At 66.9% G+C, this 114,296-nt stretch carries 105 protein-coding genes (1 of these 105 running past the window's edge); 52 read left to right on the top strand and 53 right to left on the bottom strand.

The window, feature by feature from the left end:
• The first annotated feature begins 27 nt into the window (after positions 1-27).
• From H977_RS0102990 to H977_RS0102980, 3 genes are all read left to right on the top strand, one after another.
• Positions 28-948: a P-loop NTPase family protein gene (locus H977_RS0102990; RefSeq protein ID WP_029106460.1), complete on the top strand. Its 921-nt coding sequence runs from the start codon at positions 28-30 to the stop codon at positions 946-948.
• Positions 945-2,453 (top strand): hypothetical protein, encoded by a 1,509-nt coding sequence (locus H977_RS0102985; RefSeq protein ID WP_231395853.1) that lies wholly within the window; start codon positions 945-947, stop codon positions 2,451-2,453. Before H977_RS0102990 ends, H977_RS0102985 begins: the two co-directional genes overlap by 4 nt.
• 155 nt (positions 2,454-2,608) lie before the next feature.
• A complete protein-coding gene (locus tag H977_RS0102980) occupies positions 2,609-4,435 on the top strand; it encodes a phosphoenolpyruvate carboxykinase (GTP) (RefSeq protein WP_029106458.1) in 1,827 nt (608 codons plus the stop codon).
• 77 nt (positions 4,436-4,512) lie between these two features.
• Here H977_RS0102980 and H977_RS0102975 read toward each other — a convergent pair whose 3' ends face one another.
• A complete protein-coding gene (locus H977_RS0102975) occupies positions 4,513-7,563 on the bottom strand; it encodes an MMPL family transporter (protein WP_029106457.1) in 3,051 nt (1,016 codons plus the stop codon).
• An 85-nt stretch (positions 7,564-7,648) separates the two neighbouring features.
• Between H977_RS0102975 and H977_RS0102970 the strand changes: the two genes are divergently transcribed.
• The 8 genes from H977_RS0102970 to H977_RS0102935 all read left to right on the top strand — a co-directional run bounded on the left by H977_RS0102970 (position 7,649) and on the right by H977_RS0102935 (position 16,730).
• Positions 7,649-8,215, top strand: a complete 567-nt coding sequence (locus H977_RS0102970; protein ID WP_196808155.1) for a TetR/AcrR family transcriptional regulator — start codon at positions 7,649-7,651, stop codon at positions 8,213-8,215.
• 93 nt (positions 8,216-8,308) lie between these two features.
• Positions 8,309-9,859 carry a fatty-acid--CoA ligase FadD4 gene (gene fadD4, locus H977_RS0102965; protein WP_029106455.1) on the top strand — a complete coding sequence of 517 codons (1,551 nt, stop codon included), beginning with the start codon at positions 8,309-8,311 and terminating at the stop codon, positions 9,857-9,859.
• Positions 9,856-10,743: an enoyl-CoA hydratase/isomerase family protein gene (locus tag H977_RS0102960; RefSeq protein ID WP_029106454.1), complete on the top strand. Its 888-nt coding sequence runs from the start codon at positions 9,856-9,858 to the stop codon at positions 10,741-10,743. Before fadD4 ends, H977_RS0102960 begins: the two co-directional genes overlap by 4 nt.
• Before the next feature lie 124 nt (positions 10,744-10,867).
• Positions 10,868-11,773 (top strand): hotdog family protein, encoded by a 906-nt coding sequence (locus H977_RS0102955; RefSeq protein WP_231395870.1) that lies wholly within the window; start codon positions 10,868-10,870, stop codon positions 11,771-11,773.
• Complete coding sequence (locus tag H977_RS0102950) at positions 11,773-12,885, top strand: CoA transferase (RefSeq protein ID WP_029106452.1); 1,113 nt, start codon at positions 11,773-11,775, stop codon at positions 12,883-12,885. The genes H977_RS0102955 and H977_RS0102950 overlap by 1 nt, the downstream gene beginning before the upstream one ends.
• A complete protein-coding gene (locus H977_RS0102945) occupies positions 12,879-14,156 on the top strand; it encodes an amidohydrolase family protein (RefSeq protein WP_029106451.1) in 1,278 nt (425 codons plus the stop codon). The genes H977_RS0102950 and H977_RS0102945 overlap by 7 nt, the downstream gene beginning before the upstream one ends.
• Complete coding sequence (locus tag H977_RS32405; protein ID WP_353587121.1) at positions 14,153-15,301, top strand: MFS transporter; 1,149 nt, start codon at positions 14,153-14,155, stop codon at positions 15,299-15,301. Before H977_RS0102945 ends, H977_RS32405 begins: the two co-directional genes overlap by 4 nt.
• Positions 15,267-16,730, top strand: coding sequence for an aminotransferase class I/II-fold pyridoxal phosphate-dependent enzyme (locus H977_RS0102935; protein WP_029106450.1), 1,464 nt, complete (start codon positions 15,267-15,269; stop codon positions 16,728-16,730). The genes H977_RS32405 and H977_RS0102935 overlap by 35 nt, the downstream gene beginning before the upstream one ends.
• Here H977_RS0102935 and H977_RS32400 read toward each other — a convergent pair.
• On the bottom strand, positions 16,646-17,347 hold the full coding sequence (locus tag H977_RS32400) for a UdgX family uracil-DNA binding protein (protein WP_081681581.1): 702 nt from the start codon (positions 17,345-17,347) through the stop codon (positions 16,646-16,648). The two genes, H977_RS0102935 and H977_RS32400, sit on opposite strands and share 85 nt — an antisense overlap.
• An 82-nt stretch (positions 17,348-17,429) precedes the next feature.
• Here H977_RS32400 and H977_RS32395 point away from each other — a divergent pair, with 82 nt between their 5' ends.
• On the top strand, positions 17,430-18,455 hold the full coding sequence (locus tag H977_RS32395; RefSeq protein WP_051288665.1) for an alpha/beta hydrolase: 1,026 nt from the start codon (positions 17,430-17,432) through the stop codon (positions 18,453-18,455).
• A gap of 68 nt (positions 18,456-18,523) precedes the next feature.
• Positions 18,524-18,853, top strand: a complete 330-nt coding sequence (locus H977_RS0102920; protein WP_029106449.1) for a hypothetical protein — start codon at positions 18,524-18,526, stop codon at positions 18,851-18,853.
• Positions 18,854-18,863: 10 nt separating this feature from the next.
• On the opposite strand, the gene H977_RS0102915 is transcribed toward H977_RS0102920, so the two are convergent.
• The 10 genes from H977_RS0102915 to H977_RS0102870 are packed head-to-tail and all read right to left on the bottom strand — an operon-like array spanning position 18,864 to position 26,845.
• Positions 18,864-19,631, bottom strand: a complete 768-nt coding sequence (locus H977_RS0102915) for a GntR family transcriptional regulator (RefSeq protein WP_029106448.1) — start codon at positions 19,629-19,631, stop codon at positions 18,864-18,866.
• A gap of 50 nt (positions 19,632-19,681) precedes the next feature.
• Positions 19,682-20,461: a 3-oxoacyl-ACP reductase FabG gene (gene fabG, locus H977_RS0102910; RefSeq protein WP_029106447.1), complete on the bottom strand. Its 780-nt coding sequence runs from the start codon at positions 20,459-20,461 to the stop codon at positions 19,682-19,684.
• A 19-nt stretch (positions 20,462-20,480) separates the two neighbouring features.
• Complete coding sequence (locus H977_RS0102905; RefSeq protein WP_036474996.1) at positions 20,481-21,485, bottom strand: phosphotransferase enzyme family protein; 1,005 nt, start codon at positions 21,483-21,485, stop codon at positions 20,481-20,483.
• A 28-nt stretch (positions 21,486-21,513) separates the two neighbouring features.
• Positions 21,514-22,179 (bottom strand): microcompartment protein, encoded by a 666-nt coding sequence (locus H977_RS0102900; protein WP_029106445.1) that lies wholly within the window; start codon positions 22,177-22,179, stop codon positions 21,514-21,516.
• Between the two features lie 2 nt (positions 22,180-22,181).
• Entirely contained in the window at positions 22,182-22,463 is a 282-nt protein-coding gene (locus H977_RS0102895; protein ID WP_029106444.1) for a BMC domain-containing protein, read from the bottom strand.
• Positions 22,464-22,475: 12 nt separating this feature from the next.
• On the bottom strand, positions 22,476-22,751 hold the full coding sequence (locus H977_RS0102890; protein WP_029106443.1) for a EutN/CcmL family microcompartment protein: 276 nt from the start codon (positions 22,749-22,751) through the stop codon (positions 22,476-22,478).
• 25 nt (positions 22,752-22,776) lie between these two features.
• Positions 22,777-23,334: a hypothetical protein gene (locus H977_RS0102885; protein ID WP_029106442.1), complete on the bottom strand. Its 558-nt coding sequence runs from the start codon at positions 23,332-23,334 to the stop codon at positions 22,777-22,779.
• Positions 23,335-23,365: 31 nt separating this feature from the next.
• Positions 23,366-23,971, bottom strand: coding sequence for a BMC domain-containing protein (locus H977_RS0102880; protein ID WP_029106441.1), 606 nt, complete (start codon positions 23,969-23,971; stop codon positions 23,366-23,368).
• Between the two features lie 4 nt (positions 23,972-23,975).
• Positions 23,976-25,541 carry an aldehyde dehydrogenase family protein gene (locus tag H977_RS0102875; RefSeq protein WP_029106440.1) on the bottom strand — a complete coding sequence of 522 codons (1,566 nt, stop codon included), beginning with the start codon at positions 25,539-25,541 and terminating at the stop codon, positions 23,976-23,978.
• Positions 25,538-26,845 carry a class-III pyridoxal-phosphate-dependent aminotransferase gene (locus H977_RS0102870; protein ID WP_029106439.1) on the bottom strand — a complete coding sequence of 436 codons (1,308 nt, stop codon included), beginning with the start codon at positions 26,843-26,845 and terminating at the stop codon, positions 25,538-25,540. The genes H977_RS0102875 and H977_RS0102870 overlap by 4 nt, the downstream gene beginning before the upstream one ends.
• 183 nt (positions 26,846-27,028) lie before the next feature.
• On the opposite strand from H977_RS0102870, the gene H977_RS0102865 reads away from it, so the two are divergent.
• Positions 27,029-28,564: an APC family permease gene (locus H977_RS0102865; protein ID WP_029106438.1), complete on the top strand. Its 1,536-nt coding sequence runs from the start codon at positions 27,029-27,031 to the stop codon at positions 28,562-28,564.
• 51 nt (positions 28,565-28,615) lie between these two features.
• Entirely contained in the window at positions 28,616-28,861 is a 246-nt protein-coding gene (locus H977_RS0102860) for a hypothetical protein (RefSeq protein WP_029106437.1), read from the top strand.
• Here H977_RS0102860 and H977_RS0102855 read toward each other — a convergent pair.
• Together H977_RS0102855 and H977_RS0102850 are read right to left on the bottom strand one after the other, a co-directional pair.
• Positions 28,841-29,737, bottom strand: coding sequence for an alpha/beta hydrolase (locus H977_RS0102855; protein WP_029106436.1), 897 nt, complete (start codon positions 29,735-29,737; stop codon positions 28,841-28,843). The two genes, H977_RS0102860 and H977_RS0102855, sit on opposite strands and share 21 nt — an antisense overlap.
• A 47-nt stretch (positions 29,738-29,784) precedes the next feature.
• Positions 29,785-30,147: a nuclear transport factor 2 family protein gene (locus H977_RS0102850; protein ID WP_196808154.1), complete on the bottom strand. Its 363-nt coding sequence runs from the start codon at positions 30,145-30,147 to the stop codon at positions 29,785-29,787.
• Between the two features lie 89 nt (positions 30,148-30,236).
• Between H977_RS0102850 and H977_RS0102845 the strand changes: the two genes are divergently transcribed.
• Positions 30,237-31,064, top strand: a complete 828-nt coding sequence (locus tag H977_RS0102845) for a MerR family transcriptional regulator (protein WP_029106434.1) — start codon at positions 30,237-30,239, stop codon at positions 31,062-31,064.
• Positions 31,061-31,831: an SDR family oxidoreductase gene (locus H977_RS0102840; RefSeq protein ID WP_231395852.1), complete on the top strand. Its 771-nt coding sequence runs from the start codon at positions 31,061-31,063 to the stop codon at positions 31,829-31,831. The genes H977_RS0102845 and H977_RS0102840 overlap by 4 nt, the downstream gene beginning before the upstream one ends.
• Before the next feature lie 8 nt (positions 31,832-31,839).
• Here H977_RS0102840 and H977_RS0102835 read toward each other — a convergent pair whose 3' ends face one another.
• Entirely contained in the window at positions 31,840-34,038 is a 2,199-nt protein-coding gene (locus H977_RS0102835; RefSeq protein WP_029106432.1) for an acyl-CoA dehydrogenase family protein, read from the bottom strand.
• Between the two features lie 124 nt (positions 34,039-34,162).
• On the opposite strand from H977_RS0102835, the gene H977_RS0102830 reads away from it, so the two are divergent.
• Together H977_RS0102830 and H977_RS0102825 are read left to right on the top strand one after the other, a co-directional pair.
• Entirely contained in the window at positions 34,163-35,386 is a 1,224-nt protein-coding gene (locus tag H977_RS0102830; protein ID WP_029106431.1) for an alpha/beta hydrolase, read from the top strand.
• A 27-nt stretch (positions 35,387-35,413) separates the two neighbouring features.
• The gene (locus tag H977_RS0102825) at positions 35,414-36,832 is read left to right on the top strand and encodes a WS/DGAT/MGAT family O-acyltransferase (protein WP_029106430.1); all 1,419 of its coding nucleotides are present in this window, start codon (positions 35,414-35,416) and stop codon (positions 36,830-36,832) included.
• 22 nt (positions 36,833-36,854) lie between these two features.
• On the opposite strand, the gene H977_RS0102820 is transcribed toward H977_RS0102825, so the two are convergent.
• Entirely contained in the window at positions 36,855-37,763 is a 909-nt protein-coding gene (locus tag H977_RS0102820) for a LysR family transcriptional regulator (protein WP_029106429.1), read from the bottom strand.
• A gap of 109 nt (positions 37,764-37,872) precedes the next feature.
• Between H977_RS0102820 and H977_RS0102815 the strand changes: the two genes are divergently transcribed.
• Positions 37,873-38,277, top strand: coding sequence for a cupin domain-containing protein (locus H977_RS0102815; protein WP_029106428.1), 405 nt, complete (start codon positions 37,873-37,875; stop codon positions 38,275-38,277).
• 90 nt (positions 38,278-38,367) lie between these two features.
• Complete coding sequence (locus H977_RS0102810; protein ID WP_502691131.1) at positions 38,368-39,231, top strand: NADP-dependent oxidoreductase; 864 nt, start codon at positions 38,368-38,370, stop codon at positions 39,229-39,231.
• A 22-nt stretch (positions 39,232-39,253) separates the two neighbouring features.
• Here the strand turns inward: H977_RS0102810 and H977_RS0102805 are convergent, their stop codons facing one another.
• The 5 genes from H977_RS0102805 to H977_RS0102785 are packed head-to-tail and all read right to left on the bottom strand — an operon-like array spanning position 39,254 to position 43,622.
• Positions 39,254-40,099: a TauD/TfdA dioxygenase family protein gene (locus H977_RS0102805; protein ID WP_029106426.1), complete on the bottom strand. Its 846-nt coding sequence runs from the start codon at positions 40,097-40,099 to the stop codon at positions 39,254-39,256.
• 28 nt (positions 40,100-40,127) lie between these two features.
• Entirely contained in the window at positions 40,128-40,463 is a 336-nt protein-coding gene (locus H977_RS0102800) for a hypothetical protein (protein WP_029106425.1), read from the bottom strand.
• The gene (locus H977_RS0102795; RefSeq protein WP_029106424.1) at positions 40,460-41,734 is read right to left on the bottom strand and encodes an aromatic ring-hydroxylating oxygenase subunit alpha; all 1,275 of its coding nucleotides are present in this window, start codon (positions 41,732-41,734) and stop codon (positions 40,460-40,462) included. Before H977_RS0102795 ends, H977_RS0102800 begins: the two co-directional genes overlap by 4 nt.
• A 52-nt stretch (positions 41,735-41,786) precedes the next feature.
• Complete coding sequence (locus H977_RS0102790; RefSeq protein ID WP_036474826.1) at positions 41,787-42,533, bottom strand: SDR family NAD(P)-dependent oxidoreductase; 747 nt, start codon at positions 42,531-42,533, stop codon at positions 41,787-41,789.
• A gap of 15 nt (positions 42,534-42,548) precedes the next feature.
• Complete coding sequence (locus H977_RS0102785; RefSeq protein ID WP_051288572.1) at positions 42,549-43,622, bottom strand: ferredoxin--NADP reductase; 1,074 nt, start codon at positions 43,620-43,622, stop codon at positions 42,549-42,551.
• A 168-nt stretch (positions 43,623-43,790) separates the two neighbouring features.
• Between H977_RS0102785 and H977_RS0102780 the strand changes: the two genes are divergently transcribed.
• Entirely contained in the window at positions 43,791-44,888 is a 1,098-nt protein-coding gene (locus H977_RS0102780; protein ID WP_029106421.1) for a fatty acid desaturase family protein, read from the top strand.
• Between the two features lie 34 nt (positions 44,889-44,922).
• Here H977_RS0102780 and H977_RS0102775 read toward each other — a convergent pair whose 3' ends face one another.
• The 4 genes from H977_RS0102775 to H977_RS0102760 are packed head-to-tail and all read right to left on the bottom strand — an operon-like array spanning position 44,923 to position 48,289.
• Positions 44,923-45,375, bottom strand: a complete 453-nt coding sequence (locus H977_RS0102775) for a MarR family winged helix-turn-helix transcriptional regulator (protein ID WP_029106420.1) — start codon at positions 45,373-45,375, stop codon at positions 44,923-44,925.
• 34 nt (positions 45,376-45,409) lie between these two features.
• A complete protein-coding gene (locus tag H977_RS0102770) occupies positions 45,410-46,696 on the bottom strand; it encodes a metal-dependent hydrolase family protein (RefSeq protein WP_051288570.1) in 1,287 nt (428 codons plus the stop codon).
• A complete protein-coding gene (locus H977_RS0102765) occupies positions 46,693-47,019 on the bottom strand; it encodes a hypothetical protein (RefSeq protein ID WP_029106418.1) in 327 nt (108 codons plus the stop codon). Before H977_RS0102765 ends, H977_RS0102770 begins: the two co-directional genes overlap by 4 nt.
• 4 nt (positions 47,020-47,023) lie before the next feature.
• A complete protein-coding gene (locus H977_RS0102760; RefSeq protein WP_029106417.1) occupies positions 47,024-48,289 on the bottom strand; it encodes an aromatic ring-hydroxylating oxygenase subunit alpha in 1,266 nt (421 codons plus the stop codon).
• A 145-nt stretch (positions 48,290-48,434) separates the two neighbouring features.
• On the opposite strand from H977_RS0102760, the gene H977_RS0102755 reads away from it, so the two are divergent.
• On the top strand, positions 48,435-49,895 hold the full coding sequence (locus H977_RS0102755; protein ID WP_081681579.1) for an aldehyde dehydrogenase: 1,461 nt from the start codon (positions 48,435-48,437) through the stop codon (positions 49,893-49,895).
• A gap of 13 nt (positions 49,896-49,908) precedes the next feature.
• Positions 49,909-51,066: an amidohydrolase family protein gene (locus H977_RS0102750; protein WP_036474992.1), complete on the top strand. Its 1,158-nt coding sequence runs from the start codon at positions 49,909-49,911 to the stop codon at positions 51,064-51,066.
• Positions 51,067-51,073: 7 nt separating this feature from the next.
• Here H977_RS0102750 and H977_RS0102745 read toward each other — a convergent pair whose 3' ends face one another.
• The gene (locus H977_RS0102745) at positions 51,074-51,676 is read right to left on the bottom strand and encodes a TetR/AcrR family transcriptional regulator (RefSeq protein WP_029106414.1); all 603 of its coding nucleotides are present in this window, start codon (positions 51,674-51,676) and stop codon (positions 51,074-51,076) included.
• A 166-nt stretch (positions 51,677-51,842) separates the two neighbouring features.
• Here H977_RS0102745 and H977_RS0102740 point away from each other — a divergent pair, with 166 nt between their 5' ends.
• From H977_RS0102740 to H977_RS0102730, 3 genes are read left to right on the top strand one after another with little or no spacing between them, the layout of a single operon-like run.
• On the top strand, positions 51,843-53,012 hold the full coding sequence (locus H977_RS0102740) for a spirocyclase AveC family protein (protein ID WP_029106413.1): 1,170 nt from the start codon (positions 51,843-51,845) through the stop codon (positions 53,010-53,012).
• A 2-nt stretch (positions 53,013-53,014) separates the two neighbouring features.
• Complete coding sequence (locus H977_RS0102735; RefSeq protein WP_029106412.1) at positions 53,015-53,848, top strand: CbbQ/NirQ/NorQ/GpvN family protein; 834 nt, start codon at positions 53,015-53,017, stop codon at positions 53,846-53,848.
• Positions 53,845-55,542, top strand: a complete 1,698-nt coding sequence (locus H977_RS0102730) for a nitric oxide reductase activation protein NorD (protein WP_029106411.1) — start codon at positions 53,845-53,847, stop codon at positions 55,540-55,542. The genes H977_RS0102735 and H977_RS0102730 overlap by 4 nt, the downstream gene beginning before the upstream one ends.
• A 24-nt stretch (positions 55,543-55,566) precedes the next feature.
• Here the strand turns inward: H977_RS0102730 and H977_RS0102725 are convergent, their stop codons facing one another.
• Positions 55,567-56,013: a MarR family winged helix-turn-helix transcriptional regulator gene (locus H977_RS0102725; protein WP_036474823.1), complete on the bottom strand. Its 447-nt coding sequence runs from the start codon at positions 56,011-56,013 to the stop codon at positions 55,567-55,569.
• 189 nt (positions 56,014-56,202) lie between these two features.
• Here H977_RS0102725 and H977_RS0102720 point away from each other — a divergent pair, with 189 nt between their 5' ends.
• Positions 56,203-56,805 carry a hypothetical protein gene (locus tag H977_RS0102720; protein ID WP_029106409.1) on the top strand — a complete coding sequence of 201 codons (603 nt, stop codon included), beginning with the start codon at positions 56,203-56,205 and terminating at the stop codon, positions 56,803-56,805.
• A 68-nt stretch (positions 56,806-56,873) separates the two neighbouring features.
• Here H977_RS0102720 and H977_RS0102715 read toward each other — a convergent pair whose 3' ends face one another.
• From H977_RS0102715 to H977_RS0102695, 5 genes are all read right to left on the bottom strand, one after another.
• The gene (locus tag H977_RS0102715) at positions 56,874-58,256 is read right to left on the bottom strand and encodes an FAD-binding oxidoreductase (RefSeq protein WP_029106408.1); all 1,383 of its coding nucleotides are present in this window, start codon (positions 58,254-58,256) and stop codon (positions 56,874-56,876) included.
• A 10-nt stretch (positions 58,257-58,266) separates the two neighbouring features.
• Entirely contained in the window at positions 58,267-59,508 is a 1,242-nt protein-coding gene (locus tag H977_RS0102710) for an alpha/beta hydrolase (RefSeq protein WP_029106407.1), read from the bottom strand.
• Positions 59,501-61,147 carry an acyl-CoA ligase FadD12 gene (gene fadD12, locus H977_RS0102705; RefSeq protein WP_081681578.1) on the bottom strand — a complete coding sequence of 549 codons (1,647 nt, stop codon included), beginning with the start codon at positions 61,145-61,147 and terminating at the stop codon, positions 59,501-59,503. Before fadD12 ends, H977_RS0102710 begins: the two co-directional genes overlap by 8 nt.
• 6 nt (positions 61,148-61,153) lie before the next feature.
• The gene (locus H977_RS0102700) at positions 61,154-61,963 is read right to left on the bottom strand and encodes a 1-acyl-sn-glycerol-3-phosphate acyltransferase (RefSeq protein ID WP_029106405.1); all 810 of its coding nucleotides are present in this window, start codon (positions 61,961-61,963) and stop codon (positions 61,154-61,156) included.
• Positions 61,964-62,086: 123 nt separating this feature from the next.
• A complete protein-coding gene (locus H977_RS0102695; protein WP_029106404.1) occupies positions 62,087-62,674 on the bottom strand; it encodes an HD domain-containing protein in 588 nt (195 codons plus the stop codon).
• Positions 62,675-62,733: 59 nt separating this feature from the next.
• On the opposite strand from H977_RS0102695, the gene H977_RS0102690 reads away from it, so the two are divergent.
• From H977_RS0102690 to H977_RS0102680, 3 genes are all read left to right on the top strand, one after another.
• Entirely contained in the window at positions 62,734-63,573 is an 840-nt protein-coding gene (locus tag H977_RS0102690; RefSeq protein WP_029106403.1) for an arylamine N-acetyltransferase family protein, read from the top strand.
• 63 nt (positions 63,574-63,636) lie between these two features.
• Positions 63,637-64,560 (top strand): helix-turn-helix domain-containing protein, encoded by a 924-nt coding sequence (locus H977_RS0102685; RefSeq protein WP_029106402.1) that lies wholly within the window; start codon positions 63,637-63,639, stop codon positions 64,558-64,560.
• 3 nt (positions 64,561-64,563) lie between these two features.
• A complete protein-coding gene (locus H977_RS0102680; protein WP_029106401.1) occupies positions 64,564-65,094 on the top strand; it encodes a dihydrofolate reductase family protein in 531 nt (176 codons plus the stop codon).
• Here the strand turns inward: H977_RS0102680 and H977_RS0102675 are convergent.
• The gene (locus tag H977_RS0102675; RefSeq protein WP_081681577.1) at positions 65,075-65,722 is read right to left on the bottom strand and encodes a TetR/AcrR family transcriptional regulator; all 648 of its coding nucleotides are present in this window, start codon (positions 65,720-65,722) and stop codon (positions 65,075-65,077) included. The two genes, H977_RS0102680 and H977_RS0102675, sit on opposite strands and share 20 nt — an antisense overlap.
• Before the next feature lie 314 nt (positions 65,723-66,036).
• Here H977_RS0102675 and H977_RS0102670 point away from each other — a divergent pair, with 314 nt between their 5' ends.
• On the top strand, positions 66,037-66,834 hold the full coding sequence (locus H977_RS0102670) for a crotonase/enoyl-CoA hydratase family protein (RefSeq protein WP_029106399.1): 798 nt from the start codon (positions 66,037-66,039) through the stop codon (positions 66,832-66,834).
• Between the two features lie 95 nt (positions 66,835-66,929).
• Here H977_RS0102670 and H977_RS0102665 read toward each other — a convergent pair whose 3' ends face one another.
• The 3 genes from H977_RS0102665 to H977_RS0102655 form a co-directional block, all read right to left on the bottom strand.
• Positions 66,930-67,151 (bottom strand): hypothetical protein, encoded by a 222-nt coding sequence (locus H977_RS0102665; protein WP_029106398.1) that lies wholly within the window; start codon positions 67,149-67,151, stop codon positions 66,930-66,932.
• A gap of 135 nt (positions 67,152-67,286) precedes the next feature.
• A complete protein-coding gene (locus H977_RS0102660; RefSeq protein ID WP_029106397.1) occupies positions 67,287-68,762 on the bottom strand; it encodes an aldehyde dehydrogenase in 1,476 nt (491 codons plus the stop codon).
• Between the two features lie 55 nt (positions 68,763-68,817).
• Entirely contained in the window at positions 68,818-69,618 is an 801-nt protein-coding gene (locus H977_RS0102655) for a class I SAM-dependent methyltransferase (protein ID WP_196808163.1), read from the bottom strand.
• 48 nt (positions 69,619-69,666) lie between these two features.
• On the opposite strand from H977_RS0102655, the gene H977_RS0102650 reads away from it, so the two are divergent.
• Positions 69,667-70,836 (top strand): glycosyltransferase family 4 protein, encoded by a 1,170-nt coding sequence (locus H977_RS0102650; protein WP_029106395.1) that lies wholly within the window; start codon positions 69,667-69,669, stop codon positions 70,834-70,836.
• 418 nt (positions 70,837-71,254) lie between these two features.
• Here the strand turns inward: H977_RS0102650 and H977_RS32390 are convergent, their stop codons facing one another.
• Positions 71,255-72,937 (bottom strand): MmpA family trehalose lipid delivery protein, encoded by a 1,683-nt coding sequence (locus tag H977_RS32390; protein WP_502691130.1) that lies wholly within the window; start codon positions 72,935-72,937, stop codon positions 71,255-71,257.
• On the bottom strand, positions 72,934-74,130 hold the full coding sequence (gene pgfA / locus H977_RS0102640; RefSeq protein WP_029106394.1) for a cell envelope lipid trafficking protein PgfA: 1,197 nt from the start codon (positions 74,128-74,130) through the stop codon (positions 72,934-72,936). The genes H977_RS32390 and pgfA overlap by 4 nt, the downstream gene beginning before the upstream one ends.
• 251 nt (positions 74,131-74,381) lie before the next feature.
• On the opposite strand from pgfA, the gene H977_RS0102635 reads away from it, so the two are divergent.
• Positions 74,382-75,500 carry an acyltransferase family protein gene (locus H977_RS0102635; RefSeq protein WP_231395868.1) on the top strand — a complete coding sequence of 373 codons (1,119 nt, stop codon included), beginning with the start codon at positions 74,382-74,384 and terminating at the stop codon, positions 75,498-75,500.
• A 43-nt stretch (positions 75,501-75,543) separates the two neighbouring features.
• On the opposite strand, the gene H977_RS0102630 is transcribed toward H977_RS0102635, so the two are convergent.
• From H977_RS0102630 to H977_RS0102620, 3 genes are read right to left on the bottom strand one after another with little or no spacing between them, the layout of a single operon-like run.
• Positions 75,544-76,515, bottom strand: a complete 972-nt coding sequence (locus tag H977_RS0102630; protein WP_029106392.1) for a phosphotriesterase family protein — start codon at positions 76,513-76,515, stop codon at positions 75,544-75,546.
• A gap of 19 nt (positions 76,516-76,534) precedes the next feature.
• Positions 76,535-76,951: a PPOX class F420-dependent oxidoreductase gene (locus H977_RS32385; protein ID WP_036474819.1), complete on the bottom strand. Its 417-nt coding sequence runs from the start codon at positions 76,949-76,951 to the stop codon at positions 76,535-76,537.
• Positions 76,948-77,418 (bottom strand): MarR family winged helix-turn-helix transcriptional regulator, encoded by a 471-nt coding sequence (locus H977_RS0102620; protein ID WP_029106391.1) that lies wholly within the window; start codon positions 77,416-77,418, stop codon positions 76,948-76,950. Before H977_RS0102620 ends, H977_RS32385 begins: the two co-directional genes overlap by 4 nt.
• A 120-nt stretch (positions 77,419-77,538) precedes the next feature.
• Here H977_RS0102620 and H977_RS0102615 point away from each other — a divergent pair, with 120 nt between their 5' ends.
• Positions 77,539-78,153 carry a class I SAM-dependent methyltransferase gene (locus H977_RS0102615; RefSeq protein ID WP_029106390.1) on the top strand — a complete coding sequence of 205 codons (615 nt, stop codon included), beginning with the start codon at positions 77,539-77,541 and terminating at the stop codon, positions 78,151-78,153.
• Here H977_RS0102615 and H977_RS0102610 read toward each other — a convergent pair.
• The gene (locus H977_RS0102610; RefSeq protein ID WP_029106389.1) at positions 78,150-78,467 is read right to left on the bottom strand and encodes a GNAT family N-acetyltransferase; all 318 of its coding nucleotides are present in this window, start codon (positions 78,465-78,467) and stop codon (positions 78,150-78,152) included. The two genes, H977_RS0102615 and H977_RS0102610, sit on opposite strands and share 4 nt — an antisense overlap.
• Positions 78,468-78,507: 40 nt before the next feature.
• Here H977_RS0102610 and H977_RS0102605 point away from each other — a divergent pair, with 40 nt between their 5' ends.
• From H977_RS0102605 to H977_RS0102595, 3 genes are read left to right on the top strand one after another with little or no spacing between them, the layout of a single operon-like run.
• Complete coding sequence (locus H977_RS0102605; RefSeq protein ID WP_029106388.1) at positions 78,508-80,097, top strand: MFS transporter; 1,590 nt, start codon at positions 78,508-78,510, stop codon at positions 80,095-80,097.
• A 54-nt stretch (positions 80,098-80,151) separates the two neighbouring features.
• Positions 80,152-80,817 (top strand): TetR/AcrR family transcriptional regulator, encoded by a 666-nt coding sequence (locus H977_RS0102600; RefSeq protein ID WP_029106387.1) that lies wholly within the window; start codon positions 80,152-80,154, stop codon positions 80,815-80,817.
• Positions 80,818-80,831: 14 nt separating this feature from the next.
• Positions 80,832-81,773, top strand: a complete 942-nt coding sequence (locus H977_RS0102595; protein WP_029106386.1) for a R2-like ligand-binding oxidase — start codon at positions 80,832-80,834, stop codon at positions 81,771-81,773.
• Positions 81,774-82,064: 291 nt separating this feature from the next.
• On the opposite strand, the gene H977_RS32380 is transcribed toward H977_RS0102595, so the two are convergent.
• Complete coding sequence (locus tag H977_RS32380) at positions 82,065-86,285, bottom strand: alpha-(1->3)-arabinofuranosyltransferase (protein ID WP_196808162.1); 4,221 nt, start codon at positions 86,283-86,285, stop codon at positions 82,065-82,067.
• Positions 86,286-86,325: 40 nt separating this feature from the next.
• Positions 86,326-86,499, bottom strand: coding sequence for a DUF2613 domain-containing protein (locus H977_RS34640; protein WP_003891682.1), 174 nt, complete (start codon positions 86,497-86,499; stop codon positions 86,326-86,328).
• Between the two features lie 103 nt (positions 86,500-86,602).
• Here H977_RS34640 and H977_RS0102575 point away from each other — a divergent pair, with 103 nt between their 5' ends.
• Positions 86,603-87,742 carry a glycoside hydrolase family 3 N-terminal domain-containing protein gene (locus tag H977_RS0102575; protein ID WP_029106385.1) on the top strand — a complete coding sequence of 380 codons (1,140 nt, stop codon included), beginning with the start codon at positions 86,603-86,605 and terminating at the stop codon, positions 87,740-87,742.
• A 3-nt stretch (positions 87,743-87,745) separates the two neighbouring features.
• Here H977_RS0102575 and H977_RS0102570 read toward each other — a convergent pair whose 3' ends face one another.
• From H977_RS0102570 to H977_RS0102550, 5 genes are read right to left on the bottom strand one after another with little or no spacing between them, the layout of a single operon-like run.
• The gene (locus tag H977_RS0102570; RefSeq protein WP_029106384.1) at positions 87,746-89,209 is read right to left on the bottom strand and encodes an aminotransferase class I/II-fold pyridoxal phosphate-dependent enzyme; all 1,464 of its coding nucleotides are present in this window, start codon (positions 89,207-89,209) and stop codon (positions 87,746-87,748) included.
• Positions 89,206-90,390, bottom strand: a complete 1,185-nt coding sequence (locus tag H977_RS0102565; RefSeq protein ID WP_029106383.1) for an amidohydrolase family protein — start codon at positions 90,388-90,390, stop codon at positions 89,206-89,208. The genes H977_RS0102570 and H977_RS0102565 overlap by 4 nt, the downstream gene beginning before the upstream one ends.
• Positions 90,377-91,672 carry an aspartate aminotransferase family protein gene (locus tag H977_RS0102560; RefSeq protein ID WP_029106382.1) on the bottom strand — a complete coding sequence of 432 codons (1,296 nt, stop codon included), beginning with the start codon at positions 91,670-91,672 and terminating at the stop codon, positions 90,377-90,379. Before H977_RS0102560 ends, H977_RS0102565 begins: the two co-directional genes overlap by 14 nt.
• The gene (locus H977_RS0102555) at positions 91,669-93,162 is read right to left on the bottom strand and encodes an APC family permease (RefSeq protein WP_029106381.1); all 1,494 of its coding nucleotides are present in this window, start codon (positions 93,160-93,162) and stop codon (positions 91,669-91,671) included. Before H977_RS0102555 ends, H977_RS0102560 begins: the two co-directional genes overlap by 4 nt.
• A gap of 26 nt (positions 93,163-93,188) precedes the next feature.
• A complete protein-coding gene (locus tag H977_RS0102550; protein WP_029106380.1) occupies positions 93,189-94,508 on the bottom strand; it encodes a type I glutamate--ammonia ligase in 1,320 nt (439 codons plus the stop codon).
• A gap of 134 nt (positions 94,509-94,642) precedes the next feature.
• Here H977_RS0102550 and H977_RS0102545 point away from each other — a divergent pair, with 134 nt between their 5' ends.
• From H977_RS0102545 to H977_RS0102520, 6 genes are read left to right on the top strand one after another with little or no spacing between them, the layout of a single operon-like run.
• Positions 94,643-95,440: a class II glutamine amidotransferase gene (locus H977_RS0102545; protein WP_029106379.1), complete on the top strand. Its 798-nt coding sequence runs from the start codon at positions 94,643-94,645 to the stop codon at positions 95,438-95,440.
• Between the two features lie 5 nt (positions 95,441-95,445).
• Positions 95,446-96,348, top strand: coding sequence for a MurR/RpiR family transcriptional regulator (locus H977_RS0102540; protein ID WP_231395851.1), 903 nt, complete (start codon positions 95,446-95,448; stop codon positions 96,346-96,348).
• 28 nt (positions 96,349-96,376) lie between these two features.
• Complete coding sequence (locus H977_RS0102535) at positions 96,377-97,000, top strand: TetR/AcrR family transcriptional regulator (RefSeq protein ID WP_029106377.1); 624 nt, start codon at positions 96,377-96,379, stop codon at positions 96,998-97,000.
• A 54-nt stretch (positions 97,001-97,054) separates the two neighbouring features.
• Positions 97,055-97,363: a type VII secretion target gene (locus H977_RS0102530; protein ID WP_029106376.1), complete on the top strand. Its 309-nt coding sequence runs from the start codon at positions 97,055-97,057 to the stop codon at positions 97,361-97,363.
• A 1-nt stretch (position 97,364) separates the two neighbouring features.
• Positions 97,365-99,227, top strand: coding sequence for an alpha/beta hydrolase (locus H977_RS0102525; protein ID WP_029106375.1), 1,863 nt, complete (start codon positions 97,365-97,367; stop codon positions 99,225-99,227).
• Positions 99,224-99,733: a hypothetical protein gene (locus H977_RS0102520; RefSeq protein WP_029106374.1), complete on the top strand. Its 510-nt coding sequence runs from the start codon at positions 99,224-99,226 to the stop codon at positions 99,731-99,733. The genes H977_RS0102525 and H977_RS0102520 overlap by 4 nt, the downstream gene beginning before the upstream one ends.
• Here H977_RS0102520 and H977_RS0102515 read toward each other — a convergent pair.
• Positions 99,730-100,818 carry a methyltransferase gene (locus H977_RS0102515; protein WP_029106373.1) on the bottom strand — a complete coding sequence of 363 codons (1,089 nt, stop codon included), beginning with the start codon at positions 100,816-100,818 and terminating at the stop codon, positions 99,730-99,732. The two genes, H977_RS0102520 and H977_RS0102515, sit on opposite strands and share 4 nt — an antisense overlap.
• A 144-nt stretch (positions 100,819-100,962) precedes the next feature.
• On the opposite strand from H977_RS0102515, the gene H977_RS0102510 reads away from it, so the two are divergent.
• Genes H977_RS0102510 through H977_RS0102500 form a run of 3 tightly spaced genes read left to right on the top strand, consistent with a single transcriptional unit; the run spans position 100,963 to position 106,557 of the window.
• A complete protein-coding gene (locus H977_RS0102510) occupies positions 100,963-102,453 on the top strand; it encodes a DUF3375 domain-containing protein (RefSeq protein ID WP_029106372.1) in 1,491 nt (496 codons plus the stop codon).
• Positions 102,450-103,202, top strand: coding sequence for a DUF4194 domain-containing protein (locus H977_RS0102505; RefSeq protein WP_231395850.1), 753 nt, complete (start codon positions 102,450-102,452; stop codon positions 103,200-103,202). The genes H977_RS0102510 and H977_RS0102505 overlap by 4 nt, the downstream gene beginning before the upstream one ends.
• Positions 103,195-106,557: an ATP-binding protein gene (locus H977_RS0102500; RefSeq protein ID WP_029106370.1), complete on the top strand. Its 3,363-nt coding sequence runs from the start codon at positions 103,195-103,197 to the stop codon at positions 106,555-106,557. The genes H977_RS0102505 and H977_RS0102500 overlap by 8 nt, the downstream gene beginning before the upstream one ends.
• 73 nt (positions 106,558-106,630) lie before the next feature.
• Here the strand turns inward: H977_RS0102500 and H977_RS0102495 are convergent, their stop codons facing one another.
• Together H977_RS0102495 and H977_RS0102490 are read right to left on the bottom strand one after the other, a co-directional pair.
• A complete protein-coding gene (locus H977_RS0102495) occupies positions 106,631-107,518 on the bottom strand; it encodes a MaoC/PaaZ C-terminal domain-containing protein (protein WP_196808153.1) in 888 nt (295 codons plus the stop codon).
• Positions 107,463-108,815, bottom strand: coding sequence for a 3-oxoacyl-ACP reductase (locus H977_RS0102490; protein WP_029106368.1), 1,353 nt, complete (start codon positions 108,813-108,815; stop codon positions 107,463-107,465). Before H977_RS0102490 ends, H977_RS0102495 begins: the two co-directional genes overlap by 56 nt.
• Positions 108,816-108,924: 109 nt before the next feature.
• Here H977_RS0102490 and H977_RS0102485 point away from each other — a divergent pair, with 109 nt between their 5' ends.
• The 4 genes from H977_RS0102485 (at position 108,925) to H977_RS0102470 (ending at position 113,531) form a co-directional block, all read left to right on the top strand.
• Entirely contained in the window at positions 108,925-110,226 is a 1,302-nt protein-coding gene (locus H977_RS0102485; protein WP_029106367.1) for an acetyl-CoA C-acetyltransferase, read from the top strand.
• A 384-nt stretch (positions 110,227-110,610) separates the two neighbouring features.
• Positions 110,611-111,522, top strand: a complete 912-nt coding sequence (locus tag H977_RS0102480) for a TIGR03564 family F420-dependent LLM class oxidoreductase (RefSeq protein ID WP_029106366.1) — start codon at positions 110,611-110,613, stop codon at positions 111,520-111,522.
• A gap of 72 nt (positions 111,523-111,594) precedes the next feature.
• Entirely contained in the window at positions 111,595-112,887 is a 1,293-nt protein-coding gene (locus H977_RS0102475) for a sensor histidine kinase (RefSeq protein ID WP_231395849.1), read from the top strand.
• On the top strand, positions 112,884-113,531 hold the full coding sequence (locus H977_RS0102470) for a response regulator transcription factor (protein ID WP_029106364.1): 648 nt from the start codon (positions 112,884-112,886) through the stop codon (positions 113,529-113,531). The genes H977_RS0102475 and H977_RS0102470 overlap by 4 nt, the downstream gene beginning before the upstream one ends.
• Positions 113,532-113,544: 13 nt before the next feature.
• On the opposite strand, the gene H977_RS0102465 is transcribed toward H977_RS0102470, so the two are convergent.
• Positions 113,545-114,296, bottom strand: partial view of an MMPL/RND family transporter gene (locus H977_RS0102465; RefSeq protein ID WP_029106363.1) — the 3' end only. It continues 2,152 nt past the right edge of the window; only the last 752 of its 2,904 coding nucleotides appear in the window; its start codon lies beyond the right edge, outside the window — the gene reads right to left on this strand; its stop codon occupies positions 113,545-113,547.

The raw sequence follows: 114,296 nt of genomic DNA, 5'->3' as shown, positions 1-114,296 counted from the left end.
TTTGCCGACCGTGACGGTGACGCGCGGTTGGCGGAGATCAGTGCGCGGGTGTCGGCTCCGCTGTCCGTAGATGTGCGCGGGCGTCGCGGCGTGGGGGTGAGCACCGTGGCCCGTGCTCTGGCCGGTGCGGGCCTGGAGATTTCCGAGGCCGGTGCCGTCACGGTGCTGGTGACCGCCGAGGTGCTGAAACCCGAGGATGAGGCGCTGCTCGTGGAGCTGAGCCGGGCGGGCCATCCGACGATCGTGGTGCTCAACAAGGCGGATCTGGCCGGCTCCGGGCCCGATGGTCCGGTCGGGACCGCCCATCGGCGGGCGCGCAGCCTGCGGCAGCAGGCCGGAGTGCCGGTGGTGCCCATGGTGGCCCTGCTGGCGGTGGCCCGGCCGCTACCGCCGCTCCTGCTGGACGCGCTGCGACTGCTGACCGTCCAGCCTGCCGACCTGACCTCGGCGGACGCCTTCGTCGACGGTTCGCACCGGGTGCCGCACGCGGTGCGTGGCGAGCTCCTCGAACGTCTCGACCGGTTCGGGATCGCCCACACCACGCTGGCCTTGAGCCGCGGCGCGGGGCTTGAGACCCTGCCGGCGTTGTGGCGACGGCTCAGCGAGGTGGACCGGGCGATCGCGGCCATCGATGCGGCGGCGGCGCCGGTGCGTTACGGGCGGGTGCGATGGGCTCTGTCCGAGCTGCGTGCGGTCGGCGGCTCGGCAGTGGGACGCTTCCTGGCCGCCGATGACACGGTGATCGCGGTGATGGCCGCGGCCGTGGATGTCGTGCAGGCCGAAGGGCTGACAGTGGATCCCGGTGACGATCGCCAGGCGCATCTGTGTCGCGCCCGGCGCTGGCGGCAATACCGCGACGGTCCGGTCAATGCCCTGCATCGCCGGTGCGGTGACGACATCGTGCGCGGGTCACTGCGGCTGCTGGGCGCGGCGGGGAGCCGACGATGACCGACGTGACGGCCCGGGATCCGGCAGCGGCGCGGACGCGAGAAGCGAAAATCGCGGCGCGGACGCGAGAGAAAATCGCAGAAGCCGACGCCGTGGTGGCCGCGATCGATCCCGGGCTCAACTCGCCCGGAGTGGACACCCGCGATGCGGTACTGGTCGCCGGGCCGTGGCTGGCCGGATCGACGAGCGTGATGGCGGCGCTGCGGGAACGGATGCCGCAGACCACCTTCGTGGAATCCACCGAACTGGTGGCAGGCGAGGCGCCCGCGGCGGTGGTGTTCGTGGTCTCGGCGGCCGCCCCGGTGACTGAATCAGATTGCGCCCTGGTCGATTTGGCGTCGCGCTACACCGATCTGGTGATCGGCGTGGTGTCCAAGATCGATGCCTACCGGGACTGGCGCGATGTGCGTGACGCCGATGCGAAGATCCTGGGTGAGCGTGATGCGCGGTACGAGCGCATGCCCTGGGTCGGGGTGGCGGCCGCGCCCGATCTGGGTGAGCCGCAGCTCGACGAGCTCGTCGAACTGCTCACCGAGCAGCTGGCCGATCCGGATATTGCCCGACGGAACAGGTTGCGCGCGTGGGAAACTCGCTTGGAAGCCGTGATCACGCGGTACGAGGCCGACGGGTCCGGCGCCGACCGTCAGGCACGCGTGGACGTGTTGCGGGAGCGGCGGGCGGAGCTGGCCAGAGCCCGCAGGCTGACCCGCACCGAGCGCAGCATCGCGTTGCGCAGCCAGTTGCAGCAGGCCCGGGTTCAACTCGGCTATTTCGCCCGCAACCGGTGCAACTCGGTGCGCACCGAGCTGCAGGAGGACATCGCGGGTATCAGCCGCCGGCGGATCGAGACCTTCGAGGGCTACGTCAGGCATCGTGCAGATGAGGTCGTCGGTGAGGTGGACGAGGGTGTTACCGCACACCTGCGCGGCATGGCGGCCGAACTCGAATTGACGGCGCCTGACCCGCCCGCTCCGGCGCGCGTACCGGACCTGCCGTCACCGCAGCTGAAATCCCGGACTCTGGAGACGCGGCTGATGTTGGTGCTTGGCGCCGGCTTCGGTCTCGGGGTCGCGGTGGCGGTCAGCCGGGTGCTCGCCGGTGCGGCGCCGCGACTGGCCGTCGCCGGCCTGGTGGTCGGCGCGGTGGTGGGCCTGCTCCTGGCCATCTGGGTGGTCGGCACCCGGGGGTTGTTACATGACCGCGCGGTGCTCGATCGCTGGGTCGGCGAGGTCACCGCCACCCTGCGAGTGGCGGTCGAAGAACTCGTCGCCAAACGGGTGGTGGCCGCGGAGGCGACGCTCACCACGGAACTGGTGGCCCGTGAGGAAACTGAGGCCGCTGTGGCGGCCGAGAAGATCGCCGCGATGGATGCCGAGCTGCGCGAACATGCCATCGCGACCGCTCGGGCGGCCGCCCAGAGGGATCGGCGAATCCCGCCCTTACAGCGGGCGCTGGACGCAGTTCGGGCGGATTTGTACGGCAACGGCGCCGCTACTGGTGAGTAACCTTCCGATAACGTCCATCTGAATCGTTCCTGTGAGTGATCGGACATACCACTGGTTCACAGTGGGTATGTCACCCGCGTTAACCTCTACCCAAGGGGTAGCCGTGATCGCGTAGAACGCGGGTTGGGTTACACAAACCTACGCAGGAGAATTTGATGACCTCAGCGACCATTCCGGGTCTGGACACCGCACCGACGAAACATCAGGGACTGCTGGCCTGGGTTCAGGAGGTCGCAGAGCTGACTCAGCCCGACCGGGTGGTTTTCGCCGACGGGTCCGCCGAGGAGTACGACCGTCTGGCCGCCCATCTTGTCGAGGCGGGCACTTTCCAGAAGCTGAACGACGAGAAGCAGCCCAATTCCTACCTGGCGCTCTCGGATCCCTCGGACGTCGCGCGGGTTGAGTCGCGCACCTTCATCTGCTCGCAGCGCGAGATCGACGCCGGCCCGACCAACAACTGGATGGACCCCGCCGAGATGCGCGGGATCATGACCGACCTGTACCGCGGCTCGATGCGCGGCCGCACCATGTGGGTGGTGCCGTTCTGCATGGGTCCGCTGGACGCCGAGGATCCCAAGCTGGGTGTGGAGATCACCGACTCCGAGTACGTCGTCGTCTCGATGCGCACCATGACCCGGATGGGTCGCGCCGCGCTGGAGAAGCTCGGCGACGACGGCTTCTTCGTGAAGGCGCTGCACTCGATCGGTGCGCCGCTGGAGCCCGGTCAGAGGGACGTTCCCTGGCCGTGCAACGACACCAAGTACATCACCCACTTCCCCGAGACCCGCGAGATCTGGAGCTTCGGCTCCGGCTACGGCGGTAACGCGCTGCTGGGTAAGAAGTGCTACTCGCTGCGTATCGCCTCGGCCATGGCCCACGACGAGGGCTGGCTCGCCGAGCACATGCTGATCGTCAAGCTGATCTCCCCGGAGAACAAGTCCTACTTCATCGCCGCGGCGTTCCCGTCCGCGTGCGGCAAGACCAACCTCGCGATGCTGCAGCCCACCATCCCCGGCTGGCGTGCCGAGACTGTCGGTGACGACATCGCGTGGATGAGGTTCGGCAAGGACGGCCGGCTCTATGCGGTGAACCCCGAGTTCGGTTTCTTCGGTGTCGCGCCCGGCACCAACTGGGACTCCAACCCCAACGCGATGAAGACCATCGCCGCGGGCAACACCGTCTTCACCAACGTGGCCAAGACCGATGACAACGACGTGTGGTGGGAAGGCCTGGAGGGCGACCCCGACCACCTGATCGACTGGAAGGGTCAGGACTGGTACCGCGAGTCGGAAGACAAAGCAGCACACCCGAATTCGCGTTACTGCACTCCGATCGCGCAATGCCCGACGCTGGCACCGGAGTGGGATGACCCGCAGGGCGTGCCGATCTCGGCGATCCTGTTCGGCGGCCGCCGCAAGACCACGGTCCCGCTGGTGACCCAGGCCCGCGACTGGCAGCACGGTGTGTTCATCGGCGCCACCCTCGGTTCCGAGCAGACGGCCGCCGCCGAGGGCAAGGTCGGCACCGTGCGACGCGACCCGATGGCCATGCTGCCGTTCCTGGGCTACAACGTCGGTGATTACTTCCAGCACTGGATCAACATCGGCAAGAACGCTGACGAGTCGAAGCTGCCCGCGGTGTTCTTCGTCAACTGGTTCCGCCGTGGCGACGACGGCCGCTTCCTGTGGCCGGGCTTCGGTGAGAACAGCCGCGTGCTGAAGTGGGCCATCGAGCGCATCGAGCACAAGGCCGACGGCAAGAGCACCCCCATCGGCATCGTGCCCACCGCAGCCGACCTGGACCTGTCCGGGCTCGATGTGGATCCGGCCGACGTGGACGAGGCGCTCGTGGTGCGTGCCGAGGAGTGGCGCGAAGAGCTTCCGCTGATCGAAGAGTGGTTCGAGTTCGTCGGCGAGAAGCTGCCCACCGGCATCAAGGACGAGTTCGACGCTCTCAAGCACCGGCTGGCCGAAGAGGCCTAGCAGGGCACCTCACGCAACAGCAGGACGCGCACCCTCGTGACTCACGAGGGTGCGCGTTTGCGTTGGAGGCCAAACGGTTACGCGTGTGCCGCCTCGCGGGAGGGCCACCACATGCGCTCGCCCAGCAGACTCATCGCGGCGGGAACCAGGTACGTGCGCACGACGGTGATATCGAGCAGCAACCCGATGCCGACCGTCGATCCGATCTGCACCAGATTGAGCACCGTCCCACTTGTCAACGCGAACATGGTGATCGCGAAAACCACTCCGGCGGTGGTGATCACGCTGCCGGTGCTGCCGAATCCCCGGATGATGCCGCTGATCACCCCGCTGTGGGATTCCTCGCGGATGCGGGCGGCGAACAACATGCTGTAGTCGGCGCCGACTGCGACCAAGGCCATGAACGACACCGGGAACACCGACCAGTCCAGACTGATACCGATCAGGTGTTGCCAGATCAACGTCGACATTCCCGCCGCCGCGCCGAAGGACAGCACGACCGCGGCGATCATCAGCAGCGGGGCCACCAGGCTCCGCAGCATCACGATGAGTACCAGAAGCACCGCCGCCACCGCGACGACACCGAAAAGTGCGAAATCACGCCAGGTTTGGTCGACATGACGTTGGGACAGCGAGGCCAGACCGGTCGATTCGATCTGGGCGTGCTCCAGCACGGTACCGGTCGCGGCATTGTTCGCCGCGGCGATGACGTCGGGTACCGCACCCATCGCCTCGGCACCGTACGGGTTCACCGCCCAGACCACCATCATGCGCGCGCTGCGCCCGTCGGGGGAGATCAGCAATTGCTCTCCTGCGGTGAGGCGGCGGTCGGTGCGGCCCTCCTCTGGTAGATAGAAGCCCCGCCCCGCGCCGGTGCTGGTGTCAGCGGACATCCGGTGCAGGAAGTCCGAGGCGCGCGAGAGCCCCGCACTCAGTTCGGTGGTCAGAGTGACCATGGTGTCGGTACCGGTCTTGACCTGGCCAAGGCCCGAGGTGAGACGGCCCAGACCGGTTGTGAGTTCATTGATTCCGGACAGCAGCCGGCTCAGTTCCTGACGCGTCTGTTCGGGGGTGCGGGTGCCGAGTTGATCGAGCATGGCCCGCAGCTTCTTGATGGCCGTGCGTAGGTCGGGCAGCGTGTCCAACGCCGTGGTCACGGGTCCTTCGGGGACCAGCGGCGCGGCGAGCGTCAATCCGTCGATCGCCAGCTGCGCGCGCCCGCCGGTGGCCGCGTTGAGGTCGGCGAAGGCCTGCCTGGCGCGGAGGCACGAGCTGTCCGCCGCGCAGGCGGCCGACGGCTCTGGCCCGGTGAGCGGATCGAACACGGCGTGTAATGCGGCAGTGGGAGCTGCCAATCGCTCTCGGGCGGAATCGATTTCGTTGACCACCTGGTCCAGGGAATCGGTGGCGTTGGAGATGCTGCGCACCGCGCTCACAACGTCCAGTGACCCGCCGGAGAGCGTACCCACGACCCGATCGGCGGATTCGAGCGTGCCGAGCAGATTGCGCGCCAAGTCGACGAGAGACCGGGCGCCGTCGGTGAGTTCGGGGAGCCTGGCAGCCGCATCAGCCGAGCCGTCGTGAAGTTGGGTCACGCCGGAGGCGAGACGCTTCAGCTGCGGGATGGCCTCTTCGACCCGGTCGTGGGCGTCGGCCAGACCTGCGCCGACTTGGGCGGTCTGCGAGCCGATGGCGGTCTCGGGCAGGGGTTTTCCCTCGGGCCGCGTGATCGACCGGACGTAGGCAACCTGGGGAAGGTTGCCGATCGACATGGCGATCAGGTCCAGTGCCGCCAGGTCGTTGGTGTTGCGCATGTCGTGGTCGGCCCGGATGGTGATGAATTCCGGAGCCGCCTCGTTGACGCCCCAATGGCGATAGACGGCCTCATATCCCCGCTTGCTGTCGGTGGCGCGCAGCTGCATCGCGTTCTCGTCGATGTTGGGTTCGAAGGTGAACAGCACCGAACTCATGGCGATGAGAAACGCCAAGGATGCTGCGACGAGCGCGGGTGCGCGACGGATGATGGCCGCGCCGCGCTTGCGCCAGCGCCGTTCGTCGAGCGGGCGAGGTTCGGCGTACCCGCGCCGCCCCCAGAGCGCCATGATCGCGGGGGTCAGCGTCAGGCTGACTGCCATGGTTATCGCGATCGACAGAGCGATCGGAGGTCCTGCGGTGCGGAACATCCCGATCTTGGTGAATATCATGGCCATTCCGGCGCCGGCGATGGTCAGCGCGGAGGCGATGACGATACCCGCGGTGCGCGCACCTGACCGCGCAACCGCATCGTCGACAGCCAGCCCGCGGCGTCTGCCCTCGTGATAGTTGGCCAGCAGGAAGATGCCGTAGTCGGTCCCCGCACCCAGCACCATCGCGGTGACCAGGGCGATGGTGAAGTTCGATACGGTCAGCAGGTCATGGCCGCCCAGCAACGATATGACCGGTCGTGCGACTGCGAGCGAAATGCCCACGGTGAGAAGCGGAATCATCGAAGTGATCAGCGACCGGTAGACGGCGAGCAGCAGCAGCGTGATCAGCACCACCGAGACCACGGTGATGATGGCCAGCGAGGTATCGATGGCGGAGAACAGATCCGACAGGGTCGGTGCGGCCCCGGTGAAATGGACGTCGAGCCCGGCTGGGCGGGGTATCGCGTCGACCGCGGCGCGGACGTTCTCGGTGGACCGATGCGCACGGGTGGAGCCGACGTCACCGGTGGTGGCGACGATCAGGTGGATGGCCTTCCCGTCTGGGCTCAGGCCGATTCCCTCGAGTCCCGGGGTGCCGTACGTATCGAGCACATAGGCGACGTCGTCCTTGTCTGCCACCAATCGCGATACCACGTCGCGGTAGTACGCGGTGTCGGCCTCATTGAGGATTCTGTCGCTGGACACGACGATGCTGCCGACAGCGGTGGTATCGGGGACGCCGAAGTCGCGCGACATCTGTCGGAGGGTCTCGGTGGTCGGGCTTTCGGGGGTGAACGGCGCGGAGTGCTCGGCCACCGTGCGTTCCAGCTGAGGGATGGCCAGGTTGAGAACGCCGGCCAGCGCCAGCCACACCCCGAGAATCAACCACGCGTGCTTCGCGCAAGCTCTGCTGAGTTTGCCGAAGGCTGCCAGATTGTGCATTCGGGCATCGTAGACCAATTGGTCTATGGATGGTCGACTAGGATGGACCAACTGGTCTATTTCGATGATGGAAAGGGTGGCGGCAGTGGCGGGCCCGCGCGAGCGCCTCATTCGGAGCGCCATTGAGCTGATGCGTGAGTACGGCGTGCACGCGACGGGGTTGAGCGATCTGCTCGAACGCAGCAACACCGCTCGCGGGTCGATCTACCAGCACTTTCCCGCCGGGAAAACTGAGCTGATGGAGCAGGCGACGTTGGAGGCCGGGCGCATCATCACCTCGCGGATCCAGCAGTTGGCGCAGGCCTTGCCCGCTGCGGACGTCATCGGTGCCTTTGTCGCCGGATGGAAGCAAAATCTCGTCGACAGCTCTTTCGCCGCGGGTTGTCCCATCATGGCGGCCGCCCAGGCTGGGCCGGACGCACTCGTGCTGCGGGAAGCGTCGGCAGCGGTGTTTGCTGACTGGTCCAGGGTGATCGCGGAGTCGGTCGGATCCAAGGGTGTTGACGCCGCCACCGCGGCCTCACTCGGCAGCTTCATCGTCAGCTCGCTGGAAGGTGCCATCATCCAGTGCCGCAGCGCCAGGTCGCTGCAGCCCCTCGACGACGCCAGCACGAGCCTGATGCTGCTGCTGCGTGGGGTCGGCGCCGACTGATCGCCGCTGGTGGTGTGGATTCGTAGGGGCCGTCGAGTCGCCGCGTCACCCGCCACTTGACACCTGTCAAGTGGCGCCGGTTACAGTGCCCTCATGCAGATCCGCGAGCATGCCGAGGCCAACCCCGAGAAGCCGGCGATCATCCTCCACCCTTCGGGCACCGTCGTCACGTTCGGTGAACTCGAAGCCCGCGCGAACCGGTTGGCGCACTACTTCCGCCGGCAGGGCCTGCAAGAGGGCGGCGTGGTGGCCATCCTCATGGAGAACAACGAGCACATTCACGCCGTGATGTGGGCGGCGCGGCGCAGCGGTCTGTACTACGTGCCGATCAACACGCACCTGACCCCGGCCGAGGCTGCGTACATCATCGACAACAGCGGGGCCAAGGCCATCGTGGGGTCCGCGGCGCTGAAGGACATCTTGATCGGGCTCGACAAGGAGCTGCCTGGCGGCCTGCCCGCCACCCTGCTGATCGCCGACGGAGCCGAATCGTCGGCGACAAGCGCCTCCAGTGAATTGGACGGCTGGCAGCGTTACCCGGAAGCTGTCGCCGACCTGCCGGCCACCCCGATCGATGACGAGCTGGACGGCGATCTGCTGCAGTACTCGTCGGGCACCACGGGCCGGCCCAAGGGGATCAAGCGTGAGCTGCCGCATGTGCCGCCGTCGGAAACCCCGGGCATGATGTCGGCGCTGGTGGGGTTCTGGATGCAGCCGGATTCGGTGTATCTGAGCCCCGCGCCGCTGTATCACACCGCTCCGTCGGTGTGGTCGATGCAAACCCAGGCGGCCGGCATCACCACGGTGGTGCTGGAGAAGTTCGACCCTGAAGGCGCACTCGACGCCATCCAGAAACACCGCGTCACCCAGGGCCAGTTCGTGCCGGTGATGTTCACCCGGATGCTGAAACTGCCTGACAGCGTGCGGAATTCGTACGATGTGTCGAGCCTGCGTCGGGTGATGCACGCCGCGGCCCCGTGCCCGGTCGAGATCAAGAAGCAGATGATCGACTGGTGGGGGCCGATTGTCGACGAGTACTACGCGTCCTCGGAAGCCATCGGTGCGACAGTGATCTTCGCCGAGGACTGGCTGACGCACCCGGGTTCGGTCGGCAAGCCGATGAACGGTGCCGTGCACATTCTCGACGAGGACGGCAAGGAACTGCCGCCCGGTGAGGCCGGCGAGATCTTCTTCGAGGGCGGCGCCGATTTCGAGTACCTCAACGATTCCGAGAAGACCGCCTCCTCGCGTGACTCGCACGGTTGGAAGACGGTGGGGGACATCGGCTATGTCGATGAGGACGGCTACCTCTACCTCACCGATCGGCGCCACCACATGATCATCTCGGGCGGGGTGAACATCTATCCGCAGGAAGCCGAGAACATGCTCGTCGTCCACCCGAAGGTGATGGACGCCGCGGTGTTCGGCATTCCCGACGACGAGATGGGGCAGAGCGTCAAGGGTGTGGTGCAGACCGTGGATCCGGCCGACGCCACGCCGGAATTCGCCGAAGAGCTCCTCGGTTGGCTGCGCGAGCGTCTGACGCACTACAAGTGCCCCCGCACGATCTCGTTCGAGGCCGAGCTGCCCCGCACCGACACCGGCAAGCTCTACAAGCAGGGGCTGATAAACAAGTACTCGTGACCGTCCTCGAGCTGCCCGCGGGAGTCCGCGTCGGGATCGACATCCCGACGGATGACGCGACGTTCACGCTGACCGAACGGCCCTGCGAGGACCGGCGTGCGGTCACCGTGGGCTCGGTGGAGCAGGCGGTGAACCAACTCACCGAGCGGTGCCGGACATGGCCGCAGGCCGCAGCGGTGTGTGACGACGTGCTGAATTCGTTCGACCCGGCCGGTTCGACCCGAGCCGGGGTGATCACCGAATCGCTGGCGTATTCGACGCTGCAGTCGGGACCGGAGTTCGCTCGGTGGCTGGCGGAGCGGGGCCCGGCCACCGCACCGCAGCTGCCCGACCCGGTGCAGGCCCGACGCGACGGGAACACCCTGCACGTCCGGTTCAACCGGCCGCTGCGACACAACGCGTTCTCCACCGATGCCCGGGGCGCACTGCTGGAGGCACTTGAGGTGGCCCGGCTGGATCCGTCGGTCGACGAGGTGGTCCTCGCCGGCAACGGCCGATCATTCTGTAGCGGCGGTGATCTGGCCGAATTCGGCTCGTTCGCCGATCCGGCCAGCGCCCACCTGGCCCGCACCCGGCACAGTCCGGCCCTGGTATTGGATGAGCTCACCGAGAGGCTGGGGCGACGTTGCCGCGCGCAGGTGCACGGCCAGGTGCTGGGCAGCGGTCTGGAGATGGCGTCCTACTGCGGCTGGGTCAGCTGCCATCCGGACGCCACGATCGGCCTGCCGGAACTGGCACTGGGATTGATCCCGGGGGCGGGCGGCACGGTGAGCATCACGCGACGCATCGGCCGGTGGCGCACCGCCTACCTCGTCCTCTCCGGGCGCACGGTCGACGCGGCGACGGCACTGGCGTGGGGCCTGGTCGATGAAGTCGCCCCGTGACGGTGCCTACCCCGCCCTAGCCGCGGAATCGATGGTGGTGAATGGCATAGTGCGAGATGTGAAACAGGGTGGCCCGTATTTCGATGATCTGGCGGTTGGCCAGGTATTCGACACCGCGCCGTCGATGACGCTGACCGCCGGTGCGGCTGCCGCGCATCAGGCGATCCTCGGTGACCGGGTGCGGTTGGCTCTCGACGCCGAACTCGCCACCGCGGTGACCGGTGAGCCGGGTCCGCTGGCACATCCCGCGCTGGTCTGCGACGTGGCGATCGGGCAGAGCACGTTGGTGACGCAGCGGGTGAAGGCGAACCTGTTCTACCGCGGGCTGGCGTTCCACCGCTGCCCGGTGATCGGCGACACCCTGTATACCCGCACCGAAGTGGTTGGGCTCAAACAGAATTCGATCAAATCCGGACGCGCGGCCACCGGGCTCGCGGCGCTGAGGATGACCACCGTCGACCAGTTGGACCGCAAGGTCCTCGACTTCTACCGCTGCGCGATGCTGCCGTTGTCCGCAGATGACGTCGACACGGGACACGCCGACGATCTGTCGACCATCGGTACCGACGCCGCCGCGCCCAACCCCACGGCCGGGTGGGATGCGGAGGCTTTCCGGACCCGGGTGCCCGGCCCCCACTTCGATGCCGCCCTGGCCGGCACGGTCCTGCACAGTACCGCCGATGTGGTCGGCAGCGCCCCCGAACTCGCCCGGCTGACGCTGAACATCGCTGCCACCCATCATGATTGGCGTGTCGGTGGCCGGCGTCTGGTGTACGGCGGGCACACCATCGGGCTGGCCCTGGCCCAAGCGAGCCGGTTGCTACCGAACCTGGTCACCGTGTTGGGCTGGGAATCCTGCGACCACACCGGCCCGGTACACGAGGGCGACACCCTGTTCAGTGAGCTACATGTGGAATCGGCCGACGCCGGAGTGCTGCAACTGCGTTCGTTGGTGTACGCCGCCGGCGGACCCGACGGTGGCGATGACCGCCAGGTGCTCGACTGGCGGTTCAGCGCGCTGCAGTTCTGATGACCACGTTGGCGATGCCGAGGGAACTGCTGCGGCAGGCCCAGACGGTCGCCGACGGCTTCACGGCCCACACCGGCGTCGGGGTCGACGCCACCGAACTGCTCACCGGCCGCGCTGACCAGTTGGGCATCGCCCCGCAGGGGCAGATTTCGGCGGGCGGGGCGACGCGGCTGCTGCCCACCCGCGACGGATGGTGTGCTCTGACGTTGTCGCGCCCGGATGACATCGCGTCGATTCCCGCACTCTTGCAAGATGTCTCGGTTGATCCCGACCCGTGGCCGGCGATCGGGGCGTGGGCCGCGCGGCATTCTGCCGAGGACGTGGCCGCACGTGCCCGCCTCCTCGGCCTGCCGGCGGGTGTGCTCGGTGAAACCGTGCCCGCCCCGCCGATGGTGAGCCCACTCGGTCCGGCCCAGGCCGGCTCGCTGGCCGGGGTGTTGGTGGCCGACCTGTCCTCGATGTGGGCGGGGCCGCTGTGTGGACAGCTGCTGTCCCGGGCCGGTGCCACCGTGGTCAAGGTGGAAAGTCCGAACCGTCCGGACGGAACCCGTGCCGGCGCGCGCGAGTTCTTCGACTGGATGAACGGTGGAAAACTCTCGTACGCGGTCGATTTCGACGATTCTCGTGACCTGGCGGCGCTGCTCGGGGTGGCCGACGTGGTGATCGAGGCCTCACGGCCTGCCGCTCTGGTCAGGCGCGGGCTCGGACCCGTCGGCGTGGCGCCAAGGCCCGGCCGGATCTGGTTGCGCATCACCGGACACGGCACCGTCGGGGAGAAGGCAGACTGGGTGGCGTTCGGCGACGACGCCGCGGTGTCCGGTGGCCTGGTCGGATATCGCCGCGGTGCACCGGTATTCATCGGCGATGCCATCGCCGATCCGCTCACCGGGCTTCATGCCGCAGCTGCGGTGGCCGATTCCCGGGGCCGTGGCGGTGGTGAGCTGATCGAGTTCTCGATGGCGGCGGTGGCGGCCGGATACGCTTCCCGAAGCGGCGATGAGACCGATGTGATCGGGGTACGTCCCGCCGCGGGGCTGCCCGGCCGGGAACTCGGCTCCGACAACGATGTGGTGCGTCGGCTGGTGGCGGAACGGAACGATGCCCCATGCTGATTCGTCGTGCGACGCTGCTCGACGGGGCCGTGGTCGACCTCCGTGTCGGTGACACCATCGAAGCGGTCGGCCAGGCACTACCGCCCCAGCCCGGCGAACACGTACTCGACGCCGCATTCGGCACGGTGATACCCGGCCTGCACGATCACCATCTTCACGTGTACTCGGCTGCAGCCGAGCAGGATTCGCTGCGCGTCGGGCCCGCCGAGGTGGCCGGCGAGGCCGAGCTGGCCAGGATCCTGAGGACCGCGGTCGTGGCTGACGACGGCTGGATCCGCGCCGTCGGCTACCACGAGGCGGTGGCAGGTCCGCTGGACCGGTATTCGCTGGATCGGTTGGTTCCCGATGTCCCGGTGCGCGTGCAACATCGCACTGGTGTGCTGTGGACGGTGAACTCCCCGGGGCTCGTGCTGTTGGGGCGCAGTGATCATCCCGACGGGCGTCTGCGCAGCGCGGACCCGACCTGGTCGGAGGCGCTGGAGCGCAGGCCCGCGGCGGTCGGGGAGTTCAGTGCCCGGCTCGCCCGATACGGCGTCACCGGCGTCACGGATGCCACGCCCGACCTGCGGGCCGCCGATCGCCCCACGGATTTGCGGCAGCGTGTGCACTTCCTGGCGCCGGGCAAGCGAATCCTGCATGACGACGGACTGGATCTGGACGATCTGACGGCTTGGATCGCCGAACGGCACCGGGCCGGTGAGCCGGTGGCCGTGCATTGCGTGACGGCGGCCCAGCTGGTCGTCACGATCGCCGCGCTGCAGGCCGCGGGTGGTCATCCCGCCGACCGGATCGAGCACGCCGCGATGGTGCCGCTGGACTGCATCGACGACCTGGTCGCGCTCGGGATCACGGTGGTCACCCAACCCAACTTCGTGGCCGAGCGGGGTGATCAGTACCGCACGGATGTACCTCCCGCCGAACAGGATCAACTCTGGCGGCTGGCCACCCTGCTGGCTGCCGGAGTACCGGTGGCGCTGTCCACCGATGCGCCGTTCGGCGCGCCCGACCCGTGGGCCGCCATGCGTGCGGCGGTACACCGCCGCACGCCGCGCGGTGTGGTGCTCAATCCGGTCGAACGGATATCGGGGCGGCGTGCGCTGACGCTATTTCTGGGCAGCGCCCGGAATCCGGCCCTGCCACGGCGTATCGCGTCCGGCGAGCCCGGCGACCTGTGCCTGCTCACCGACTCCCCGCAGCGGGTGGTCGACACCCTCGATGCCGATCTGGTGGCCGCCACCATCGTCGGCGGTGTGGTGGTGTTCGAACGGTGACCGTTTGGCGGGTGCCGGGCATGCCGGCGTTGTTGGCATGTGCTGCATTGGGATTCGCCGGGTTTGCCCTGCTGTTGCCGGCAGCGCCGATGTGGGCGGTGCGCATCGGTGCCGACAACCTGGGTGCCGGTGCGGTCAACAGCGTGCTCATGTTGTTCACCGTCATCGCGCAGCTGCTGGTCGGGTGGCTGTTGCGACGGGTCGGCTGGGCCGCCACGCAGACCCTCGGGCTTGTGCTGCTCGGGGCACCGGCAGTGCTGCACCTGCTGACCGGATCGCTGTGGCAGGTGTTGCTTCTGGCGGCGTTGCGGGGTTTGGGCTTCGGGATCCTGACAGTCTGCAGTGTCAGAGGTGTCGCCGCGCTGATCCCGCAGGAGCGCCGCGGTCGCGCCATCGGCGCGTACGGACTGGCCATCGCGGCACCGCAATTCGTGCTGACCCCGTTGGCCCCCTGGCTGGCCGAGAACGTCGGGTACCCATTGGTGTTCGGGTTGGCAGCGGCACCTCTGCTCGCGGTGCCGCTGGCGTTCATCCGCCCGGCACCGGCCGTGGCGGATGAGCCGCGTTCGGATCGGCTCGGCGGTGTGGGCCGCGCGCTGGCCGGTCCGATCGCCGCGCTCGTGGTGATCACGGCGGCCGGTGGCGGGATCCTCACGTTCGCTCCTCAACTGGGTGGTGCCACGACGGCGCTCGGGGCGTTGTTGGCCTTGACCGGTACGGCAGCACTGGGCCGGTGGCTGATCGGAGGCGTGGCCGATCATCACGGCCCCGCGGGGTTCATCGCCCCGACGCTGGGCGTGGGCGCGGCCGGGTTGGCGGTGATCGCCGTGGGCATCGGAGTGGGCGGATCCGTGGTGATCCTGGGCTGTGCACTGCTCGGCACGGCCTATGGCGCGCTGCAGAACCTCACCCTGTTGCAGGCATTCGCCGCTACCGGCGAGCATGCGCGCGGCGCGGTCAGCGTCGCCTGGAACGTCGGGTTCGACGCGGGCACCGGCCTGGGTTCTCTCGCGGTAGGCGCGCTGGCCACCGCGTTCTCCTTTCCGACGGCGTTCGCCGTGATGACGGCCACGTGTGTGGGAGTCGGGTTGATGTGGGTACTCACCTGCCATGACGGGCAATCAGGGCGCGGCACCGCTGCTTGACGCGCTGCACCAGTACCACCAGTCCAACCGGTACGGGTTCTCGCCGCCAGGGCATCGCCAAGGGCGAGGTGTGGACCAGCGAGTACTGAAGGTCTTGGGGCGTGAGCCGTTCCTGAGCGACGTGCTGGCCAGCGGCGGGCTGGATGACCGGCGGATGAGCAACGGCTACCTGAGGCGGGCCGAGGACCTGATGGCCGAGGCGGTCGGGGCGAGAGTGGCGTGGTTCTCCACCTGCGGCAGTTCGCTGTCGGTCAAGGCCGCGATGATGGCCGTGGCCGGGTGCGACGGCAGCCTGCTGCTCAGCCGGGACAGCCACAAGTCGGTGGTGGCCGGCTTGATCTTCTCGGGACTGACACCACGCTGGATCACACCGCAGTGGGACGCCGAGCGTCACCTGTCGCATCCGCCGTCGCCGCAACAGGTCGAGCAGGCCTGGCAGCGTCACCCCGACGCCGCGGCCGCGCTGATCGTCAGCCCCAGCCCGTATGGCACCTGTGCCGACATCGAAGGCATCGCGAACGTCTGCCATCGCCGGGGCAAGCCGCTGATCGTCGACGAGGCGTGGGGTGCGCACCTGCCCTTCCACGAGGATCTGCCGACGTGGGCGATGAACGCCGGCGCGGACGTGTGTGTGGTGAGCGTCCACAAGATGGGCGCCGGATTCGAGCAGGGCTCGGTGTTCCACCTGCAGGGCGATCTGGTGGACCACAACCGGCTGTCCGCCTGTGCTGACCTGCTGATGACGACGAGCCCGAATGTCCTGGTGTACAGCGCGATCGACGGCTGGCGACGGCACATGGTGGAACACGGGCACGAGTTGATGGGGGCGGCACTGGATCTGGCGAACGAAACCCGCCGTGAGATCGAGGAGATCGACGACATCGAGGTGCTCGACGAGGAACTGCTGGGCAAGGAGGCCTCCCATGATCTGGACCGGCTGCAGGTGTTGATCGACGTCGCGGCGACAGGCACCTCGGGTTATCAGGCCGCCGACTGGTTGCGGGAGAACTGCCAGCTCGATCTGGGGATGACGGACCATCGCCGGGTCCTGGCCACCATGTCGCTGGCGGACGGCTCGGACACCGCGGGTCGGTTGGTCGAGGCGCTCCGGTTGTGGCGCAAGGCCGCACACGATTTCGACCCGCCACCGCGCGTCGACCTGCCCACGCCCGACGAGCTGGAACTGGAGACCGTGGTGTCGCCTCGCGACGCGTTCTTCGGCCCGGTCGAGGACGTGCCGGTGGAGAATGCTGCGGGCCGGATCTCCGCCGAGCAGATCACGCCGTACCCGCCGGGCATTCCGGCAGTGGTTCCGGGCGAACGCATCAACCAGGCCGTGCTGGACTATCTGCGGAGTGGGCTCGCGGCGGGGATGAATGTCCCCGATCCCGCCGATCCGGCCTTGCGTACCGTCCGGGTCACCGCATAGGCGGTGCGCAGGTCGGCGACCAGTCCGTCGAAGGCCTCGTCGCGGGCGTCCGACGGTCCCCGCAGCACCGCCGAGGGGTGAATCGTGGCGACCAGTGCCCGGTCTTCGCTATCTTCGGGCCCCGTGGTGTGGATGACTTCGCCACGGTGACGCGTGAGACGAAAGTCATTGCCCAGCAAGGATCTGGCGGCGGTTGCGCCCAGCAGTACGACCACTTCCGGGGAGATGGTGTCCAGCTCGGCGAGCAGCCAGGGCCGGCATGCCACCACCTCGGTCCGGCTGGGGGTCTTGTGGATCCGGCGTTTGCCGCGTTCAGCGGGTGTGAACTTGAAATGCTTGACGGCGTTGGTCAGATAGAGCTCTGAGCGGTCGATTTCGGCTGATGCCAACGCTTTGTCCAAGATGCGACCGGCCGGTCCGACGAAGGGCGCCCCCGCCCGATCCTCCCGGTCACCCGGCTGTTCACCGACCAGCATCATCCTGGCAGATCGCGGTCCGGACCCGAACACGGTTTGGGTCGCATCCTGATACAACGGACAGCCCTGGCAATCCCGGGATGCCGCAGCCAGTTTCTTCAGGTCGTGAGTCGCGGGTACGAACTCTTCGGCTCCGCCCATGTCGACTGCATACCCACCGAGGTGTTTTATCACGCTTCTGGCGGGTATGCGATTTGTGTCATTACAACGGGAGATGGTTGAGATGGCCGAGGTAGAGGTCACGTGCAAGCGGGTGCTTCACCGCAGGAGGAGCCTGGAGGCAGCGGCACTGGGAACCGGCTGCCGGGTGGCAGTGAAGAATGTCGTCCGCGCGTGGGCATTGCAGCCGAATCTGGCCTGGCCCTTGGGTTCGATCGATCGAATCGTCGGCCTGGTCCCGGCCCGGCGGTCGATGGCATCGGTCCGCCCGGTGGCCCTGCCGAACTGCCCGGCCGAAGTCGTCAGGGCCCAGGGAACTTCGGCCCGCAACGCCATCCTGTATCTGCACGGGGGCGCCTTTCTCACGTGCGGGCTGAATACGCATCGTGCGTTGGCGGCCCGTTTGTCGGCTGCCGCCGATGCGATGGTGCTCAACGTCGGGTACCGGATGCTGCCCACGTGCGGGCTGGCAGACGCGGTCGACGACGCTTTGGCCGGACTGTCCTGGCTGCGCCACAACGGATATGGCCCGAATCGTGTGGTGATCGCGGGTGATTCAGCAGGTGGGTATCTGGCCTTCGCCGCCACGCTCAAGGCGTTGTCGCGCGGTGTGACCCCGGCCGCAGGGCTGGCGGCCATCTCGCCCCTGATCGATCTGGACCCGGCCCGCAAACTGGCGCACCCCAACATCGGCCGGTGTTCCATGTTCACCGCCGCGGCCTTCTCGGCATTCGCTCGGTTTGTCCGGCGTGGGCAGTGCCGGGGAAACGCAAAGCTGATCGATCCGGTCACGGCTGATCTGTCAGATATGCCGCCGGTGATGATTCACGTGAGCGCGGACGAATCACTGCTGGTCGATTCGGAAGTGGTGGCGCAACGGTTGGCCGAGGCTCAGTCGCCGTGCGAACTGCACGTCTGGCGGGGGCAGGTGCATGATTTTCCGTTGGCCGCTGACATTCTGCCGGAGGGCCGACGCGCGATCGGCTACCTCGGCGACTTTGTGAAGGACGTCACCGAGCGGGCCGACGCGCGTCAGCAGCCAAGTTTCCGACCTCTCGGGCTCGGGTATCCAGCGACCGACGTCAGTTGACGGCGGACGCGATCGCATCGCCCGGGATCGCGAAACCGACGCCGTCCCAGTCTGATCCGGAGGTTTCGATGAGTGACACCGATATGGGACCCGACGACACGTTGTCGCCGAGTGAGTCGACTGATTCCGACGAAATCGCCAACGACGACGGTGACGAGGTCGTCGACCCACCCGACGATTGGCACGCCGCGGATCGACCCGAGCCGACGGAAGGTCTCGACAGCAGGCTCGCGGCGGAGATCCCGGATACCTCAGCGGCTCAGCCGGCTCCGCCGGACATCGAGGAAGACGTCGACGAACCCGAGGAGGTCGACGTGGTGCATCCCGATGACGTCCCCGAAGACGTGCAGCTGAGCGGACCGCAGGACGAGGGCGATTCGTTCTTTTCGGTGGAGTGAGATCGGCAGTTCAGCCGGCCTGACGTTGCAGCGTGACCGAGGCGGTATTGGCGTCTTCGTGGGTGGCGATGCCGCTGCCCTTGGCGGTCACGGCCAGCGCCGTACGGTCGCCGCGGAACAAGTCGCGCGAGAACTCGCACGGAGAACCGTTCTGGTCGTAGGTGACTCGGGTGATCAACAGCAGTGCCGCCTTGGGCTTGATGCCGAGAAGGGTGGCTTCACTGCTGGTGGCGCTCACCGCCTCGATGCGCTCGTCGGCCCGCCCGGTGACCAGACCGTATCGGGATTCCAGGATTTCGTAGAGCGAGCCGCCCAGTTGCTGTTCGAGCAGGCCGGGAAAGGCATCGGCCGGGAACTGCGCGTGTTCGAGCGAGATGGGGGACCCGTCGGCCAGGCGGACGCGTTGGATCTCGATGACGTAGTCGCCGGGGCCGAGGCGCAGGGCGGTTCTGGTGGCATCGTCGGGGGTGGTGATCCGCGTCGAGAGCACCCGCGTACCCGCGACATATCCCTGATTGGCCAGGAAGGCGGGCACGCCCACCACATCGGACAGGTGCCGCTCCACCTGCCCGTGGCTGATGAAGATGCCGCCTGCCCGGCCGATCACCCGGTGCACCAGCCCGGCTTCCTCCAACGCGGCCAGCACCTGACGCAGGCTGGAGCGGCTGGTGCCGTAGCGTTCGGCCAGGTCGCGTTCACTGCCGAGTTTGGCGCCGGGGGTGCCCGCGTTGATGTCGGCGACGATGCGCCTGCGTAACTCTTCGCTGTGAACTGCCACCCCGGCCCCCTGCCCCGCGTATTGGTCCAGCCAATTCTATCCAGGTTGAACTAGAGTTCAGCGATCGCCATGTGAGATTCGGGAAGAATCTGTCCGCCGTCGACGACCAGCGACTGTCCGGTGATGTACGCGGCTTCATCGGTGGCGAAGAACAGCGCCGCGTTGCCGATGTCGGCGACCGACCCGAGCCGGCCGGAAGGTACCGCCGACGCCATTTGGTCCATGTAGTCCTGGCCCATTTCGACCAGACCCTCGGTGATGATGTTGCCGGGCAGCACGGCGTTGACGGTGATCTTCTTGGACGCCAGTTCCATTGCGGCGGTGCGCAGGAAGCCGAGCTGAGCGGCTTTGGAGGCACCGTAGTGCGACCAGCCGGGGTAGCCGGTGATGGGTCCGGTGATCGACGACGTGATGACGACCCGACCGTGGCCGCTGGCGGTCAGCGCCGCGAGCGCGGCCTGCACGATGTAGACGGTGCCCTTGAAATTCACGGCAAGGACTTGGTCGATGTCGTCGGGAGTGAGGTCTTCCAACCGCCCGGAGGGAAAAATGCCGGCATTGGCGCACACGATGTCCAGGCCGCCGTGCCGCTCGACGGCGGCACCGACCACCTGGCGGGCGTCTTCGGGGCTGGTCACATCCGCGCGCAGGGCGCTGACCCGTCCCGGCGCGTCTGCGAGCGCTGCGACCGCCTCATCGAGATCGCCCTGGTTGCGACCGGTGATGAGGACGTCCACGCCGGCATCGGCGAACGTCTGGGCGATGCCGCGGCCGATGCCCTTGCTGCCGCCGGTGACGATGGCCGAGCGGCCCTGAAGCGATACGAACATATTTGGGGTCCTTTGAGAGTCAGATCAAGGTGAGGCCGTTGGAGCGCAGGTAGCGCTCGGCGAGTTCACAGCTGCCCGCTGCGTAGCTGATGGCCTTGGTGGCCGATTCCCTGGAGTGGCTGTGGCTGCCCATCCAGGCCAGCAACAGCAGCCTGCGCAACAGCACGAACGATGCCAGCATGTCCTCGTCGGAGGATGCCAGCTCGCGTCTGGTGCGGTAGCCGCTCACCCAGGCGTCCTGCCATTCCGGCAGTGCCGGGTCATCTTCGATGAATGACACTGCCGTGCCGAAATCGTAGAAATACCAGCCGAATCCACAGTCGTCGAAGTCGATGACGGTAATCTTCGAAGCCCCCGACGGGTCCGGGTCCACCAGTAGATTGGCCAGTCGCAGGTCGGCGTGGATCAGTCCGTAGACCTCGGATCCGGTGCCGTAGGCGTGCAGCCGGTCGTGCAGCAACTGCTGGGCCCGTTCGAGCACCTGCTGCTCGGCCGGACCGACGCCTTCGGCGTCGTGCCAGCGGCCCCATCTGGGAGCGCCGCCCAGGCTGTGCTCCCAGTCCCAGGAGAACCTGCCGAATCCGGCCGGACGTTCCCACCGCCGCGAATGGTCGTGCAGCGCAGCGGTGATCCGGCCCAGCGTGTGGAAGTCGTCGAGTGTCAACGTGTCCTCGTCGGGCTCGGCCCCGGCGACCATGCCGAAGTGCACGACGTGGCGCGCGATCCCGCCGGTTTCCCTACCACCGAGGGTCACCACCCGCCGGCCGTCCCTGGCAGGCAGCACTGTGGGCACCGTGACGTCGCTGTCGGTCCGCAACGCCTGCAGCCAGTCCAGTTCGGATTCGATCTCGTGAGGCTGGTGGTAGTCCTGCCGGTGGACCCGCAAAATGGACTGGGTGCCGGCGTCCTCGACGAGATAGGTCGCATTCTCGGACAGGTTCAGCAACCGCAGGGTCGCATCCGCCCCGATGTCGTATTGGCTCAATGCCAGTTGGGCGACATCGATCTCGTCGGTGATAACCATCGGTCCTATCTCCTCTTCACGCAAGCGCTCATTGGTGGCTCCGCCCTTCGATGCCATCGAGCACCACCGTGATCCGGTCCCGTGCCACCGTGACGTCATCGGTGCTGCCGCCGATGTAGAGCCTTCCAGCGGCGCCGATCATCTGCACGTCAACCACAGTAAGCCCAGGTGCCGCGCGCTCCGCCTCGTTGGCCGCGACCGCCGCGAACAGCGCCGGGGTCATCTCGTACACCAGCAGAGACTGCCCGGGCAGGATCATCGACGCCTGCCGATTGCGGTTGAGGATCACCGCGTGCTGGTCGGTGATGTTCTCGATGATGTCGTGGTAGAGCACCTGTGGCCGCAGCTGGTCGGAGGCCTTGTTGCCGGTGCCGGACAGGATCGCCTCGCCGGCTCGCCGGACATCCTCCAGATTGGCCGAGTGGATCTCCAGCACGCCGAATTGCCGTTCCACGTACAGGATTCCGGGCTGGATGCCGGGAACCTCACGCAGGGCCAGGTCGATCACCCGCTCGATCGCCAAGGCGGGGGACACCTCGACGATCAGTGCGTGCTCGCCCTCATACGGTGGGTAACCCCGGGCCCTGGTGGGTGTTCCGAGGTAGGCGGCGAACTGGCGCTGCAGGTCCTCCACCAACAGGTAGACGCGGATCTGGGTGCGAATCCGCGTGCTCTCCTCTGCTTGGGGCGGCATGGCTACTTGCCGGCGACCGCGAAGTGCGCGCCGAGCTCGTTGTGCGGACGCGGGATGACGTGCACGCTCACCAGTTCGCCCACCTGCGAGGCGGTCTCGGCGCCGGCTTCGGTGGCAGCCTTGACGGCGCCCACCTCGCCGGTGACGATCACGGCGACCAGCCCGTCGCCGACCTGCTGGCGGTCGGTGATGGTGACGTTGGCAGCCTTCACCATGGCGTCGGCGGCGGCCAGCGCAGCCACGTAGCCCTTGGTCTCGATCAGTCCGATTGCGTTGCTGGACATGGGTCTTTCTCCTTATTTGTTGGAATTGCCGGTTGGGTTGGTGTCTGTGCTCGTATCGATGGACCCGATGATGAGTGCGTCGACCGGAGGCGGGGTGCCGGTGAACCAGCCCGAGGCGACCGAGCCCTGGGCGACGAGGACCCGTTCGCCCACGCCGCTGCCGAGGACGTCGAAGGCGATCAGCTTCGATCCGCTGCCGTCGACCTCGACCTCGAGGAATGCTCCGGCGGGGATGCCGTCGATCCGACGGGTCGACCACACGTTGCCGGTGACAACCGCTGAAATCATGTGCGCTCCTTCGTCGCTGGGGCGATCATTTGCGCTCCTTCTCAATCGTGATGCCCAAGGTCCGGGCCTTCTCGCGGGCCAGCGGGGTCAGCACCGCCTTGCGGCCGAGCACGAGCGTGCCTCCGGCCATGTCGGCGATGTGGCGTTCGGTTACCGCACCGGTTTCGATGCGATGGACGGCTCCGCTGCCGGTCGATCGGGCCGGTCCTGCCAGACGGAAGCTGAGCCGGCCGGCTTTGAGGTCCGCACGGGTCTTCGGGCTTTCGAAGAGCCGCAACAGCTTCCGGACGAAATTGTCGAGGTCTCGGTCGTTGGCCAATTGCACGGCCTCGGTGCGCTTCTTGTCGTCGACGGCACGGGGTCCGGTGGGTTCCACACCGAACTGCTCGGCTGCCGTCGGCGGAGCCGACAATCCGGCTCGCGTCGGCGGAGCCGACAATCCGGCTCGCGTCGGCGGAGCCGGGGCCGGTGGTGGGGGGACGGCCACCGGCCCCGGGGTCTTGGCGGCGGCCCGGGCGTCCCGGACCGCCTCCCGAACCACCTCGCGCACGAGGGCGCGTAGCTCGTCACGACTTATGCTCATGCGCGATCCGCCTTCGCTTCTCGCTGGCCGTTCACGCCGTGGCCCTCGCCAGCGCATCACGCGCCGCCTCGGCCGCCGTACGAACATCGGCTTCGGTTCCGGACAGGTACACGCGGCCGGTGGCGCCGATCATCCTGAAGTCGACCACCTTGATGTCCGCGGCCTTCTCGGCCTCGTTGGTCGCCAGGATCGCATAGGACGCGGGGGCGACCTCGAGCACGAACAGGGATTCGCCTGCCAGCACCATGGACCCGATCTTGTTGCGGTTGATCAGGAATGCGTGCTGGTGGTCGATGCTGGAGATGATGCGGGAGGCCAGCACATTCGGCTGCACCGCACTTCCGGTGTCGCCACCCAGCTCATCCAGTGCCGCGTCGGCGGCGGCCTTGACCGCACCGGTCTCGCCGTGGAATTCCAGGTAACCGAATTGGCGCTCTACCACCAGGATTCCGGCCTTGACCTCGGCATGCTTGAGCGCCACGTCGGTGACGCCCTCGATGTCCAGGCCCGGGGCCACCTCGATGATCTGGGCGGCCTGGCCGGCCCGGGGTAGAGCGCCCTTGATCCAGGTGCCCAGGTACGACATGGTCTGCGGTTGCAGCCGGTCGATGAAGATGAAAGAACGAAGTTCAGCCACAGCCCTACCTCTTGATCAGTTGTGCGAGTTCTTCGGCCACCAGCGCGCGCAACTCGGCACGCAGTGCGTCCAGGCCCAGGTCGGTCGAATGGTTCGGGGTGGCCCGGCGAGGTGCCGTTCTCATGTGGGATGGCGCACCGTGACGGTCATTGGAGGCGCGTGGATACTCCGGCACCGGTCCCGTCGGCGAGTGCCACGGGCTGATGCCCGCGAAGTTGGCCATGGGCACGCCGGAATCGCTGTTGTAGGCGATGCGGGCCCAGTTGATCAGGTTCTGCGGCTGCAGGTTCTCACCGATGGAGCTGCGTCCGACGAACCCGGTACCGATCGTCATCGACGGTGCCAGGTTGGTGTCCAGTCCGGAGCTGCCGGTGCTGTTGCCGACGTTGACCGACACGCGCAGTACCGGTACCTGAGCCGCGAAATCGGTGATCACCGATGGGTTTTCGCTGTGGATGGCGGCCGAATGGCCGGCGCCGCCGATCCTCACCACTGCCCGGGCCGCTCGGATTCCGCGTGCGGCGTCCGCGGCGGTCGTCATGCCGAGCACCGGGGACAACTTCTCGTGGGCCAGCATCTCCTCGCTGATCACGTCGTTGAACGGCGCGATCAGCACTCGGGTCTTGGGGGTGACCCGCAGGCCCGCCTGCCCGGCGATCCACGCGGCGTCACGGCCCACCACGTCGGTATTGAGATGCCCGTCGGCGAACATGTAGGCGCGCAGCCGCCGTGCGCCGTCCTCGTCGAGGATGTGCGCGCCGGCGCGGGTCAGCGCACCGCCGAGCTTGCCGGCGATCACATCTTCGGCGATCAGGACGGATTCGTTGGTGCACAGCACCGAATTGTCGAAGGCCTTGCTGTCCACGATGCGCTTGGCCGCGGCATTGATGTCGGCGCTGGCCTCGACGAGAACCGGGACGTTGCCCGGACCGACGCCCAGTGCGGGGTTGCCCGACGAATACGCCGCCCGCACGACACCGGTGCCCCCGGTCGCCACGATGACATCGGTGCGCTCGTCGGCCATCAGTGCCTGCACCAGAGGGATGGACGGTTCGTCGACCACCTGGACGATGCCGTCTGGCGCGCCTGCCGCCACCGCGGCCTCGGCGAGCACGCGGGCCGCATCGGCCGAGCACTGCCTGGCTCGGGGATGCGGGGCGACGACGACGGCGTTGCGCGTCATCAGTGCCAGGATCACCTTGAAGTACACCGTGGCAACGGGATTGGTGGTCGGCGTCAGTGCCAGCACCACCCCGGCGGGCCGCGGGAGTTCGACGATCTTGCGCGCCTCGTCGACCCGGGGCGACACATAGTCTCCTGCGAACTCGCCCCGAGCGTAGTAGTCGACGATGCCGCGCGAGCACGCCCGGTTCTTGGTGACCTTGTCGGCCACCACACCCATCCCGGTCTCGGCGACCGCTTCGGCGGCGAACCGTTCAGCCGCGGTGTAGGCGGCGTCGGCTGCGGCGTTGACGATGTTGTTCACCGCCGTCGCGTCGTAATCGGCGTACGCCGCCGCGGCCCAACGGGCGCGTTCCAGCATGTGGCCGGCCTGTGCGGTACTGGTCATGATGCTTTACGTCCCTTCGGGTTCGACCGGCCTCGGGGCCCTCTCGCGGCCTCGCAAGCTCGGCCGACGGCGACGGCGAGGCGGTCCAGGACGTCCTCGCACAGCTCACGCGAGAGCAACAGGCCTGGTTTGAACTGCAGCACACGGGGATCCAGTGTCGAGAAGATCGCCCACACGCCGTTCTCGTAGAGCTCACGCATGATGAACTTGGCACCCTCGGGGTGATCGAACTCCAGGCCGATCACCACGCCGTTCTGCCGGATCCCGACGAACCAGTCCGGATGGTCGGCTTGGATGCGTTGCAGCCCGTGTTCGAAGAGGTCGGAGATGTAGTGCACCATCGAGCGCACTTCGGGTCGTGTGCAGATCTCCAAGGTCTTGATGGCGGCGACGCATCCGAGCTCGGCACCACCGAATGTCGAGATGTGACCGAATCCGTCCTGGTCGAGCCATTGGGCGGCGCGGTCGCCCAACAGGGCCGCGGTGATCGGATACATGCCGCCGGACAGGCCCTTGCCGGTGACGAGGATGTCGGGCTCGATGCCGTGCTTGGTGATGGCCCACAGTTCACCGGTGCGCATCAGCCCGGTCTGCACCTCGTCGGCGATGTAGAGCGTGCCGTGCTTCTCGGTCGCGGCCTTGACCGCTTCGAGGTAACCCGGTGCGGGGAGCGGGAATCCGTACGTCGCCGGGATGGTCTCCATGATCACCGCGGCGATATCGCCTGAGGCCAGCACCCGCTCCATGGCCTCGATGTCGTTGAACGGCACCTGGAGGAACTCGTCGGGCTGGTCGGCCAGGAAGAACTTGGCGAACCGGTCGTCGCCCGTGGCGACCGCCAGACCGGTGTGGCCGTGGTAGGCCTTGACGATCGAGACGATCTTGCGGCGTTGGGTGGCGTGACGGGCACTCTTGAGCGCGATGTCGATCGCCTCGCCGCCGCCGGAGCCGAACGCGACCTTTTTGATCGACGCCGGCGCGGTCTCGACCAGCCGCTGCGCCAGTGCCGTGCGGGCCACCGACGGGAAGTGGTGGTTACCGACGTCGAAGTGTTCCATACCTTCGGTAATCGCCTGCATCACTTCGGGATTGCGATGACCCAGGTTGTAGGTGCCCCCGTTGAGGTGCATGTCGATCAGGCGGCGTCCGCCCATGTCCCACAAGAAATAACCCTCGCGGCGGTCGATCACCAGATCGACACCCGAGTCCGTCCAGAACTGCGTCTTGTCTGGATTCCAGAACGTCTTGGCTCGCTCCAGCACTTGGGCTTTGGAATCGAACGCGAACGTGCCGTAGTCGTACATGCGGCTCCCTCTTCAGCTATGCGGTAGCTGTGATGGGCCTCACCGTAAACGGTCGCAACCATTTATGTCAATGGTTGAAAGAAGTGCTTGCCAACCGATTTTGGTAGTGCCAATATACGTAGGTCCCAACTGTGGCACAGGCCACATCGGGTGTCCCATTGTTACCTGGAAGGTACCCCCTAGATGACCGATCAAGCTGTCGCTGGGAGTGAAGACGCAGCTCAAGACGTCCAACGACTGAAACGCAACGCCGTCGGCACCGTCGGCGTCATATTCATGGCGGTGGCGACCGCCGCTCCGATCACGGCAATGGTCGGCAACGTGCCGATTGCCGTCGGCTTCGGAAATGGTTCGCACGCACCGGCCGGCTACATCGTGGCGACCGTCGTCCTCGGCCTTTTCGCCGTCGGCTACGCGACCATGGCCAAGCACATCACCACCACCGGAGCCTTCTACGGCTACATCTCCCACGGCCTCGGCCGCGTCGTCGGGATGGCCAGCGGCGGTCTGATCACCATGGCCTATGTGGTGTTCGAGGCCTCCCTGATCGGTATCTTCTCGTTCTTCTTCCAGAACTTGATGCAATCGCAGCTCGGCATGCACATCCACTGGATAATTCCGGCGCTGCTGATGCTGACGGTCAACGCGGTGCTCACCTACTTCGACGTCAACCTGACCGCCAAGGTCCTCGGAGTGTTCTTGGTGACCGAGATCGTCATGCTTGCGCTCGGTGCGCTGGCGGTGCTGGTCAAGGGCGGCGGGCCGCAGGGCTTCGCGGTCGCCGAGACCATCAATCCCATCGGCGCGTTTTCCCCCGCCGCCGGAATCGCCGGTGCCAGTGCGGGATTGGGTCTGTTCTTCGCGTTCTGGTCGTGGGTGGGTTTCGAATCGACCGCGATGTACGGCGAGGAGTCGCGTAACCCGAAGAAGATCATCCCCCGCGCCACCATGCTGAGTGTGCTTGGCGTCGGCGCGTTCTACGTGTTCGTGTCCTGGATGGCGATCGCCGGAACGGGCCCGCAGCAGGCTGTGGAACTCGCGCAGGATTCCGCCACGTCATCGGAGATCTTCTTCGGCCCGGTGCGCAGCACCTACGGCGAGTGGGCGATCACGGTGTTCAACATCTTGCTGGTCACCGGATCGTTCGCCTGCGGCATGGCGTTCCACAACTGTGCTTCGCGCTACCTGTACGCCCTGGGGCGTGAAGGGCTGTCGAAAGGCCTGCAGAAGACCATCGGCGCAACACATCCGACGCACGGCTCGCCACACATCGCCTCGTTCGTGCAGAGTGCGATCACTCTGGTGATCATCCTGGCCTTCCTGTTCGCCGGGATGGATCCCTATGTGCACATGTACACGCTGCTGGCGATCCTGGGCACCATGGCGATCCTGATCGTGCAGTCGCTGTGCGCCTTCTCGGTGATCAGCTACTTCCACATCCGCAAGAACCATCCGGTGTCCAAGCATTGGTTCAAGACGCTGGTCGCCCCGGGTCTGGGCGGAATCGGCATGCTCTACGTGGTGTACCTGCTGTGGGAGCACAAAGACGCGGCGGCGGGCACCGCATCCGGCAGCTTGCTGTTCAAGCTGACGCCGTGGATCGTGGTGGGAATCTTCATCCTGGGCGCCGGTATGGCCATCTACTTCAAGCTGCGCGATCCGCGCCGCTACGACTTGATCGGCCGGATCGTGTTCGAGGACAACGTTGTTCGAGACTGAAACCGCTCGAGATCGAAGCCATCGGCGACCGATCACCGACCAGGCCGGTAGATGGACACCTTCGAGCGTGTGCTGCTGAAGTTCGTCCTCGCGTGGGCTCCCTACGGGGGTCCACGCGAGGACGACGTCTGGCTCGAATTCGGTATGACCGCCGAGCAGTTGCGTGTCAGGTTCGCCAGGACCGTCGCCGGTCACGTGCCCAGGATCAGGGCCTTGTCGGCCGCCGACCGTTGTCTGCTGGGACAGGCCTGCCGGTACCTGCGGCAGCAGCGCGAATCAGGCGAACGCCACCCGTAAACTCGCGCACTGACTGGCCATGAAGGCTTGGGCCACAGGTGTTTTCGCCGCGATCTGATCGAACCCGTGGAACGCCCCGTACACCTCTTCCACCTGGCATTCGACGCCGGCGTCGCGTAGCCGCTCGGCGTAGGCCATGTCCTCGTCGTGGAACAGGTCCAGCGTCCCGACACCGATCCAGGCCGGCGGCAGCCCGGCAAGATCAAGACGTCGGCCCGGTACCGCGACGGCCGGATCGGCTCCGCCGAGGTAAGCCGACCAGCCGAACTTGTTGCTGCCCTGCGTCCACAGCCGGTGGCCGGGATTCTCCAACTCCGGGCCCACCGACCGGTCGTCGAGCATCGGGTAGACCAGAATCTGCGCGGCCAGGGAAACCTCGCCGCGATCGCGCGCAAGCAGGGCAAGCGCGGCGGCCAACCCACCGCCCGCGCTGGCGCCGGCCACCGCGACCCGCGACGAATCGACCGCGGGAAGTGCCGCCAGCCATTTCACCGCGTCGTAGCAGTCCTCCAGCCCGGCCGGGTAGGGATTCTGCGGTGCCAGCCGGTACTTGACCGCGGCCACCGTGGCGCCCAGTTCCCTGGCGAAGCGCCGGCACAGGGCGTCGTCCTGCGCGGGGCTGCCCAGCACGTAGCCGCCGCCGTGGATCCACAACAGGGCCGGCGTCGGCTCGGTGACACCGGTCGGCCGGAACAACCGCACTCCGACGCCGGAGCTCAAGGTCAGTACCTCGACGTCAGCGGGTGTCTGCCGGTTCTGCAACATCGTCAGCCGCTGGAGCAGCGGCAACGTCCGCCTGCTCACCAGTTGGCGCGGGATGAAGCGGGCGATGCGTTCGAGATCCGGGTGGAAGCCGGTGGGGGTGGCGGTCGTCACCCCCACAGTTCTACCCGGTGATCTCGGCGGTGTGGAAAAAGGCCGCGTCAGGACTTGTTGAACACGATGAACAACGCGGCGATCAAGTCGTCGCGGGTCACGATGTAGTTGGTGAGGATCAACTCCTCGGGCAGATTCGTCTTGTCGTAGTCGCCGTCATAACGGGCTCGCAGCACCGTTACCCCGGACCGCTCCACCACCTCGATGACCTGCATGGTGACTCGATCACCGACGATCTCGTCGCGCACCCAGGTGCGGATGGCGTCTGGAGTGGTGAACTCGCGCTGGTTGTCGTGGACCAGCGCGTCAGGAGTGAGAGCGGCCAGGACCGCTTCGACATCGAGGGAATTGACAGCGTCGACGTAGCGGCGCGCCGCGGCGGGTATTTCACACATCTGTTCAATGGACATGCTGACAGCGTCGACCCGTCGGTGAGCGGAGGGTCAAGGCCGACATCGAACCTTGAGTCTCCCCTTGGGGGAGCCTTCACACTGACCTCATGACGCTCGATCTGTCCATCGGAGATTTCTCCCGAATGACGCAGCTGTCGGTCAAGACGCTGCGGCACTATCACGAGGTCGGCCTGCTCGAGCCTGACCGTATCGATTCGAGCACCGGGTACCGGTACTACGTCGCCGACCAGGTGCCGACGGCCCAGGTGGTGCGCCGGCTTCGTCAGCTGGGAATGCCCATCGCCGATGTACGAGCGGTGCTGACGTCCGCCCCAGCCGACCGCAACAGGCTGATCAGCGGTCATCTGCAACGGTTGGAGGACCAACTCGCCGAGACCCGCAGCGCCGTCGAATCCCTGCGTGCGATCCTCGAGCGTCCCGCGGGGAATTCAGCAGCTGCGGCTATCGAGCACATCAGCATCGCGGCGACCTCCGCCGCCGCGATCACCGCGACCGTGGACCGTGACGATCTGTTGCCCTGGTGGCATGGCGCTATGGGCGAACTGCGGGCAACGGTCGCCGCAAATGCGAACTCGGGGGCCGCCGGGGCGCCCGCGGCGCTGTTCGACTTCGACATCTTCGCCCACGATCACGGCACCGCAACGGTGTTCATTCCTGTCGAACGCGGTGTGCGGCCGGCTGGGCGCGTGCGGGACGTCGTCATTCCGGCGGCCGAGCTCGCGGTCATGCGTCACCGCGGGCCGCATGACGATGTCGACCTGGCCTACAGCGCTCTCGGCGAGTACGCGAACCGCCACGAAATCAGTGTGGAGGGCCCGCTGCGTGAGTACTACGAGAGATTCGCTTGGGACACAGACGATTCCACGGAGTGGTCCACCACATTGTGCTGGCCGGTCTTTCGGGCCGACGCGTGAGCGGGCTCGAAGGGCGGCGCGCGGTGGTGACCGGTGGCACCAAGGGCGCGGGCGCCGCGATTGTCGCTCGGCTGCGGGATGCCGGTGCACACGTGACGGCAGTGGCGCGTCACCGCGGTGAAGGTTCCGTGGCAGCAGACGATTTCGTCGCCGCGGACCTGACCTCGGTGACCGATGTCGCCGATCTGGCGTCTCATGTCCGCCGGAATGGCGGTGCCCAGATCTTGGTGCACACGGCGGGCGGCTCCGCGGCGCCATCCGGAGGATTCGCGGCGCTCAGCGATCAGGATTGGGCCGATGAGCTCAGCCTGAACCTGTTGGCGGCGGTGCGGCTCGACCGGGCGCTGCTGCCCATGATGATCGAAGCGGGTTCGGGCGCGGTGGTGCACATCGGGTCGATTCAGAGTCGGATGCCGCTGTACGACGCCACCCTGGGGTACGCGGCGGCCAAGGCGGGGCTGCGGGCCTACAGCAAGGGCCTGGCGAATGAGATGGCGCCCAAGGGCATTCGGGTCAACACCGTATCCCCGGGTTTCATCCAGACCACGGCAGCCGAGGCGTTGATCGATCGCATCGCCGCAGCCGCCGAGACCTCCCGCGCGGACGCGCTCGAATCGGTGATGTCCGCGCTCGGCGGCATCCCGCTGGGGCGGCCGGCCCAGCCTGCCGAAGTCGCCGAGGTGGTCGCGTTCCTGGTGTCCGACGCCGCATCCTCCATCGTGGGCGCCGAGGTGGTGGTCGACGGCGGCACCGTGCCGACGGTGTAGGCCGGCGGCTACTTCAGCAGCGGGTCGCGGGGCAGGCCCAGGATGCGCTCGGCGATGGTGTTGCGGGTGATCTCGGATGTCCCGCCGGCGATGGTCATGGCGCGGTTGCCGAGATAAGCCCGGGTCAGCTTCGGCGTCTGGCCGGTGACTGCGGCCGAGCCCACGAGGTCCATGCCCAGCTCGGTCAGATGCTGGGAGTGCTCAGCCACCAGCAGCTTGGTGACGTTGCCCTCGGGGCCCGGCTCGGCGCCGGCGATGGCGCGGCTGACCCGGCGCAGATTCAGCAGGCGCAGCGTGTGTCCGACGGCGATCACCTCGCCGGCGCGGCGCACGTAGCGGGCCCCGTCGGGATCGGCATCGATCAGGGACACCAGCTCGTCGGCGTCGAAACCGGTCGGTGCCGCGGAACCGCCGCCGATCGAGATGCGCTCGTTGCCCAGGGTGGCGCGCGCCACCAGCCAGCCTTTGTTCACGTCGCCCACCACATCGGCGTCGGGGACAAACACGTCATCGAAGAACACCTCGTTGAAGTGCGCGTCGCCGGTCAGGCCGCGTAGCGGATTCACCGTCACCCCAGGGGCTTTCATGTCGATCGCCATCATGGTCACGCCGGCGTGCTTGGGCGCGTCGGGGTCGGTGCGCACGGTGGCCAGGCCCCACTGACAGTGCTGAGCCAGGCTGGTCCACACCTTCTGACCGGTGACCCGCCAACCGCCGTCGACCTTCTTGGCCGCGGTGCGCACCGCCGCGGCATCCGAACCCGCGCCCGGTTCAGAGAACAGCTGGCACCACATGACCTGGCCGCGCAGCACCGGCTCCACCCAGCGCTGCCGCTGATCTTCGGTGCCGGCTTGTGCGATGGTGAGGGTCACCCAGCCGGTGATGCCCATGTCCGCCCGCTCGATCTGTGCCGATTCCCCGGTGGCTTCGCTCCTGCCCGCCGGACCAAATTCTTCCTCGATCACCAACTGCTCCAACACATCAGCGGCGCGGCCGTACGGCTTCGGCCAGTGCGGCACCAGGTAGCCCGAGTCCACCAGGTAGTCGCGGCGCTTGTCCTCGGGCAGCGCGCGGACAGCTTCCGCGGCGTCGCGCGCGTCCTTCCGGTAACGCTCGGCCTCTTCGGGTAGTGCGAAGGAGGCCCCGTGTGCCTGCCCGCTGCGTTGCCCGTCGACGACGTCGATCAGGGGATCGGCACCGTCACCGAGCACCGCGGCCAGGGTTCGGGCGCGGCGCAGGTAGAGGTGTGCGTCGTGCTCCCAGGTGAAACCGATGCCACCGTGCAATTGAATGTTGTTCTCGGCGTTGAAGATCACCGCACGGATCGCGTGAGACGCGGCCACCGCGGCGGCGAACCAGGCGCCCTCGAGGTCTTCGGCACGGGCGGCGTCCCACACCGCGGCGGTCGTCTGTTCGGCGTCGACGAGCATGTTGGCCGCGTGGTGTTTGACGGCCTGGAATGTGCCGATGGTGCGGCCGAACTGCTCGCGTACCTTCGCGTACTCGACGGCCATGTCGAGTGCGGCCCATGACACTCCTACCGCTTCCGCGGAGCCGAGGATCCGGAACACCGTGCGGGCGGCCCGCGCGACACCGCGCAGGATCCGGTTCTCGTCGACGGCCACCCCGCGTAGGTCCACCGCGCCGATGCTGCGTGTCGTGTCGAGGGAATCTTGTGCGGTGACGGTGATCCCGTCTGCTGTGGCATCCACGATGACGACGTCGTCCCCGGCCGCCAGCACGAGCACCTGTGCGTCGGGTGCGCCCAGCACGGCGCGGACCTGTCCGCCGACCAGACCGTCAGCACCGATGCTCACCGAGCCGGCGAGCCCGAGCGCTGCCACGGTGGTGCCGTCGGCCAGGCCAGGAAGTAGTTCGGCGCGAACACCATCCGGGGCGTAGCGGTCGATGACCACCGAGGCCGACACGGTCGGCAGGAACGGGCCGGGGGACAGTTCGCGGCCGGCCACCTCGGCGACGACCGCAAGTTCAGGCAGACCGAACCCGGAACCGCCGTACTCCTCGGAGATGGCCAGTCCGTTCCACCCAAGTTCGGCGCCGGCGGACCAGATCTCGACGGGGTGGGTGCTCGGATTCTCAAGTGTGGCGCGGGCAGCTGCGCGGCTGCCGAGCCGGTTGAACTGCCCGAGCGCCGCATCGGCGAGGTCCTGGTGCTCTTCGGTGATGGCCAGCGCAGACTTAGTCATGGTTAGCGAAGCTAACGGGGATCCCGCGGCCGCGTCGACGTGATGCAGGTCACATTTTGACGCCGGGTGAACAACTCGGCGAAGTTGTCCCGTCCGCCAATCCGCTGCGGGGTACGCTCGCGCAATGACGGCACGACCGGATAACCGGTACCCCGCACCGACGCTCGCTGATCGAGCGCGATGGTTGCTACATGCCACTCCCGCCGACCATATGCTGGCACTGAGCGTGGCGGCGGCTTCGCTGCCAATGGTGGGCAAGCGCCTGGAACCGCTCGGCGCTCTTACCGCCATGAGTGTGTGGGGATTCCGCCACTTGCCCGGATTCGTCACCTCGTCGGCGAAGTCCTGGCTCGCGCCGGACAACGGCGAGCTGCGCAAGACGGAGCGGGAGCAAACCAACGCCATCGTCCAGGAGGCACTGCGGGGGGTCGTCTCGCCCGCTGACCTGGCCATCGACTGGCCGCACCCGGACAGCGTGCCGCCGTTGTGGCACAGCCTGGAGTACCGGCGCGACGTGTATCGGACCTCGGTGCGCTACGGCGACGACCCCGCCCAGTTGCTCGATGTGTGGCGGCCCAAGCATCTGCCGGCCGAACCCGCGCCGGTGCTGCTGTTCGTACCGGGCGGCGCCTGGGTGCACGGCGGCCGGATCCTGCAGGGCTACGCACTGTTGTCGCATCTGGCCCAACAGGGCTGGGTGTGTCTGTCGATCGACTATCGCGTGGCCCCGCACCATCGCTGGCCGCGGCACGTCACCGACGTCAAGGCGGCAATCGCCTGGGCGCGGGCCAATGTCGACAAGTTCGGCGGCGACCGCAACTTCGTCGCCGTGGCGGGCTGCTCGGCCGGTGGTCACCTGGCCGCACTGGCCGGGCTCACCCCGAACGATCCCGATCTGCAGGGCAACCTTCCGGACGGGGCCGACACCTCGGTCGATGCCGTGGTGGGCATCTACGGGCGTTACGACTGGGAGGACCGGTCGACCGAGGAGCGGGTCCGGTTCGTCGACTTCCTGGAACGGATCGTGGTGGGCCGCAAGATCGATCGCCATCCGGAAATCTTCCGGAAGGCCTCGCCGATCGCCCAGATCCATCCCGATGCCCCGCCGTTTCTCGTCATCCACGGCACCGGCGACAGTGTCATCCCGGTGGCGCAGGCACGCGGTTTCGTCGACAAGCTCAAAGCCGTGTCACGCGCCGTGGTCAGTTACATCGAATTGCCCGGTGCCGGCCACGCCTTCGACATGACCGACGGCGCCAGAACCGGGGCGATGGCGACCGCAATCGGCTTGTTCCTCAACCAGGTTCACCGAAACAGGGCGATTGACCAGGCTCAAGCGGTCATATAGACGCCTCCACCACAGGGGAGGGACACCGTGAAACGGTTGAGTGGGTGGGACGCGTTCCTGCTGTATACCGAGACGCCCAATGTGCACATGCACACGTTGAAGATCGCGGTCATCGCGCTCGACGACATGGGGGGCCGGACTTTCGGGATCGATGAGTTCCGGGAGGTGATCCGCGGACGGCTGCACAAGCTGGACCCGTTCCGCTATCAGCTTGTCGACATCCCGTTCAAGTTCCACCACCCGATGTGGCGGGAGAACTGCGATGTCGACCTGGAGTACCACGTCCGGCCGTGGCGGGTACGCGCGCCGGGCGGGCGCCGCGAGCTCGACGAGGCCATCGGCGAGATCGGCAGTACCGCCCTGGACCGCAGCCGGCCCCTGTGGGAGATGTATTTCGTCGAAGGTCTGGCGAATGGGCGCATCGCGGTGGTCGGCAAGATCCACCACGCGCTGGCCGACGGGGTCGCCTCGGCGAACCTGCTGGCCCGCGGGATGGACCTGAGTGACGGCCCGCAGCGCGACGACGACTCGTATGCCACCGACCCCGCGCCCACCAAGACCGAGTTGGTGCGCTCGGCGTTCGTCGACCACATGCGTCAGCTCGGCCGGTTGCCCGGGACTGTCCGCTACACGGCCAAGGGCTTCGGGCGGGTACGGCGCAGCAGCCGCAAGCTGTCACCCGAGCTGACCCGGCCCTTCACCCCGCCGCCCAGCTTCATGAACCACATCCTCGACGAGAAACGCCTGTTCGCCACGGCCACACTGGCATTGGCCGACGTCAAGGAAACCAGCAAGGCACTCGGCATCACCATCAACGACGTCGTGCTGGCCATGTCGTCGGGGGCATTGCGCAAGTTGTCCCTCAAGTACGACGGCAAGGCCGACCATCCGTTGCTGGCCTCGGTGCCGATGAGTTTCGACTTCTCGCCGGACCGCATCTCGGGGAACCGGTTCAGCGGTGTGCTGGTGGCGCTGCCGGTCGATGTCGCCGACACGGCCGAGCGGGTGCGCCAGGCCCATGATGCGGCCGCTCTGGCCAAGGAGAGCCATCAACTGATCGGCCCGGAACTGATCGCGCGCTGGGCCGCGTACATGCCGCCGGCCCCGGTGGAGGCGATGTTCAAATGGCTGTCCCATCAGGACGGTCAGAACAAGGTGCTCAACCTCAACATCTCCAACGTGCCCGGCCCTCGGGAACGCGGCAAGGTGGGCGGCGCCACGGTCACCGAGATCTACTCGGTGGGCCCGATCACCACTGGCAGTGGACTCAACATCACCGTGTGGAGCTATGTCGACCAACTCAACATCTCGGTGCTCTCCGATGACGCCACGGTCGAAGATCCTCATGAGCTCACCGACTGCATGATCGAGGAGTTCCGGGAAATCCGAAGGGTGGCAGGGCTTTCGGAGAAGCTGACGGTCGTCGAGTCCGCGATGCCGCAGTAGTGTGGCCTCGTGTGACGCCGCGCTAGCGTGACTTCGCGTGCCGATGAGGGGGTGCGGAGGCGAGCAGGAATTCTGCCAGCTTGGCGCTGGCGGGTCCTAGCCTCGACTGTTCGGCCGAAGCGAGGTAGATCTGCCACACGATCGCCGGTCGTATCTCGATGGCGCGAAGGTCTGGATAGTGGGCTGCCTCGCTGGCCGGCATGACGATCGTGCCCAACCCGTGTCGGACCAGGCGCCCGGCGATCGAATATTCGAGGGCCACTTCGTGAGAGACGCGTGCCGTAACGCCTGCGGCAGTGAATGCGGCGTCGACGAGGCGCCTGAGCCCGAACTCGGGCGGGAAGCCGATCAGGTCCTCATCGCAGAGTTCGGTGACCCCGACGGCGTCACGCTGTGCGAGAGGGTGATCGGTGCTGCAGACGAAAACCATCGGCTCTTCGCACAGCAGCTGCATCTCAACACGATTGGGGAACCGGTCGGGGGCTGATATGAGAGCCAGGTCGAGTGATCCGTCGGCGATCGCCGAAAGATAAGCTATTGAACCAGTTTGGCTTTGTCGCAATCTGATGCGTACGAACGGATAGTCGCGGTGAAAGTCGCCGAGCACCTTCGGTACGTCGAGGGTGCCGAACGAGATGAGCGACCCGAGATCGACTGTGCCCGTGAGCTCGCCGTGGTATGCGCTTACCGCGTCCTTGGCCAGCCGCGCGGTCTGGACCACTTGGCGGGCGTGGTCGCGGAACAACTCTCCCGCAGGCGTGATTCTGATCTGATGTTTGGAGCGGTCGAACAAGTCGACTCCGAGTTCCTTCTCCAGTTTTGCGACTGCCGTCGAGAGGGCTGACTGAACAACATGTGTCTGGGTCGCGGCCCGGGAGAAACTCATCTCGCCGGCGACGGCGATGAAGTATTCAAGCTGACGAAGTTCCATGGTCGCAGTATCGCGTTTCGCGATAGAGATGATCAACATTGTTCGTTGGACTTGATGGAGCCGCGTTGGTCTGATGGAGGTGCGACGGTTCGAGCGAAGGAGATGACCGATGCTGGCTGCAGGCAATGTCACGATCACGGATCTGCTGTGTGTCACGCCGCCATGGATCCCTGAGGGCGCACATGCCATGACGCAGGTCGTCGAGATCCCGCCGGCAGACGAGGGGGTGCAACCGCACCGCCACTCCGGACCCGTCTTCGGTTACGTTCTGGAGGGTTCGATCCTGTTCGAACTGGAGGGTGAGGCTCCCAGGAAGATCATTGCCGGCGAGGCGTTCTGGGAACCAGGCGGCGATGTGGTCCACTACCAGGTCGCGAATCCGGATCCGCACCACCGCAGCGTGTTCCTCGCGGTATGCATCTGCGCGCCAGGCGTCGACATGATCACCATGCTGGACCCCGACGAGATCGAGGCTCGCGACCACTTGCGTCATCCGAGTGTGCGCCAGATCTAGATCGGCTGATGGAGAAGCGAGGAAACAACGGTGAAAGCAGTCATCACCGGCGACCGTGCAGCGGGCGTCGCCGGACTGTCGCTGTCGGAGATGCCGTACCCGCATGCGGCAGAGAACGACGTCATAGTCCAGGTGCACGCGGCCGCGTTCACCCCTGGCGAGCTGGACTGGCCGGGAACGTGGACTGATCGCGCGGGGCGGGACCGGACGCCTACCGTGCCGGGGCACGAAGTCTCCGGAAACGTCGTCGAACTTGGCTATGGCACAACGGGTCTGACTGTCGGCCAGCGGGTGTTCGGGGTCACGGACTGGGCCCGCAACGGTACGCTCGCCGAGTATGTCGCGGTCGAGGCGCGCAATCTTGCCCCGCTGTCGGCCGATGTCGACCACACGGTGGCGGCAGCGCTTCCGATCTCGGGACTGACAGCCTGGCAGGCATTGTTCGACCACGGAAAGCTTGCGATCGGGCAGACCGTGTTGGTCCATGGTGTGGTGGGCGCTGTCGGATCGATCGCTGCGCAACTGGCGCAGGCGTGCGGAGCGCGGGTGATCGGCAGTGGTCGAGCCGCGCAGCGGGACACTGCCCTCGCTCTCGGTATCGATGCGTTCATCGATCTCGAGCGGGGGTGGCCAGAGGTCGTCGGCCACGTCGACGTGGTCTTGGACGTGATCGGCGGTGAGATTCTGGATCGCTCGGTGCAGGTGGTGCGTCCGGGCGGCACCCTGGTCACCATCGCCGAACCCCCGCGCGTCCAGCCGGCCGACGCTCGAGCGGTGTTCTTCGTCGTCGAGCCGGACCGGCGCCAGCTCGGCATGCTCGAGCGCAAACTCCGCAAGGGTGAGCTGCGGCCGCCCATCGGGGCGGTTCTTCCGCTCTCGGATGCGGTGTCGGCATTCGACCCGGCGCAGCGCGTCGCAGGCAAGACGATTATCAGGGTTGTCGACGACAGCTGACGGATCGGACGCCGCGCACCGGTTACTGAATCGGTTCGTCCCCCAGCACCGTGGTGCGCAGCATGTGCCGCGGTGAGTTGGGCTCATACGGCGCCGCCCGGTGCAGGACGCCCTGGTTGTCCCAGATGACGGTGTCACCGACCGACCACTTGTGGCGGTACACCTTGTCCGGCGTGGTGGCGCGGGCGAGGAGTTCGGCGAGCAGAGCGCGCCCCTCATCGAGATCCATGCCGGCGATGTAATCGGCTGAAGCGCCCAGTACCAAGGACTTCCGGCCATTACGGTGCGTCCAGACCAGCGGGTTCTCGTGCGTCGGACGGGCCGCCCACCGCTGCCGCTGCTCCGGCGTCGGGTCCGGGTAGACGCGCCGCTGCGACGCTTCCAGGGAATGCACCACCCGCAGCGAGCCGAAGCGTTCCTTCTCGGCTTCGGTCAGGGAGTCATAGGCGGCGTACGCGTTGGCGAACTCCGTCTCCCCGCCCCGGGCGGCGACCTCGACGGCCGACAGCACCGTCGCCTTCTGCGGGCATTCGTCGTGCACGGGTGTGCAGCCGTCGATATGCCAGTCGAACGTGGCCTTGAGATATTCGGCGGCCTTGTTCTTCGTCTTGTCCAGCGTGATCGGGTAGATGCCCGAGACGGGGTGGTGGCCGTCCGCGGAGCGGTCGATCTCGCCGAGCCGCTGCGAGAACGCCACCTGGGCTTCGGGATTCAGGTGTAGGTCGTGGAACACCAGGACGCCGTTGTCTTCCAGGGCATCCAGGACGGCAGCTCCGAGGCTGTCGTCGGTGCCCAGGCGTTCGGCGTCGACACCGACAACCTCGGCACCCACCGACGTGGTCAGCTTGTTGATGGTCAACACACTCATCGGTGTGTCCTTTCGTGTTCGGTGCCGGTTATGGCCGTGGGTCTCCGGTGCGGATCATGACTGCGTCGGCGGCGTCGATCGGGGCCGGGTGATGCATGATCTCCACCGACATCGAGACCATGATCAGCGAATAGATCATGTGCAGCAGATTGAGCGCATCGTCGGGAATGTCGTCGAGCGGAAACTTGTCGCAGTACTCGATCGCCTCTTCGAGCCGCGGGAAGAAGGCGTCGTAGAACTGGTGCATTTCGGGCATGGTGCTCGCCAGGCGACGGTCCCAGCGTTCGGTCTCCGATGGCAGGCACCAGATCTCGGCGTAGGGCTCCAGCTCTTCGAAAGCGCTCGGCAGTCGGGCAGACGTCATCGTGACGCTCCTGCCGGTGTGCGTTCGCGCTGATAGGCGTCGACCCAGTCGACGGCGACCTTGTGCAGGTGGCGCACCAAGATCTCCTGATCGTTGAGCGGAAAGTCGTCGATCACGTCGTACTCGAGCGCGGCCTGCGTGCCACCGAGCATGCCGGCGTCCTGGAGGGCGAACTCTTTGAGCACCACAGCGGCCACTTCGTGTTCGATGCGCTCTCGCACCGTGCGGGCCGGGTGAAAATAGGTGAACGCCTCGAACCGGTGGGTGTTGTGCGAGGTCGGCCAGTAGCGGTACAGCAGATACCAGCCGCCGTAGATCAGGATCTCCAGGTTGGGAAAGATCTGGAAATTGCTGATGCCCCACGGCTCGATGTTTCCCGGGTTGAGTCCTTGCATCGGTAGGTCACCGATGTCCGGGGTCCGCCACGGACCCACGAGCCCGCTCTGGGTGGCCCGCTCGATCGGGTACATGTACTCGGGTGCGAGTAGCCAGCGTCGGGTGCCGGCTGTCGAGACCAGCCGGTGCGGTCCGTCGAGCTGGAAATGTCCACACGTGAAGCCCGCGTTGGGATCCCGGACTTCCGGAGGAACCTGCTGGGTGTGCAGCGAAGGCACGTGGTAGTACTCCTGGAAGGCGTCGGCGAAGATCTTCCAGTTGCTGTTGTTGTGGGCCACCCAGTCGTATCGCTCGGTGAGTTTGCCGAACGGGTAGTCATCGAGTGCGGTGACCATCGGACCCAGGAAGTCGCGCAGGGTTTGGCGTGGCTCGCTGTCGAAGTTGACGAACACGAAGCCGGCCCAGACATCGCAGTGCACCGGGACGAGGCCGTACTCGGCGGCATCCAGGTCGCTGAAGGTCTCGGTGTCAGGCTGTGAGAGCAGCTTCCCGTCGAGACCGTAACGCCATCCGCAGTGCCGGCATTCGAATTCGCCGTCGGTGCGGCGCAATTCGGTGGCCCGGAAGTCTGCCGGTACCAGCGGGTGCCCACGTCTACGGCACATGTTGTGGTAGGCCCGGATACCGCCGTCGTGGTCTTTGACCAGGAGCAGCGATGCATCGGCGGCCTCGATCTGGCGGGTGATGAAACTCCCGACCTCGGGAGTCTCCTCCACCCGGCTGATGTTGAGCCAGGCCCGCTTGAAGACCGCCTCTCGCTCCATGGCGTAGAACTCGGGAGAGATCGAATCCCGAAACGGTATCGGCCCGGTACCCAGATCCGGATAGTGCTCGGTCCAGGACCCCTCGGCCGGCTTGGGCCACTTGGTTGCCATGCGAACCTCCGTGTGACTAGTGGGTTTTGGGACTGCTGGGCGGCACCCGTCGCTACATCACCGAGCCGCCGTTCACGCCGAGGGTCTGACCGGTGATGAACCCGGCCTCCTCGGAGCACAGGAATCCCACGGCGGCAGCGATATCCGCACCGGTTCCCAGCCGGCCGAGGGGAATGTTGGCGGCGATGGTCTCATTGGACGGCAGATGGCCTGCCGCCTGCGACTGGTGTTGCATCGGCGTCTCGATCCCGGACGGCGGGATGTTGTTGACCGTGATGCCGTGCGCGGCATATTCGCGGGCCAGCGATTTGGTCAACGTCAACAGCGCGCCTTTGGACGCGGCGTAGTGCGCCGCGAACGGTGTGCCGCGCTGGGCGCTCGACGAGGAGATCATCACGATGCGGCCCCAACCGGCGTCGACCATGTCGGGAAGGGCGACCTGACAACACCGGAAGGTTCCGCTCAGGTTCACGTCGATCATCTGGGCCCAGGACTGCTCGGTGATCTCGGCGAACGACGCGTACCCGAACATGCCCGCGCTGGTGACCAGGATGCCCACGGCTCCCAGCTCACTGCGGACCTTGCCGAATGCCTCTTCCACGGCGGCGCGGTCGGTGATGTCGGCGCCGACCGCGAATGCGGTGACACCGGCCGACCGCAGATCATCGGTGACACGTTGGGCGGCATCGGCATTCACGTCGAGCACCGCGACCTTGTGGCCACGCCGGCCCAACTCGTGGCATGTCGCTTCGCCCATGCCGGAAGCCCCGCCGGTCACCACGGCCACCCTGTTCGTCATTTCAGCCACCTGTTCTCACTCGTAGACCACTGTCACTGTGCGACTGGTGGGGATCGTCTGACACGTCACCACCCACCCATCGGCGACCTCGTCGTCATCGAGGGCGTCGTTGTTGAGCATTCGGGCCGTGCCCTGTACCACCTGAGCCATACATGTTCCGCACGAACCGGTTTCGCATGACGACGGGGCTTTCAGGCCGGCCAGCCGAGCGGTCTGCAGCAAGGTGTTGCCCGCGCGGTAGGGCGCGGTGACGGTGCTGCGACCCAATTCGATGGTCACCTCTTCGGTGACCACGGGTTCGGCCGGGTCGGGAGGCGGAATCGCCGCGACAGTGAAGCGCTCGAGATGCACCCGCTGTTTGGGGATCCCGGCATCGAGCAGGACGCGTTCGACGGTGTCCATGAACGGGGCCGGACCGCAGACGTAGTAGTCGGTATCCGCGCGGTCGTGTCCCGGCTCCGCACTGCCGATGAAGTCGGCGATGTGTCGTGGTGAGACGACGCCGTCGAGGTCGTCGAGATGGTGATGCACCTCGAGGCGCTCGCTGTGGGAGTCGGTCAGGCCCGCCAGCGCATCGCGGAAGATCACCGATTCGAGGTTGCGGTTGGCGTAGAACAGACGGGCTTTGCGGGTGGTGGCGGCCAGCGCCGAATGCACCAAGGAGAACACCGGAGTGATGCCGCTGCCGCCGGCGAAGGTGACGACATCACCGTCGGTGGAGGTGAGCACGAAGCGCCCCTCGGGTGGGGCGACATGCACTTCGTCGCCGACGCGCACCGTGTCGTTGATCCAATTGGAGACCAGGCCGTCTCGATCGCGCTTGACGGTGATCCGCAGATCAGACTCGACGGCCGGGGACGAGGACATCGAATAACACCGACGCTGATCGGCACCATCGATCGTCACCCTAAGGGTGACGAATTGGCCGGCCAGATAACGGAATCGGTCTTTGTGCACCTCTGGGACGTCGAAAACCAGTGACACGGCGTCGGTGGTTTCCGGGATCACCTGCTTGATGCGCAGGGGTGCGAACCCGTCGGCGTCTGTCACGTCGGTGGGTTCTGCGCGGGGCGTCGTCGATGTCTCCATCGCGACCAACAATATCAAGTACTTGTCATTAATCTCAAGTGGTAGATATGGACGCCCCGACGCACCTCGATTACCAATCGTCGAGCCGGAGCCTCTACGCTGCGGTTTGGCCCTCGCGGTGGCCCGGACTGCACCGCTCCAACGCTGCACCCACCCGAGGACACCTTGATGGCGATCACCGATGTCTCCACCTACCTGCATCTCAGCAGCGAGGACGTCGAAGAGATCGGCTATGAACTCGACGTGATCCGCCGTGACGTCGAGGAGTCGCTCGGGGCGCAGGACGCGGCCTATATCCGGCGGGTGATCCTTTTCCAGCGGGCGCTCGATGTCGGGGCGCGACTGATGATCGCCGGCAGTCGGTCGAAGACCGGCTGGTTGGTGGGAACGTGCGCGCTGGCCTACGCGAAGTCCGTCGAGAACATGGAACTCGGCCACAACATCTCCCATGGCCAGTGGGATTGGATGAACGACCCCGAGATCCACTCCAATACCTGGGAGTGGGACATGGTCGGGCATTCCGCGCAGTGGCGGTACTCGCACAACTACCGGCATCACGTCTACAGCAATGTGCTCGGCATGGACGAGGACATCGGCTACCGCTTACTGCGGGTGACCCCCGACCAGCCGTGGCGCGCGTGGTACCTCGCGACACCACTGCGAAACCTCTTGCTGGCAGCCACCTTCGAGTGGGGTATCGGTCTGCATGGGCTGCACTCGGAGCGTCTGCGGCTGGACTCGCAGGACGCCGTTGCGGTCGAGAAGCGGAAGTTCTTCGGCAAGGCGGCCCGCCAGTTGGCCAAGGACTACGTGTTCATGCCCGCGGTCAGTCTGCGCCGGTGGCGTCGGACTCTGGCGGCCAATGTCACCGCGAATGTGCTGCGGAACCTGTGGGTGTACGTGAACATCATCTGCGGGCACATCCCCGACGGCGCCGAGACGTTCGACCCGGCGGTGGTCGAGGACGAGACCAAAGGCGAATGGTATCTGCGGCAGATGCTCGGGACGGCCAACTTCGAAGTGAGCCCGCTGCTGGCGATCTCGGGCGGTCACCTGTGCTACCAGATCGAGCATCACCTGTTCCCCGACCTGCCGAGCAACCGCCTCTCGCAGGTCAGCGTTCGCGTACGGGAACTGTGCGAGAAGTACGACCTGCCCTACAACACGGCATCGCTTCCGCGCCAGTACTTCCGGACGCAACGGATAATCCACGGGCTGGCGTTTCCCGACTGGCTGTCGAGAATCGGCCGCCGACGCCGCGACTAGGCCTGGCTGCTCGCCTCATCGGGAGACGGAGATCTCACGGGTCGATGTGATCGGAATGCGGGGTGTGGCCCGTTCCCTGCTCGATCACCCGGCGCAGGAGTGCCTTCAGTTGCTCCTGCTCGTCAGTGCTGAGTACACCGAACACCCGCTCATGGGCGGCGACAGCGTCGGCCACCACCGCCGAGGCCACGGCGCGGCCCTCATCGGTCAGGAACACCTGCAAGATGCGCCCGTGCTGCGGGTCCTGTTTGCGTTCGACCAGGCCGCGCTTCTCCAGGGCGGTCAGCGCAAGCTGAACTCCCTGAGGAGTGATCAGCAGGCGCCGGGCCAACTCGGCCCCCGACAGGCCCGGTTGATTGGTCAACTGGCGTAGGACACCGATCTGGGCGGTGGTGACGCCGTGCTCCTTGACCGACTCGTTCACCTCGGTGAGCGAGAAATAGAACGCCTGCTTGAGCCACCACAAGGTGTTCTCGGTGAGGTCCATCGTCTCGTCTCCTGCCGTGCCCGTCACCTCGACGCTAGCGCACCGTGGCCTCCGCGTTTTTGTAGATCGCGCCGTCCTTCATCACGAACCGGACGTCGAGTGTCGTCGCGATGTCCACGCTGGGATCGCCCGCGACGGCGATGACGTCGGCCAGATAGCCCGGTGCCAGCTGCCCGAGCTCGTCGGCGGCATCGACCAACTCGGAGGCCACCGCGGTGGCGGCCTGTATCGCCTGCATCGGCGTCATGCCGCGCTCCACGAGCGCACACAACTCCTTGGCGTTCTCGCCGTGCGGGACGGCCGGGGCGTCGGTGCCGCAGGCGATGCGAACTCCGGCGGCAATGGCCTTGGGCAGCATGGCTTTCGCCCGCGGAAACACCTCGAGCGCCTTCTTGCGCAGTTCCGGTGCGATCCGGTCGATGGCCATCGCGTCGGTCAGATAGGTGGTGGACACCAGGAAGGTGCCATGGTCGACCATCATCTGGATCGTCTCGTCGCTGGCCAGGAATCCGTGTTCGATGCAGTCGATGCCGGCCCGGATACAGGCCTGGATGGCGGTGTCCCCGACAGCGTGGGCGGCGACTTTGACTCCGGCGCGGTGGGCCTCGTCGGCGATGGCCTCGAATTCGGCATCGGAGTACTGCTGGGCGCCCGGTGCGGTGCTGTGGGACATCACGCCGCCGGAGGCCGAGACCTTGATCAGCTTTGCCCCGTGGCGGATCTGATAGCGCACGCACGCGATGACGTCCGGCACGCCGTTCGCGATGCCCTCGGCGACCGACAGCGGCATGACGCCCGGTGCCAGTCGCTGGAACACCGTGGGATCGAGGTGCCCGCCGTAGGGTGTGACGGCGTGGCCGGCCGGATAGATGCGGGGGCCTTGGTGCCAGCCCTGATCGATCGCCCGCTGCAGTGCGACGTCGAGCAGGTAACCGCCCGTCTTGACCATCAGGCCCAGGTTGCGGACTGTGGTGAACCCGGCATCCAGGGTGGTGCGGGCGTTGACCGCGCCCCGCAGCGTCCGGTACGCCGGGTCGTCCTGCACACCGTGCATCGGTGTCGGCAGTCCGCCGGGATTGCCCGGTCCGCCGATCAGCAGGTTGAGTTCCATGTCCATCAGCCCGGGCAGCAGGGTGGTGTCGCCGAGGTCGACGACGGTGGCCGAATCCGGCAGCGGCCCTTCGGGATTGATCGACGCGATGCGGTTGCCCTCGACGACGATGACCGCCGGGGACCGGACCTGCCCGGCGGCCACGTCCACCCAGCGGGCCGCGCGCAGAACCGTCGTCTGAGTACCGGCGCCGGAATCCGCGGAGTTCACGGCACGGGCTCGACGACGCAGTCCAGGGACGTCGCACCGGAGTCCGGCACGCGTGGCTGCTTCCAGCACTCCACCGGGAAGGACACCGTGATCATCGAATACAGCAGGTGCATCAGGTTGAGCACATCCTCTGGCAGGTCGTCGAGGCTGAACTTGTCGCAGTAGCTCATCGCCTCCTCGGCCCGCGGCGTGATCGCGTCGTAGAAGGCCTGCATCTCGGTCATGGTGCTGGCCAGCCGTTTGGCGTAGCGCTGCGGCTCACTGGACAGGCACCAGTCCGAAAACTGTTCAAGCTCGGCGAATTCGGCCGGCAGTCTGCTCATCGGGTCACACTCCTGCGGTCTTGCGCTGGTAGTCCTCGATCCATGCCGCGGTCTCCTTGTGCAGGTGCCGGAGCAGGATTTCCTGATCGCACAGCAGGAACTCGTCGACCACCCGGGTTTCGATCGAAGTCTGAGTGGCTTCCAGGGTGTTGGCGTCCTGCAGGCCGTATTCCTTGAAGGACACGGCAGCCAGCTCCTGTGCCACCCGCTCCCGCGGGGTGCGGGGCTCCGGAAAATACAACGTGCATTCGAAGGTGTGCGTGTTGAACGAGGTCGGCCAGTAGTGGTAGGTGAGATACCAGCCCTGACCCCAGAACAAGATCACGAAATTGGGGAACAACTGGAACGAGTCCAACCCCCACGGATCGCACTTGGCGGGGTTGAGGCCGGCCGGCATCTCGCCGATGTCCTGTTTGTCCCACGGGCCGAAAAGGCCGCTCTGGCAGATGTCTTCGATGGGCTTGCGCATCTCGTCGGCCATCTCCCAGGCGCGCACGCCGGACGTGCTCACCAGCCGGTGCGGCCCTTCGATCCGGTAGTGCGGTGCCTCGAAACCGGCCTGCGCGGCCGCCTTCGAGTAGGCGGTGGGGGATTGGTTCGCATGCAGGATGGGTGCGTGGTAGAACTCCTGGAAGGCGTCCATGTACAGCTTCCAATTCGCCTTCACCTCAGAGCGATAGGTGAACTTGGAGGTCAACTTGCCGAACGGGTAGCCCTCCAGATTGGTGATCATGGGGCCGAGGAAGTCGCGCAGCGATTGCTCGGGGGTCTTGGCGAAGTTGACGAAGATGAACCCCTCCCACACCTCGCAGTGCACGCCCACCAGGGGATAGCGGCTCTTGTCGAGGTCGAAGAACTCGCCTTCCTGCTGGACGAACGTCAGCTCGCCGTCCAGGTCGTAACGCCAGGCGTGGTACTTGCAGGTGAACTGCCGGCAGACGCCGCTGGTCTCCTCCAACGGCATGTCATCCCACACCAGCTTGTTGCCGCGGTGGCGGCAGACATTGTGGAAGGCCTTGATATCCCCGGTCTTCCCGCGCACTACGATGATCGAGGTGTTGGCCGCCTTCATCTCTCTGGTGAAGTAGCTGCCCTTGCGCGGAAGCTGTTCTACCCGGCCGACATTCAGCCAGGCGCGTTTGAAGATCGCCTTACGTTCAAGTTCGTAGATCTCCGGGCTGATCGAGTCTTCGTATGACACCGGGCCGGTACCCAGGTCGGGGTAGTGCTGAGTCCAGCTGCCTTCAGCCGGCTTGGGAAACCGAGCCATGCCCGCTCCTCTGCGATGTGATTCGACCGACGATGCCGACATGGGGCTGCGGACGCCGGCCAGGGCTTCAGGCTTGACGGTAGACGGCAGTTCCACCAATGACAAGTAGTTGATACTCTGGGGGTACTGAGGCGGAAGGATCCGAATGGATCAGCATCTTGGGGAGTATCTCGGCGTCGAGGCCGACTGGTCGCTGGACGGCGATCCCGGCGACACGATCGAGGTGATCTCGCCGCACACCGAGCAGCCCATTGCCCGCGTGCCGGCCGGCCGGCCGGCCGATGTGGACACCGCGGTGGCGGCCGCGCGTGCGGCGTTCGACCAGGGGCCGTGGCCACGGCTCGACCCGGCGGAGCGGATCGCCGCGGTGCGGCGCCTGGCAGACGTCTACGCACAGAGACGCGGTGAGATGGCGCGGCTGATCTCCGCCGAGATGGGCGCGCCGATCAGTTTCGCCCAACGCGCACAGGTCGGCCTGCCGGCCATGATGATGCCGGCGTTCTGCGACCTCGCCGAGTCGTACCCGTGGGACGAGTCCCGCGCAGGTTTCTTCGGATCCGACGTCCGCATCAGGCGGAATCCTGTGGGCGTCGTCGCAGCCGTCGTGCCGTGGAACATGCCGCAGTTCCTGATCATCACCAAGCTGGTGCCCGCGTTGCTGGCCGGCTGCACGGTGGTACTCAAACCCGCCCCCGAATCTCCTTTGGACGCGCTGTTTCTGGCGGAGATGCTCAAGGAGATCGGCCTGCCCGACGGTGTCGTCACGGTAGTGCCGGGTGATGCCGCGGTGGGCGCCCACCTGGTCGGCCATCCCGGCGTCGACAAGATCTCGTTCACCGGTTCCAGTGCCGCGGGCCGGGCCGTCGCGGCGGCCGCGGCCGCCAACCTCACCAAGGTGAGCCTCGAACTCGGCGGTAAGTCGGCGGCCGTCGTGCTCGACGACGCCGACCCCGAAAGTGTTGCGGCGGGTGTCCGGTCGGCCAGCCTGTCCAACAGCGGCCAGATCTGTAATGCGCTGACCCGCATTCTGGTTCCCGCGGCGCGTGAGCAGGAGTTCGTCGACGCCCTGGCCGCCAGGATGACTGCACTCGTCGTGGGTGACCCCGCCGATCCCGCCACGGAGCTGGGGCCGCTGGTCTCGCGACGGCAGCAACAACGGGTACGCGACTACATCGACCTCGGGCAGCGCGAGGGGGCCCGGCTGGTCTGCGGCGGGACCGACCTTCCCGACGGCGTCGACACCGGTTGGTATGTGCGCCCCACCCTGTTCGCCGGGGCGAACAACGCGATGCGCATCGCCCGCGAGGAGATCTTCGGGCCGGTCCTCACGGTGATCCCCTACTCCGACGAGCGCGACGCTGTCGCGATCGCCAATGACTCCGATTACGGATTGGCCGGTTCGGTGTGGACGGCGGACACCGACCGCGGCGTCAGCATCGCCGAACGTGTACAAACGGGCACTTTCGGGGTAAACCAGGGGTACACGATGGATCCGTTCGCACCGTTCGGCGGCGTCAAGGACAGCGGATACGGCCGGGAACTCGGTCGTGAAGGGCTCGACGGATATCTCGAGACCAAGTCCATCGCCGTCGCGGCCGGCCGGTGATCGAGAGGGAATGATGACTGACACATTGTCTGCGCAGACCACACCGCAGAGGGTTCCCGCCGCCGAGCGCATCGCGGTGCGCTGTGTCGACTCCGATGTGCATCCGGTGCCCCGCAGCGGTGAGCTGGGTCAGTACATCCCCGAGCCGTGGCGCAGCAAGTACTTCGGGACCCACGATGTCGGCGACCTGATCTACTACGACGCCCCCGACTACGCGCACGCCTACGCGATGCGCACCGATTCCTTTCCCGCCGATGGCGAATTCGCCGGTAGCGACCCGGATCTCGCGTTCCGGCAACTGATCATGGAGGCCGGCGCCGACATCGCGGTCCTCGAACCGGCGGCGTACTCGGCCCATATCCCTGAGGCCAACCACGCGATGAACTGCGCGTTGAACGACTGGCAGGCCAACCACTGGCTGGACTCCCACAACAACTGGCACCAGCGCTGGCGGGGGTCGATCTGCCTGGCCGTCGAAGCGCCGGAGTTGGGCGCTCAGGAAATCGAGCGGTGGGCCGGCCACCCCTATATGGCGCAGGTACTGATCAAGGCCGAGCCGCGGCCGGCGTGGGGTGATCCGAAGTACGACCCGATCTGGGCCGCGGCCACCAAGCACGACATCACGGTGAGCTGTCACCTGTCCCGCGGTGAGTACGACGAGTTGCCGCTGCCGCCGGTCGGATTGCCCAGCTACAACCACGATTTCATGGTCACTTACTCGTTGCTGGCGGCCAACCAGGTGATGAGCCTGATCTTCGACGGGGTCTTCGACCGGTTCCCGACACTGCGCATCGTGTTCGTCGAGCACGCCTTCACCTGGATCCTGCCGTTGATGTGGCGGATGGATGCCGTCTATGAGAAGCGCAAGAGCTGGATGGACATCAAGCGCAAGCCGAGCGAGTACGTCAAGGACCACATCAAGTTCACCACCCAGCCGCTGGACTACCCCGAGGACAAGACCGAACTGTCCCGGGCCCTCGAGTGGATGGAGTGCGACAAGATCCTGCTGTTCTCGTCCGATTATCCGCACTGGACGTTCGACGATCCGCGCTGGCTGGTCAAGCATCTACCTGAGTACGCTCGCGAAAACGTGATGTTCCGCAACGGGATTGAGACCTACAAGCTGCCCGAGACCGTCCCGGTGCTGGAAGGTCAGGTCCGGGTCTTCTGAGTCGGCGTCAGGGAAGCTTGATGGCTGACACGTACATTTCCACAATCGGCCGGTAGAGGTCGACATCATCGAGCTCGCTGCCCAGGACGACACCCTCGCTGGTGGCGATGAGGACCTGGGCCAGAGTGGCTGCCGGGATCCGCAGGCTGCCGCCGAGATGCTCGACGCCCGCGACGATGAACTTGCTCAGCGCCTCGACGGCTTCGGCTCGCTTGGCGGCCACCCGTTCCCGCACTTCGGGATTGCGGCGCAGATACAGCGTGAATTCATGGCCCAGCGCGGCATGCTCGGCGCCGCGGTCACGGCTCAGCTCCCGCCAACGTTTGGCGATCTCATCGAGTTCGGCCGCCCCGACCTGCTTCGCCGACGACATCACCTCGGCGAAATTGTCGAAATACCGGTGCCAATACCTGTCGCTGACTGCCAGGAAGAGGTCTTCCTTCGTGGCGAAGTGGTTGTAGATCGCACCTTTGGTGTACCCGGCGACATGGGCGATGTCGTCGAGAGATGCTGCGGTGAAACCTTTTTCGGCGAACACCGCCTCGGCGGCGTCCAAGAGTAGCGAGCGGGTGCGCTCCAGGCGCCGCTCCCGTGTCCACCGCTCGACCATGGACGAGATTCTGCCACAGACCTGAAAAACTTCTTGGTATTTGACATACCGGGCGGTATATTCGGGCGGGGCGCATGACAATCCCTGCTACAAGGGGTCTTTCGCGATTCGACTTCACGGTTCGGTACGCGTGCGCTGATACGGCAACCAAGAAGGAGGCAGTGTCGTGAGCGACCTGTCCGACAAGACCAAGTCCGCGGTATCCGAGCCGCTCGGCGGGGCGGCATCGATCGGCGCCGAGGTGCAGCCGACGGTCAAACCGATCCAGATCTGGGCCGTCATCGGCGGGGCCCTGTTGGCCCTGCAGGTGTACGTGTGGATCAGCTGGATCACCGGCCCCTACTTCGAGCGGGTGCCGGGCGGCATTCACGAGCCGCCGCTGTACATGAAGATCCCGCTGATCGCGAACGCCGTTGTGCTGTGGGTGGGCCTGCCGTTCGCCATCTGGTGGTTCTTCATCCGGCCCTGGCGCCGCGAACGGCGAATCACCCTGGACGGCATGCTGTTTGCGTCGATGGGCCTGATGTTCTTCCAGGATCCGCTGCTGAACTACTTCAACACCTGGTGTACCTACAACACCTGGCTGTTCAACCGGGGCTCCTGGTCCTCGAACATCCCCGGCTGGGTCTCGCCCGAGGAGCCCGGCCGTCAGGTGGCCGAACCGCTGCTGACCAACGTGCCCGGCTATGCCTACGGCGTCCTGCTGATCACCATCGCCGGGTGTTGGCTGATGCGCAAGATCAAGAACCGCTGGCCGAACATCAGCAATCTGCGGCTGATCCTCGTCACCTACGCGATGGCATTCGTCTTCGATTTCGTGATGGAAGCCCTGGTCATGCTACCGATCGGCTTCTACACGTATCCCGGTTCCATCCGATCGGTGTCGGTATTCGCCGGCACGTACCACCAGTGGCCGGTTTACGAGGGCCTGATGTGGGGCGGTGTCCAGGCGGCCCTGTGCTGCCTGCGTTTCTTCACCGACGACCGCGGCCGCACCATCGTCGAACGTGGAATCGACCGTGTCCGAGGCGGATTCGCCAAGCAGCAGTCGGTGCGATTCCTGGCCATCTTCGCCGGCGTCAGCGCGTGCTTCTTCTTCTTCTACAACCTTCCCGCACAGTGGATCGGCATGCACTCGGACCCCTGGCCCGAAGATCACATGAAGAGGTCGTATCTCACCGGCGGCATCTGCGGTGCCGGCACCGACGTTCCCTGCCCGGACCCCGTTCTGCCGATCCCGACCAAACGGTCCGGCTTCATCAACACCGACGGTGAACTGGTCCTGCCCGAGGGTGCGCAGCTCCCGACGGTCGTGCCGTTCATGCCGGTGAAGTGAACATGCTGACCAACCACCAGCCCGCGTTGGACCGCACAGTCGAGCCCACCGACGTGTCGGCGCCGTTCTACCGGCCGGTGGGCGATGAGGTCGACGTGTTCCGGGCCGCGGCCCGGCGAGGCCTTCCGGTACTGCTCAAGGGGCCGACCGGATGCGGCAAGACCCGCTTCGTCGAGGCCATGGCCCATGAACTCGGTCGCAACCTGATCACCGTGGCCGGCCACGAGGACATGACGTCGGCGGATCTCGTCGGCCGCTTCCTGCTCAAGGGCGGCGAAACCGTATGGGTGGACGGGCCGTTGACGCGGGCCGTACGCGAGGGCGCCATCTGCTATCTCGACGAGATCGTCGAAGCGCGTCAAGACACCACCGTCGTCATCCATCCGCTGGCTGATCACCGTCGTGAACTGCCGATCGATCGGCTCGGCACCACCCTGCCCGCGGCTCCGGGCTTCCAGCTCGTCATCTCCTACAACCCCGGCTACCAGAGTGTCCTGAAGAACATCAAGGAATCCACGCGCCAGCGGTTCGTGGCGATCGAACTCGACTTCCCGCCAGCCGACATCGAAGTCGACGTGGTCGCGCACGAGGCCGGGATCGACACGGGGACAGCACATGCCCTGGTGCGGCTGGGCAACGCCATCCGTGGCCTGCAGGGTTCGCCGCTGCGCGAGGGCTCCTCCACCAGGATGCTGATCCTGGCCGGTGGGCTTGTCGCCGAAGGCCTTCCGTTGCGCAGTGCTGTGCAGGCCGCAATCGTGCGGGCGCTGTCGGACGATCCGGAGATCGTGCGGGCCCTCGGTGAGCTGGCCGACGGCGTGCTGAACGTGCCGTGACCCAGGCCGAATCCGAAGGCCTGCAGCGGTTTCGGTTGCTGGCGACCTTCATCGCCGGTCGCGCCGTGGAGGTGGCACCGCTTCCCGCGGGCCGGCCGGCGCACACCGACGGCCGGATCGTCTTCGTCTCCGGGGACGAATCCGATGCCGTGCAGCGCCGCGAGCTGCTGGTGCAGTGTGCCTTGCTGGCGGCCGGAAGTCTGGACCGGCAGATCGTCAAGGCGTTGCGTGGCAGGCCCGGACTGGCCCAGCGCTATCTCGCGGCAGAGGGGCACCGGGCCCTGGCCGAGTTGGCTCCGCGAATCCCGCTGGCCGGCACGCTGTGCGCCGGGGACCGGCCGTCCAGTGCCGGGCCCGCCGAGTCGCTCGCGCTGGCGAAAAGCCGGGCCGCGATGGCCGAGCCTCCGGAATGGTTCGGTGTCATCAAACCGTCGCTGCTGTTGAGATCAGATGCCGTCGCGACGGATTCTGGACGGGCTCAGAACGCTCAGCTGTCCTTCGATGCGACGGTGCCCGCCGAATCCGACGACGAGGATGACGACGACGAGTCGGGCCCGTCCGAGGACAGCAAGATCCTGAAACTGTTCGAGGCGCCGGCGTTCACGTCCCGGGCCCTCTCGGAGTTCCTCCGCAAGATGTTCGGCGGATCCCGCTCGTTCGGAGACGACGACGCCGGGGCCGAATTACCCACGGGTTCGGTCAGACGGCGTCGCGGGCCCAGCTCGTCGGCCAAGCCGCTGCCCACCCCGATCCGGTTCACCACCGACGACAGGCCCGGCGCCGCTGTCGGGGCCGGCGGCGCCTACTACCCGGAATGGGATGTCCACAACAATCGCTACCGGGCCCAGTGGTGTCGGGTCCTCGACCACCCGCTCAGCGGTGCTGCCGACCTTTCCGGGGGTGGTGTGGTGTCCGATCCGGTTCTTCGCCAACGGTTGTCACGCGTCGGACTGGGTCCCAAGGTGCTGCGTGGCCGCCCCGACGGCGACGAACTGGATACCGAAGCCCTCGTCGACCTGGTGGTCGACCTGCGATCGGGTCATGCGCCGCCCGAACACATCTACACCGAACGCCGTAACCTCTCCCGCAATCTCGGGGCGCTGATCCTTCTCGACTCCTCCGGCTCGGCCACCGATACCGACCCCGAGGGCCTGGCAGTCCACGAGCATCAGCTGCAGGCCGCCGCCACCCTTGCCGCGACCCTCGAAGAACTCGGAGATCGGGTGGCCGTCTACGGCTTTCGCTCCCAAGGACGGCATACCGTCCACCTGCCTGCCGTCAAGACGTTCGATCAGCGGTTCGGTGCCGTCGAACGGTCCCGGCTCGGTCAACTGCAACCGTTCGGCTATACCCGGTTGGGTGCCGGCATCCGGGGGGCCGGCGAGATACTGAAAACCCAAGCGGGAACGCCACACCGGCTATTGATCGTTCTGTCCGACGGCTATCCGTATGACGACGGTTACGAGGGTCGCTACGCGCAGGCTGACACCGCCAAGGCCCTCGAGGAACTGCGAGCCGACGGTGTGGCCTGCTTGTGCCTGTCCGTCGGCTCGGATGCCGATACCGAGGCACGCGATCAGGTTTTCGGTTCGGCCAGTTCGGCCAGCGCCGCGACGTTGTCCGAGCTCAGCCCCCGGATGGATGAGCTGTTCTTGTCGGCGCTGCGTGAACTCGCCGCCCCGAAACCGCGGTGACCCCGCGAGACGTCACCATGAGCATCATCCGTTGACCGGCCCGCACGCGGTGTCGTCGCTTCCGGCTTTGCGCAACAACGCTTTGAGTTGCCGTTGTTCGGCGGGCGTGAGGCGGTCCAGTACCCGCTGATCGGCGATGTGGACAGCGTCTTCGGCACGGGTGAGCAACGTCCGGCCGGTCGCGGTGAGTTCGGCAGGCAGCGCTTTCCCCGCCGCCGCTGTATCGGGGCGGCGCACCGCGCCCGCCGCTTCCAGCCGGTGCAGCAGCTGGTTGGTCGCCTGCGCACTGACGTTGGTGATGCGGGCCAGTTCGGCGCTGGTCAGCCCGGGGTTCAGCGAGATGATCCGCAGACAGACGAACTCGGGCAGTCCGAGACCGAGGGGAGCGAGGACCGTGGCCACCTCGGGCCGCAGTGTTGCAGCCACCCGGTGCAGGAGGTATCCCAGCGGCTCGCTGTCGGGGGCAGTCATAGCTGGCATCCTCACATGCGCCGCCGTCGTCGACCATCAGGTTGGATCGCGCCGTTTCGCCCACAGCTCAACCAGTTCTCAGCCAGATCTCATTGAATTGGCTCCGATAGGGGCGTATCAAGGAACTTGATACACCTGTCGGGCCGCGCTCCGCCGGTCCGGCTGAAATCTGGAAAAAGGATGTGTGACATGGGTTTTGGAGGATTTTCTGGCGGTTGGGGTCCGGCGGGATTCGGCGGCGGGAACTGCGGTCCCGAGGGGCAGGGCGGGTTCGGTCCGGGGGCGTTCGGCGCATCCGGATTCGGCGGTGGCCCCGGTTTCGGTAAGGGCTTCGGGCCCGGTTTCGCGCTCAAGCGTGCGGCGGTAGGCACGGCGGCACTGCTGCTCGACGGGCCTGCCACGGCGGAACAAATCGTCGAGCGCACCACAGAGGCGACCGGCGGTGCCTTCACGCCGCCGCTGGACATCGTCGAGTTGGCCATCGCCGCAGTGGCCGGCCGTGGCGTGGTCACCGTCTCCGACGGGGTCGCCACGCTGACCGAATTCGGTACGCAGCTGTTGGCCTGGCGCGGTGTCACCAGCGAGACCGCGCACGCGTTCTTGGGCAAGGCGGGCAAGTTCGCCGACGTCTTCAAGATCCGCACCGGCCTGCACGAGGTGGCGGGCCTGGCCCGCACCATCGCGTTCACCGGCACGGACGAACAGAAGGCCAAGCTCGGTGAGGTGCGGACGAATCTGCTCGCCGCGATCACCGAGGCGAAGAAGGCCCTCCACGGGGTGCTGGCCCAGTAGATACTCGCGCCGAGGCCACGGTTTCTGACGAGAATCCGGCGACCGTCAAAACCATGGTCTCGGCGTGATCAGCGCAGGACCGCGCCCGGGTTGAGGATGCCGTGCGGGTCCACGGCATCTTTGATGCGACGGGTCAACGCCATCACGTCATCGCCGAGTTGCAGTGGCAGCCAGTCTCTTTTGAGCCGGCCGACCCCGTGCTCGCCGGTGATGGTTCCGCCGAGGGCGATCGCCAGCTCCATCACCCGGGCGAACGCCTGGCGGGCCCGCTCGCTCATGTCCGGATCGTCGGCGTCGAATACCACGACCGGATGGGTGTTTCCATCGCCGGCATGCGCCACCACGCAGATCAGCACGTCGCAGTCGTCGGCGATGTGGCGGATTCCGGCCACCAACGTGGGCAGCTCGGGTATCGGCACCGTGACGTCCTCGAGGAGCAATGTGCCCAACTGCATCAGGGCCAGGCCCACCAGCCGCCTGGCGGCGGTGAAGCCCGCGCCTTCCTCTGGATCGTCGGTCGCGAAAACCTCGGTCGCACCGGCTGTTTCACATGCCCCGACGATGCACGCGATTTCCTCGTCCGCGGCGCCCGGCGCGTCCGACTGGATCAGCAGCAGTGCCTGCGCGGAACGGTTCAGGCCCATCCGGCTGTAATCCTCGACCGCGTTGATGCTGGCATGGTCCATCAACTCCAACATCGCGGGCCGGACCTTCGCGGTGATCGACACCACCGCGTCGGCGGCGTCCTGCACCGTGGCGAACACCGCGACCACAGTCGAGGCCGGAGGCTGCGACGGGATGAGCCGCAGGGTGACCTCGGTGATCACCCCGAGAATGCCTTCAGAACCGACGAACAGCTGGGTCAAAGACAGACCGGCGACGTCTTTCAATCGCGGGCCACCCAGCCGGACGGCGGTGCCGTCGGCCAACACCACCTCCAGTCCCAGCACGTAGTCGCCGGTGACCCCGTACTTCACACAACACAAGCCGCCCGCGTTGGTCGCGGCGTTCCCGCCGATCGACGAGATCTCCACCGAGGCGGGATCGGGCGGGTACCACAGCCCGTGCTCGGCGGCGGCCCGCTTCACCTCGGAGTTCAGCAGACCGGGTTGCACCACCGCGGTGCGGTTCGCGGTGTCGATGCGGATGCCGCGCATCCGTTCGGTGCTGAGGACGATGCAGCCGTCGAGCGCGCCGGCACCCCCGGACAGCCCGGACCCGGCACCTCTGGGCACCACCGCGACCCGGTGGGTACTCGCCCATCGCAGCACGGTCTGCACGTCCCCGGTGCTGGAGGCCCGCACGACGGCACGCGGTAGGCCCACGTGTGGGTCGGCGGCGGCGTCGCGCCGATACCCCTCGATCACGGCGGGGTCGGTGAGCACCGCGCCGTCCGGCAGTTCGGCGGCAAGCGCGGCGACCTCGGCGTCCGGGGCGTCCGGGGCGGACATCTCCGGAAGTCTAGTAACCGGAAGCGACGTCCGTGGTGTTCTCAGCGTCGGCCCGGGCCCTGGCCCGGGCCCAGGTCAGAAACTCCGCGACCGCATCGGCCGTGTAGTGCCCGCGGGGCGAGCCGAAGAAGTCGAACGCGTGCTGGGCATGCGGGATCTCGGCGTAGATCACCGGCGAATTCGACACCTCACGCAGCGCCTCGACGAACTCGCGGCCTTCGCGCACCGGGATGAGCGAGTCGTTGGTGCCGTGCAGGACGAAGAAGGGCGGGGCATCGGGATGGATCCGGGCGATCGGTGAGGCGTCCCGGTACACCTGTCCGTGGGTGGCCAGCGGCAACTTGACGATCAGCCGCTCCAGGATCTGCATGAACTCGGCCCGTCCCGTGCCCGTGGTGCTGAACCAGTCGTAGCGGCCGTAAACCGGCACCGCGGCGGCCACCGACGTGTCGGCGTCCTCGAAACCGGGTTGCCACTGGGGATCGTTGGCAGTGAGCGCCGCCAATGCGGTCAGGTGCCCACCCGCCGATCCACCGGTGATGCACACCGCGTCCGGATCGCCGCCGTACTCGGCGATGTTGGCCTTCACCCAGGCCAAGGCCTGCTTCACGTCGATGATGTGGTTGGGCCACGGGTGCCGTGGGCTGATCCGGTAGCCGATCGACACACAGATCCAGCCCTGCTCGGCCAGGTGGCTCATCAGCGGATAGGACTGCGGCCGGCGCATCCCGATCATCCATGCGCCACCCGGGACCTGCAGCAGCACCGGGGCCTTGCCGTCGCGCGGCAGGTCGGGGCGCATCCAGATGTCGGCCAGGTTGGCCCGGTGCGGGCCGTAGTGCACCGTCGTGCGGGCGTAGCGCCGCCTGCTCATCGACGTGGAGTACACCTCGCCGCGACGCAAGGGCCGCAGGGCGGACGGGTACTCGTCGGCCAGGGCCTCGTGCACCGGGTCCTCGAAGTACGGCCGGGACTGGACGCCGCGACGGTGCACCAGCACCAGCAGGGCCCACGAAATCGCCTTGAACAGCAAGGAGATTCGACCGCCGGTCGAGCGATAGTCGCCGCGGATCCCGCGGCGCAGCGCATCGAGGGCCGACACGGTGATCACCAGCGGGGCGTTCTCCGAGGTCGGCCAGCCGAATGCGAAGGACTGGATGGTGCTGTAACCCCTGCGTCCGAGCGGTTTCACCGCATTGGCAGCGTTGAGCAACTCGGCGGCCGCGGTCAGCAGTCGTCGGCGGTCAGCCATTCACCTTCTCCTGGAGCTGGCGCCGGTCGATCTTGCCCGTGCTGTTGCGCGGCAACTCGTCGAGCACGGCGATCTCCCGGGGCACTTTGTAATTGGCGAGATTCTCTCGAACATACGCCTTGAGGTCATCGGCGCCTGCGGCACCGGAGAGCACCACGAACGCCGCCAGACGTTGTCCGAACTGTTCGTCGTCGACGCCGATCACCGCGGCCTCGGTGACGTCGGGATGGCCGGCCAGCACCTTCTCCACCTCGATCGGGTACACATTCTCGCCGCCGGAGACGATCATCTCGTCGTCGCGGCCCACCACGAACAGCCGGCCCGCCTCATCCAGGTAGCCCACATCGCCGGAGGACATGAAGCCCTCGTGGAAATCTTTCGTGGTACCGGAGGTGTAGCCGTCGAACTGGGTCGAGTTGCGGACGTAGATGGTGCCGACCTCGCCGGTGGGCACCTCCCGCAAGTCGGCGTCGAGGATGCGGATCTCGGTGCCCTCGGCGGGTTTACCGGCTGTGTCGGGGGCGGCGCGCAGATCGGCCGGTGTCGCGGTGGCGATCATGCCGGCCTCGGTCGCGTTGTAGTTGTTGTAGATGATGTCGCCGAACCGGTCCATGAACGCGGTGACGACATCGGGACGCATGCGCGAGCCGGACGCCGCGGCGAACCTCAGGCTGCGTCCGTCGTAGCGACGCAGCGCGTCCTCGGGCAGCTCCATGATCCGGTCGAACATCACGGGCACCACGCACAGCCCCTTGGCGCGGTGCCGGTCGACCAGCTCGAGAGTGGCCTCGGGATCGAACTTGCGCCGCGTGACGATGGTGCAGGCCATCGACGCGGCGAAGGCCAGCTGCGAGAAACCCCAGGCGTGGAACATCGGTGCCACGATCACCACGCGTTCCTCTGTGTGCCACGGGGTGCGATCGAGGATGGCCTTGAGCACCTCGGGGCCGCCACCGGAGTGCTTGGCGCCCTTGGGACTTCCGGTGGTTCCCGAGGTCAGCAGGATCACCTTGTTTTTGCCGGTAGCTCGCCTCGGCTCCTCACCGCGGTGTTCCTCGACGAGTTTGGCCACGGTGACACCGTGGGCGTGGGTGTCGGTCCATGCGACGATCCGGGCGGCATCCGGGCGCTCGGCAAGCGCCCGTTCGACGGTGTCGGTGAACTCCTCGTCGTAGATGACCGCACTGGTATTGCCGTCCGCTTCACGCATCCATACCTCGGCCATCGCCGGAGCGGCGAACGACGTGTTGAGCAGCAGCACATCGGCGCCGATGCGGCCGGCGGCGATCAACGACAGCACGAAGCCGCGGTGGTTGCGAGCCATGATGCCGAGGACTTTCGGCGCACCGCCGGGCAGCGCCTGCAGGCCTGCGGCCAGGGCGTCGGCCTGTTGGTCGACCTGCTGCCAGGTGAGCGTGCCGAGTTCGTCGACCAGGCCCGGCCGGTTCGGACAGCGCTGCGCCGAGGCCGCGAAACCTGAAGTGATGCTCATGTTTTCGCGCGCCATGGCGGCGGCGATGCGCAGGTACTTGTCCGGGCGCATCACCGTGATGATTCCGGCCCGGCGCATGGTGGTGACCAAGCCGGCGGTGTCGGTGACTCGGTCCAGGGGTCCTGTCAGTAGGTCAAGCGGATTCACCGGTGCTCAGCCGATCACCGGGAAGCGGCGCTCTTCGGCCAGCTCGTCCAGCGCGCGCTGCATCACCCGGCGGACGTGAGCGTCGACCTCGTCGATGTCAGGGTCTTCACCGAACTCGGCGGCAATGTCGATCGGCTCCAGCGTTGTCATCACGATCTTGGATGGCAACGGCACATTGAGCGGCAGCACCGCGGACAGGCCGAACGGGAAGCCGAAGGACACCGGCACGATCTTGGTGCGGGCCATTCGCGCGATCGGCCCGAGTGCCTTGGCGATTCCGGTACCGCGGGACAGGAAGAGGTGCGTTTCCTGGCCGCCGATGCCGACCATCGGCACGATCGGGACGCCGGCATTGATGGCGGCCTTGATGTAGCCCGTGCGTCCGCCGAAGTCGATCTTGTTGGCCGACAGCGTGGGCCGGTACACGTCGTAGTCGCCACCGGGGAACACCACGACGACGCCGCCCGAGCGCAGCGCCTCGTCGGCGTTCTCGTGGCTGGCCCGGATGAAGCCGGTCTTCTTGAAGAAGGCCGCGGTCGGTCCGACCATGAGCATGTCGTGGCTGAGGGTGTAGACGGGCCGTTCGTAGCCGAACTTCTCGTAGAAGCCCGTCGCGAACACCGGCACGTCCAGGGGGAACAGGCCACCGGAGTGGTTCGACACCACGAGCGCGCCGCCCTTGGGGAAGCTGTCCAGCCCGCGTACCTCGGCCCGGTGGTAGCCCTTGATGAGCGGCCGCAGCAGGCCCATGACCTTTTCGGTCAGGCCCGGATCCCATTTGGTGATTTCGGACGGGTCGATGTCGGTCGCAGCCACAGGGTCCCCCTGATGTGGATTGGAACGTGTTCTAGTTTTGCCAGTGTACCCAGGTAGCGGGCAAAAAACCCATTTGCTTGCTGGGTTGGTCTACCTACCGGTGAGTAGCTGCGGTCGATCCTCTCAAAATCGCGGGTCCGGCATGGTCAGCTCGGTGATCTCGTCGGTGATATTGCGCCGGGCCTGCTCCTCCCAGCGCTCCCGGCCGGGAGCGGTGTGAAAGATCGGGCCGTCGAGCAGCGCCGCGAGCACCCGGGCCCGCGCCGGGCGGAAAACATCGTCGGGTACCGCCGCGTACTCGTCACGTACAGCGTCGGCGTACTGCCGATAACGCACCGCGGGTGCGCCCAGCACCGACAGGTCGGCGTCACTGAGTACCGCGGCGTTGATGTCGTCGCCGTCGACCTTGTGGGACTTGGTTGCCAGCACGAGCCGAGCCACCTCGTCGCGGTCCGCCGCTCCCTCCAGTAGTTGGCGGGCCAGCATCGCCGAACGGTCTTCGTTGTCGTCGCGGCCGATGTCGTAGATCGCGTCGTGGAACCACGCCGCCAGTTCGACGGCTTCCCGGTCGAAATGCAGTCCGTCATCGGCAAGGGTGCCGATCGCGTCGAGCACTTCATGCAGGTGCGCGACGTTGTGGTGCTTGCGGTGGGATTCCGACCAGCGGGCCAGCAGATCCTCCCGCAGGGTCTCGGTGAGATGGGCAGCCATGGGTCCAGTGTGCGCCGCGGTTGACCTCAACCGTCGTTGAGGCAGCATCATTGAACGTCATGGGATTAGACCTCGCCGCCTACTTCGACCGGATCGGCTATCACGGTCCGGCGTCAGCCGATGTGGACACGCTGCGCGACATCGTCGCCGCGCACGGCCGGTCGATCCCGTTCGAGAACCTCGACCCATTGCTGGGTGTCCCGGTGTCCGACCTCAGTGCGCAAGCTTTGGGCGACAAGCTCATCACGCGTCGGCGCGGTGGCTACTGCTACGAGCACAACGGACTTCTGGGCTACGCCCTGGACGAACTGGGGTACGGCGTCGACCGGCTGGCCGGTCGGGTGGTGTGGATGAAAGAGCCCGACGCGCCTCTGCCTGCGCTCACCCACAACGTGCTGGCGGTTACCGTTCCCGACGAGGCCGGTCGCTTCCTCGTCGACGTCGGTTTCGGTGGGCAGACGCTGTCCTCACCGATCCGGCTGCACGCCGGCGCCGTGCAGCAGACCCGTCACGAGCCGTACCGGTTGCTCGAGCTGCCCACCCGCCACGAGCCGGAGTACGAACTCGCCGCCCAGGTGCGCGGGCAGTGGCAGCCGCTGTACCGGTTCACCACCGCGCCGCAACCGCGCATCGATCTGGAGGTCGGAAGCTGGTATGTGTCAACGCATCCCGGCGGGGTATTCGTCGTCGGTCTGACCGCGGCGCTGGTCACCGACGACGCCAGGATCAACCTCCGCGGCCGGAACCTCGCCATTCACCGGCGCGGTGAGACCGAACGGATCCGATTCGACACGGCCGCACAGGTTCTCGATGCACTCACCGAGAGGTTCGGGGTCAACGTGTCTGATCTGGACGGCGTCGACGTCGAAGCCCGGGTGGCCCAGGTCCTGGACAGCTGAGCCGGCCGGGGCAACCACAGCAGGAAATGTCATGTTCCCGAGGCGGGCGGCCGACCATACTCGGTGACCGTGGAGGTTCAACCGAACAGACGCGACCGGCTGCGTGAACTGCTCGACGCCGTCGTCGATGGCGAGAACTCGGGTGTGGGCGACATGGCGCGCAGCAGCTACGCCTCGGAGTTCCACTTCTCCCGGGAAGTACGCCGGCTCACCGGAGAGCCGCCTGCGGCGCTGCGCCGACGGGTCATGCTGGAGCGGGCGGCCTGGCGGTTGCAGCGGGGAGCCGCGGTGTCGGAGGTGGCCGAAACCGAGGGGTGGTCGTCGGCGGAGGTGTTCTCCCGGGCGTTCCGCCGGGCGTTCGGGGTACCACCGTCGCGCGCCGGCGACGTCGGCTTCCGGCTGACTGCGCCCAACGGCGTCCATTTCCACCCGCCCCAGTCGTTGTGGTGCGATGCCGATCCGGGCGAGGCGTCCGGGCCGGATATCGCCCAGTTCATGCTCGTGCACGATGTCGCCGACACCGAATACCTCATCGGTGCCGCGGGCAGACTCTCTGAACAGCAATGGGCCCAGGATGTTTCGCCGGGGCAGGTGGTCTTGGACTGGGACGGTCCGGAGCCCAGCGTCGCTGCGGTGCTCGGAGCGATCGTGTGGACCAAAGAGGTCTGGCTGGCGACCATCGAGGGCCGGGATTTCCCGTCGCGTGACGCGACCGGCAAGGCCACGGCCGAGCAACTCGCGGCTCACCACGACGTCATCGGAAAGCGCTGGACCACATTGATATCGGAGTACTCAGCGGCAGGGCGTCTGGGCGACACCGTGATCGATGCACTGTGCGATCCGCCGGAATCCTTTCAGCTGTACGGGATCATCGCGCATGTGCTGACCTACTCGGCGCACCGGCGCGCACTGGTGCGCGGCATGTTGGCCCGCCATGGTCTCGAAGTGGACCGTGGCGACCCACTGGAATGGATGAGGAGGGACTGACCGGTGAAGACCGTGTACTACACCGCGTCGAGCTTGGACGGGTTCATCGTCGACACCGACGACAGCCTGGACTGGCTGATCACCCGCAACATCGATCAGCAGGGCCCATTCGGCTACGACCAATTCATCACGACGATCGGGGCGCTGGTGATGGGTTCGGCGACCTATGAGTGGATCGTGAAGAACCAGCCCGGCGAATGGATGTACGAGCAGCCGGCGTGGGTGTTGACGCACCGGCCGCAGATCGTCGCCGCCGGGCATCCGGTGCAGGTGTTCTCCGGGGGCATCGCCGAACTGCACCCGGACCTGGTCGAGGCGGCGGCGGGTAAGGATGTCTGGGTGGTCGGGGGAGGCGACGTTGCCGCACAGTACGTCAGGGCCGGGTTGATCGATGAGATGATCGTCAGCTATGCGCCGTGCACCTTGGGCGCGGGATCGCCGGTCTTGCCGGTCCGTTCCGAGTGGGTGCTCGCCGAATCGGCGCCCAACGGTGAGTTCGTGTGTGCCCGATGGGTCAGGACGACGGCCGGCTGAACCGGGGCACACCGTTACGGCGGACGAATTCCCGTGATTTGATCAGGAATTCGAGTTGCCGGGCGACATCGTGCAACGGCTCGACCGATTTTGACGAGCGGCACAGCACCACGACGCCCTCGAGGGTGGCTATGCACATCACCGCAAGTGACGACGCGTCGGATTCGTCGAAACCGTCGGCGGTGAAGGCTCCGGTCAGGGCCATGCGCCAGCGGTCGAAGATCGCGGCTGCGGCCGCGGCGAGATCGGGCTCGTCGTCCGGTGCGGCGATCGCCACCGCGACCACCGGGCAGCCTGCGCTGAAATTGCTTCCGGTGAGTACCCGTTCCCAGAACCCGACGAATCGGTGCACCAGATCCCATGCGCTGTCGGATGTTTCGGCGCCGATCACGCCACCGATCGTGTCCGCGGCGTATTGCAGCGCCTCGATCAGGATCTGCCGGCGCCCGCCGGGGAAATGGTGATACACCGATCCGCGCGGCGCACCGCTGCGGGCGAGCACCTCGTCGATCGTGACGCCGGCAGCGCCCCGCTCACGCAACACCTCGACCGCGCTGCCGAGCATCCGGGCGCGGGTCGAGCCACGCTTGTTACGCGGCTTCGTGGCGGTGTCAGGCAACCCGGTCATGGAGGAACTGCGTGGAACAGCGAAGAAGCATCCGGGGGGTGATGGTGCGCACCGGGGTGTGCGGCGTGCGAACCCGACGGCTGAACCGGTGACCGGCGAGATTGAGTTCGACGACCCACATCGCGCACCGCCCTTCTATGTCATCCACCATAGAAATGATGGAATCCTCGCATGATGTCGAGTATCCGACGTACATGCTGGTGTGCAAAAGACTAGCAGGTTAACTGCTTCTGAACAGGTTCTCCCTCAGCCGGGGGGCTGCACCAAAAATATGGTGTCTTGCATAATTCTGTGTGTCGGCGTTGACTGCGTTCATGAACACCGACCCGGCCCTCCAAACCCTCACGCTGGAGCGGGACGGCCACGTCCTGCTGATCGGCCTGAACCGCCCGGACAAACGCAACGCGTTCAACGTCGCGATGCTCACCGACCTCGCCCTCGCCTACGGACTGCTCGAATCCGATGACGACCTGCGCGTCGGTGTGTTGTTCGCGCACGGGGCGCACTTCACCGCCGGCCTCGATCTCGTCGACGTGGCGCCGTATGTGGCCAGTGGCGATCTACCGATGCCCGAAGGCGGACGTGACCCATGGCGCCTCGACGGCGACTGGACCAAACCGGTGGTCGCCGCGGCCCAGGGCCGATGCCTGACCCTCGGCATCGAACTGCTCCTGGCCGCCGATGTCCGTGTCGCGGCGCAGGACACCCGGTTCGCGCAGATCGAGGTGCTGCGCGGCATCTATCCGTTCGGCGGCGCGACCCTGCGGCTACCGCGCCAGACCGGCTGGGGAAATGCCATGCGGTGGCTGCTCACCGGTGATGAGTTCGACGCTGCCGAGGCGTATCGGATCGGGCTGGTCCAGGAGGTCACGCCGGATGCCGACGCGGCCGTCGCCCGGGCGACCGAGATCGCCCACACGATCGCCGACCGGGCCGCGCCGCTCGGCGTCCGCGCCACTCTCGCGTCGGCACATCGTGCGCACAACGAAGGGGACGCCGCCGCGATCGCCCGGCTGCGGCCCGTGGTCGCCGAGCTGTTCGCGACCGCCGACGCCGCCGAAGGCGTGCAGTCCTTCATCGAACGCCGGGCCGCCAACTTCGTGGGCCGCTGAGTCCCCTGCGCGAGTGAGTCCCCTGCGCGAGCAGACACAAACCTGCCCCAGAAAGCCGGTTTCGCGACAGTTTTGTGTCTGCTCGGCGAAAGAAATCAGCCCGCGGTGTCGAGCGCGACCAGGGCCGCGGCCACCGCGAAGAATTTGTTGGACCCGAGCTGGCGCACGGTCTTGATGTTGAAGGCCGCAGCCAGATGCTCGGCGTCGGAGTCGGTGACCCCGGCCAGCGCCGCCGGTGAAGCGTCCAGGATCTCCTTGAGCGACTTGTCTTCGTAGGCCTTGTCGAGCGACTTGGCCAGATCGACGGAAACTGCCACGGTGCCTCCTCGTTGTTGGGGCGCCCACCTTAGCTGCCCAGCCTGAATTCCGGCTGTCCGTTTCCTGGGGCCGCCAGACGCGAATGTCCCGGAAAACCGTGGTCTTCCGGGACATTCGCGGTTGTTCGAAAAGTTTTACTCCGGCGTGTACCCAAACGGCAGCAGCACGCTCTTGGCCTGGGTGTAGGCGTCGATGCCCTCCGGGCCGTTCTCGCGTCCGATGCCCGAGTTCTTGTAACCGCCGAACGGTGCGCCCGGATCGAAGGCGTACATGTTCACCGCGTAGGTGCCCGTGCGGATCTTCGAGGCGATCTCGACGGCCTTGGCGAAGTCCGTCGTGTACACGCTGCCGGCCAGGCCGTACGGCGAGTCGTTGGCGATGCGGACCGCGTCTTCCTCGGTGTCGAAGGGGATCACCACGAGCACCGGCCCGAAGATCTCCTCCTGCGCGATGGTCATCGAGTTGTCGACGTCGGCGAACACGGTGGGCTGCACGAACCAGCCGGAATCCAGACCCTCGGGACGGCCACCGCCGGTGACGATGCGTGCCCCCTCCTCGAGGCCCTTCTTGATGTAGCCCTCGACCCGGTCGCGCTGCTTCTCTGAGATCAGCGGGCCGATCATCGAGGCCGCGTCGTCGGGCAGGCCGACGGGCATGGCGGCGACGGCTGCCGAGAGCTTTTCGACGATCTCGTTGTAGCGCGACCGCGGCGCCAGAATGCGGGTCTGGCCCACGCAGGCCTGCCCACAGTTCATCAGGCCGGAGAACACCAGCATCGGGAGCGTGGAATCCACGTCGGCGTCCTCGAGGATGATCGCCGCGGACTTGCCGCCGAGTTCCAGCGTGCAGGGCTTGAGCTTCTCGGCGGCGATCTTGCCGATCTCCTTGCCGACGCCGCTGGAGCCGGTGAAGGTGAACTTGTCCAGCTCGGGGTTGGCGGTCAGCGCGCGGCCGGTCTCCGGGCCACCGGGCACCACGGAGAGCACACCCTCGGGCAGGCCGGCGTCGGCGAGCACCTCGGCGAACAGGTTGGTGGTGAGCGGTGTCTCGCCGGCCGGCTTCAGCACCACTGTGCAGCCGGCGAGCAGAGCCGGGCCCAGCTTGTTGCAGGCCAGGAAGAAGGGCACGTTCCAGGCGATGACGGCGCCGACGACGCCGATGGGCTCCTTGATGACCAGGGTCTGGCCGTAGATGCCGTCGCGGATGTCTTTCCAGTCGTACTTGTCGGCCGCGCCGGCGTAGTACTGCAGGCTCGACACACCCGCGCCGAACTGCATCATGTCGACGATGGTCGGCGGCTGGCCGGTCTCCAGCTTCAGCAGGTGCTTGAACTCTTCGGCCCGCTCGTTGATGAGCTCGACGGCCTTGGCCAGCACGCCCTGGCGTTCCTCGGGCGACATCTGGGGCCACGGGCCCTCGTCGAACGCCTTGCGGGCCGCGGCGCACGCGGCGTTGACATCGGCTTCGGCGGCCAGCGGTACCTGGCCGACCTTCTCCCCGGTGGCGGGAGAGAAGACCTCGATCACCTCGGAAGTCGAAGGCTCCACCCAGTGGCCGCCGATGAACAGTTTGTCGAATTCCGTCCTTATGGCGGCTGCGCTTTGTGTCATGGGCGTCACATTACCTAGGTTTCCCAAAAACGAGAACCTGTTCCAGTTGACTGTTTCAGGACGGTCGCAGGACCAGCACCAGATTGCTCACCAGGAACTCCCGTAACCCGGGAACCGACGTCATCCACCATGCCCATCGCGGGTGGTAGCGCGGGAAACTGGCGATCAACGAGCCGGTTGAGCGGCCCCACTGCAGACCGTCGGCCGCCGACACCGCGAACAACGACGAGCCGTAGTCGTTCTTGGGTCGGTGACCGTGCTTACGGGTGTAGCGCTCGGCGGCCCGGGCCCCGCCCAGATAGTGCGTCAACCCCATCTCGTGCCCGCCGAACGGGCCGAGCCACACCGTGTACGACAACACCGCAAGCCCGCCTGGTTTGGTCACCCGCAGCATCTCGTTGCCAAGCCGCCACGGGTGCGGCACATGCTCGGCGACGTTCGAGGACAGGCAGACGTCGACACTGTCGTCGGCGAAGGGCAGGGCCATCCCCGAGGCGCGGACGAACGTGCCCTCTGCGGCGTCGGCGTCCGCACCCACGCCGGATGTTGCCCCGGACGTCGCCGCCCTGGCGGCTCCGGCGTGCGCCTCCCGAGGATCCGGCTCCACCCCGATGTAACGCATGCCCGCTTGTTCGAACGCCGACGCGAAGTAGCCGGGCCCGCCACCGACGTCGAGCACCGTGCGTCCGGCGGCGGATTCGCCGGTAGCCGCCGTCCACAGATCGGTGGTCATCGCGACGGTGTCGGCGGCCAGCGCGCCGTAGAAGCGGGCCGGTTCGCTCTGCTCGAACCGGAACTGCGCCAGCAGACGCACCGATCGGCTCAGGGTTGCCCGCCTGGCAAAGCGCGCCGAGATATCGCTGGGCTGCACCCGCCCAACCTACTCACCGGTACTCTCAACACGATGTCTGCCCGTCCTGCCCCACGCCTGCGGAGCGTCCTGCTCCTGTGCTGGCGTGACACCGGACACCCTCAGGGCGGCGGCAGCGAGGCCTATCTGCAGCGGATCGGTGCCTGTCTGGCCGACGACGGCGTCGACGTCACGTTGCGCACCGCGCGCTACCCCGGAGCGGCTCGCCGCGAGGTGGTCGACGGGGTGCAGATCAATCGGGCCGGCGGGCCCTACAGCGTCTACATCTGGGCCGGGCTGGCCATGGTGGCGGCCCGCGTCGGCCTCGGGCCTTTGCGAAGGGTCCGGCCCGACGTGGTCGTCGACACCCAGAACGGGCTGCCGTTTCTTGCGCGGCTGGCGTTCGGCCGCCGGGTCGCGGTGCTGGTGCACCACTGTCACCGGGAACTGTGGCCGGTGGCCGGCCCGATGAAGGGCCGCATCGGCTGGTTCGTCGAGTCCAAGCTCTCCCCGCGGCTGCACCGTCGCAACCAGTACGTCACCGTGTCACTGCCCTCGGCCCGCGATCTCAACGAGCTCGGGGTGGATTCCGGGCGAATTGCTGTGGTGCGCAACGGACTTGACGAGGCTCCCGGCCGCACGCTGGAGCTGCCTCGCTCGACCAGTCCGCGGCTCGTGGTGCTCTCGCGGCTGGTGCCGCACAAGCAGATCGAGGATGCGCTCGAGGCGGTCGCGGCACTGCGTGACGAGGTGCCCGGACTGCACCTGGACATCCTCGGTGGCGGCTGGTGGCAGCAGCGGTTGGTCGAGCACGCCGAACTGCTGGGCATCTCGGAATCGGTGACGTTCCACGGTCATGTCGACGAAGAGACCAAACACCGTGTCTTGCAGCAGAGTTGGGTGCATGTGCTGCCGTCGCGAAAAGAAGGCTGGGGGCTTGCCGTCACCGAGGCGGCCCAACACGGAGTGCCCACCATCGGCTATCGCGCCTCTGGCGGGCTGACCGATTCGATCGTCGACGGCGTGACCGGGCTACTGGTGGAGGATCGCGACGGCCTGGTCGCGGGCATCCGTCAGCTCTTGGGTGACCCGGTCATGCGCGTGCAGCTGGGCAGCAAGGCGCAGACCCGGAGCGAGGAATTCTCCTGGAGGCTGAGCGCGGACGCGATGCGCGCCGTGCTGGGATGCGTGCACGAGGGCCAGTACGTCAGCGGGCTGGTGTAGTCCGCCGCTGACGCGAGCGTGGCGTGCGGGTACCGCTGATCACAGCAGTCACAACTTTCGAAGCGATATCCGATGTGCCCGGCTGTGCGCGACAATCGAGCGACAAGCGCCACATAGGAAACGCAGACCTCACGGACCCCATTGTCGCTCGGGGTTTTTGCTGCTTGTTCACCACTGGCCTCGTGAGCCTCAGAGGTCCAGTGCCCGGCTATCAGCGACTCTGTCGCGCATAGCTGGACAATCCGAAATTCGTTACCTACGCGCCTGTTGGGGCGTCAGTGACGTGAGTAGTGATCGCCCGTGTAACGAACGGTGTTCATGGTGCTCGTGCGGCGATTGTCGCTGAAAAGTCGCGCGCAGCCGGGCAACTCGGCACTTGCTTCCCCGCCGCGACACGCCGCCGACAGGCACGCCGCAGCTAACCGAGTCGGCCTGATCGTCCCTGTACTCGCCAGAAGCAGACAGCCATCCCGACCGCCCCGCCGACGAGGGTCAGCAGCCACACCAGATGTGCGGCGATCAACAGGGCTCGGTGGGGCGAGGCAGCTTGATCTCCGCCTATCCGGTATACGGCGATATCGCCATCTCGATAGGCCACCGGCAGATCGAGTTCTGCCGGCGCACCGTTGGTTTCGACCACCAACCAGCCGACGCCGGCGTCGGCCACCGCCTGACGGTCTGCGCCTGACCGCAGCAGGTCCTGCACCGCGTGGGCCCGCGTTCCCTCTCCGGGGATGACCTGACCACCGATCAACAGATCACCGGTCGACAGCACCTCGGCACGCAGCCACCGGGGGAGCGGATCGAGCACGGGAGCGCTTCCGGCCCAGTAGAACAACCGCATACTGTCCGGTGGCAGCGCGACCACCGGACGAGGGTCGGCGTTGATCTGCGCCGCCGCGGCGGCCCACCCGGGCGGGTACTGCACCGCGCGCATCTGATTGCCCACACCCCAGGCCAGATCGGGCAACACCGCGATCAGTGCGGCACACACCACCGCAGCCGAAGCGACCACGGGCACCCGGGCCCGGCGCAAGGTGACGGGCGCGGCGGCAGCGGCCAGCACATAGCCGGGCATGGCCAGCGCCACCCATTTCTGGCCGTCGCGCACCACGCCGAGACCGGGCACCGCCCGAATCGTCGCATCGACGAACTGCAGCCCCGGACCGGTCGCCATCGCGGCAGGGATCAGCACCGCCGCCACGGCCAGGATCAGCAGCGGTACCGCGCAGCGGTTACGGATCACGACGGGCAGGCCGAGGCCGACGATGCCGAGCAGCACCACAGTGGCGACCACCGCGAAAAGTGTTGTGCGTGAGCCGGGTACCGCGTCACCGTTCCAGATGCCGCCGAGACCGGCCAGACTTCCGAGGGTGGCCAGGCCGGGCTCGGCCCTGGCCGCGAACGCATGGACTCCGGCCGCCGATACCGGGGATGACACCGTTCCACCGACCGCCGCGGCCACCAGCCACGGCGTCGCGGCAAGCACGGCGGTGCCCAGCGCGAGCGCGGCGACCCGTGCGCGCCGCCAGCCGGGGCCGGGCGCCGCGACACACACCAGCGCGACCGTCGCGGCCAGCATCAGACCCGTCGGCGTCACACCGGCCAGCGCGGTCCAGAACAGCAGGCCCCAAGCCGAGGCGCAACGCGGCTCGGTGCGCAGCCGCAGCACGCAGACCGCGACCCAGGGCAGGCAGCCGTAACCGACCAGCAGGCTCCAGTGCCCCTGCAGCAACCGCTCGGCCACGTACGGACTCCAGACGGCCAGCGTCGCCGCGATGAACTGGCCCGGCAAACCCGATCCGAGCACGGTCGAGGCCAGTCGCGCGGCTCCCCAACCGGCCAACCACAGACCGGCCACCAGCAAGACCTTGACCACCACCCCGCCGTCGAGCACGGCCGAGGTGACAGCCACGAAGAAATCCTGGGGCAGCGCGCGCGGTGCGGCCTCGCCGAGCCCCAGCGCCGCATCGGTCAGATACGACTGCGGCGTGGAAACCGCGTCGCGTAAAAGCAGATAACCGGGCCCCAGCAGTGGCCCGGTTATCAGCAGAGACAGTGCCAGCGCATAGGCCGGCAGCACAGCAGAGCGCAAGCTCAGATCGGCCGGTCCGGTGGTAGGTCGGACGGTCGTTGAGCCGGCAGTTTCTCGGTCTTGGCCTCGGCACCGGGAACTTGGAAGCCCTGGGTGTCGAAGAATCCGTGATCGGCGGTGTCGAGTCCGGGATCGATCAGAGTGGACTCGGCGCGCACCGCGAACGAACCCACCACGGCGCCACCGACCAGGGCCAGCAGGCCGAGCGCGGCGAACGTGATCGGCAGGACACGCGTCCACAGTGACACCCGGTCACGCTCGTCCTGAGCGGCCGCGACCTGGGATTCGACGGTTTCGTCGTTGGAGGTGACCTTGTAGTCGACGTAGGTCACCTCTGGCTTGAGCGCGTCACGTGCGTAGTACTGGTAGCCGTGGTCCTGCTTCTTGACGATGGTGCCCGAGACCGGATCGACCCAGAAGGTGCGCTGCGCGGCGTAGAAGCGGTCCATCGTGATCCGCTCGTCGGGTTCCCCGGGCACACCCCACATCTCGGGGCTGGCGGTGACCGAACTGTCGGCGTCGTCTTCGTAGAGCGAGGAGTACTTCACCGGCTCGGCCAACTTGCCGTCGGAGTCGTAGCCCACGTTCTGGATGAACCGATAGGTGGTCAACCCGTTGACGTCTTCTTCACCGTCGTAGTTCGCGTCGAACGGCTTCTGCGCGATCGGGTCGAAAACCGGGTAGGTCTTCTTCTCGGTGTCGAACGGGAACCGGTAGGTCAGGCCCTCGTGCGGCAGCGCGACGTTCGTCGGAGGCTTCTCTTCGTCGATGGCCCGCGGCTTCTGCAGTGCCCCGCCGGGGTTGTTGTCGCTGGACACGGCCAGCGCCGTGCCGCGGTTCATGGTGACGGTGTCCACCAGCGCCAGCAGGAGGCCGGCGTCCTTCTGCCGGTCGGTGCGCCGCAGTGTGCTGCCCACCTGCAGGGTCACCACCTCGGCGTTGGACGGAGACTCCACGCTGACCTGTTGCTGCAATGCGACCGGCACGTTGCGGTCGACAGAGAATTTCGGGGCCACCAGCGATTCCGGATCGAAAGCGGTCGCGGTCCCATCGCTGACAAGGCTCGCATCCAGGTTGAGCGGGATCTTGGCGATCTTGCCCTTGGTGTACGTGGTCAGCAACAGTGCGGCAATCAGCAGGGCTGCACCCAGCCCCATCAGTCCGCATGCCGCGATACGCAGCGCCACTGCGCGGTTCAAACCGGGCCTCCTTCAGTGTGGGCCAACTCGTCGTGAGGCAAACCCGTTCGACCCTAACAGCACTATTTAAGGCCATCACTTACTCCGGTGACATCCCCCGGGGTGCGTTGACCCGCAGTTTGGCGGGGTTGCCGTGGCGCGGCACACTGGTCGCCGTGGCGACCGGAGTATCGGACCCGGAAACCGGTCAGGATTCGGGGTCGGATTCGGGGGTCGGCGGGACACGCAGCTTCCTGCCGGCCGTCGAAGGCATGCGCGCGTGCGCGGCCATGGGTGTGGTGCTCACCCACGTCGCCTTCCAGACCGGCCACACCACCGGGGTGAGCGGCCGGTTCTTCGGCCGGTTCGACCTCGCGGTCGCCGTGTTCTTCGCGCTCTCGGGTTTCTTGCTGTGGCGAGGTCATGCCGCGGCCGCCCGGGGCCTGCGCCCCCGTCCCCGCACCGGCCACTACCTGCGATCACGCATCGTGCGCATCATGCCGGGCTATGTGGTTGCCGTGGTGGTGATCATCCTGCTGCTTCCGGAGGCCAAGGCGGATCTGACGGTGTGGCTGGCGAACCTGACCCTGACCCAGATCTATGTGCCGCTGACGCTGACCGCGGGGCTGACCCAGATGTGGAGTCTGTCGGTCGAGGTCAGTTTCTATCTGGCGCTACCCTTGCTGGCGCTCTTGGCGCGGCGGTTACCCGTGCGGGCCCGGATCGGCGTCATCATCGCGCTGGCGGCGCTGAGCCTGCTGTGGGTGCGCATTCCGTTCTCCGGCACCACTGGGCTCAACCCGTGGAACTGGCCGCCGGCGTTCTTCTCGTGGTTCGCCGCGGGGATGGTGCTGGCTGAACTCACGGTGAGCCCATTCGGCTGGGTGCACCGGCTGGCCCGGCGGCGGGTGCTGATGGGTGTCATCGCCGCGGTGGCGTTCGGGATCGCGGCTTCGCCGCTGGCCGGCCTGGAAGGGCTGCGCCCGGGCTCGGTCGGTCAGGTGACGCTGAAGACCGCGATGGGCGCGATCGTCGCAGGCGCGCTGCTGGCACCGCTGGTGCTCGACCACCCGGACACCCGGCACCCGATCCTGGGCAACCGGGTGATGGTCACGCTGGGCCGCTGGTCCTACGGGCTGTTCGTCTGGCACTTGGCGGCGTTGGCCATGGTGTTCCCGATGATCGGCGAATTCCTGTTCAACGGCCAGATGCTGGTGGTGTTGGTGCTGACGCTGGTGTTCGGCTTCGCGCTGGCCGCCGTGAGCTACGCGCTGGTGGAATCACCGTGCCGGGAGGCGTTGCGGCGCTGGGAGTACCGGAACGAGCGGCCGGTGCCGCCGTTGGACAGTTCCATCACCGACCAGCCCGAGCCCGCTCCGGTCGCGCGATGACTTCGTCACGGTTCAGGGGTGCGTCGCACGGTCCCGAATGAGCTCAGTATCCGCCCTTGTGGTCGAAGATCCGGCGCGGGTTGTCGACGAGCATCGTGTTGATCTGTTCCTCGGTGACCCCACGTTCGCGCAGTGCGGGCAGCACGTCGTTGTGGATGTGCAGGTAATGGCTGTTCGGTAGCGCCGCGGAGGTCATCTCGTCGGGCAGCGCGTCGAAATAGCACCAAGTGTCGTGGGAGAGCACCATCTTCGCGGCGTGGCCGCGCTCGCACATCGTGGCCACGGTTGCCACCCGATCTTCGAACGGCAGGTAGACGTCGACGCCGAAGCGGTCCATACCGAGGTAGGAACCGTTGGCGATCAACTCTTCGAGATAGCCGATGTCGGTGGTGTCGCCCGAGTGCCCGATCACCACCCGCGACAGATCGACTCCCTCCGCGGCGAAGATGCGCTGCTGCTCGAGGCCGCGCCTGGTGGCCGCGTGGGTATGGGTGGTGATCGGCGCGCCCGTCTGCCGGTGTGCCTGGGCGACAGCCCGTAGAACGCGCTCGACACCGGGGGTGATGCCCGGTTCATCGGTGGCGCACTTGAGGATTGCCGCCTTTATCCCCGTGTCTGCGATGCCATGCTCGATGTCGCGGACGAACATCTCGGTCATCGGGTCGGTCTGTCCCGGTGCGGGCCCGTTGAAATGCAGCGCCAGCGGCAGGTCGTTGTACGTGTAGAAGCCCGTGGCGACGACGATGTTGAGGTCGGTGGCCTCGGCGATCCGGGCGATGCGCGGAATGTAGCGGCCCAATCCGATCACCGTGAGGTCGACGATGGTGTCGACGCCGCGGGATTTGAGTTCGGTGAGCCGCGCGATGGCATCGGCTTCCCGGCTGGCGTCGTCGCCCCATGACTCCGGGTAGTTCTGGACCAGCTCGGTCGTCATGATGAAGACATGCTCGTGCATGAGCGTGACGCCGAGGTCAGAGGTATCGATGGTTCCGTGGGCGGTGTTGACTGTCGGCATCAGCCCGATGCTAGGTGGATCAGTCGGCTGTGTGCGGGGATTCAGCCCAGTCCCTGGCAGTGGTGCCCGCGCCGTCGAGTCCCCAGCTGATGATCCGGTGCGGCGCGATCCGGATGATGTCGCCGCTCAGCCCGCCGCCGGTGGTGCCCGCTCCGGGCAGTACCTTTGCCGTGCCGCGGATTTCGATTCCGCGAGCGTCGGGCGGGTGGACCGAGAGCACCGTGTCGACGATGAACGCCACCTGCGGATTGCGAACCGCGTTGCGCCACTTCTGTGTCGAGGCCAGGGCGTGGCCGACGATGTCGATGCCGGCCTGGTCAGGACTCAGGTGGACACCGACGGGGCGGATCTGTGGGTCGCCGTGGCGGCCCACGGTGGCGAGCCGCCCGATCGGTTGGTCGCATAGATAGGCGAGCTCGGCAGCGGTGAAGGTCACGATGTCTGCTCCCGGTCGTGGTCTTCCAGATATCGGTGGATCCGGTCGAATACCGTTTCGACACAGTCGAGTTCGTCGGCGCGGATGTGGTCGAAGAACAGCTCGCGTACCGATTGGGTGTGCAATGGCACCGCCTGGCGCAGTGTGTCCATGCCGCTGGCGGTGAGTACGGCCCGGTGGCCCCGGCGATCTTCGGGAACAGGTTCGCGCAGAACCAGCCCCCGCTTGGTCATCGAGGTGATCTGGTAGGTGATGCGGCTGCGGGAGAACACCATCTTGTCGGCGAGTTCGCTCATCCGCAGCCGGTGCTGCGGGGCTTCCGACAGCAGCATCAGCACGTGGTAGTCCATCAGGGTCAGACCGGTCGCCTCGCGTAGCCGTTCGTCGAGTTTGGTCTCCAGCCGCAGGCTGGCCTCGATGTAGGGCCGCCAGGCTCGTTCCTGCGCGGTGGACAGCTTGCGCGCCATCGTCCTCCAATCGGCCTACCAGTTCAGGTTTGAACAGTGTGAAGCATCGGCTTGTCATGCGTCATATCTCGACCTATCGTCAATGTAGTACAAATTTGAATTACATGAAGGGGCGACGACATGACTCACGGGATCGATTGGGACGACGCCTACCGGCAGCAGCAGCCTCCCGCGTGGAGTATCGGTGCGCCGCAGCCGGAATACGCCGCGGTCTTCGACGCCGACGGTGCCGTACACGGTGAAGTGCTCGACGCCGGCTGCGGTCACGCCGCGCTGGCGCTGGCACTGGCTGAGCGTGGCCACACCGTGGTCGGCATCGACCTGAGCCCGACGGCCGTGGCCGCCGCAGCCGCGGGCGCCGAGGAACGCGGGCTGACGAATGCGACGTTCGCGGCGGCCGACATCTCGTCGCTCACCGGGTACGACGGGCGGTTCGGCACGATCTTCGACAGCGGGTTGCTGCATGCTCTGCCGAATGAGCTACGTGAGGGTTACCTGCGCTCGATGCACCGCGCGGCCGCCCCCGGTGCGCGGTTCTACATTCTGGCGTTCGGCACAGGCGCATTCGCCGAGCACGACGGTCCTGGTCCGACTCAGTTCACCGAAGACCAATTGCGCGAGGAGGTTTCGAAGTACTGGCAGGTGGACGACATCCGTCCGGCCCAGCTACACGCCGCCCTGCCCGAAGGCCGCACGCAGATGCCCGGCTTCCTGGTGTCCGCGACCAAGGCTTAGTTGGCGGCTTCGACCACGGCCAGCGCCTCAGGGGTGACCGGGTCGAGGATGTCATCGAAGTCGTGGTGTTTCTGCACGTACTTGGCGACGTACGGGCAGACCGCGACGATGCGCTTGCCGGCGGCGCGGGCATCGGTCAGCGCGGCGTCGACCAGTTCTCCTGCCAGACCGCGGCCGCCGAACGCGTCGTCGATCTCGGTGTGATAGAAGATGCGCTGATCGCCGGAGTCGGCATAGGCCGCGAGGCCGGCATGTTCGCCGTCGACAGTGATCTCGTAATGGCGTGCTTCGGGATTGTTGCGGACTTCAGCCATGTCCTCACTATGCCGCAACGGCACTGGCACGATCAGTGAGATGGCGGACCGAGCAACGTCGACCTGGGCGCCGTTGGCGTCGCCGATCTACCGGGCACTGTGGATCGCACAGTTCGTCTCCAATCTGGGGACGTGGATGCAGACGGTGGGCGCCCAATGGATGCTGGTCGGCGATCCGCGTGCCCCGGTGCTGGTGCCGTTGGTGCAGACCGCCACCACGCTGCCGGTGATGCTGCTGGCCCTGCCGTCTGGCGTGCTCGCGGATCTGATCGACCGACGCCGGTTGCTGCTGGCCACCCAGGGTGCCATGGCCGCCGGGGTGGCGGCGCTCGCGATGCTGACCGGTGCCGGGCTGGCCACTCCGACGGTGCTGCTGACCCTGCTGTTCCTGATCGGCTGTGGGCAGGCACTGACCGCGCCCGCCTGGCAGGCGATCCAACCGGATCTCGTTCCCCGCGAGCAGATTCCAGCGGCTGCCGCATTGGGCAGCATGAGCATGAACGGCGCTCGGGCCATCGGCCCGGCGATCGCCGGCGCACTGGTGTCCTTGTCGGGGCCGACGCTGGTGTTCGCGCTCAACGCGGTGTCGTTCGCCGGGATCGTGGTGGTGCTGCTGCTCTGGCGCCGTCCCGCCATCGAGCACCTGCTACCGACCGAGCGACCGTTGGCCGCCCTCAGTGCCGGCGGCCGATTCATCCGGCGCTCGCCGATCATCCGGCGGATTCTGCTGCGGGCGGTGTTGTTCATCGCCCCGGGCAGCGCGTTGTGGGGCCTGCTCGCGGTCGTCGCCGAGCGGCAACTGGGATTGTCGTCATCCGGCTACGGGCTGCTCCTTGGTGCGCTGGGGGTGGGGGCCGTACTCGGGGCCCTCGGATTGGGCCGGCTGCAGTCGGCCTTCGGGCTCAACAGCTTGCTGATCGTCGCGGCGCTCGGATTTGCCGGTGCCACTGCGGTTCTGGCGTTGGTCCACAACTTCGGGGTTGTCCTGGTGGCGCTCGTCGTCGGCGGCACATCCTGGCTGCTGGCGCTGTCCACTCTCAACGCCTCCATGCAGTTGAGTCTGCCCGCGTGGGTACGGGCCCGCGGACTGTCGGTGTACCAGTTGACCTTCATGGGCGGCCAGGCCATCGGCTCTCTGGTGTGGGGGCTGGTCGCCGGTGCCGCGGGCACCGTCACCGCCCTGCTGATCAGCTCGGCCCTGCTGGTGTTCTGCGCGGTATCGGACTGGTGGTGGCCGTTGCACCCACGCACGGGTGATCTGGATCTGACCCCGTCTGCCCACTGGCCCGAACCTGCCCTGGTGTTCGAGCCGGAGCCGCCCGACGGCCCGGTTCTGGTGTTGACCTCCTACCGGGTGGAGCCCGAGCACGAGACCGAGTTCTTCGCGGCGATGGGCGTGCTGGGCAGGTCCCGGCAGCGCACCGGGGCCACGCAATGGCAGTTGTTCCGCAGCGGGGAACGCGACGGCACGTTCGTCGAGGCGTTCGTGGTGCGGTCCTGGGATGAGCATGTGCGCCAGCACCGCACCCGGCTGACGGGAAACGACCTGCTCATCGAGCAGGCGGTCGAGCGTTGGGTGCAGGGCGAGCCGGTCTCGCACCATCTGATCGCGGTGAAGAAGACTTCTTGACTGTGAGGCGGCTCACAGTAGTATGACCAGTGGTCATACAGGCTGGAGAGTCAGATGCCGACAGTCACCTGGGCACGTTTGGATCCCGCTCGCAGAGCTGCGGTGGTGGATGCCGCCGAGGCGGAATTCGGGGCGCACGGGTACTCCCGCGGCAGCCTGAACGTCATCGCGCGTAAAGCCGGTGTCGCGAAAGGCAGCCTGTTCCAATATTTTGCGGACAAGCGCGATCTGTACGCCTTCATCGCCGACATCGGTAGCCAGCGCGTGCGGGCGTACATGGAGGAACGCATCCGTGCCCTCGACCCGAGCCGCCCGTTCTTCGAGTTCCTCACCGACCTGCTCGACGACTGGGTGGCCTACTTCGCCGACCACCCGCAGGACCGCTCGCTGCACGCCGCGGCGAGCTTCGAGGTGGACACGGATGCCCGCATCAGCGTGCGTACGGTGATCCACCGTCACTATCTCGAGGTGCTGCGCCCGCTGGTCCGGGACGCGCAGAACCGTGGTGACCTGCGGGCGGACGCCGATACGGACGCGTTGTTATCGCTGCTGCTGATGATCATTCCGCACCTGGCGCTGGCGCCCTATGTGCGCGGCGTGGATCCGGTTCTCGGCCTCGATGAGCCGACCCCGGAACAGCCGGCACTGGCCGTACGCCGCCTCGTCGGGGTGTTGTCGGCCGCATTCTCCGGCTCTCATCAACCAGCTCACCAGACCTGAGGAGGTCAATTCCCATGTCGCACACAAAGTTCGGATCCCTGGCCAAGGGCGGTCTCAACTGGGACAGTGTCCCCTTGAAGTTGTTCGCCGGCGGGAATGCCAAGTTCTGGAACCCGGCCGATATCGACTTTTCCCGTGACCGGGCGGACTGGGAGGCGCTGACGGACCGGGAACGTGAGTACGCCACCCGGCTCTGCGCCGAGTTCATCGCGGGCGAGGAGGCCGTCACCAAGGACATCCAGCCTTTCATGACCGCGATGCGGGCCGAGGGCCGCCTGGGCGACGAGATGTACCTGACGCAGTTCGCCTTCGAGGAGGCCAAACACACCCAGGTGTTCCGCATGTGGCTCGACGCCGTCGGGATCACCGACGATCTGCACAACTACTTCGACGAGCTACCCGCCTACCGGCAGGTGTTCTACGAGGAGCTGCCCGCGTCACTCGAAGCGTTGTACACCGACCCGTCGCCGGCCGCCCAGGTGCGGGCATCGGTGACCTACAACCACATCGTCGAAGGCATGCTGGCGCTCACGGGATACTATGCGTGGCACAAGATTTGCGTCGACCGAGGGATCCTGCCCGGGATGCAGGAGCTGGTCCGGCGGATCGGGGACGACGAACGTCGTCACATGGCATGGGGCACCTTCACCTGTCGGCGCCACGTCGCCGCCGATGACGCCAACTGGGCGGTGTTCGAGGAGCGGATGAACGAGCTGATCCCGCTGGCACTGCGGCTCACCGAAGAGGGGTTCGCCCTCTACGCACCCGACATCCCGTTCGGCCTGGTGCAGGACGAGTTCATGCAGTACTCCGCGGACAAGGGTATGCGCCGGTTCGGCACCATCAGCAGCGCCCGAGGCCGGCCGCTCGAGGAGATCGACCTCGACTACTCGCCGCTGACACTGGAGGACACGTTCGCCGACGAGGACGCGAGAGCGCTGGCGGCCACGGCCTGATCATGCCGCGGCGACCACGGGCAGTGCGGTGTCGGCGAACCCCTCAGCCGCCGACACCGCAGCCCTGCGCGCCAATAAGTGCGCAACCACGCGAACACAGCTAAGCCAGGCGAGCCAGCCGTCAACTGACTGCCTAGTTACTGCATCCAATCGGGCGCGATCCTGGTCCGCTTCCTGCGTTCCCCCATGCAGCAAAGCGATCTCCGGGACTGCGCCCCGCGTGCCGGTACCGTAAGTACCGCATACCCGGCTTGTCAACCGCTTGACCGAAGGTTTCGGCGCAGGGCCAGGTCAGCCGGGGTCGGGCGAAGGCTCGGAAGTTTGCTGAGGCGTGATCGTCGATGCCGCGACAAAGGTGACCGACAGCAGCGCGAGAAGCTGCACCCACGGCGAGTGCCCGACATAACCGTCGACCGACCGCCACGGGTATTGACTCAGCGTCGCCCCTGCCAGGATGAGCCCGCCGGCCGCCACGGTCACGGTCAGCCGCTCGCGCCAGATGTCGCGATCGCGCAGAAGGTAGCGCAGCCCGACCGCGGCACCGGCGACCAGTAATCCCGGAAGGCCGGATATGGCTGTCCCCACTGCGAGTACCGCTGCGCCGGCGAGCATCGGCGCCGGCTGCCACGGTCGCACCGGATCGAGATCCGGGCTACGGCGCCGGGCCGGCCACAGCGCCAGCAGGGCCAGCACCGGCAGCAGTGCGAGGCCACCGATCAATCCGATTCGGTAGGGCCGGTTTGAGGGGAAGGTCAGCGTCACGGGACCGTCCGACCCGGCCGGGACAACCCAGCCCTGCTGCCATCCATTGATCTTCACCGGGGTCAGCACGTCCCCGTCGGCGTTGCGGGCGATCCACCCCGGGTTCACGCTTTCGGGCACCACCAACACCCGGGCGCCGGCGGATGACGGCATTTGTATCTCGCGACGATCCGCTGACCATACCGGGGTCTGGACGGGAGTTGTTGTCGCCGTGCGCAGTTGAGCAGCGGCCGGGGTATTGAGCACGACACCGTCGACGACGAATGCCGAACCCGGGCTGACCAGGAGTTCCTGCTGGCCAGCAGGAAGGGTGATCGGACCGGTGTGGCATGGACGCGCAGGAATCGGAGCGCTGTCGAGCAGTGCTCCGACCGTGGTCTGCACCGAGGTCTGGACGAACTGCCCGGCGACACCGATGATCGGGCCCTGGCCGCACGGAAGTGACACTGTCCGTTTGCGATTGGCGGCGGAGTCGGCTGCGGCGATCGGCTTGCCGCGGACGTCGAGGGCCGTGAGTTCGGCCAGGCCGGGTGGCTTGAGCTGGTCGAAGCCCAGCGAGGTGCGGTCGATGATGTCGTTCCAGCCCAACAACGACACGGTGATGGTGTCCGTCATCCGCGGTTTGAGCTCCGCGGTCTGGACGTCACCGTTGCCGGTGAGCTTGCGCACCTGCGGACCGTCGCCGAGGTCGATCGCCACCAGCGTCGGGTGGGCGGGCGGTTCGTTGGCACCGGGGTCGATCCGCAGCGCGCCGACCTCGGTCGGAGCCGGCAATTTCAGCGTCAGCGTGGGCGGTGCCTTGAACTGAACAACGCGTTGCGGAGCAGTCCATGATGTTCGTGGGTCGCCGTCGGTGGCGGCGAATGACGAGCCGAGCACATCGATCGGGTCGGCGTCACCGGAGGCGCGGGTGGTCCCCGGTTGGGCGACCAGATCGGCCAGCTTGGGTCCCTGCCGGGATCGGATCCACACCGTCGGCTCGACTTCGGTGGGGGCGGGCACCGCGAGCGTACGGCTCATGTTGACGGGCTCCTCCGAGGCCAACGCCAGCGCCGCCGCGCACCGCACCCCGGCCGGACTGTCGGCGCAGCCAGACCGGCCCAGCAATTCTGTGCCCAGGTCCCATTGTGCGACCACGGAATCCGCTGGGGGCGTGGGGACCTCGACGGTGTGCCGGAGGTTGATGGGGTGCGCGAAACCCGACGCGTCGTACTGGGTGACGGACAGGTCCGTGATGCCGAACTGGACTCCGGCGGAGCCATCGTCTGTGGCGACCGCGGTGACCCGTACCCACGGGGTCTCGCCGACCGGCAGCGGCACGGTCAACTGCTGGCCGGCGGTGTCGAAACGCAGGCTGCTGGTGCCGGTCGCGGTGGCCACCTCGATGCGGCGCACCTGAGCACCGACCGCCGTGGCGCTCGGGGTGATGGTCAGCGTGGCATTGGTGACCGGGTGATCGAAATCGACCTGCAGCCATTGGCCGACGGCGGCCTGCAGGGCGTTGGACACCCACGATGTCGAACCGTCGCTGTCGACGGCCGCAGCGGGTCCGGTGGCCGGCGCGACGTTGGGCAGGGCGGTGGAGTCCGCCGCGGAACTCGACACCGATATCCGTCCGCCGTTCCACTCGCCGTACACCGGCGCGGCCCCGTCGGAGGGATAGTCCGGGACCCGATTGTGCGTGTGGCGCGCGTCGTCGGGCGCGCGGATCGCCGACGCGTGGTCGTCGACGCGGCCGTAGTCGATCTCGCGCGCCGTCGGGGTGTCGGTGACGATCACTCCGGCGGATCCGTCCGGTTGTACGGGCAGCCCGGCCCGTTCGGCGTCGGCGGTCAGCAGCATCGGTCCGAGCGGGGCCTTGCCGGCCAGACGCCGGCGCTCGTCCAGGCGCAGCAGGGCCTCGGGCGCACCGGCCACCCGGGTCATCGCATCGGCGTCGACGAGGTAGGGCGCGGCCGGGTTGGTTCCGCCCGTTTCGACGCGGAAGATCTCGACGGCGGGATATCGGGGACGCAGGCCGCTGTCGGCGACGAAGCCCTCCAGCATCCCCGGTCCGACCGGGTCGCCGAACTCCGCCACCTTCGTCAGTCCGGGAGAACCCTCGATCGACCGGTGGACCAGCACCGGGCGGGCCGACCGGGACACGTCGGGATCCAGGTCGTTGCGCACCACGACATAGGAAATGCCTTGCCGGGCAAGGCTGTCGGCCAGTCCGGCAGAGGGCCGGCCGGCGGCGAACAACCGCTGCACCGAATCCAGGGCGCGAATCGTCTCCGGTGGTGTCAGCGGAATCGAATCCCGCACGCCCCACGGGCTGGATCCGAGCACCTGCAACGGTTCGTCGTGGCTGTTGCCCCAGGTCTGGGTGGCGAACGGGGCGCCGGGAGCGACCAGCACCCTTCCCCGCTGGGTGTTGTGCGCATCGAGCCAGTCCGCGGTGTCGTGCCAGTACTGCGGGATGGCGGTGAATGTTCCGGCCGGAGCGATCCGCCCCGTCCAGGCGATCGAGGTCCCGGCTGCCATGGCTGCGAGCACCACGATGGCCACCGCGATCCGCTTGTCGCGCTCGGGCCGGGAGAACGCTCTGACCCAGACCGGTAGAGGTGCGCTGCCCGGCAACGGAATACGGCCGAGCAGATGCGCCAGCCCGAGCGCCAACGGCAGTCGCAGTATCGGGTCGAGCTTGGACAGGTTGCGCAACGGCGTGCCGGTTCCGTCCAGGAACTCCTGGACGGCGGTCCCGATCGGGGATCCCAGCCCGCCGGAGTAGCCCAGCGCCAGCAGCACCACACCGATCAACAGCATGGTGATCAGTCGGCCCCGCGCGGGCATCGAGCGCAGCGCCAGCCCGGCCAGGCCGGCGGCGGCCAGCAGGGCGGTGGCCAGCACCGCGACCGTGCTCGTCACAAGGGAGGCGGCCGCCGTCGCGGTGGACGCCACGAACGGAGTCCAGGTGTGGGTGCCGCGCAGCATCTCGGTCAGCGACATCCACTGGGTGGTGACGCCGGAGGATTCGATGAAGTCCAGGAACGGTGGGCTGATCCGGCCCAGCAGCAGCAGCGGCACCACCCACCACGTGACGGCCAGCACGCCGCACAACGCCCACCAGGCGGTGAATCGCCACCACAGCCGGTTCGGCCGGTGGCAGGTCCACCAGATGATCGCCGCCAGGCAACCGGTCAGGGTGGCGACCGCGTTCACCGCACCCATGAGCGCGACCGCGCCCGCGGACCGGGCGGCCATGAGCCGCAGATTCCGGTCTCCGCGGAACGCCAGGATGATCGGCAGCAGCACCCACGGCGCCAGCATCACCGGCAGCGTCTCCGACGAGATCGCGCCGAGGGTGGTCAGCACACGCGGTGACAGCGTGAACGCGAGCGCGCCGAGCACCCGGGAACTGGTACTGCCAATGCCGTGCCCATCGTTCAAGGCCTCGGCGACCCGCAGAAAACCCCAGAAGCCGACGGTGAGCAGCAGCGCCCACCACAGCCGCTGGGTCACCCAGCCGGGAATTCCGAGCAGGTCACCGGCCAGGAAGAAGGTGCCGTGCGGAAAGAGGTAGCCGTAGGCCTGGTTCTGCGCCTGCCCGAACGGCAGATCGCTGTTCCACAGATTGAACGCACGTGCCAAGAACCTCAGCGGATTCGCGGTGAGGTCGAGCTTCGTGTCGGGCGATATCTCTCCGGGCGACTGGGCGAAAGTCAGGAGCAGTGTCGCAGCGGCGACCACCCACAACCAGCGCCGCGACAGTGGCGGGTCAAGTGCCCGCCGCGTTGGCGGCACATCCAAGCTAGGACCGGTCGCCGTACTCGACCCGGTTGAGCACAGATGACGCCGGGTCGCCCGCTTGCAGCGGAGGCTTCGTGTCCTGCTGCACCATCAGCGTCACTCCGAAAACGGCAGCCGCGCCCAACAGCAGGCCGACGACGATGCTGGCCGCGGAGGGTACGACGAACCGGTTCACCCGGCCAACTTAACATGACGACACCCTGAATCCGCTCGAGGCGGACATGGGTCGACACGCGGAGAATCGATTACCGGTTCCTCAGCGGCTAAGGTCGGGGCCCATGGCTTCACCGCGCCTCGTCGCTACTTTCGCAGCGCTGTCCGGACTGTTGCTGGCCTGCTCCCCGAGCACTCCGGCGCCCGAGTCCCAGTCCTCGGACACGAAGCCGATGTCCACCCACGCGCCGATGCCGGCGGCGCCGGTCTGCGACCTTGCCAGTCTGTCGCCCCGTGACAAGCTCGCGCAGTTGCTGACCGTCGGTATCAAGGATGCGGCTGACGCCCGTTCGGTGGTGTCCGAGCAGCACGTCGGCGGCATCATGATCGGCAGCTGGACCGACCTGTCGATGCTCACCGATGGATCCCTGCCCGATATCTCGGCCGCAGGCCCGCTGCCGCTCGCGGTCACCGTGGACGAGGAGGGCGGCCGGGTGTCACGGTTGTCCTCGTTGATCGGCGAGCAACCGTCGGCGCGGGTGCTGGCCCAGACCAAATCCGTCGACGAGGTGTACGGGATCGCCCGGGAGCGCGGACAGAAGATGCGCGACCTCGGGATCACCGTCGACTTCGCGCCCGTCGTCGACGTCACCTCGGACGCCGATGACACCGTCATCGGCGACCGGTCCTTCGGGGACGATCCGGCCAAGGTCACCGACTACGCCGGCGCCTACGCCCGCGGCCTTCGGGATGCCGGCGTGCTTCCGGTGCTCAAGCACTTCCCGGGACACGGCCACGGCTCGGGTGACTCGCACACCGCCGGCGCCGTCACCACACCGCCGCTGTCCGAGCTGCAGAACAACGATCTCGTGCCGTACCGCACGCTGACCACGCAGCCGCCGGTCGCGGTGATGGTCGGACACCTCGAGGTCCCTGGCCTGACCGGGGCCGATCCCGCGAGCCTCAGCCCCGCTGCCTATGACCTGCTGCGCTCGGGCAACTACGGTGGGCCCGGTTTCAACGGCCTCATCTACACCGACGACCTGTCCAGCATGGCCGCGATCAACCAGCGCTACGGCGTGGCCGCGGCGGTCCTCAAGGCGTTGCAGGCCGGGGCCGACAATGCGTTGTGGATCACCACTGATGAGGTGCCCGCAGTGCTGGATGGGCTGGAGAAGGCGCTGGCCGACGGCCAGCTGAACCAGGCCGCCGTGGACGCCGCGGTGCAGCGCAACGCCGACGCCAAGGGCGGGGTGCACTGCTGATCGTCACCGCACCGCGGTCACGACGCCGAGTCCAGGGTCCGACGCGCTGATCGGGTTACCGGCCGCACGGAGTGCCCGCAACAGCGCGATGACGTCGGCGGTGAGCCTTTCACCCGGCATCACCAGGGGAATGCCCGGCGGATAGGGCGTGATGGCCTCGGCCGCGACGCGGTTGGTGGCCTGCTCCAGCGGCACCATCTCGGTGTCGGCGAAGAACGCCTCCCTCGGCGTCAGCACGGCCTGGGCGCGGTGTGCGAGCAGATCGGCGATGAGATCCTCATCCTCATCGTTGGGGTCGGCGCCGGCCCCCGCAGTCCCGGCCCACGCGGCCACCTCCGCGAATCCCCGGGCCAGCCGGTCCATGTCGGCATCGGTGTTGCCGATGGTGCTGATGCACAACACGTGTCCGGCGCCGCTGAGTTCGGGCTGTACGCCATGCACCTTGTTGAGGCGAGCGACGATGGCGCGGGCATCGACAGCCAGGTCTCGTGTTCCGATCAACAGCTTGGTCTCGTCGAGTCGATGGAATCCGGTCCCGGCTCCGGTGGATTCCGTAGGTCGCAACACCTGCAGGCCCTTGACGGTTTCCAGCCTGTCCGCCACCCGGCGAGCCCGGTCCAGGGCAGCACTGAGGAGTTCGTGTCCCCGGTCCATCATCTGTCTGCGGGCCAGGTCGATCGAGGCCATGATCGCGAAATGCGGACTCGTGGTCTGGATGAGCTGCAGGGACCGCCGCACCGTCACCGGATCCAGTGCCTCCGGATCGATGTGCAGGACGGCGGCCTGGCTGAGGCCTGACAAGACCTTGTGGACCGATTGCACGGTGGCCACCGCACCGGCCCGTTCGGCGGGCAATGGCAGCTCCGGGTGGAACGCGAAATGGGGAGAGTGCGCGCCGTCGACCAGCAGTCGGGTGCCGGTGCGCCGGCACACGTCGGCCAGCGCAGCGATGTCGGCGGTGGTGCCGTAGTAGGTGGGATGAAGTACCCACAGGGCTTCGGCTTGGTTTGCGGCCAAGGCCTTTTCGACCACGTCGGCGTCCAGTCCGTGCGCGATCCCGAAGCGTGGATCCCATCGGGGTTCGAGCCAGATGGGCCGTGCCCCGACCTGCACCAGCCCGGCGAGCACGGACTTGTGCGCGTTGCGCTGCACCAGCACGGGTTCCCCGGGCCGCAGCGCCGAGAGTGCCACCGCGATGTTTCCGGTGGTCGATCCCTGTACCAGGATGAAGCTCTGACCGACGCCCCACGCATCGGCGATCAACTTTTCGGCAGCCAGGATCGGGCCTTCGGGACAGTGCAGGGTGTCGGTGTCGGGCAGGTTGTTGAGGTCGACGGCGGCGAGGTGATCGCGCAGCCAGGGGTCGAGCGTGCGCCCGCCTTTGTGGCCGGGACTGTAGAACGGTGCCTGGTCACGTTCGACGAAGGAGCGCAGCGCCTCCAGAAGCGGTGCGCCGTCATGGTTCACAGCGGGTAGACCCGATTGGCGTTGTGTACGGCGATCATGTCGACGATGCGGATCGCGTCGGACTCGCTGCAGTCCCCGGTGCGCACCCACTCGCCGAGCGTCAGGCCCATCGTGCGCCGCCACAACACCGACCCCAGCAGGTGTAGTTCGGGTGGGCCGAACGCGTCCGACGAATACAGCTGTTTGGCGAACGGCGCCGTCTCCAGCGCCTCGGCGACGACGGCGCCCGATCGTGCCCCCAGGTAGTTGATGGCAAGGCCCACATCGAAATTCACGTGGTCGAAGGCCTGGGCCAGATAACCGGCCTGGCGGTGGAACGGGTAGCAGTGCAGCAGCAGCACCGGGACCGGCGCCATGGTGCGCAGCAAGGGCAGCAACAACATCGGGTCCGTGCGGTGCAGGTCGAGATCTCGGTCGCCGAACCCGACGTGCACCTGAATGGGCAGCCCGTGGTCGGCGGCTTCGTGTACCCCGAACGCGATCAGCACCGGGCTGTCCACCCGTCGCGAATCCCGCGCCGCGAGCTCCCGGGCGTGCTCGATCACCAGTTGATCGGTGGGCCGGGACCAGTCGATGTCGAATGACGTGCGATAGGCCGCAATGGTCTTGGTGCCCACGGTTTCCGGTGAGGCTGCGGCCTCCGACAGCGCCGCCCGGAAGGTGTCGGGGAACGCCTCGGGGCTGGTGCCGGACTCCAGAAGGTTCTGGGCCAGCTGCTCCAGTCGCAGGATCTCCGACGACGGCCGGCCGCTGAGTTCGGTGAGGCGCTGCGGCGTGGTGATCAGATCACCCTGGAATCCGGTGTCGACGATCCAGCGGTCGACGCCGGCCAGCGGCAACATGAGTGCGGCCAACTCGTCCGGAGTGTGGTCGCTGCGGCGGTTCCAGTACTCGTCGGCGCCGGCGCGGGCGGGCAGCCCCAGAACCGGTGCGCACCAACGCCGGATCGACAAGCCGAGCGGTGAGTCGAACTGCGTCATGAAATCAGGTATCGGGTCGGTGGACCCCTCGTTGATCGCGGCCTCGAAGCCGGCCCGGTCGACGAGTTTGTCGAACGTCCCGTGCACATGATGGTCGATCAACCTGACGGTGCGCAGATGCTCGGCGAGCGCTTCGGGTACCGCGTCGTGCACTCCGTCGAACACGTCGATCGTCGGGCCGGTGACGTCACCATCCGGCATAACGTGCGACCTCCTTCTCATCGACTTTTCCTGCGGCGGTGTCGGCGATCGCCGCGCCCAGAATTTCTGCGGCGCGGGCGGCTTGCTCCTCGGACAGCACCAATGGCGGGGTGATCTCCAGAACGTTGCCGCCGACGTAGTACACCACCGCACCGAGCTCCCACGCCCGGTAGCTCACCTGTGCCGCGGTGCGCGGATCGGGCTCGCCGGTTGCCGGATCGACCAGCTCCAGACCGATCGCCAGCCCGCGCCCGCGTACGTCGCCGATCTGTTCCGCGTCCAACGCCCGCAGCGCATCACGCAGCACGGCACCGACTTTCGCAGCCCGCTCGGGCAGTTGTTCGCCGACGATCGTCGCCAGCACGGCACGGCCCGCGGCGGTGCAGACCGGATTGCCCGCGGTGGTCAGCAGGGCCGAGGCCGCCGGTTCGTCGAGCAGTTCTGCCGGTCCGACCGCCGCCGACAGCGGCAGGCCGCCGCCCAGCACCTTGCCGAAGGTGACGATGTCGGGCACCACGCCGTCATGCTCGAACGCGTGCATGGTGCCGGGGCGGCCGAGTCCCATCTTGACCTCGTCGCAGATCATCGGCACACCATGGCGGCGACACAGCTGGTGCAATTGCGCCAGGAATCCGTCGGGCGGGACGACGAGGCCGCCGTCGGACAGGATCGGTTCGACGATCAGGCACGCGATCGTTCCGGTGCCCAGATGCTGATCGGCCAGTTCGAGGCAGGCGGCCACGTCGACGCCGACATCGCCGGCAGACGGCCGAAAAGGGTTGGGGTACGGCAGGAAAACCGCGTCGGGGTCCGGTGGGCTGCCGGCGTCGACGTGTACTCCGGACACGCCCATCGCGACACCGACGCCGCCGTGATAGCTGTGCTCGAACGCCAGCACGGTGCGCCGTCCGGTGGCATGACGGCAGGCGCGCAGCGCGACATCGTTGGCGTCGGAACCGGCATGGCCGAGGTAGACCCGGCGGTCACCCGATCCGGGAACAAGGGCCAGCAGGTCTTCGGCCAACCCCACCGAATCGGGGTGTACGGCCGAGAGCCCGCCTGCCCCGGGCGCGCTGCGGATCGCCCGGCTGACGGCCTCGGCGACAGCCGGATGCCCGTGGCCGAGGCCTGATGCGGTCCAGGTCGCGGACAGGTCGAGCAACTCCCGCCCGTCGGGGGTGACCAGTGTGCAGCCGCTGCCCGAGACCACTTCCAGCGGAAAGAACCGTAATTTCTCGATCCCGGCGATGGCGGCTTCGTCGCGGGCGTAGAGCGTGCTCACCGGACCTCCACAGGGGGTGTCAGCGCCAGCTCGGCAGTCAGCGATTCACCGACCCGTTTGGCGATACCCGAGGCGGCCAGTGCGATCACCAGACCGACCGCGCACCAGTACAGGCCCAACAATGGTGCGGCAGTCCAGGTTTCGGCGTCCTTGATGTTGAACCAGAGCACCACGGCGATCACCACGGCGCCCACCAGCGGCAGGGTGAGCCCCAGTACTTTGCCCTGTCCACCGTGTACCCCGACGAACTTGGGCGCGCCCACGAACCACGCCGCCGCGATCTCGACCAGCAGGTAGCACACCATGAGACACACCGAACCCGCCACCGCGAACAGGAAGTACGTGTCGATCGCGTCGTTGCCGGTGCCCATGTCGGGCCAGTCGAGCAGGCCGCAGATCACGTCGACGACGAGGGCCAGTGCGACCACGAGCCACGTGGCGCGGCGCGGACCGCCGGTCGCCTCGTGGATGTGCGCCAATGACTTCGGGCCGAAGCCGTCCCGGCCGAACGCGAACAGCATGCGGCCCGAGGTCGCCGCGGTCGCCATGTGGCAGCCGAACGCCGCGACGGTGGCGGTGAAGATGATGAGGAGGGAGAACCACTGGCCGACGTAGCTGCTGCCCAAGTCTCCCAACGTGTTTCCTGAACTTTGGAAGGCGGCCAGGCCGGCCTCGTCGGTGCCGAAGCCGATCACCTGGGCGAACATCACGACGACGAACAGCACGCCGGTGAGCATCAATGTTCCGCCCAGCGCCCGAGGAATGTTGCGCCCTGGGTTGTCGGTCTCCTCGCCCATCGATGCGCAGGCCTCGAATCCGGCCCAGGACAGGAACGCTGCCACCACACCGCTGAGCACCGCCGACGGCGATACGCCACTGCCGGAGAAGGAGAACACGCTGAAGTCGAATCCCGTGGTCGGGGCGCCGCCTTTCGCGAAGATCGCGACGACCAGCACGATCATCGCGACGATGCCGATGCCTTCGATGCCGAGCAGGATCTTGGCCAGTACCTTGATGTCGCGACCCGCCAGTGCGAACGAGATGGCAGCGCCGATCACCACGATGACCAACCACGGCACCTGGTAGGGATTGTCGTTCCCCGGTTGCAGTTGGGCGATGAACGCGTTGGTGAAAGCCGCTGTCAGCGCGAGGGTTCCGATCGAGAACCCGACATAGGCGCCCAGCATCGCGAAGCCGGAGAAGAACCCGGCGCGTGGCCCCACGGTGCCGCCGACCAGCGCGTAGGCGGAACCGGCGTGGTTGAGATGGCGGGTGAGCCGGACGAAGCTGTAACCGACCAGCGAGACGCCGACCAGGCCGATCAGAAAGACCAGCGGGAGTGCCTTACCCACAGTGGCGATCAGGCCCTGCCCGTTCCCGGACATCGCCAGGGTGGGACCGACCGTCGCGACCGACAACGCCAGCGCCACCCAGAACGGTAGGCGTCGGTGGGGTAGTTGATCGGGGTCGCCAGCGGCACTGGTTGTCATCGATGCTCCCTTCGGGGAATGAGCGGTCAGCAACTCCACGCCAGGCGCAACGCCTGGCAGGTCTGGGCGAGCGGGCGGTCGCCATAGGTGGTGAGCTCGTGCCGGCGGACGGCGACGAGCCCGTCGATGACTGCCGGTGTCAGCAGATCCGCGGCCGGCGCCGAGGACTCCAGCATGTCGATCACCTCGCGGTGGTCGGCCGGCAGTGGTTGCGATGAGGTGGCGGCCGGGTCGTCGGTGACCTCGGCCGGCAACGACAGGGTCTTGTCGATCCCGCGCAACGCACTGCCGAGTAGTGCCGCGGTGGCAAGGTACGGATTGGCGCTCGGGTCGATGATCTTCAGTTCGACGTTGGCGCCGTGCGGGTTTCCCGGCGTCGCCGCGATGAAACGTACTGCCGCTTCGCGATTCTCCAGGCCCCAGCATTTGGTGGCACCTGCCCAGTTGCCGGGCTTGAGGCGGGCCGCCGACAGGGTCGAGCCGGCGTACACCCCGAGCAGGTCCGGCAGACCGTCCAGCACTCCGGCGATCGCGGACTGCCCGGCGTCGCGCAGACCGTGCGGACCCGGGCCGCCGGACAGCAACGGCCCGTCGGCATCGGCGAGCGAGAGGTGCAGATGCGCACCGTTACCGGCTTCGCCCTCGAAGGGCACCGGTGAGAACGAGACCTTCATATCGTGGCGGGCGGCCACCCGGCCGATCACGATCCGCGCCAGGATGACAGCGTCTGCCACGGCCACCGGTGTGGCCGGAGCCAGCGACACCTCGACCTGGTCATGGCCGTATTCGGTGTGTAGCTGTTCGACGTCCAGCCCGGCCTTTTCGGCCGCGACTGCGAGGTCGACCAGGAAACCCGAGCGGTCGAGCGACGTGCGTATGCCGTATGGCGACCAGGGTTCGGCGCTGGCGTGGTCACCGCCCGCCGAGAGCAGGGTGAACTCCAGCTCCGCGCCGGCCAACACACTGAGGCCGCGGTCTGTGGCGCTGTGTTCGATCCCGGCCAGCAGCGCCCGGGTGCACAGCGGCGCGGGGTTGCCGTGCTGGTCGTACAGGCTTGCGGGGGCCCAGGCCACGCCATCGCCGATCAGGCGCAGGTCGTCGGGGTCGATACGGATCCGCAGGTCGCCGACCACGCCGATCTCGGGAGTGAAGGCGATACCGCTGTCCACGCAGAACACGCTCCACGACGGCGATACACCCATGCCGGACTTCTCGAATGCGGAAAGCCGCTGCAGCGGAACATATTTTGCCCGGGTCACGCCGGCCAGATCGGTCAGTGACCCCGCCACGATCTCGACGCCCCGGGCACGCAGATCCTCGGTACGTGACGTGATGGCTGCCGGCATAAGTCCCTCCTGAGGTACTGAACTCTCCGCGTACGCTATGTCATGAATGTTTCAGAAACTTTAATATCGTCGATCTAAGATTGATTTGTTAGATTTTGGGGGACTGAGGGTCCTGTGACGGAGGGGCGGAATCCATGTGCCGACTGCTGGGTGTGGTGTCAGCGCAGCCGATATCCGTCTGCGACGCCGTCGGGGCGCACGTGCTCAAGGATTTCGTGGTGTTGACCAAGGTGCACGGCGACGGCTGGGGCGTCGCCCGCATCGAGCAGTCCGGACAGGCCCCGAGCACCGAGGTGTCGCCCGGCAGCGCGCTCGACGACCCGGCGTTCGCCGCGGCGGTGGCCGGGCCGGCCGCCGTGGCCAGCGTGGTCCACCTGCGTTGGGCCACGAACGGTCTGGCGGTCCGGCCGGAGAACTCACACCCGTTCGTGGCGGATGGAATTGCCATGGCGCACAACGGTTCCATCAAACCCGCCGGTCTGCTCGACGAGCTGTTGGAGCGCGATGTCGCGGCATCGTTGCACGGCACCACGGACAGTGAGCGCTATTTCGGCGTCATCCGTCAGCACCGCCGCACCGCGCCTGATCTCGCGGAGGCGGTCCGTCGGGCGGTGGCGCAACTGCGGCCGCTGTATCCCGAGGCCAGCCTCAACGCCCTCGTACTCGGGGAGGGCCAGATGATCGCCGTGCATGCGCACGCCCACAGCTATCTGCCGGCCGAGGACGTCGAGGAGATCACCGCGGCCGACCTGCCCACCGAGCACCTCGAGGACTACTTCGCCCTGCGATGGGCCAGGCCGGCCGACGGCACGCTCGTCGTCGGTTCGACGGGGTTCGGCGATCTGGACTGGCAGGCGCTACCACCGGAAAGCGTCACCGCGATCTCGATGAGCGATCTGTCGATGGTCTCGGTGCCGGTCATGGCAGATTGACCGTCGTGGCCCCCGAATCGCCTCCGGAACCGACGCCTGCTGCAGAAGCGATGGTGGCCGCGTCGACTGTGGAGGCGCGCACCACCGCAGCCCTCCCGTCGCTGAGCAAAGCCGAGCGACGGGTCGGGAGGGCATTGCTCGCCGACTATCCGAGCGCCGGGCTGGCCAGCGCGGCCAGGCTCGCAGAGCGGGCCGAGGTCAGCCCGCCGACCGTACTTAGGTTTGCGCAGTCGCTGGGGTACGAGGGCTTCGCCGATCTTCAGGTCACCTTGCGGGCCGAACTGTCGACCAGATCGAGCGGACCGATCACCCGACTTCCGGATGCCCCGCCGGCCGGCGGCCTGCTCGAGCGCCTCCTACAGCAGGCCCGCGGACAGAACGACCGGGCAGCGCAGACACTCGCGATGCTTCCCGAATCCGCGGTCGAGGGTGCCGTCGGACTGCTGGCCGACACCAACCGGACCGTCTACCTGCACGGCGGGCGCTTCTCGCACCTGTTGGCCCTGCATCTGGCCGCACATCTCGAACAACTGCGGCCCGGGGTGCGGGCGCTCGCCGATCCCACCGGAAGCGATCTCGGCGCGCTGCTGGAACTGTCTCGCAACGACGTGGTGGTGTTGTTCGACTACCACCGCTACCAGCGCAGTGCGGCCGATCTGGCCCGGCGGGTACACCGGGCCGGGGCCACCGTGCTGCTCATTACCGACGATCTGGCCTGTCCCGTCGCACCGGAGGCCGAGGTGGTGCTCGCCGCGTCGAGCACCGTGGGTACCACCTACCAGAGCATGGCGGCCGGATTCCTGCTCACCGAACTTCTCATTCCACTGGTGATGGACGCGATCGGAGAACCCGCGCGGACCCGGATGGCGTTGTGGGAGGAGCAGCGGCGCACTGAGCTGCTGCCCTGACCGTCAATCGGGCGCTTATCCTGTTCGGATGGCAGGTGGAACGAAGCGGCTGCCGAGGGCCGTGCGTGAACAGCAGATGCTCGACGCCGCGGTGCAGATTTTCTCGGTCAACGGATATCACGAGACCTCGATGGACGCGATCGCCGCGGAGGCCGAGATCTCGAAGCCGATGCTGTATCTCTATTACGGCTCCAAGGAGGAGTTGTTCGGCGCCTGTCTGGATCGCGAACTGACCCGTTTCGTGGACGTGGTGCGCGGGGAGATCGACTTCACCCAGAGCCCCAAGGACCTGTTGCGCAGCGCCGTGCTGGCGTTCCTCACCTACATCGACGCCAATCGCGCTTCGTGGATGGTCCTCTACACCCAGGCCACCAGCTCGCAGGCCTTCGCGCACACCGTCCGTGAGGGCCGTGAGCGGATCATCGACCTGGTGGCCCGACTGCTCAGCACTGGCACGCGTAATCCTCAGCCCGACAGTGACTTCGAGATGATGGCGGTGGCGCTGGTGGGTGCCGGCGAGGCCATTGCCAGCCGGGTCAGCACGGGCGATGCCGACGTCAACGAGGCCGCCGAGTTGATGATCAATCTGTTCTGGCGCGGCCTGAAGGGCACCCCGTCCGACGCGGGTACGCAGTCGGTCTCCACGGGCTAGGTGCCGCCGGAATTGCTGTCCTGAGCCCCCTCACGGTGGCATTACGCTTCCAACATGGGTTCTGAGCTGAAGGTAGACCCGGCCGGGCTGCGGTCGGCTGCCGCGGCCGAGACGGCAGTGGGCGCGGCTGTCGCAGCACTCGGGATCGGGCAACCGCTGACCGCCGCGGCCGGTGCCATGCCCGGGCTGCGCAGTGGTGCCGCCTGCGGTGAGGTCTCGCCCGTCGTGGATGCTGCGGCCAAAGCCGTCGGCGACGAACTCGGTGCACATGCCGCCAAGCTGGTCGAGGCCGCCGCCGTGTTCGAGCGTGTCGATGACGCGTCCGCACGTCAGCTGACCAACTCGGCCCGCGCAATGGATTGACATGCCGGTTTCGATCTCTCAGGTGGAAGCCTCCAACCCTGAGGCACTGGTGCACAGCGGCGCCGCCGTCGGCGGCCGGGCCTCCGCGTTGGCCGCTCAGATGGATCAGCAGCGCGCCATCATCGACAAGCTGCGCGCCGGGTGGACCGGTAGCTCGGCAGATGCGGCCATCGCAAGTGCCACAGCGTCATTGGAACGTATGCAGCGGCTCCACGCTGCGCTCGGCGCGTTGAGTTCGGCGTTGCAGGACGGCGGTGGGGATCTGGTGCAGCAGCGCAGCCGCATCATGAGCACCGTCGGCCGGCTTCAAGGGCAGGGGTGGCAGGTCGCCGACGACGGAACGGTGTCGGTCCGTCCCGGCAGCTCACTCGACATCTTCGCCAGGTTGAGCCCGGTGAACCGGATGCTGCTGCAAGCGCTGGCCGCGAACGCATCGCTGGATCTGCAGACCATGCTGGCGCAGTTCGAAAGCACCGACGACAAGGTCGGGCAACAGGTGCGCGATGCCGCGGCGGCGCTCAATGGACCGGGCACCAAGGAGCCGCCCGCGCCGAGCGGTCCCAAGTCACTGGTCGACCGGCTGGCCGGGATGACGCCCGATGAACGGGCCGCGTTTCTCGCCGGACTCAGCCCGGAAGCGTTGCACGAGATGGTCCTCGCCGATCCGCAGGTGATGGGCAACACCGATGGCGTTCCGTTCGACACCAGGATCGAAGCCAACAACATCAACATCCGCAACGCACTGGCGGAGGAGCAGAAGAAGCAGCCCCCGGATGATGCCCGGGTCAAGCAGCTGCAGGCCATGCTCACCCCGATCAAGGATCCCAACAACAGCGGGCAGTTGGTGCCGCGCAAGTTCGTCGCGTTCTCCACCGAGGGCAACGGCCGGATGATCGAGATGATCGGTGACATCAAACCCGGTATCAAGGGCGTCGGCGTGGTGGTGCCCGGCACCAACACCAACCTGAACGGCAGCGGCTCGAATCACGCATCGGCGGTCGAATTGGCCGCCCAGAGCGGTTCGCCGGTCTTTCTGTACATGGGTGACGACTTCCCGCAGGGCCTGGACAAGGCGGCGGACCCGTCCTATGCCGCGTCGATGGCACCCAAGCTGGTGTCGTTCGGGCACGAGATCGATCGCGCCGTGGGTGAGGGGGCGCCGGGTACACCCGTCACCTATATCGGTCATTCCTACGGCGGTGCCATCGTCGGGACAGCCGAGCAGATGGGGTTGCGCGCCGACCGCATCCTGCACGCGTCCTCGGCCGGCACCGGAATCCTCACCGGGGAGTACACCAACCCGAACCCGAATGTGCAGCGCTATTCGATGACCGCGCCCGGAGATCCGATCTCGGTGGTGCAGTCGTTGCCGCGAGATGTCCCGATACCGAGCGGGATCCCCGGGATTCCGCACACCGTCGACGGGCAGGTCGGCAATCCGCTCGGTGGTCTGCCGTCGGCAACCGACCCGGACCGGATTCCCGGCGTCACTCGTCTGGACACCGGGTACTACGGCCGGGAAGGTGAGCACGCCAACCAGGTGATCGTGGGGCAGGACGCGCACGGAAAGTATTGGGACGATTACGAATCCGATGCGTTCCGGAACATGGTCGCCGTCATCCAGGGCGGTGAGGCCACCGGCTATGTGGAACGTGGCATCGAGAGCAACTACGTCGATATCGATCTCGGCGATGACGGTGACTTCCGGGCCGAAGCCTCCGATCAGGGCCGGGCCCAAGCCGGACCGAAGATCCCCGAACTTCCCTGGGATGACGACGGATCCTACGAAAGACGGCAACATCCGTGGGACAATCCGCGGGTGACCGACAATGCGGATCGCGGGCCACGAATACAGGTCAAATGAGACTTCTCACAGTACTTTTCATGGCGGTGACGGTGATGTTCACCAGTTCCTGCGGGCCTTCGTCCCAGGACCGGCCGCCCACCGACGACGAGGCGACGATGCAACCCACTTCATTGACCGTCACCGAGGCCGCACGCATCGCGGCCGGCTACGTATCGACGATCCTCGACAAGCCGGTCGATCCCAACCCCGCCCTGGCACGGAAAATCGGGTGCCGCACAGACGAGGCGTTGATGTCGGTGGGCCCGCCCTGGAAGGTGCAGGTCTACGAGTGGATACGAGATCCGGCCCCGGAGCTCGTGGAAGCCGTGTTCGATCGCATCCACGCCCTTGTGGGTGAGGGCTTCGAACCTGTGCCCTGGACACGGCCGGACCCAGAACCTCCCAACGACAAGACCTACCGTGATGCCCGCGGCTACGTCGTTTTCGCCAAAGCTGAAAACCGAGGCAGCGACGGCTATGTGCTGACGGTCCGAGCCACTTCACCCTGCGCGAACGACGATTAGACCGCCACACCCTCCACCACGCTGAACGGAGAGGCCGTCTCGACCACACGGGTGAGCCGAAACCCGGCCTGCTCATACAGGCTTCGGTAGTCGGCCTCTTTGCGTTCCCGGGCGGCGACGCCCACCAGCATCTCCATGTCGATCCATTTGCCCAGGAACTCGCGGTCGTGGTCGGGGATGACCGCCTCGACGAGGAGCAGATGGGCACCGGGCGTGGCGGCCGCACGCACATTGCGCAGGATCGCGATCGACTCGTCGTCCGGCCAGTCGTGAATGATGTTCTTCAGCAGGTAGGCGTCCGCGCCGGGCGGAACACCGTCGAAGAACGAACCGGGGACCACCTCGACGCGCTCGGCCATGCCGTATCTGCCCAGAAGTTCCGGTGCTCCCTCGACCACCGCCGGCAGGTCGTAGAGCACGCCGCGGGCGGCGGGGGCCGCGGTCAGTACGGCGGCCAGCAGCCGGCCGTGGCCACCGCCGACATCAGCGACGGTGCCGAAGCGGGTGAAGTCGTAGGCCGCCACCACAGGCGCGATCGCCAACTCGGAGATGCTGGTCATGGCGTCATTGAAGATCGCCGACAGTTCCGGATCGGAGGCGATGTAGTCGAACGGCTGCTGACCCCGCAGCTTGGGAATGACGGCCTCACCGGTTCGGACCGCGTCGTCGAGATGGCTCCAGTGTTCGCGATGCTGCACCGAGCCCACGAACCGCGCCATCGCGCCCACAGACACCGGCGCGTCCGTGCGCAAGGTGTCGGCCAGCGGGTTCAGCGCGTAGCGCCCGTCGCGGGTGCGACGGAAGATGCCTTCGCTGACCAGTGCGCGCATCAGCCTGTCCAGGGTGTCGGGATTTGCGTCGACGCGGCGGGCCAGCTCATCGGGGCGCAGAGGGCCGTCGGCGAGCGCATCGGCCACCCCGAGCTGCGCGGCCGCCGCGATGCCCTGGGCGACCCATGCGCCCAGGATCATCTCCAGCATCGCCGCGGGCGGCGGTACCGCCCGTTGATGCAGGCGGCGCAGATGGTGGCGGACGCGTTCGACCGCGCGGACCAGGCCGGCGGGTGGCACCTTGGCGGGAGTCACCGGATGACTGTAGGGCAGGTTGGTTGAGGTGTCGGTCACAATGGCCCATCGCGATGGTGAACAGCAAACGGAACTGGCGTCGGAAGCGGTTGCGTCAGCCGCCTAAAGTGGTGCCGATGTCCACTGCGAAACGAACGGCCGGTCATGGCTGACGGCGGTGCCGGCGATCGGGCTTCGGCCGAACAGTCACTGGACCAGCTGTACCAGCTCAACCGCGAGGTGGCCGATTCCCGCTCGTCGCGGCTGCTGGCGACGAACAACCTGGCCACCTACCTCACGCTGATGGAACGCCACCTGGACCGCGGCGCCAAGCTCACGGAGATCGACCTGGTGGTCCGGCTGGAACGCGATCTGGCGGACCTCGGCTCCGAGACCGATCAGTCGGGCCTGTCGCTGATCAAGTACTGGGCCGGCCAGGGTTGGCTGCACCGGATCACCGAGCAGTTCGGCGACACCGAACGCAATGTCTGCTACCTCACCTACGAAGCGCGGGCCGTGCTGGATTTCGCGCGCCGCATGCGCCGCGAGGACACTCTCGCCACCGGCGGATCGATCACGGGGATCGCGGCCGGGCTGCGCCGCGTGGCCGGACAGGTCAGCAACGACCCGGACCGCATCCGCGCCGACATCGAAGCCGAGATCGCCAAGCTGCGTGATGAATTGGATGCCCTCGAGCAGGGGCAGCGGCCAGAACCCGACCTGGTGGACGTCGAAGACGAGGCCCGCGCCATCGCGTTGCAGATGGAGCAGATCATCTCCGACATCGGGCAGTACGGCAGCATGTTGAATCGCATCACCACCCGGCTGCTGGATACCTCCGCCGACACCGATCTCGGTTACCGGGAACGTCAGCGTCAACTGTTCGACGATTACGAGTCACTGTTCGCCTCCCGCGAGAGCGCGTCCTACACCGCCTTCACGCGGATGATCCAGGATCCCGAGCAGCGGGCCGCGCTGGTGGCCGACATCGAAGAGGTGACCCGTGAGCTCCCGCACCTCGACCCGGGCCTGCGTGAGGTGATGACGGGTTTCTTCAGCCTGGTGTCGGCGCAGACGGCCGAGGTGGGCCGGACCCGGCAGCGCTGTGCCCGCCGGATCAAACGCTTCGTCGCTTCCGGCACGCTGGAGCAGAGCCGCGGTGTCACCCGGCAGCTCAACGATGCGCTGGCCGGCGCGCACGAACTGCTCGCCGTCTCGCTCGCCGACAGCCGGATCGGCACCGAGGTGCCGTTGGTTCGTACCGACTTCAATTCGATTGGCGCCGTGGCCTTCAAGATCCGTGACGCCATCCCGCCGTCGCAGGCCGAGACATCGGAAGGCGAGGTGAACCTGTCGGCGTTCTCGGCCTTGGCCTCCCAGGTGGATGCCGCCGAGCTGGCCGAGCTGATCAACGGCGCGGTCGCGACCGGCCCGCTGTCTCTGCCCGACGCGATCGGCATGCTGGACTCGGCCTATCTGGGACATGTGATCGTGCTGTGGTCCTGGGCGCTCAAACAACACACCGAGGACGGCGCCGAAGCCGCTCCTTCAGCCCGGGTGCGGTTTCGGTCGCTGGAGGGCACCGATCGCGAAATCGAGATTCCCCGACTGGTTTTCACCGAACCGATCCCTACTGTCAGCGAGACCATGCTATGACCGATATCCCGGACACCTCTCCGATCTCAGATCAGGCGATCGACTTCGACGCGCTGCCGAGCATCGACTCCGTCGAACGGTCCACCGATCAACGTCGTGCGCCCCGCTTCGACGGGGACGTCAGCGAGTTGCCCGACCGGGCCTGCTGGGCACTGCAGCACCTGCTGTCGCGTCGATACGTCAGCAAGGACAACCACTCCGAGTTGTGGTCGTGGGTCACCCGCTATCGCACCGAGCTCACCGTGCGATTGTCGGAACTCGATATGCGGCTGTGCATCTCGGATGATCACGACATCGCCTACGTCGAGCAGGCCGACTACGAGTCGCAGTGGCGACGCCGGTTGCTGCGCCGCGAGACCCTGAACACCTACGATTCGATCCTGGCCCTTCACCTGGCCAAGCTGATGCGGGCCGCGGCGCGCGACGAGAATGTCCTGATCAGCCGCGACGAGATCCACGAGCTGTTCGCCGGCGTGAACAACGACACCGACCGCGACGTCGCATCCTTCGACAAACGGATCGACAACGCGATCGAGCGGCTCACCGACATCGAGATGCTCGCCCGCAACCGCGAGGACGAGGACAGCTTCACCATCAGCCCTGTGGTCAACGCGATCATGACGGCCTCGATGATCACCGAACTGCAGCAGCAGTTCGAGCAGCTCAAGCGGACCGCCGACGGCACCGGCAACGATGCCGACGAAACCGATGACGCACGACTTGACGACGAAGTGGACGCTCATGGCTGACCCGACCAACCAGTTCTCCCTGTCACGCCTGCAGGTGATCAACTGGGGTGTGTTCGACGGGTACCACTCGATCCCGTTCAGCCGGCACGGCACGCTGATCACCGGATCCTCCGGCAGCGGCAAATCATCACTGCTGGATGCGATTTCGCTGGCCTTCCTGCCGTCGCACCGCCGGAACTTCAACGCCTCCGGCGATACCACCGCCGCCGGTTCGGGAACCGGCAAGCGCACCGTCGACAAGTACGTGCGCGGTGCGTGGGGCGAGCGGCGCGAGGGCACCAGCCGCCAGATCATGTACCTGCGCGGAACCGGTCCGGCCTGGTCGGCTGTCGCGGTCACCTACAGCGACCTCACCGGGCGCTCGGTCACCGGTTTGGTGCTCAAATGGCTGGCCGCGGAGAAGACCTCGGATCCGGGCAGTCGCTACTACCTGATCGACGACGATCGGGACATCTTCGGCCTGTGCAACCGATGGGCGGCCAATAGCTATGACGCCGCGGTGTTTCGCGACGACGGGTGGACCGGCGGACGCAGTGAGAGCCAGTACCTGGCCCAGTTGTACTCCAGCATCGGCATCCGGGCGTCGGAGGCCGCCCAGCAGCTGCTCGGCAAGGCCAAATCGCTGAAAAGTGTTGGTGGCCTTGAACAATTCGTCCGCGAATTCATGCTCGACGAGCCGGCCAGCCTCAGCGGTGTCGAAGAGGCGCTGGAGCAGATCAACCCGCTGGTCGAGGCCCGCGGCCTGCTCGATGTGGCACGCCGCAAGCGCAATACTCTGGGCAATATTGCTGCGGTACAGGCCCGTTACGCCGAAGAGGCGGCCAAGTTCGGGGTGATCGACACCATCGACAACGCGATGATCCGGGATTACGTCGACCATGTCCGGCTGGCGCAGGCCGGCCCGGAGATCGACAATCTCGACGATCAGATCACTCAGCTCGGCGCCCAGCGTGACGAGTTCGGTTCGCAGCAGCGGCAGTTCAAGAACGAGCACAACTCGTTGATGGCGCAGATCAACACCGTCACGGTGGATCTCGTGCCGCTGCAGCAACGGTTGACCGAGGCCGAGCGGATCAGCGAGGAGGTGTCGCGCCGGCGCTCCACCTACGAGGACAAGGTCACCTCACTGGGGTTGACTCCGCCGGACAACGGCGAGGAATTCTGGTCGCTGCGTGAGACATTGATGGAAGAGGCCGACCGGCTGCACCGGGAGTTGTTCACCGGTAACCAGCCTTACGTCGAGGCATCGGCGAAAGAAGTGAGGGCTCGCGAGGCACGCGAGAGTATTGAGTCTGAGTTGGAGCGGGTGCAGCGGCTGGGCTCCCCCCTGCCCAGGACCGAGTACGAGATGCGGGCACGCATCGCCCGGGCGCTCGACATCTCCGAGCGCGATCTGGTCTACGTCGCCGAGCTCATGGAGCTCAAACCGGAGGAGTCGCGCTGGCGGCTGGCCGTCGAAAAGGTGTTGCGCGGGGCGGGATTACGCCTGCTGGTTCCCGATGCCCACATGGAACGCGCGTTGCGGTTCGTCAACGAGAACGACATGCGCGGCCGGATCCAGCTGCAGCACGTCCAGCACGGCTCACAACTACGGACCCCGCCTGCGGGCACGCTGGCCACCAAACTGCAGCTCGCCGACCCGACGCACGACAGCGCCGTTGAGGCGCTCAACGTGATCGCGGCGGTCGGTGACTACGTGTGTGTCGACGGGCCGGGGGAGTTCACCGAGCAGTCCCGTGCCGTCACCGACCAGGGCCTGCGCAAGGACAGCGGGCGGCTCTCGATCAAGGACGACCGGTCACGGCTACGGCCCTCGGATTACATCTTCCTGGGCGGTACCGCGGCCAAAATCGAAGCACTGCAGGATGATCTGGCCGCCGCGCAGGACGTGTACCAGGTGGCGCGGACCGCACGTGAGCGTCTCGACGAGCACCGCGGCCAGCTGCAATCCCGGGAGCGGGCCTGCCGGGCACTGTGCGACCAGTTCATGCAGTGGAGCGATATCGACACCGATTCGGTGGACGAGATGCTGGAGCGCCTGCAGGACGAACACGATCTGCTGGTCTCCGACAACCCCGACGCCGAACGGCTGCAACACCGGGCCGACGAATGCTGGGAGCGGGTCGAGAAGGTCATCCAGCAGATCGGTTCGCTCAACGAACGCGAGACCACGCTGGACCGCAGGCGGACCGCACTTCTGGAGCTGAGCGAGGTCCTGACGGCGCGGTTGGGGTCCAGCGAATTCCCGTCGCATGCCCGCGACACCATCGACGGCTACGCCGCCGACATCGCCCTGACCCTCGAGCTTCTCGACTCCGAGCCGTACCGGGCCGAGCTGACCCGCGTCATCAGCCGCGAGCGGGACCGGCTACGCGCGGACCGTAATCGCTCTCACGATGAGCTCGCAGGCATCATGGCCGCCTACGACAGCTCGTTCCCCGATGCCATTCCCAACGACAGCGATGTCTTCGACGAGCGGGTGCACGACTATGTGGCGCTGTGCCGTCGGATCGACGAGCGCGAGCTGCCCGACGCCTACGAGCGCATGCAGCGGTTGATCACCGAACAGGCACCGGGTGCGATCCTGAACCTGCACATGATCGCCGACAACGAGGCGCGGCGGATCACCGAGCAGATCGCCCGGGTGAACACCGGTCTGGGGGCGGTGGAGTTCAACCGCGGTACGCGATTGACGCTGCATGCCGGCACCCGGCATCTGGCGGCGGTCGACGAACTCAACGAGAAGGCGCAGCGCATCTCGTCGCGGGTGTCACTGGTGAGCTTCGGCGACGAGACCGCGATGTTCGAGCAGTACACCGACATCCTTCAACTACGAAAATTGTTGGCCGGCAATACACCCGAGGACCGGCAGTGGACCCGTGATGCGCTGGATGTGCGCAACCGGTTCGTGCTGTACTGCGAGGAGCGCGACGCCGCAACCGGCGAGGTGATCCGGACCTACAGCAACTCCGGCGACAACTCCGGTGGTGAGCAGGAGAAGCTCATGGCGTTCTGCCTGGCCGGCGCCCTGAGCTTCAACCTGGCCAGCCCCGACAGCGATGACACCAGGCCGTTGTTCGCCCAGCTCATGCTCGACGAGGCGTTTTCCAAGTCGGATCCGCAGTTCGCCCAGCAGGCGTTGTCGGCGTTCCGCAAGTTCGGTTTCCAGTTGGTGATCGTGTCGACCGTGCAGAACAGCACGACGATCCAGCCCTACATCGACAACGTCGTGATGGTGTCCAAGTCCGACGCGTCGGCGCCCAATGCCCGGCCGGTCGCGTCGGTGACCTCGGCCTCGATCTCCGAATTCGCCGATCTGCGACGGACTTCCGGGGACGCCGTACCGAGCGTGTGAGAAACGCCGGGCGTGCAACCAGATCGCGACCGAGCGTGAAAACGCGGTCTGAGTGCACGCCCGGCGACCACGCTCAGTGCAGCGGGCTCACCGTCGCCGACAGGTGCGGGTAACCCTTCTTCAGGTTGCGCAGGGTCAGCTCCCAGCCGTCGGCGTCGCGCTCTACGTAGAGCCCGGCCTTGGCGGGCAGTACCACGGGCTTGGCGAACCGCACCGAGTACTTGACCGCATCGGGGAGCTGCCCCTCGATGTTGGCCAGAACTGCCGCAGCGCTGAACATTCCATGCGCGATCACGGTCGGGAAGCCGAACAGTTTGGCGGCCAGCCCGTTGGTGTGGATGGGGTTGTGGTCCCCGCCGATCGACGCGTAGCTCCGGATCTGGCCCGGGCTGATGTTCAGAACGGCGTTGGGCGGCGGCAGCTTCGGCTGCTTCTGCGGTTCCGGCTTGGGCTCACCGGACAGGCTGGTCTTCTGCTGGTGCAGGAATGTCGTCACCTGGTGCCACGCCGTGTCATTGCCGACCTTGAGCTCGGTCACAATGTCCACCAGCAGGCCCTTGCGGTGCTCGCGCAGGTTCTCCGCGTGCACCGCCGCGCTGACGGTGTCGGTCACCTTGATCGGCCGGTACTGGGTGATGTGGTTCTCCAGATGCACCGAACCCATTGCGGCGAACGGGAAATCGAATCCGGTGACCAGCGACATCACTGTCGGGAAGGTCAGCGCGAACGGGTAGGTCAGCGGCAGGGTGTCACCGAACCGCAGCCCGGTCACCTGGGCGTAGGCGGCGACGTTGGCGGGGTCGATGGGGAGGTTGTCGACCGTGACGGTGCGGGCCGGCAACGTATCGTCGCGCGGTACGAACGGCAACGCCCCGACGACGGCCCGGAGCATGTTGTTCACGCTGTCACGCCCCCAACATGGCCTGGCCGCAGACCCGGATGGTGTTTCCGGTGACCGCATTCGACGCCGGGCTGGCGAAGTAGGCGATCAGCTCGGCCACGTCCACCGGCTTGCCGCCCTGGAACAGCGAGTTCAGCCGGCGGCCGACCTCACGGGTGGCCAGTGGGATCGCGTCGGTCATCTTGGTCTCGATGAATCCCGGGGCCACGGCGTTGATGGTGATGTCCTTCTCGGCCAGCACCGGGGCCAGCGCCTCGGCGAGCCCGATCATGCCGGCCTTGGTGGTGGCGTAGTTGGTCTGCCCGCGGTTACCGGCGATGCCGGCCATCGACGACAGTCCGATCACCCGGCCGCCCTCGCCCAGCACTCCGGCCTCCACCAAACCCTCGGTGAGTCGTTGCGGGGCAAGCAGGTTCACCGCCACCACGGAGTCCCAGCGGCTCTCGTCCATGTTGGCCAGCAGCTTGTCGCGGGTGATACCGGCGTTGTTCACCAGCACATCGACCTTGCCGTCGTGCTGTGCGGTGACGTGCGCGACGATCTGTTCGACTGCATCGTCGGCGGTGACGTCGAGCGTCAGCGCGCTGCCACCCACCTTCTCCGCGACCTTGCCGAGATCCTCGGCGGCCTGCGGCACGTCGACGGCCACCACGGTGGCGCCGTCCCGCGCGAACACCTCCGCGATCGTCGCGCCGATCCCGCGGGCCGCACCGGTCACCACGGCCACCTTGCCGGCCAGTGGCTTGTCCCAGTCCGCCGGCGGCGTCGAGTCGGCGGCACCGACCCGGTACACCTGCCCGTCGACGTAGGCCGACTTGGCCGAGAGGATGAAGCGCAGGGTTGACTCCAGGCCGGTGGCGGCGGGCTTGGCGTCGGCGGCCAGGTACACGAGCGACGCCGTGGCGCCGCGCTGCAGCTCCTTGCCCAGCGATCGGGTGAAGCCTTCCAGGGCGCGCTGCGCGATCTGGGCGTGGACGCTGCCGGCCTGCTCCGGTGTGGTGCCGATGACGACCACGCGTGCGCACGACGCGAGGTTGCGCAGAACCGGGGTGAAGAACTGGTAGAGCTCCTTGAGCCCGGCCGGGTCGTCGATGCCGGTGGCGTCGAGCACCACACCGCCGAACGAATCGGCCCAGCGGCCGCCGATGTTGTTGGAGACGACGTCATAGTCGTCGGCCAGGGCTGCGCGCAGGGGTTCGACGACGCGTCCCTCCCCGCCGATCAGCAGGGAGCCGGGCAGCGGCGGCTGCCCGGGGCGGTAGCGGCGCAGGGTCTCGGGCTGCGGCACGCCCAGCTGTTTGGCCAGGAACGATCCCGGCCCGGAGTTGACCACTTGGGAGAACAGGTCGGAAGCCACTTCAGCTGCCTTTCGCTTCGCAGTACTGCGTTGTCCATACCGAACTTACTCCAGAGTAAGAACAGTGGGTAATATGGCCCCGGACAACCCGACAGTGGAGGGCAAACAGATGGCCAACAACACGACCCGGCGACGCGTTGCCGTTTTGGGTGGCAACAGGATTCCGTTCGCACGGTCCGACGGCGCGTATGCCAACGCCTCCAACCAGGACATGTTCACCGCCGCCCTGGACGGGCTGATCGAGCGATTCGATCTGACCGGTGAACGCCTCGGCGCGGTGATCGGCGGAGCGGTACTCAAGCACAGCCGCGACTTCAACCTCATGCGTGAATGCGTGCTGGGCAGCGCATTGTCGCCCTACACGCCCGCTTACGACATCCAGCAGGCGTGCGGCACCGGCCTACAGGCCGCCACCGCGGCTGCCAACGCCATCGCGCTGGGCCAGTACGAATCGGCCGCGGCCGGCGGCGTGGACACCGCCTCGGATGCGCCCATCGCGTTCGGCAACGACCTGCGCCAGGTGCTGCTGGGCCTGCGCCGCGCCAAGTCCAACATCGACCGGCTCAAGCTGGTGGGCAAGCTGCCTGCCGCGCTGGGGGTGGAGATCCCCGTCAACAGCGAGCCCCGCACCGGCATGTCGATGGGTGAGCACGCCGCCGTCACCGCCAAGAAGATGGGCGTCAAGCGCGTCGACCAGGACGAACTGGCCGCCGCGAGCCACCGCAACATGGCTGCCGCCTACGACAGCGGCTTCTTCGATGACCTGGTCACCCCGTTCCTGGGGCTGTACCGGGACAACAACCTGCGGGCAGATTCCAGCCCGGAGAAGTTGGCAAAGCTCAAGCCGGTGTTCGGCGTCAAGGCCGGCGACGCGACCATGACTGCGGGCAACTCGACCCCATTGACCGACGGTGCCTCGGTGGCCCTGCTGGCCAGCGAGGACTGGGCCGAGGCGCACGGCCACGAGCCGCTGGCCTACTTCGTCGACTCCGAGACCGCCGCCGTCGACTACGTCAACGGGCCCGACGGCCTGCTGATGGCACCCACGTACGCGGTGCCCCGGCTGCTCGCCCGCAACGGCCTGACGTTGCAGGATTTCGACTTCTACGAGATCCACGAGGCGTTCGCCTCGGTCGTGCTGGCCACGCTGGCGGCCTGGGATTCCGACGAGTACTGCAAGGAGCGGCTGGGGCTGGACAAAGCACTCGGCTCCATCGATCGGTCCAAGCTCAACGTCAACGGCTCCTCTCTGGCGGCGGGCCACCCGTTCGCGGCCACCGGCGGCCGGATCGTCGCCCAGCTGGCCAAGCAGCTGGCGGAGAAGAAGAAGCAAACCGGTCAGCCCGTGCGCGGCCTGATCTCGATTTGTGCGGCGGGTGGGCAGGGCGTCACCGCCATTTTGGAGGCGTAGCTTGCGGGCCCGAAAACATCCGAAAAGTTTCTTTTGGAGATGTGTAACGGGCGCGGCATAGAGGTCGATACACGGGTAGCTCCGTGTTGCCGTCTGACCCCCCGACCCGACGGCAACACGGGGCACCTAACTTTCTGATTCCCGGCTAGATTCGGCCGTACTTTTCTCTGGTCTGAGGGGTACCCGAGGCGTACGATCGAGCCTACGACGGGTTCGGGAGTGACAAATCCAAAGAGTCGGTACAGGGGTGAAACACCGGCTGCGTGAGACGAATTGGAACGCCCCCAAGTGTCCTCCCGAACCCGCCCTTATTTTTCTGATCGACTTCTCTGATTAGCGACCCTTCCGGTCCCATGCGACCCGCCCTCCGCATAGCGTGTGGTCATGCAGATCAGCATCCTCGCCTCACTGAGTGAAACCGCCGGCCGCTCCCCGATCGACGCCACTGTCGAAAATCTCGCGCAGCTGCGCGACGAGGGATTCCGGCGGGTCTGGATGACCCAGATGCCGTCTGAGCCCGATCTGCTGACGGTGCTGGCGGTGGCGTTGCGTGAGGTCGACGGGATCGAGGTGGGCTCCGGTGTCATCCCGATCCAGAACCAGCACCCGATGCTGCTGGCCCAGCGAGCCCTCACCCTCAGCCTGATCAGCGGCGGCCGGTTCCTGCTCGGGCTCGGCATGACGCACGCGGCGGTCACCGAGGGCATGTGGGGCATCCCGTGGGACAAGCCGGTCCGCCGCCTCCGTGAGTACCTCGACGGACTGCAGCCACTGCTTGCCGGTGAGCCCGCCGATGCGCCGGGGGAGACGGTCACCACTCGCGGCGCCCTGCAGATCCCGGGCGCTTCGGCGCCCGACGTGTACATCGCCGCCCTGGGGCCGCAGCTGCTCAAGCTCGCCGGCCGCCGGACCGCGGGCACTGTCACCTGGATGACGGGGCCGACCACGTTGGCCGAACATGTCGGCCCGACGTTGCGCGAGGCGGCCGGGGACCGTCCGGTCCGCGTTGTCGCAGCACTTCCGGTCAGCGTCACCGACGATGTCGACGGGGCCCGCGCCCAGGCCGCCAAACAGTTCGCGATGTACGGACACCTGCCGTCTTATCGGGCCATGCTCGACCGGGAGGGTTACGCCGGCCCCGAGGACGCTGTCATCATCGGGGATGAAAGCACCGTGGCAGAACGTATTCGGTCCCTCGGAGCGGCCGGTGTCGACGAATATGTCGGCGTGGTGTTCGACGCGTCACCCGAAAACAGAGCCCGCACAAGGGCACTGCTGCGGTCCCTCGACAGCTGACGGTGTGGCCAGCCACACCCCATATTGGCCGGACAGCACCATCGCTCGGTACCAACATGCCGGGCAACGATGATGACCGTGACCACCACTGCAATCACCTCGGCCTCCGCGCCTGAAGACCGGCGCCGAACCCTGACGACACCGTTCACCGCGGCAGCTTGTCGTGGCTATCTGTATTTCCTGCTGGTCAGCGTCCTTGCCCTGGTCGGCGTGGTCTACCTGTTCGTGACCGGGCTGACGTCGGGGCTGCTGCTCGTCACCTTGGTAGGCATCCCGCTGCTGGCGCTGGTGGTGCTGTCGGGTCGACTGTGGAGCGCGCTGTACCGGTCGCTGGCTCGGCTGATCGGCGTCACCATCGACCCGCCGACACCGTTCGTCCGACGGGCAAGTTGGCCGCATACTCTGGCCGCTGCACTGACCGATGGCGTCGGTTGGCGCGGTCTCGGGTTCCTGCTCCTGCAGAGCGTCGTGATGACGCCCCTCGGTTACGGCGTCGTGCTGGCTGTCGCGATATCGGCGATCCTGGTGGTCTCTCCGCTGATCTGGGCGCTCACGGGAGAATCGATTGTCAGCTTCGGCGAACCCGTGGACTCTCTCGGCGCATACCTGCTGCTGGCGATGGGCGGACTTCTCGGGCTGTATGTGCTGGCGTGGATCATGCTCGGCATCGGGCGCGCCCATGTCTGGCTGGCCGGATCGCTGCTCGCGCCCACCGACCGCGAACGCCGGGTCGGCGAGCTGGAGCGGGCCCGCGCCGACGTGGTCGACGATTCGGCCGCGACGCTGCGCCGCGTGGAGCGCGACCTGCACGACGGGACCCAGGCACGGCTGATCGCCGTGGCGATGACGCTGGCCCGTGCGGAGGAACAGTTGGCCGATCCAGAGAAGGCTGAGCGCGCCCGGCAACTGGTCTCCGACGCGTTGGCGAACACCAAGGACACGCTGACCGAGCTTCGTGATCTGGTGCGCGGAATCCGTCCTCCCGCACTGGATCTCGGCCTCGTACCGGCCGTGCAGACATTGGTGGCGCGCAATCCCGTTCCCGTCGAGCTGGTCGACGACCTCACGGTGCGGCCCTCGCTGGGCGTGGAGACGCTGGCGTATTTCTGCGTGGCCGAGTTGCTGGCCAACGTGTCCAGGCATTCCGGGGCCACACAGGCCACGGTGCACCTCCACAGCGCCGTTGAGGAGCTGCGGATCACCGTGACCGACAACGGTTCCGGAGGGATTCAGCCGGCCAATGGCTCCGGCCTCACGGGTTTGGCCGACCGGCTCCGGATGGTCGACGGTCGTCTCGACATCGACAGTCCCCTTGGCGGGCCCACCACGGTGACCGCGGTCGTTCCGTCGGGAGCACCGCGGTGACCCGGTTGGCCATCGCCGAGGACAACGCGATCCTGCGTGACGGCCTGACCCAGTTGCTCGTCGAACGCGGGCATGAAGTTGTGGCCAAGGTGGGCACGGCCGATCAGGTGCGCGAGATCGCCGAGACCCTGCGTCCGGAAGTGTTCGTCATCGACATCCGCATGCCACCGACGTTCACCGACGAGGGACTGATCGCGGCAGTCTCACTCCGGCACTCATGCCCGGACGTCGGCGTGCTCGTGTTCTCGCAGTGGGTGGAAACCCGCTATGCCGCTGAGTTGCTGGCCGGGAACCCCGAAGGCGTCGGCTATCTGCTCAAGGACCGGGTGGCCGACATCGGCGAGTTCGATGCCGCGGTGCGGCGCATTGCCTCGGGAGGTACCGCGCTCGATCCGGAGGTGGTGCGCCAGCTGATGGGGACGCGCCGTAGCGGCGACGCGCTGGCCCGGCTGACACCGCGGGAACGCGAGGTGCTCGCGTTGATGGCCGAGGGCCATTCGAACAGTGCTTTGGCCGAACAGCTTTCGGTGTCCGAACGTGCGGTGGAGAAACACATCGGCAGCATCTTCACCAAACTCGACCTGCCGCCGTCGTCGGCGCATCACCGGCGCGTACTGGCGGTTGTCACCTACCTGAATTCCTAGCCACGGCCGGGCTTCAGGTGACTGCCCCCGCTCCAGGCTCCGGCTCTTTGTCGAGCAGTTCGCGCACCGAGTTCCGAGAACCGTAGGGCCGCAACATCCGGCTGGCCGGGCGGGGCCGGACGATCTGCGGCCACCAGAACCACCGGCCGAGCAGCGCCGCGATGGACGGTGTCATGAACGACCGCACGATCAACGTGTCGAACAGCAGGCCGAGGCCGATCGTGGTGCCGATCTGGCCGAGGACGATGAGATCGCTGAAGATGAACGAGGACATGGTGGCCGCGAACACCAGCCCGGCCGCGGTCACCACTCGGCCGGTGCCTGCCATGGCGCGGATGACACCGGTCTTGAGCCCTGCCCCGATCTCCTCCTGGAATCGGGATATCAACAGCAGGTTGTAGTCGGCGCCCACCGCCAGCAACAGGATGATGGCCAGTGCCAGCACGATCCAGTACAGCTGGATGCCGAAGATGTACTGCCACACCAGGACCGACAGGCCGAACGACGCTCCCAGCGACAGCACCACGGTGCCGACGATGACCATTGCGGCAACGATGCTTCGGGTGATGAACATCATGATGAGCAGGATGAGGCTGATCGCGGCCAATGCGGCGATGAGCAGGTCGTATTTGGCGCCGTCCTGAATATCCTTGTAGGCCGAGGCGGTTCCGGCCACGTAGATCTTGGCGTCCGACAGGGGAGTGGCCTTGATCGCGTCGAACGCGGAGTCCTTGAGCGCGTCGATGTGTGAAATACCTTCGGGCG

The organism is Mycobacterium sp. URHD0025 (assembly GCF_000426065.1).
In the GTDB taxonomy this organism is placed as follows: domain Bacteria; phylum Actinomycetota; class Actinomycetes; order Mycobacteriales; family Mycobacteriaceae; genus Mycobacterium.
Note: the sequence above shows the minus strand (reverse complement) of the source record. Positions and strands in the feature narration are given on the sequence as shown.

Excerpts from the sequence above, each read along its gene's own strand:
- H977_RS0102535 (WP_029106377.1), top strand. The coding sequence starts at position 96,377 with ATGGCAGGTGGAACGAAGCGGCTGCCGAGGGCCGTGCGTGAACAGCAG.
- H977_RS0102750 (WP_036474992.1), top strand. The coding sequence starts at position 49,909 with ATGACTGACACATTGTCTGCGCAGACCACACCGCAGAGGGTTCCCGCC.
- H977_RS0102975 (WP_029106457.1), bottom strand. The coding sequence starts at position 7,563 with ATGCACAATCTGGCAGCCTTCGGCAAACTCAGCAGAGCTTGCGCGAAG.
- H977_RS0102475 (WP_231395849.1), top strand. The coding sequence starts at position 111,595 with ATGACCGTGACCACCACTGCAATCACCTCGGCCTCCGCGCCTGAAGAC.
- H977_RS0102810 (WP_502691131.1), top strand. The coding sequence starts at position 38,368 with ATGCCGTACCCGCATGCGGCAGAGAACGACGTCATAGTCCAGGTGCAC.
- H977_RS0102785 (WP_051288572.1), bottom strand. The coding sequence starts at position 43,622 with ATGGAGACATCGACGACGCCCCGCGCAGAACCCACCGACGTGACAGAC.
- fadD4 (WP_029106455.1), top strand. The coding sequence starts at position 8,309 with ATGCAGATCCGCGAGCATGCCGAGGCCAACCCCGAGAAGCCGGCGATC.
- H977_RS0102765 (WP_029106418.1), bottom strand. The coding sequence starts at position 47,019 with ATGAGCAGACTGCCGGCCGAATTCGCCGAGCTTGAACAGTTTTCGGAC.
- H977_RS0102950 (WP_029106452.1), top strand. The coding sequence starts at position 11,773 with ATGACCACGTTGGCGATGCCGAGGGAACTGCTGCGGCAGGCCCAGACG.
- H977_RS0102865 (WP_029106438.1), top strand. The coding sequence starts at position 27,029 with ATGACCGATCAAGCTGTCGCTGGGAGTGAAGACGCAGCTCAAGACGTC.
- H977_RS0102565 (WP_029106383.1), bottom strand. The coding sequence starts at position 90,390 with ATGCCGGATGGTGACGTCACCGGCCCGACGATCGACGTGTTCGACGGA.
- H977_RS0102935 (WP_029106450.1), top strand. The coding sequence starts at position 15,267 with ATGACGGGCAATCAGGGCGCGGCACCGCTGCTTGACGCGCTGCACCAG.
- H977_RS0102815 (WP_029106428.1), top strand. The coding sequence starts at position 37,873 with ATGCTGGCTGCAGGCAATGTCACGATCACGGATCTGCTGTGTGTCACG.
- H977_RS0102630 (WP_029106392.1), bottom strand. The coding sequence starts at position 76,515 with ATGCCGACAGTCAACACCGCCCACGGAACCATCGATACCTCTGACCTC.
- H977_RS0102595 (WP_029106386.1), top strand. The coding sequence starts at position 80,832 with ATGTCGCACACAAAGTTCGGATCCCTGGCCAAGGGCGGTCTCAACTGG.
- H977_RS0102555 (WP_029106381.1), bottom strand. The coding sequence starts at position 93,162 with ATGACAACCAGTGCCGCTGGCGACCCCGATCAACTACCCCACCGACGC.
- H977_RS0102870 (WP_029106439.1), bottom strand. The coding sequence starts at position 26,845 with ATGTACGACTACGGCACGTTCGCGTTCGATTCCAAAGCCCAAGTGCTG.
- H977_RS0102885 (WP_029106442.1), bottom strand. The coding sequence starts at position 23,334 with ATGAGCATAAGTCGTGACGAGCTACGCGCCCTCGTGCGCGAGGTGGTT.
- H977_RS0102660 (WP_029106397.1), bottom strand. The coding sequence starts at position 68,762 with ATGACACAAAGCGCAGCCGCCATAAGGACGGAATTCGACAAACTGTTC.
- H977_RS0102780 (WP_029106421.1), top strand. The coding sequence starts at position 43,791 with ATGGCGATCACCGATGTCTCCACCTACCTGCATCTCAGCAGCGAGGAC.
- H977_RS0102755 (WP_081681579.1), top strand. The coding sequence starts at position 48,435 with ATGGATCAGCATCTTGGGGAGTATCTCGGCGTCGAGGCCGACTGGTCG.
- H977_RS0102875 (WP_029106440.1), bottom strand. The coding sequence starts at position 25,541 with ATGACCAGTACCGCACAGGCCGGCCACATGCTGGAACGCGCCCGTTGG.
- H977_RS0102735 (WP_029106412.1), top strand. The coding sequence starts at position 53,015 with ATGCTGACCAACCACCAGCCCGCGTTGGACCGCACAGTCGAGCCCACC.
- H977_RS0102790 (WP_036474826.1), bottom strand. The coding sequence starts at position 42,533 with ATGACGAACAGGGTGGCCGTGGTGACCGGCGGGGCTTCCGGCATGGGC.
- H977_RS0102745 (WP_029106414.1), bottom strand. The coding sequence starts at position 51,676 with ATGGTCGAGCGGTGGACACGGGAGCGGCGCCTGGAGCGCACCCGCTCG.
- H977_RS0102945 (WP_029106451.1), top strand. The coding sequence starts at position 12,879 with ATGCTGATTCGTCGTGCGACGCTGCTCGACGGGGCCGTGGTCGACCTC.
- H977_RS0102920 (WP_029106449.1), top strand. The coding sequence starts at position 18,524 with ATGAGTGACACCGATATGGGACCCGACGACACGTTGTCGCCGAGTGAG.
- H977_RS0102890 (WP_029106443.1), bottom strand. The coding sequence starts at position 22,751 with ATGATTTCAGCGGTTGTCACCGGCAACGTGTGGTCGACCCGTCGGATC.
- H977_RS0102510 (WP_029106372.1), top strand. The coding sequence starts at position 100,963 with ATGGCTGACGGCGGTGCCGGCGATCGGGCTTCGGCCGAACAGTCACTG.
- H977_RS0102985 (WP_231395853.1), top strand. The coding sequence starts at position 945 with ATGACCGACGTGACGGCCCGGGATCCGGCAGCGGCGCGGACGCGAGAA.
- H977_RS0102615 (WP_029106390.1), top strand. The coding sequence starts at position 77,539 with ATGACTCACGGGATCGATTGGGACGACGCCTACCGGCAGCAGCAGCCT.
- H977_RS0102760 (WP_029106417.1), bottom strand. The coding sequence starts at position 48,289 with ATGGCTCGGTTTCCCAAGCCGGCTGAAGGCAGCTGGACTCAGCACTAC.
- H977_RS0102610 (WP_029106389.1), bottom strand. The coding sequence starts at position 78,467 with ATGGCTGAAGTCCGCAACAATCCCGAAGCACGCCATTACGAGATCACT.
- H977_RS0102795 (WP_029106424.1), bottom strand. The coding sequence starts at position 41,734 with ATGGCAACCAAGTGGCCCAAGCCGGCCGAGGGGTCCTGGACCGAGCAC.
- H977_RS0102575 (WP_029106385.1), top strand. The coding sequence starts at position 86,603 with ATGGCTTCACCGCGCCTCGTCGCTACTTTCGCAGCGCTGTCCGGACTG.
- fabG (WP_029106447.1), bottom strand. The coding sequence starts at position 20,461 with ATGTTCGTATCGCTTCAGGGCCGCTCGGCCATCGTCACCGGCGGCAGC.
- H977_RS0102600 (WP_029106387.1), top strand. The coding sequence starts at position 80,152 with ATGCCGACAGTCACCTGGGCACGTTTGGATCCCGCTCGCAGAGCTGCG.
- H977_RS0102805 (WP_029106426.1), bottom strand. The coding sequence starts at position 40,099 with ATGAGTGTGTTGACCATCAACAAGCTGACCACGTCGGTGGGTGCCGAG.
- H977_RS0102835 (WP_029106432.1), bottom strand. The coding sequence starts at position 34,038 with ATGACTAAGTCTGCGCTGGCCATCACCGAAGAGCACCAGGACCTCGCC.
- H977_RS0102505 (WP_231395850.1), top strand. The coding sequence starts at position 102,450 with ATGACCGATATCCCGGACACCTCTCCGATCTCAGATCAGGCGATCGAC.
- H977_RS0102845 (WP_029106434.1), top strand. The coding sequence starts at position 30,237 with ATGACGCTCGATCTGTCCATCGGAGATTTCTCCCGAATGACGCAGCTG.
- H977_RS0102715 (WP_029106408.1), bottom strand. The coding sequence starts at position 58,256 with ATGTCCGCCCCGGACGCCCCGGACGCCGAGGTCGCCGCGCTTGCCGCC.
- H977_RS0102980 (WP_029106458.1), top strand. The coding sequence starts at position 2,609 with ATGACCTCAGCGACCATTCCGGGTCTGGACACCGCACCGACGAAACAT.
- H977_RS0102525 (WP_029106375.1), top strand. The coding sequence starts at position 97,365 with ATGCCGGTTTCGATCTCTCAGGTGGAAGCCTCCAACCCTGAGGCACTG.
- H977_RS0102495 (WP_196808153.1), bottom strand. The coding sequence starts at position 107,518 with ATGCGGTCACCGGAAACACCATCCGGGTCTGCGGCCAGGCCATGTTGG.
- H977_RS0102725 (WP_036474823.1), bottom strand. The coding sequence starts at position 56,013 with ATGACTGCCCCCGACAGCGAGCCGCTGGGATACCTCCTGCACCGGGTG.
- H977_RS0102905 (WP_036474996.1), bottom strand. The coding sequence starts at position 21,485 with ATGGTTATCACCGACGAGATCGATGTCGCCCAACTGGCATTGAGCCAA.
- H977_RS0102775 (WP_029106420.1), bottom strand. The coding sequence starts at position 45,375 with ATGGACCTCACCGAGAACACCTTGTGGTGGCTCAAGCAGGCGTTCTAT.
- H977_RS0102720 (WP_029106409.1), top strand. The coding sequence starts at position 56,203 with ATGGGTTTTGGAGGATTTTCTGGCGGTTGGGGTCCGGCGGGATTCGGC.
- H977_RS0102800 (WP_029106425.1), bottom strand. The coding sequence starts at position 40,463 with ATGACGTCTGCCCGACTGCCGAGCGCTTTCGAAGAGCTGGAGCCCTAC.
- H977_RS0102710 (WP_029106407.1), bottom strand. The coding sequence starts at position 59,508 with ATGGCTGACCGCCGACGACTGCTGACCGCGGCCGCCGAGTTGCTCAAC.
- H977_RS32395 (WP_051288665.1), top strand. The coding sequence starts at position 17,430 with ATGGCCGAGGTAGAGGTCACGTGCAAGCGGGTGCTTCACCGCAGGAGG.
- H977_RS0102530 (WP_029106376.1), top strand. The coding sequence starts at position 97,055 with ATGGGTTCTGAGCTGAAGGTAGACCCGGCCGGGCTGCGGTCGGCTGCC.
- H977_RS0102830 (WP_029106431.1), top strand. The coding sequence starts at position 34,163 with ATGACGGCACGACCGGATAACCGGTACCCCGCACCGACGCTCGCTGAT.
- H977_RS0102850 (WP_196808154.1), bottom strand. The coding sequence starts at position 30,147 with ATGTCCATTGAACAGATGTGTGAAATACCCGCCGCGGCGCGCCGCTAC.
- H977_RS0102500 (WP_029106370.1), top strand. The coding sequence starts at position 103,195 with ATGGCTGACCCGACCAACCAGTTCTCCCTGTCACGCCTGCAGGTGATC.
- H977_RS0102620 (WP_029106391.1), bottom strand. The coding sequence starts at position 77,418 with ATGGCGCGCAAGCTGTCCACCGCGCAGGAACGAGCCTGGCGGCCCTAC.
- H977_RS0102900 (WP_029106445.1), bottom strand. The coding sequence starts at position 22,179 with ATGCCGCCCCAAGCAGAGGAGAGCACGCGGATTCGCACCCAGATCCGC.
- H977_RS0102860 (WP_029106437.1), top strand. The coding sequence starts at position 28,616 with ATGGACACCTTCGAGCGTGTGCTGCTGAAGTTCGTCCTCGCGTGGGCT.
- H977_RS0102485 (WP_029106367.1), top strand. The coding sequence starts at position 108,925 with ATGGCCAACAACACGACCCGGCGACGCGTTGCCGTTTTGGGTGGCAAC.
- H977_RS0102690 (WP_029106403.1), top strand. The coding sequence starts at position 62,734 with ATGGGATTAGACCTCGCCGCCTACTTCGACCGGATCGGCTATCACGGT.
- H977_RS0102605 (WP_029106388.1), top strand. The coding sequence starts at position 78,508 with ATGGCGGACCGAGCAACGTCGACCTGGGCGCCGTTGGCGTCGCCGATC.
- H977_RS0102895 (WP_029106444.1), bottom strand. The coding sequence starts at position 22,463 with ATGTCCAGCAACGCAATCGGACTGATCGAGACCAAGGGCTACGTGGCT.
- H977_RS32400 (WP_081681581.1), bottom strand. The coding sequence starts at position 17,347 with ATGGGCGGAGCCGAAGAGTTCGTACCCGCGACTCACGACCTGAAGAAA.
- H977_RS0102480 (WP_029106366.1), top strand. The coding sequence starts at position 110,611 with ATGCAGATCAGCATCCTCGCCTCACTGAGTGAAACCGCCGGCCGCTCC.
- H977_RS0102955 (WP_231395870.1), top strand. The coding sequence starts at position 10,868 with ATGACGCTGACCGCCGGTGCGGCTGCCGCGCATCAGGCGATCCTCGGT.
- H977_RS0102670 (WP_029106399.1), top strand. The coding sequence starts at position 66,037 with ATGAACACCGACCCGGCCCTCCAAACCCTCACGCTGGAGCGGGACGGC.
- H977_RS0102650 (WP_029106395.1), top strand. The coding sequence starts at position 69,667 with ATGTCTGCCCGTCCTGCCCCACGCCTGCGGAGCGTCCTGCTCCTGTGC.
- H977_RS0102545 (WP_029106379.1), top strand. The coding sequence starts at position 94,643 with ATGTGCCGACTGCTGGGTGTGGTGTCAGCGCAGCCGATATCCGTCTGC.
- H977_RS0102820 (WP_029106429.1), bottom strand. The coding sequence starts at position 37,763 with ATGGAACTTCGTCAGCTTGAATACTTCATCGCCGTCGCCGGCGAGATG.
- H977_RS0102695 (WP_029106404.1), bottom strand. The coding sequence starts at position 62,674 with ATGGCTGCCCATCTCACCGAGACCCTGCGGGAGGATCTGCTGGCCCGC.
- H977_RS0102550 (WP_029106380.1), bottom strand. The coding sequence starts at position 94,508 with ATGCCGGCAGCCATCACGTCACGTACCGAGGATCTGCGTGCCCGGGGC.
- H977_RS0102675 (WP_081681577.1), bottom strand. The coding sequence starts at position 65,722 with ATGACCGGGTTGCCTGACACCGCCACGAAGCCGCGTAACAAGCGTGGC.
- H977_RS0102635 (WP_231395868.1), top strand. The coding sequence starts at position 74,382 with ATGCGCGCGTGCGCGGCCATGGGTGTGGTGCTCACCCACGTCGCCTTC.
- H977_RS0102520 (WP_029106374.1), top strand. The coding sequence starts at position 99,224 with ATGAGACTTCTCACAGTACTTTTCATGGCGGTGACGGTGATGTTCACC.